The organism is Pseudomonas sp. 5.2 (assembly GCF_059025405.1).
In genome coordinates this window covers 1-115,343 of the sequence record NZ_JBYBHH010000004.1, presented here as the reverse complement: position 1 = coordinate 115,343, position 115,343 = coordinate 1, and the positions used below count along the sequence as shown (strand labels likewise).

The following is a 115,343-nucleotide window of genomic DNA, read 5'->3' as shown; positions in this document are numbered from 1 at the left end:
TGGGCGTCCTGGGTGGTACCGCCCCAACTGACGAAGTTCAGGCTGTCAGCGGCCTGCGTGGCCTGACACGCCAGGGTCAGCAGGCTGGCGGACAGCACTGCGGTTACACGTTTGCTCAACAGCATGGTTACGCCCTCGTTGCTTTTGTTATTCGAGGCGGGGCTTTTTGGTGCGCCCGCCAACAGTATTCGGGGAGCAGCTAAAACAAAGTGTCGGTGGCCGATTGTGAGTGTAGGTGCCGGCCTGCACATTCAAGGTCTACGGGATATCATATTATGGTATTCCAAACTTTTGGCAAGAGGCGGAGGCGACCGGCCATCACTCCAACCTTTCCAACCATCGCCTCCACGTGCTGTAGGCGCAGCCTTGTGCTGCGAAGAGGCCGGTGCAAACAGGACCCTTCTCTGGGTAAGTACCGGCCTCTTCGCAGCACAAGGCTGCTCCTACACGGCGTGGGCGCTATGGCAGCGGTGTCAGCTAGCCAACACTGGCTCGAACGGAATGCTCTGCACCACCTCCAGCTCATACCCTGCCAACCCCGCATACTTGAGCGGCGGCCCAAGGTGGCGCAGCTTGCCTACGCCCAGGTCCTGCAAAATCTGTGCACCGGTGCCGACTTCCGAATACACCTTCGACTGCCCGCGCTGGTAAGGCCGCACCGGCTGGGTCAGCTGCGGAACGCGTTCGAGCAACGCCTGCGAAGATTCATGGTTGGCCAGGATCACCACCACGCCGGTGCCTTCTTCGGCGACCTTCTGCAGCGCCGCCCACAGTGTCCAGTTGGCCGGGCCGGCGTATTCGGCGCCGACCAAGTCGCGCAGCGGGTCGATCACATGCACGCGCACCAGGGTCGGTTGCTCGCGGCGGATGTCGCCCATGACCATGGCCATGTGTACGCCACCTTCGATGCGGTCTTCATAGGTCACCAGGCGGAAGGTGCCGTGCACGGTGGGCAATTCGCGCTCGCCGATGCGCTTGATGGTCTGCTCGGTGCTCAGGCGGTAGTGGATCAAATCGGCAATGGTGCCGATCTTGATGCCGTGCCTGGCGGCGAACACTTCCAGGTCCGGGCGGCGCGCCATGGTGCCGTCGTCATTGAGCACTTCGACGATCACCGAGGCGGCTGTGAAACCGGCCAGGCGCGCCAGGTCGCAGCCCGCTTCGGTGTGGCCGGCGCGGGTCAGCACGCCGCCTTCGCGGGCGCGCAGGGGGAAGATATGCCCAGGCTGCACCAGGTCTTCCGGGCGCGCGTTTGGCGCCATGGCCGCTGCCACGGTGCGCGCACGATCGGCAGCGGAAATACCGGTAGTGACGCCAGTGGCGGCCTCGATCGACACGGTGAAGGCGGTGCTGAACACGCTGCCGTTGGCCGGTACCATCTGCTCCAGGCCCAGGCGCTGGCAGTGATCGTCGGTCAGTGTCAGACAGATCAGGCCGCGCGCTTCGCGGGCCATGAAGTTGATGGCCTGGGCGTCACAGCGTTCGGCGGCGATCAGCAGGTCGCCTTCGTTTTCCCGGTCCTCATCGTCCACCAGCAGGACCATCTTGCCTTGCCGGTAGTCCTCGAGAAGTTCTTCGATGCTGTTGAAAGCCATGCTGCACGCTCGCTGTGGTGGGGTGATTTTTATGGTATACCATCATACACAAATACTTTTGCAACAGGAGAGCAGCGGATGAAAGCGTATTGGATCGCCCACGTGGATGTGACCGACCCCGAGCAATACCAGCAATACACCCAGCGCGCGCCCGCTGCCTTCGCCGCATTCGGTGGGCGGTTTCTGGCGCGGGGCGGGCGTAGCGAGGCGATGGAAGGGCGGCCGACGCCGCAGCGCAGCGTGGTGATCGAGTTCGACTCTTACGAGCAGGCGGTGGCCTGTTATCGGTCCGCGCTTTATCAGGAGGCCTGCAGCCACCGCCAAGGTGTGGCGAAGGCTGAAGTGATCATCGTCGAAGGGTTCGAGCCCTGAGGTGATCAGGGCCGGCATCGGTTTACGGCATGCCTGGCAACTCATGGGGGCGCAAGTCGAACACCAGGACCTCTGCATCCTGGCCATTGCCAAGTTGCAGCAACTGCTCCTGGCGCACCCGAACGCCATCGCCCTCTCGTTGTAAGTGGGTTTCGGAAGAACAGGTAGCAATGGCACGCGCAACCACAAAGACTCGATCGCGCGGGCCTTTGTGTCTGGATTTATTGAAGGTGCACCTTCAGCTCCCCAGCTGCCTGGCGCATCGCCGCTTTCACTTCAGGCACCTGGCTCAGTGGGTTCAATAACCCATAGTCATGAATCATCCCGTTGTACCGCACCGCAGTCACCGTCACCCCCGCCGCATCCAGCTTGCGTGCATAGGCCTCGCCCTCATCACGCAACACATCGAACTCTGCGGTCTGCACCAGCGCTGGCGGCAGGCCTTTGAGCTGCTCGCTGCTGGCGCGCAGCGGCGAGGCGTAGATTTGCTCACGTGCCTTGGCGTCAGTGGTGTAGTTATTCCAGAACCACTTCATCATGCCCGTCGTGAGGAAGTGCCCCTCAGCGAACTGCTTGTACGAGCCGGTCTCGAAGCTGGCATCGGTCACCGGCCACAGCAGCAACTGGAAGCGCAGCTTAGGCGTACCGGCCTCCTTGGCCTTGAGCGCGACCACTGCGGCCATGTTGCCGCCGACGCTGTTGCCGGCCACGGCCAGGCGCTTGCCATCCACGCCAATCGCTTTGCCATGCTCGGCCACCCAGCGGGTGGCGGCATAAGCCTGGTTGATGGCAGTGGGGTAGTGCGCTTCAGGTGAAGGCGTGTAGTCCACGTACACCGCTACCGCGCCGGAACCGACCACCAGGTCGCGAATCAGCCGCTGGTGAGTCGGGAAATCGCCCAGTACCCAGCCGCCGCCGTGGAAGAACATGAACACCGGCAACTCACCCTTCACATTGGCCGGGCGGACAACTTGCAGCGTGATTGTCTCGCCGTTGGCCTGGATCGAGTGTGCTTTGACTTCGATGCCGGACAGGTCAACCTTGACCGACGATTGAGCACCGGTCAGCACTGCACGGGCGTCCTTCGGCGCGAGCTGTTCCAGGGGCTTGCCACCACCCTTTTCCAGGGCTTCGAGGAAGGCCTGGGTGTGCTGCTCAACGCCTGGGCTGCCTGCTGCGAACGCAGTGGAAACGGAGAGGGCAAGGAGGCTGGTGGTGAGTACCTTGTGGACAATGTTCATGTGCGAATCCTTTTCTATGAAAGTGTTTGAGAGGGGCGCATTGCCTGGCCTTAAGGGCCATCGCTGTGACTTGCGAGTAGATTAAGGAGATGCCTTCGTGGGAAAAAGCGGCTATAAAGCGTTTGACTGTCACCAGGAACGAGACAATGAACCCTTACGAAGACATGCGGATCTTCGCCCAGGTCATGGAAGCCGGTAGTTTCACCGCTGCGGCGGACCGTCTGGGTATGTCCAAGCAATCGGTCAGCCGGCGCCTGATGCAACTTGAAGAACGCCTGGGCGTGCGCCTGCTCAACCGCTCGACACGGCGCCTGGACGCCACTCCGCTGGGGCAGCACTATTACCAGTCGGCGTTGCGCTTGCTGGGCGAAGTGCAGCAGGTGGAGCATGACATCAGCGGCCAGGCCCAGGCCTTGCGCGGCACCTTGCGCCTGAGTGCGCCGCTGTCGTTCGCCATGGCCCACCTGGGGTGCCTGCTGACCGAATTTCTGCAGTTGCACCCGCAGGTGGATGTAGAAGTGGACCTCAGCGACCGGGCCGTGGACCTGATCGGCGAAGGCTATGACCTGGCCTTGCGCATTGGCGCGCTGGAGGACTCCAGCCTCATCGCGCGGCGTATTGCCGGTGTTGAACGGGTGTACTGCGCAAGCCCGGCCTATCTTGAGGCGCATGGGGTGCCCGCATTCCCCGAGCAGTTGGCCGGGCATGACTGCCTGCCTTATGGGCATTCACGGCAGGTGCAGTGGCAGTTCAAACAGGGCGGCAAGACGCAGGCAATTGCGGTGGCGGGGCGGATGCGCGCCAACAATGGCGAAATGCTCAGGGATGCGGCGATAGCGGGGATGGGCGTGACGTACCTGCCCACGTTCATCGTTGGCCAGGCACTGACGGATGGCCGCTTGGTGACGTTGCTGGAAGACTGGACGCCGCCGGCGTTGCAGTTGTCGGCGGTGTATCCGCAGCATCGCCAGGTGGCGCGGGCGGTGCAAACCTTTGTCGGGTTCTTGCGGGAGCGGCTGGCGCAGTTGTGACGGGGCCGGCGCGTTCGCCGCTGGTGGGCAGAAGTGCAATTCGGCTAGCATGAGGCTCTGCCAAGCAACCCGCGCGCGACTGCGCAAGGCTTGATCCCTCCCTTCTGATCCGAACCTCTGCATGACTGCCTTCTACCTCAAACTACTCATGACACCCACCCTCATGCTGGCCATCTCGCTGGCGGGCAAACGTTGGGGTACGCAAATTGGCGGGCTGCTGTCGGGGCTGCCTGTCACCTCGGCGCTGGTGATGCTGTTTCTCAGCCTTGAACAGGGTGAGGTGTTCGCGTCGCAGGCCGTACCTGGGGCATTGGCGGGGGTGGCCGCCGTGCAAGCGACCTGTTTGTTCTACTACTGGGTGACCCAGCGCGTCAGTGCGTTTGTGGGCTGCAGCGCAGCGCTGCTGTTCTTCGCTGTGGCCGCCTTGGCGACCAGCCACCTGGGCTGGGTGGCGCTGTCTGTCGTTGCCACGCTGTTACTGGTCGTCGCCATCGTCGTCGCTACCTCGCAACCGGCCCAGGCCCGTTCAGCGCGTTACGTGCCGATGCCGCGCTGGGTCATCCCGATGCGCATGATGACCGCCACCTTGTTGCTGTTGGTGATCACGGCCAGTGCAACGATGCTCGGGCCGGTGGTCAGTGGGATGCTGGCGCCGGTCCCGGTAATCGCCTGGCCGCTTGCAGTATTTGCCCACGTCCAGGGCGGGCGCCACGAGTTGGGCGCGATCGTGCGTGGCAATGCCATTGGCGCGGTGGGCGTGGTGGGCTTCTACCTGGCTCTGCAAAGTACGCTGTTGCAGTGGGGCGCAGTCCTGTCGATTTCGCTGGCGGTGTTGCTGGCGGTGGTTGTAACGTTCGTCTTGGCGAAGGTGTTGAAGCCACGCTAGAGCGTGCTGCAAGGCGCCTAGGCGCCAGGCGCACTGGGTTCGACAGGGGTGTACCAAGGCGCCTTGGCATCGAGGTGAATGTGCTTTTGGATGTGAGGCGTGAAGGGCGTGTCCAGTGTGGCCAAGGCCACCGATACCCAGTCGCTGAACTCACCCTCGGCGCGTGACCAGAACAGGTTCGAGCCACAGCGTGCGCAGAATTCGCGTTGCACCGAAGGCGAGGAGTGATAGGTGCTGATCGTGTCTGCGCCGGTCAGTACCTTGAGTGCGTTGCGGGGTACGCTGGCATAGCTTGCAAACGCCGCCCCGTGGCCTTTGCGGCACTGGCTGCAATGGCAATGGGTGAGCGCTTTGGGGGCTGTGAGCAGCTGATAGCTGACAGCGGCGCAAAGGCAGCTGCCGTGATAAGTGTGCGGCATGAGGGTAGTCCGTGGGCGGTGGGCACGTGGGCCGCTACGCAGCCCTTTCGATCAGTTCTGCCAGGGCGGCGCAGCGGTCGAGTGTGGCAGCAGTGCGCTCAGGGGGTGCCGTTTCTGCCATGCAGGCAAAATGCCCGGCGTTTGCTCAAGCGTTCGTAATACGCCCTGACGGCTGGCAAATCAGGGTGCTCGAAAGGTGTCTCGAACCACCGGTTGACCGAAAGGCCGATGGGGATGTCTGCCAGGGTGAACATGTCGCCGGCCACATACGCACCGGTTGCGGCGAGCTGCCGATCAAGAATCTGCATGTAGCGAGACCATTCGGCACGGCCGGCGGCCAGCGCCTGCGGGTCCTGGTGGGCGGGTGAATGCCTGACCAGCGACATGAAGGTGTAGCTCCAGGACCTGTTGAGGTCCGAAGCCTGCCAGTCGATCCATTGATCGATACCTGCTCGTGCTTTTGCCTCGGTCGGGTACACCGAGGCGTGGCCATAGCGCGTCGCCAGGTAACGGATGATGGAGTTGGATTCCCACAGGGTGAAGTCGCCATCCTGGATGACCGGGATCATGGCGTTGGGGTTAAGTGCCAAGAATTCGGGGGTGTCGGTGGCGGTGAAGCCTGCGCCCCAGTCCTCCCGTTCGAAGGGGATATCAAACTCGGCACAGGCCCAGAGGACTTTACGCACGTTGATCGAAGACGCTCTGCCCAATATCCGTAACATGGTATTCGTCCTTGCTTGTGGAAGGCTGATCGTCCGTCACGGCATGACCTCGGTCAAGGATTAACCGTGGGCGGTGGGCAGGGTTTTTCGTTCGTTAAAAATAATGCTGCAAGGCTGTCCCTTTTTTTCAGGCCGCCTGTCATTAGCGGTAGTAGAGAATAAAGGGAGCCTGTTTCAATGCCTGTCGTATTGCCTTGCCGCCCGCGTGCGGCGTCACTTCGTTCGCGTCCGTTGATGTACCTGGGTTTTGCCATCAGCCTGAGTGCCAACCTGTTGTCTTCGTCAGCCTGGGCCGACGACCTCGCGCGGCGTGCCTACACCGTGCCCGCCGGCACCCTGGGCGCCGCACTGACCCGTTTCGCCCACCTCGCCGGGGTCAGCCTTTCACTCGACCCGGCGCTGGTCACTGGCCGGCAAAGCAGGGGGTTGTCAGGCAGTTACAGCGTTGACGAGGGCTTCATGCAGCTGCTTCAAGGCAGCGGCCTGCAGCTGCAACCAGTGGGTAACGGGGCGTTTACCCTCGTGCCTGTGGCGCAAGCGTCGGATGCGCTGGAGATCGCCCCGACCAGCATTGTCGGTGGCCATGTGGGTGCCAGCGACGCGCCACCTTATGCCGGTGGCCAGGTCGCCCGCCAAGGGTCGCAAGGCCTGCTTGGCTCGCGCGACTTCATGGACACCCCGTTCAGCATGACCACCTACACCAGCGACCTGGTGAAGAACCAGCAGGCACGCACCCTGGGTGACCTGATCGCCAGCGACCCCTCGGTGCGTGCGACCAACCCGGCAGGTGGGCGCTTCGAGCAGTTCACCATCCGCGGGTTCAGCTTGTTCAACAGCGATGTTTCCTACAATGGCCTGTTCGGCATCTTGCCGACCTACTCGATCGACATGGAGATGGCCGACCGGGTCGACATCATCAAGGGGCCGAGCCAGTTGCTCAATGGCATTTCGCCGCGCGGCAGCGTGGGCGGCGGTATCAATGTGGTGCCAAAGCGGGCAGGCGATACGCCCATTACTGAGTTCACCGGCAGTTATGCCTCGGGCAGCCAGGCCGGTGGTGCGGTGGATGTCGGCCGCCGTTTTGGCGAGGGCGGGCAGTTTGGTATCCGCTTCAACGGCGTCAAGCAGGCCGGCGACACCGAGTGGGAACACCAGCGTGTCGAGCGGGACATGGCGGTGCTGGGCCTGGATTTTCGTGGCGAGCGGCTGCGCCTTTCGACCGACATCGGCCATACCGAGCGTGATACCGATGCCCCCCAGGAGCGTGTGCTGATTGGTGCCAACGCCAAGGTGCCGAGCGCCAATGATGTACACCACAACTACGCACAGGCCTGGAGCAAGGCGCGCACTAATGACACCTTCGGTGCCGTCAATGCCGAGTACGACATCAGCGACTCGCTGATGGCTTATGGCGCAGTCGGCGCGCGCAAGAGCAACCATGACTTCTTGCGCCACAACGTTTCGATCATCAACGATGCCGGGGACTTTACTGTTCAGCCGCGCGATTTCACCCGCGATGAAAGCGTGCGTACCGCCACGGCCGGTGTGCGCAACTGGTTCCATACCGGGCCGGTCAGCCACGAAGTGAACCTGGCCGCCACGTACTTTTACATGGACTTCACCAACGGCGGCGCGCGCTACGCCTCGGCGCCCAGCAACCTCTACAACCCGGTGGCCACGCCGACACCCGGCACCCCGACCCGGCTCGACCCCAAGGTTTACACCGAGAACCGGTTCAGCGGCGTCGCCCTGGCCGATACCCTTGGCTTTTTCGATGACCGCCTGCTGCTGACCTTGGGCGCCCGCTGGCAGCGGGTGCAGGTTGATGACTGGAGCGACGGCGTCAAAGGTGACACGGCCTACGACGAAGAAAAGGTGTCGCCATCGGCGGGCGTTCTGCTGAAGGTCAGCGAGCAGCTGTCGCTGTACGCCAACTACATGGAAGGCTTGAGCCAAGGTAAGATCGCGCCGTCGACGTCGGTCAACGAAGACCAGATCTTCCCGCCCTTCACCAGCCGGCAGGTGGAAGTCGGGGCGAAGTATGACCTGGGTAAGGTCGGCTTCACCGCCAGCGTGTTTCGCATACGCCAGCCCGCCTACGAAACCAATGCCACCACGCGGGTGTTTGGGCCCAATGGCAAGCGCGACAACCGAGGTGTGGAGCTCAGTGTGTTTGGCGAGCCGCTGGAGGGCGTCCGCCTGCTGGGCGGGGTGATGTACATCGACAGTGAACTGACCGATACCGTCGGCGGCGCCTTCGACGGCAACCGCGCACCGGCAACGCCCGAGTACAACGTCAATGTGGGGGCCGAATGGGATGTGCCGAGGGTAAACGGGCTGACCTTGACCGCACGGGGCATTCACTCGAGTTCGCAGTACCTGGACCAGAACAACAGCAAGCAGATCGACGGCTGGGAGCGTTTCGACCTGGGTGCCCGCTATGCCTTCAAGGTAGACGAGACCCAGGTCACGCTGCGGGCCAGTGTCGAGAACGTGTTGGACGACCGCTACTGGGCGTCGGCAGGGGCATCGGACGACAGTGAACCAGGGCTGACGCTGTCTACCCCAAGGACCTACCTGCTGTCGGCGACGCTGGGCTTCTGAGCCCAGGGTCAGAACTTCAACCTGTCGATGCTGAGGGTGGCTATGCTCTGCTATCAGGGTACCGGTGTGGTCGCTTTCGGCTCCCAGGGCGCTGAATGCTTGCCTGGGCGCCACGAAATTGGCACCCTTGGGCGCCTTGAACCGTCAGTATCACGACAGAAGGAAGTTTGCGTTGAGCTGGGACAAAGTCGGCAAAGTCCTCGTAGCCCTGCTGATTGGCCTGATGGTCATGGTAGTGGCCTATGTGGTGATCAAAGGCAGCCCTCGCCTGGAGGCCTCCCTGACCTACGCCTACCTCACTTACCCGAGCCAATTCAGCGAACGCATCACCAAGGCCAGCGAGCAACTTAAGTACGAGCAATTGCAGGGCCGTATCAACACCATCAGCGAAGGGCAGTTGCATCAGGACCAGGTCGACAGGTTGATCGAACTGGCCCAGGCGCCTTATGCCCAGTTGTTCGCCAAACCGTTCGAGGCGGGGCTGGTGGACCACCGCACCGGTCTGCTCATCGACCTGCGCAACACCGGTAATGCGCCGGTTCGCCTGGTGAAGATTCGCCTGCCTGCCAAGGGCCTGGTGCAAGTGCGCGATGCGGCTGGCAACGACACCATTATCGAAGCAGCCACGCCCTTGGTCGAAATACCCTCCATCGAACCGGGTGGGGTGTGCAAGGTGTGGGTTTACTTCGATGCCGACTACTCGCAGATCCGCCAGGGCGGCGTCAGCATCCGTCATGCCGACGGCGTGGCCGATGTGCAGGTGTACCGCGAGTTCACCGGCTTCCCCGCGCAAGTGGCGCGCTACAGCCGCGAATTGATGGTGCTGCTGGTGGTGTTAGGGTTCAGCGTGCTGGGGTTGGCGTACGCCTGCCTGTCACGCCGACGCGTGCCGGTGTTGCCGTCCTGAACCTGTCGATGGGTCACTGTAGGAGCAGCCTTGCGCTGCGAAGAGGCCCGTAGCACCAGCGAAGATTCACGGTGTTGTCGCGGGCCTCTTCGCAGCACAAGGCTGCTCCTACACAACCGCTATTCGGTATTTGGTTGTGATATTCAGTAACGATCTAGAGAGTGCTGAATTGCTGTGTCTCCTATTGTTCGTAACGACAAGGATCGTTAAACGAGGGGCACACCATGGATTGGGCCAAAGCAAAACTACTACGGCGGGGACGGTTTTCGGAACCCGGCAGGCTATACCTGCTCACCACCGTCACTCACCAGCGCAGGCCGCTGTTTGCAAACCTGCGTGCTGCGCGCCTGGTCATCGGGCAAATGCGCCAATCGGAACGAGAAGATGCCTGCCATTCACTTGCCTGGGTGGTGATGCCTGACCACTTACATTGGCTGATTGAGCTTCACACCGACACACTGTGCAGCCTGATGCGGCAGTTCAAGTCGCGTTCTGGCACTGCACTATGCAAAGCAGGGGTAAGTCGCGGCCAAGTCTGGCAACGTGGTTATCAAGACCGTGCCGTACGCAAGGACGATGACGTGCGCAAGATAGCCAGGTACATCGTTGCAAACCCATTGCGTGCGGGTTTGGTTGAACACATAGGTGACTATCCCCATTGGGACGCAGTGTGGCTCACTGCGGACGTGACCAACCCACTTAACTCACTGTAGGAGCAGCCTTGCGCTGCGAAGAGGCCCGTAGCACCACGGAAGATTCCCGGTGTTGTCGCGGGCCTCTTCGCAGCGCAAGGCTGCTCCTACACGCTCGTGCTTAACTGCATTCTTCGTGCAGCGCCAGGCTCTGGCGCTGCTGCTCCAGCAGGGCGGTGCGCAGTGATGCGGGGGCTAAGACACGAATCGACCCTGCCTGGGACAGTAACCAGCCCATCAGTGCACGGCTGTCGTCGACGGTAGCGGCCAGCGCGGCGCCGCCGTCTTGCTGAGGTGCCAGCTGCATGTCTGTGGACAGTGGCTGCTGTTCCAGGCGCCGTGCGAGCGCGTCGTCGACCCAGGCGCGTAGCCCGATCTGGCGAACCGGTGCGAGGGCATCCGGTTGCAGTTGCTGCGCCTCGTCCAGGCTCAGCCCAGGTTGCCAGTACCAGCCATATGGCATGCCTTTACTGTTGCAGTGCAGCGGAAACAACGCCGACAGTTCCACCAGGTCACGTTCCACGGTGCGCTTGCTGGTGGTGTGGCCCACCTTCGCCAGCGCTGCCTGCAACTGCGTAGAACTCATGCCTGGGTGGCGCCCCGGCAGCAGCTTGAGCAGCTGCCATTGGCGGGCGATGGTGTGGCGGGTAGGGTGGCTTGGCAAAGGAGGCTCGTCCGTGAATGCCAGGCACTGGGTGCGCCCGGATGGTGGCATTTAGCTATCCTGCAAGCATACCCTGCCCGGGGATGGGATCCAAACTTTTACGGGGCCGTCCCTTGCCATGCTTCTTAAATTTGACCAAAATATAGGTCTTAATTGAGGGCTGATAGCATGCAGAATATTTTCGCTGACGTAGCGGTAAGCGTTTCAGAGCTAAAAAAGAACCCAACTGCAGTAATGTCTGGCGCCGCAGGCATGCCCATTGCCGTACTGAATCACAATCGTGTGATGGGTTACATGGTGCCGGCCGAACTGTATGAAGCCATGATGGAAAAACTGGAAGACATCGAGCTAAGCGAGCTGGCCAAGTCCCGTCTTGGTGAGCAAGGTATGCCGGTGTCTTTGGATGACTTATAAGCTTGAGTTCGTCCCTTCAGCGTTCAAGGAGTGGGGCAAACTGGGCCATACGTTGCGTGAGCAGATCAAGAAGAAGCTTGGCGAACGTTTGCAGGCACCGAGGGTGCAGGCCGATGCTCTGCGGGAGCTGCCTAATCACTACAAAATAAAGTTCAAGGCTTAAGGCTACCGGGTCGAAGATGAGCGGGTCGTTGTTGTGGTAGTTTCAGTGGGCAAGCGTGAACGCAGCGCGGTTTATCAGTCAGCCAAAAAGCGCTAGAGGGGCGTTCACAAGCAGCGTTTTTGCGATGTTGCGATGAACTCCCCCTCACTGTGTCCTACGATTCTTTGTTATCCCCGCACTGTTGCAGGGCCTCGATAAATACTCGCTCGGCCCGGCTCAGCCGTTGCTCCCTGTTCCACAGCAGGTGAATATCCACATCCGCAATCCCCTCCTGCGGTGGCAGCTTCCATAACAACCCCGCCGCCACATCCGCCGCCACCACGTGTTCCGGCAGGCAGCCGATGCCAAAGCCCGCGATCACCAGCCGGCGTACCTCTTCAAGGCTGGGCGAGGACGCCACGATCCGCCCGGAGAACCCTTGCTGGTCCCGGAAGATGGTCAGCGGCGAGAGCATCCCGCCGATCTGGTCGCTGGTGAAACTGACGAAGTTCTCACGCTGCAGGTCGCCCTCCAACTGGCCGAACAAGGCATGGTGCTTGCCGCAGAAAAACCCATAGCGCTGGCGCAGGAACAGCCGCTGCTCCAGCCGCGGTTGCGGCCGTCGATTGAGGCTCAAGCCCGCCGTGGCAGTCTTCTCCTGCAAGGCGGCGACGATGTCGGAGCTGCGCATCACCTCGATTTCCAGCTCTACCCGTGGGTGCTGGCGGTGGAAGTCAGCGAGAAAATCGTCGAACTGCTCGCTTTCGATGCGGCTGATCATCAGCAAGCGCACCTTGCCCACCAGTTCGTCCGCCGGTTGCTCCAGCAGGCAGCCGATCTGCGACATTTGCCCATACACCTCGCCGGCCAGCACAAACAGCTGCTCGCCCATTTCAGTCAGCACAAAGCGTGGCCCACGGCGGGCGATGAGTTGCCGGCCGAGCTGATCTTCGAGGCGTTTGAGCGCCTGGCTCACCGCCGGTTGGGTAAGGTGCAGGCGGGCGGCCGCCCGGCTAATGGACAGCTCCTGGCCGATGACCCGGAAGGTGCGCAGCAGGTTCCAGTCGAGGCGGTCGTTGAGCAGGCGGTCGGACATGGTCGGGCTCGATAATAAGCTGGGCTAATAGTGAAGATGATAAATAGAAAATTGACTAATCATAGCCCTGGGACGATGAATCGCCTGCCTTGAATGCTTCAGCGCCTATGAGATCGAGCGCCGCCCGCGCGGCGCATCGCGAGCAACGCTCGCTCCTACGTTTGTCTCGGGCCAGTGAGGCCTGTGGCATTTGCGCGCGACCGCCTTGTTTGTTCGAACGGTATTGAGGTGGGTACCAAAAGGGGCCGCGCGCCCATACCTCAGGAATAATTGGCCCGAAACAGATGTGGGAGCAGCCTTGTGCTGCGAAGCGCCGCGCGGGCGGCGCTCGATCTCACAGGCGCAGAAGATGTCAAGGCGAACACCCCGCCACACCACCGTCCCTACACCCCACCCCGCCGCACATGCTTCACCAGCACCTTCTCCAACAACTCCCACATCGCCGGGTCCGTACTGAACGCCACATTGAAGCGCATCCACCCGGTCGGCTTGGCATCGACCATGAACAGCTGCCCAGGCCCAAGCATGATGCCTTTCTCCAACGCATCATCCAGCAGCTCCGCGCTGTCGGGGATGGCGGGGTGGCGGGTCCAGATGTACATGCCCTCATCCGACTCGGTGAACAGCTCGAAGCCCAGCCGGTGCAGGTGCCGGCCCACTTCCTGGTGCGCCTCGGCCAGGCGCTGGCGCAGGCGTTTGAGGTGTTTGCGCCAGCGGCCGTCGATGATCGCGGCATACACCACGCGTTCCATCACCTGCGAGGTGGTGAGGCCTGAGCGCATTTTCAGGTGCACCAGTTTCTGCATCAGCTCCGGGTTGGCCATCATGTAGCCAACCCGTACGTTGGGCGAGATGCTCTTCGAATAGCTGCCGACGTACACCACCTGCTGCAGGTGGTCGAGGCTGGCCAGGCACGGTTGCGGTTCGGCGACCATGTCGGCGTACAGGTTGTTCTCGACCAGGCGGAAGCCATGCTGGCTGGCCAGTTGCAACAGCCGATGCAACTGCGGCAGCGGGGTGCGCGAGCAGGTCGGGCTGTGCAGGTGCGGCTGGGTGAAGAACGCGGTCGGGCGGTGATGCGCCAGCAACTGCTCCAGCTGGTTCAGGTCGTAACCGGCAGGGGTGCGGGGTACGCCGACCAACGTCGCGCCCTGGGTGCGCAGGATGCTCATCAGGTTGGGGTAGCCGGGGTCGTCGACCAGCACCACGTCCCCTGGGCGCACCAGGGTGCGCGCGGCCAGGTCCAGGGCCTGGCTGGCGCCATGGGTGAGCATCAGCTGCGCCGGGTTGGCGACGATCGACAGCTCCTGCTGCAGGTTTTGTGCGGTCAGCGTGCGCAGTTCGGCCAGGCCCATAGGGTCGCCGTAGCCGGACAACTCCAGCGGGCTGCCAGCAACCTGGCGCAGGCCGCGGCGCAGGCCTTCCTCGTACATCCAGTCATTGGGCAGCCAGCCGCAGCCGGGCTTGAAGGGCAGCTGGCGGATCTCGAAGATCTGCTGCAGGTACCACTCGGAGTTGAACGTTGGTCGACTGGTGTCGGCCTCGACATTGTGTTTGTCCAGCAACTCGCCAGCCGCGCGGTTGATGAAAAACCCGGCATTGCCGCGGCTGACCAGCAGGCCCTGGGCGACCAGGCGGTCGTAGGCCTCGACCACGGTGAAGGTACTCACCGAGTAGGTCGCGGCAAAGGCGCGGATAGACGGGACCTTGGCCCCAGGCTTGAGCGTCTGGTTGTCGATCAGCTCGCGCAAGCCGTCGATGATCTGGTTGACCAACGGGGTGGGGGCGTCTGGGTGTAATTCGAACATTCGAGGGCCTTTCAGGGTGCGTAGCGTCAGGTGCCTGCAGGGTGTACTGCATTGGCGACCTGTACAGTGCAGTGCGAGATTCATGCCACTGTGCATGGCTCTCTGCGTCGGACATTTTTACATTAGGTGTCGGATATCGCCACATAAAGCATGTTCAGTTCGCTCGAAGGGCAAACCTTCGGGCGCGTCAGCAGGCCGCCATGGATGGCCTGCGTGTGTTTGCTCACACCATCCTGCCCGCATTAGCACTGATGTACAGGTGAGGCCGCTAGCCATCGGGGTCTCACAGTTTTCCTTGGATAAAAAGAAGCACGGGGTACACAACTGATGGACGCAACATCCACAACCACCACCGCGAAAGGCGGGCACGAGAGCAAGCTCAGTGCCTCCCTCAAGTCGCGCCACCTGACGATGATGTCGATCGCCGGGGTTATCGGCGGCGCCTTGTTCGTCGGTTCCGGCAGCGTGATCCACAGCGCCGGCCCGGCCGCTGTCCTGGCCTACCTGGCAGGCGGCATCCTGGTGGTGCTGATCATGCGCATGCTCGGCGAAATGGCGACGTCCTCGCCTGACACCGGCTCGTTCTCCACCTACGCCGACCGTGCCATTGGCCGTTGGGCAGGTTTCACCATCGGCTGGCTGTACTGGTGGTACTGGGTCATCCTCATGGCGTGGGAAGCCTATGTGGCGGGCAAGATCCTGCATGGCTTCTTCCCTGACGTCAGTGTCAACGTGTTCGTGCTGGCCACGACCCTGCTGCTGATCACCGTCAACTTCTTCAACGTCAAGCATTACGGCGAGTTCGAGTTCTGGTTTGCCTTGATCAAGGTGATCGCCATCGTCTGCTTCCTGGTGGTGTGCACCGCAGCGGTGATGAACGTCTGGCAGTTCGGTGAAGTGCGTGGCATCAGCCACCTGACCGCAGAAGGCTTCATGCCCAACGGCATCACCACGGTGATTGGTGCGTTGCTCGGGGTGATGTTCGCCTTCCTCGGCGCAGAGATCGTGACCATCGCCGCGTCCGAAGCCAAAGATCCGGCCGCGCAGATCGTCAAGGCCACCAACTCGGTGGTGTGGCGTGTGTGCTTGTTCTACGTTGGCTCGATTTTCCTGATCGTCTGCCTGGTGCCGTGGAACGACCCGCACCTGGGCGTCTCGGGCTATGGTGCCTACCGCCGTACCCTGGAGCTGCTGGGCGTGCCGTATGCCGAGTTGCTGATGAACTTCGTGGTCCTGACCTCGGTGAGCAGCTGCCTGATCTCCGGTCACTACACCGCTTCGCGCATGCTGTTCTCGCTGTCCCAGCGTGGCGACGCGCCGTCGTTCTTCAAGATCACCCGCGCCGGCACCGGCGTACCGGTGTACGCGATCATGGGCTCGTGCGCCGTGGCGGTGGTGTGTGCGCTGATCAACTTCAGCGAAACCCTGCGCCCGAAAGACGTGCTGGACACCCTGATGAACACCACCGGCATGATCGCGCTGCTGGTGTACTTGGTGATCGCCTTCTCGCAGCTGCGCATGCGCCGCAAGCTGATTGCCGAAGGCAAGGAAGTGCGCCTGAAGATGTGGCTGTTCCCGTGGCTGACCTACCTGGTAATCGCGTTCATCGTGGCTGCCCTGGTGACCATGGCGTTCATGCCTGACTACCAGATCCTGGTGATCTCCACCGGTATTGCTGCCGCAGTCGTGGTAGCCATGGGTGTGGTGCATCAGATCCGTAGCGCCAAACGCCACTAAGCTTCAGTTGTGGTTCGAGACGGCCGGCTCCCTTGGGGACCCGGCCGTTTCGCGTTGTTGGGCCGGGTGTTTGTCCGGCGGCATGTGAAAACGCTGGTTCATCCACGGCGAGCCGAGGAGGGCGGCAGCGGCGATCAGGGCCAGTATGGCGAGGGCCAGGAATGTTCTCATGGGCAGGCGCATATAAGGACTGACTTCAAGGATAGACGCTCGGTTCCGGCCCGCGAATAGACCCTAAGTGCCACTACTTGGCTTATGCTGGGCACATTGCCCGCCCAAAGGAGCCGCACATGGCCTGGTCCGCCACCCAGTATTCCCTCTTCGAAAACGAGCGCACCCGCGCCGTACGCGACCTGCTGACCGCCGTGCCGCCACGCCCGGTCCGCCATGCCACCGACCTGGGCTGCGGCCCGGGCAACTCGACCGAGGTGCTGCTGCAGCGCTACCCCGATGCCCAGGTGACGGCGTTGGACAGCGACCCGGACATGGTCGAAAAGGCCCGGGAGCGCAAAAGGCTGTGTGTACCGCGCGTGCGCTGCGCCATTGCCGACATCGCCCAGTGGTCCGCGCCAGAGCCGCAAGACCTGATCCTTGCCAACGCCTCGCTGCAATGGGTGCCGGACCACGCTTCGCTGTATCCGCACCTGGTCAGCCAGCTGAGCGAGGGCGGCAGCCTGGCGGTGCAAACCCCTGACAACCTTGACGAGCCAGCGCACCGGCAACTGCGCGAAATCGCCAGCAAAGGCCCCTGGGCCGCCAAATTCGCCGATTTCCAGCTACCGCCCAGGCACAACGCCGCGTTCTATTACGACCTGCTCAGCCCGCGGAGCGCGCGGGTGGATGTGTGGCGTACTACGTACCATCATCCGTTGGAGGGTGGCGCCGAAGCGGTGGTGGAGTGGTTCAAGGGCTCGGCGTTGCGGCCTTACCTGGCCAGGCTGGACGAACAAGAGCAAGCCGCCTTCCTGCAGATGTACCTGCAGGCGATGCAGCACGACTACCCACCGGCCACCGACGGTAAGGTGCTGTTGCCGTTCCCGCGCTTGTTCGTGATCGCTACGCGGTAGGGCGGCGCCAGCGCCCGAGCACGTAGCCGTAGATGCCGAGGTTGACCAGCAGGACGATGGCGCCCAGCAGCCATTGGATCTGCGGCGTCAGCCCGGCCGGATAGATCAGCGGCCAGATGTAATGTTCGACGAAACCGCCGTGGTAGCCCGCGTCGCCGGCGGCGAAGCGCATGCGGTTTTCCCAGTCGGTCAGCGGGCATTCCAGGTGCAGCCCTTCCACCGCCAAGCCCCAGGCCAGGGCGGGCAGGTGGACGAGCAGGGCGGGGCGCCACGTGAGTACCAGCAGGCCACCGAACAGCACCCACAAGATGAAGGCCAGGTGCAACAGCACCAGAGCGTCGGCGGCAAATCGAAAGAGCATCGGGCGTGATCCTCGTGATCCTCGTGATCCTTGTAGGAGCAGCCTTGTGCTGCGAAGAGGCCGGTACAGGCACCATACATCAATGCTGCCTGCACCGGCCTCTTCGCAGCACAAGGCTGCTCCTACCAAGCAAACATTGGGGATGCAGCTTTACAGCCCTTCCTCAACCATTTGCAAGAACGTCGCCACCACCCGCCGCGTACGCTGCTCGCTGAGGCACACCAGCGTCTCGGTCAAATGCCGCTGACAGTCGACAATCGGCAACGCACACACCCGCGCATCCGCGCCAAACTCCGCCGCCGACACAACCCCCACGCCAATCCCCACCACCACCGCTTCGCGCGCCGCCTCCCGGCCTTCTACCTGGATCGCCGGCCGAATCCGCAGCCCGGCGCGCTGCATTTCTTCTTCCAGCGTCTGCCGCGTCACCGACCCAGGCTCCCTCAGCACCAGCGGGGTGTCATCCAGATCCGCCAGGCTGATCGAGCCCCGGCTGGCCCAAGGGTGATGGTGGCTAACGAAGGCAACCATCGGGTCGCGGCGCAGCGGCAGGCAGTGCAGGCGCTCATCGTCGACGTCCCGTCCCAGCAGTGCCAGGTCCGCCTGGTAGCTGAACAGCCGGGCCAACGATTCATCGGTGTTGCCGGTTTCGACCTTCACCTGGATGCCCGGGTAGCGCTGGCAGAACCGCGCAATCTGCGGCAGCACGTGCACCGGCGCGTCCACCGCCAACACCAGGCTGCCGGTGTGCAGGGCGCGTGAGTCCTGCAGCAGTTCGTGGGCTTCGGCTTCGCAGGCGAACAGGCGTTGGCTGATGCCCAGCAGGCGCTCGCCCAGGTCGGTCAGTTGCACCGAACGCTTGTTGCGGTGGAACAGCAGCACGCCGAAGCGCTCTTCCAACTTGCGCACCTGGTCGGAGACAGCCGGCTGGGTCAGAAACAGTTTTTGCGCGGCACGGGTGAAGCTGCCGTGCACCGCCACCGCGTGAAAGGCCTTGAGTTGAGCGTGGGACACCGACATGACGACTCCAGTAACAAGCTGGGCTTATGAGTGAAATACGATAAATCGATTTTATTTATCAGTCACCAGCTGTTTCCATACCTCCCAGCCCCGTCGCAGCCATAAGCGCCGGTCGGGGCCATGGCGCTGATACAGCGCCATCTGACCCGATGACGGGCCCCCGCCATCGCTGTGCGTAACACAAGAACAAGACAGGCGTTTCTTCACATTCTGCCGGCACACTTGAGCAAGAGGTCAGACTCACATGAACCATTCCCTAGCCACGTTCAAACGCTGGCGTATGCAGATTTTCGCAATCACCTGGCTGGCCTACGCCGCCTTCTACTTCACCCGCAAGGCATTCTCGGTCGCCAAGCTGGGCATCGCCGAAGACCCAGGCTTCATGCTCGACAAGGCCGCCATGGCCAACCTTGACGCGATCTACCTGGCCGCCTATGCCGTGGGCCAGTTCACCTGGGGCATGCTTGCCGACCGCTTCGGCCCACGTGTGGTGGTGCTTGGCGGCTTGCTGATCTCGGCGGCGGCGGCGGTGGTGATGGGCAGCTACGCCACCTTCCCAATCTTCGCCACCTGCATGTTGATCCAAGGCCTGGCGCAGTCCACAGGCTGGGCCGGTTTGTGCAAGAACATCGGCAGTTTCTTCCCAGCCGCGCAGCGCGGGCGGGTACTGGGGTTGTGGAGCTCGTGCTATGCCTTTGGCGGCCTGGTGGCCTCGCCGTTTGCCGGCTGGTGGGCTTACACCCTGGTCGGCACCTGGCACGCCGCGTTTTTCTCCAGTGCCGTGGTGGTCGCCCTGGTGGCTGTGCTGTTTTTCTTCCTGCAGCGCAACAAGCCAGAAGACGTCGGCTTGCCCGCCGTAGAGCCCGAGCCACAGAGCATGGCACCGGGCGCGAACCTGTGCAGTGTCTGGGCGCCGTTGCGCGAGATCCTGCGTAACCGCACGGTGTTGACCCTGGGCCTGGCCTACTTCCTGCTCAAGCCGGCGCGCTACGCCATTCTGCTGTGGGGGCCAGTGATCGTCTTCGAGCAAATGCCGTCGGTGGGCAAGGTCGGCGCGGCGATCATCCCCACGGCCTTCGAACTGGCCGGGCTGCTGGGGCCGATCATGATCGGCCTGGCCTCCGACAAACTGTTCGGCGCGCGGCGCATGCCGGCGTGCGTGATCAGCCTGGTGCTGTTGACGGTGACGCTAGCCGCGTTCATGGCGGCCATGCACACCGGCAGCGTGATGCTGGTGGTGGGCCTGCTGTTCGTCATGGGCCTGACCTTGTATGGCCCTGACTCGATGATCAGCGGCGCGGCGGCCATCGACTTCGGCACCGCCAAGGCAGGTGCCACCGCAGCAGGCTTCGTCAACGGCTGCGGCTCGGTGGGCGCCGTGCTTGGCGGGCTGCTGCCGGGTTATTTCGACGGCGTCACGGTGTTCATCGTGTTCGCCGGTTGCGCACTGTTCTCGGCGCTGGTGCTGCTGCCGCACTGGAACAGCCGCCCGGCCACCGCGGTGCAGCGCCACGACGTGGCACCGAACACCAGCATGGCAATCAAGCCACTGCGTACCTAAAGGAAAGCGAGCGAATGAGACCCTTCTGGCTGCAACAGGCCCTGGATTCGGCGCAGGAAGCGGCGTGCCCGCCGCTGCAAGGCGACAGCCGTTGCGATGTGTGCATTGTCGGCGGCGGCTACACCGGCCTGTGGACCGCGTTGATGCTCAAGGAAGCGGTGCCGGCGCTGGATGTCGTGCTGATCGAGGCCGACATCTGCGGCGCTGGCGCCAGTGGTCGCAATGGCGGTTGTGCGCTGTCGTGGTCGGCCAAGTACTTCACCCTCGAGCGCCTGTTCGGGGCGGCTGAAGCGGTGCGGCTGGTGCACGAATCGGAACGCAGCATCGGTGCCATCGGCGCGTTTTGCGCGGCCAATGGCATCGACTGTGACTACCGCCTGGACGGCACGCTGTACACCGCCACCAACTCGGCCCAGGTCGGTGTCACCGATGCGGTGATCGCCGCGCTGGAGCAGCAGGGGGTGAATTCGTTCCAGCGGCTGCCGCTGGACCAGGTGCAACGCCTGGCGGGGTCGGCGCGGCACCTGGAAGGCTGGTTCTCGCCTGCCGCCGCCACCGTGCAGCCAGGGCAGTTGGTGCGCGGCCTGCGGCGGGTGGCGCTGCAGCGTGGCGTGCGCATTCACGAAGGCACGGCCATGACGAGCTTGGCGCACGGTGCGCCGGTACAGGTGCGCACGGCCCACGGCACGGTGCACGCCGACCGTGTGGTGTTGGGCCTCAATGCCTGGATGGCGCGGGCGTTCCCCCAGTTCGAGCGCAGTGTAGCGATTGTGTCCAGCGACATGATTATCACCGAGCCGTGCCCTGAGCTGTTGCGCGAAATCGGCCTGGACAGCGGCGTCAGCGTGCTCGATTCGCGCATTTTCGTGCATTACTACCACAACACCTCCGATGGCCGACTGATGCTCGGCAAGGGCGGCAATACCTTCGCCTATGGCGGGCGCATGCTGCCGGTATTCGACCAGCCCTCACCCTACCGGCCGCTGCTGCGTGAAAGCCTGGGCGAGTTTTTCCCGGCGTTGGCGGACGTGCCCTTGGCGGCCAGCTGGAATGGGCCGTCGGACCGCTCCGTCACGGGCTTGCCGTTCTTCGGCCGGTTAGACGGGCAGGGCAATGTGTTCTATGGCTTTGGCTATTCCGGCAGCGGCGTCGGGCCGTGCCACATGGGTGGGCAAATCCTGTCGTCGCTGGCGCTTGGCCTGGACAACCCCTGGACCCGCTCGCCATTGGTCAAGGGGCCGCTGGGGCTGTTTCCGCCAGAGCCGATTCGCTACCTGGGGTCGCTGATGGTGCGCAATGCCATTCGCCGCAAGGAGCGCGCCGAGGACCGCGGGCTACGACCACGGCACCTCGATGTACGCCTGGCACGTTTTGCGGCGGCGGCGGGGAAGGCCGACAAAGCATGAGATTTCTTGTCGATCACATGCCCGAGGGCGTATAAACTGCACCCACTTTTGGCCGGTCGCTTCCTGAACTGGCCGTTGAAACAAGAGAGTCGACATGGGCGCACAGTGGAAAGCCAAACATAGAGAAACAGCGGCCAATGCCAAAGGCAAGATCATGGGCAAGCTGTCCAAAGAGATCCAGATCGCTGCCAAATCGGGCGCCGATCCCGACATGAACCCGCGCCTGCGCCTGGCGATCGTGCAGGCCAAAAAGGCCTCGATGACCCGCGAGACCCTGGACCGGGCAATCCGCAAGGGTGCCGGCCTGGACGGTGATGCCGTGCAGTATCACGCGGTCAGCTACGAAGGTTTTGCGCCGCACCAGGTGCCGCTGATCGTCGAGTGCCTGACGGACAACATCAACCGTACCGTCGCGCAGATCCGCGTGCTGTTCCGCAAGGGCCAGCTGGGTGCGAGCGGTTCGGTGGCCTGGGACTTCAACCACGTCGGCCTGATCGAAGCCACCCCGAGCGAAGGTGCCGACCCGGAAATGGCCGCCATCGAAGCCGGTGCCCAGGACTTCGAGGAAGGGGAAGAAGAGGGTTCGACCCTGTTCATCACCGACACCACCGACCTGGACGCGGTGCAAAAGGCCCTGCCGGAGCATGGTTTTACCGTGACCTCGGCAAAGATCGGCTACACCCCGAAGAACCCGGTAAGTGCTGCCAGCTTGAGCGCTGAGGCATTGGCCGAGGTCGAGGCGTTCCTCGAGGCGATCGATGAGAACGATGACGTGCAGAACGTCTATGTCGGCCTGACCGACTAAAAGCCGGGGCCGCTTTGCGGCCCATTCGCGGGGCAAGCCCGCTCCCACAGCCCTCCGCTAACCTCAAACACGGCGGAGCTCTGTGGGAGCGGGCTTGTCCCGCGAATGGGCCGGTGAATTTGATAAAGGGGAGCCTGCATGAACCCAACTTTCGCCTCCCTGAGCCTCGCCCATCTACGCACCCTCGACTGCCTCCTGCAGCTCAAGAACCTCAGCCACGCCGCCGAGCGCCTGGGTGTCAGCCAATCTGCCCTGAGCCGTCAACTGGCCCACCTGCGCGAAGCATTCGACGACCCGCTGCTGGTGCGCCAAGGCCGTGGCTACGTGCTCAGCGAGCATGCCGAAGCCCTGGTCGAGCCACTGCGCCAGGTCCTAGAAGAGCTACACGCCCTGCGCCAACCGGCCGTGTTCGACCCCGCCCGCTGCGAGCGCCGTTTCTGCCTGGCGGCCTCGGACTACGTCGCCGAGCATATGCTGCCGCTGCTGGTGGCGGCGCTGGAGCACGAAGCGCCCGGCGTGTCCCTCGAATACCGCACCTGGCAGGCTGGCCAGTACGCGTTGCTGGCCAGTGGCGAGATCGACCTGGCCACCACCTTGTTCGATGAGTCGCCGCCCAACCTGCATGGTCGTCTGCTCGGCGAGGACCGCGCGGTGTGCCTGATGCGCCGCGACCACCCGTTGACCGCCCATGCAACGCTCAGCCAGGCAGCCTATCTGGCGCACAAGCATGTGCGCATTTCCGGGGGTGGCGACAAGGACAGCTTCATCGATCGCCACCTGCGCGCCCAGGGCCTGCAGCGGCGGGTCAGCCTGGAAGTGCCGTTTTTTTCGGCCACCGTGCAGGTGATCGGCAATAGCCAGGCGGTGGCCACGGTCCCGGAGCACATCGCCCGGCAACTGTGCCGTTTGCATGACCTGGCCTGGCGACCGTTGGGCTTCATCGATCACAGCCAGCGTTACTGGGTGGTTTGGCACCAGCGCCTGCAGGCCTCGGCCGAGCACCGCTGGTTGCGCAACCGGGTGTTCGAGCTGTGGCGCCAGTCCCAGTTCGGCGTGCAAGGGGGGCATGCGCCAACGCCATAGGAGGTATGCACGAAGCGGGGTTCTTTGCAGGGCGGGTGGCACCTAGACTGATGGGCCTGTATTGCCAGTGCCGGCCTCTTCGCGGGCAAGCCCGCTCCCACAGGATCCGCACAGTGCTCAAGCTGTGATTCACCTGTGGGAGCGGGCTTGCCCGCGAAGAGGCCGGCCCAGGCAGCAAACTGCCCAATGGAGACCGCCCGTGACCCCAGAACAATTCCGCCAGTACGGCCACCAATTGATCGACCTGATCGCCGACTACCGCCAAACCGTGGGCGAACGCCCGGTCATGGCCCAAGTCGAACCGGGCTACTTGAAAGCGGCCCTGCCGGCAGGCGCCCCGCAGCAGGGTGAACCCTTCGAGGCGATTCTCGACGACGTCAACAACCTGGTCATGCCGGGCCTGTCGCACTGGCAGCACCCGGATTTCTACGGTTACTTCCCGTCCAACGGCACGTTGTCATCGGTGCTGGGCGACTTTCTCAGTACCGGCCTGGGTGTATTGGGCCTGTCCTGGCAGTCCAGCCCAGCCTTGAGCGAGCTGGAAGAAACCACCCTCGACTGGCTGCGCCAGTTGCTCGGCCTTTCAGGGCAATGGAGCGGGGTGATCCAGGACACCGCCTCGACCAGCACCCTGGTGGCGCTGATCTGCGCCCGCGAGCGGGCCAGCGATTACGCGTTGGTCCGCGGTGGCCTGCAGGCCCAGGCCAAGCCGCTGATCGTCTACGTCAGCGCCCACGCCCACAGCTCGGTGGACAAGGCCGCACTGCTGGCCGGTTTTGGCCGTGACAACATTCGCCTGATCCCCACCGACGCGCAGTTCGCCCTGCAGCCAGAAGCGCTGCGGGCAGCCATCGAGCAGGACCTGGCGGCAGGTAATCAGCCTTGTGCGGTAGTTGCGACCACCGGCACTACCGCCACCACGGCGCTCGACCCACTGCGCCCAATTGGTGAAATCACACAGGCCCATGGCCTGTGGCTGCACGTTGACTCTGCCATGGCGGGGTCGGCGATGATTTTGCCCGAGTGCCGCTGGATGTGGGACGGCATCGAGCTGGCCGACTCGGTGGTGGTCAACGCGCACAAATGGCTGGGTGTGGCCTTTGATTGTTCGATCTACTACGTGCGCGACCCACAGCACCTGATTCGGGTGATGAGCACCAACCCCAGCTACCTGCAGTCGGCGGTGGATGGTGAGGTCAAGAACCTGCGTGATTGGGGTATTCCACTGGGCCGGCGGTTCCGCGCTTTGAAACTGTGGTTCATGTTGCGCAGTGAAGGCGTCGAAGCGCTGCAGGCGCGCTTGCGGCGTGATTTGGATAATGCTCAGTGGCTTGCTGGGCAGGTCGAGACGACGCCGGGTTGGACGCTATTGGCACCCGTGCAGTTGCAGACGCTGTGCATCCAGCATCGGCCGGCGGGGCTGGAAGGGGAGGCGCTGGATGCGCATACCAAGGCCTGGGCCGAGCGGCTCAATGGTTCTGGGGAGGCGTATGTAACGCCGGCGACCCTTGATGGGCGGTGGATGGTGCGGGTGTCGATTGGCGCATTGCCGACCGAGCGGGAGCATGTTGAACAACTGTGGCAGCGGCTGCAGGAAGTGATCAAGGGCTGAAAACGCTGGGGCCGCTTTGCGGCCCATTCGCCGGCAAGCCGGCTCCTACAGGGATTTGCGCACACCTGTAGGAGCCGGCTTGCCGGCGAAAGGGCTGCGCAGCAGCCCCCTGCGATCGATCAGTGGCTTGCAGTCTGCAAGCTGCCTTTACGGCTGGCTTCGTACGCGGCCTTTTCCATCGGCTTGGCTTGCGGGTTGCCGAGGTCTTCCATCGACAGGCGATGGGTTTCCGGTGCGATGTACGCCGCCAGGGCGCAGATGCAGGTGATGAAGAACGCCATGCCACCCACGACCAGTGGAATGTTGTCCGAGCCCGGTGGTGCCACCAGGGCGAACAGCGCTGGCAGCATGGCCGTCAGCATGGTGCCGATGTTCTGCGCAATGGCCATGGCCGAAACACGGTAGCGGGTCTGGAACAGCTCAGGGTAGAAGCTTGGGAACACCGCGTTGTAGCCCTGGTAGACCATGCCCCACATCACGATCGAGGCGGCGAAGGCCAGCGGTACGTTCTGGATGCTGATCGCATACAGGTAGACGAAGGCCAGCAGGCCCGAACCCAGGCACCCGGCGATCATGGTCGGGCGACGGCCGATCTTGTCGGAAAGGTTGCCGACGAATGGAATCACCAACACCGCGACGATGTTGCCGACCACCGGAATCCACAGGTACACGCTCTTGTCGAAGCCGATGCCATAGGCCGGCTGCACCGCGTAGGCCGCGCCGAAAATGGTCGCGACAACCGGGATCACGTTCATCAGGGCCATGAACATCACCAGCACCATGTGTTTCCAGCTGTGGCGGAAGGCCTCGCTGACCGGCGATTTGGCGACTTTGTCCTGCTTCTCTTCTTTCACGAAGGCAGGCGTTTCGTGCACTTCTTTACGGATGATGAAACCGGCGATCAGCACCACGGCGCTCATCAGGAACGGAATCCTCCAGCCCCAGTCGTTGAAGGCTTCACTCGGCATGAAGTAGGCCAGTGGCAGGAACACCGCCGCCGCCAATACCTGGCCGGCTTGTACGCCCTGCAGGGTGAAGCTCGCGTAGTAGCCTCGTCGGCCGAACGGCGCGTGCTCCATGATCATCGAACTGGCACCGGAGATCTCGCCGGCTACCGCGAAGCCCTGGACCAGGCGCAGCAGCACCAGCAAGACGGGGGCGAGGATACCGATGTCGTGGTACGTCGGCAGCAGGCCGACGGCCATGGTCGACACACCCATCAGGAACATGCACAGCAGCAGTACGTTCTTGCGTCCGCGGGTATCACCCCAGTGGCCGAGCACGATGGCGCCGACCGGGCGGGCCAGGTAGCCGACCCCGTAAGTGGCCAGCGAGGCGATGATCGCCATTTTCGGGTCGGTGTTAGGGAAGAAGATTTGCGGGAAAATCAGGGCCGCAGCCTGTGCATAGATGAAAAAATCGTAGTACTCGAGTGCCGAGCCTATCCATCCACTGGCGGTCGCTTTCTTGGCTTGAGAGCTGGAGTGAGCCATCGGTGTCTCCGTTGTTCTTGTTGGTTCCCGCACGGCGCAAGGCGAGCGTGGGGTTATCTCGGGAGTGGGGTCAAACGTGAAGTGCGGGCGTATTCCGCGCCAAGGCCGTGACAGGCAGCCAGGAGACAGGTGCGGATCGCAAGGCGAGAGCAGTGTTCATAGGTCGGTACCCGGTTTTATTGAACTTATTATGTTGTGGCGTTGGGCTTGTTAGCGCAGGTTCTGCCGAACGACCGTCTGGCAAGAAGGCAGTGGTCGGTGTGCCTGCGTCTGGTTTCATGTTGACCACGGGGTGGCGGTCTAGCAATTCGCGAAATCCGGTTTTGTTCGGTAATCGAACACAAAACTAACCATTCCGTACAAAGAGATTGATGAGGCGACTTTACCTGCGAATAATCCATCATGCCAGGCACCGTTACCGTGGTTTTCCTGCGCCGTCGTCCCCTAACAACAAGGAACTCCCGCCATGCAGCGTTCGATTGCCACCGTGTCCTTGAGCGGCACTCTGCCGGAAAAGCTCGAAGCCATCGCCGCCGCCGGTTTCGACGGCGTCGAGATTTTCGAAAACGACTTGCTCTATTATGCCGGCAGCCCGCGTCAGGTTCGCCAGATGTGCGCGGACCTGGGTATCGCCATCACCCTGTTCCAGCCGTTCCGCGACTTTGAAGGCTGCCGCCGCGACCGGCTGCAGCGCAACGTCGACCGCGCCGAGCGCAAGTTCGACTTGATGCAAGAGCTGGGCACTGACCTGGTGCTGGTGTGCAGCAACGTCCAGGCCGATGCCCTGGGCGACGAGCAACTGCTGGTGGATGACCTGCGCCTGCTGGCCGAACATGCCGGCAAGCGTGGCCTGCGCATCGGCTACGAAGCGTTGGCCTGGGGCCGTCACGTCAATACCTACCAGCAGGTCTGGAACCTGGTGCGCCAGGCCGACCATCCGTCGCTTGGGGTGATTCTCGACAGTTTCCATACCTTGTCGCTCAAGGGCGACCCGAGCGCGATCCGTGACATCCCGGGCGACAAGATTTTCTTTGTGCAGATGGCCGACGCACCGATCCTGGCCATGGACGTGCTGGAGTGGAGCCGGCATTTCCGCTGCTTCCCGGGGCAGGGCGAAATGGACCTGGCCGGCTTCCTCGCGCCGATCCTCACCACCGGCTACCGCGGCCCGCTGTCCCTGGAAATCTTCAACGACGGCTTCCGCGCCGCGCCACCTCGGCAGAATGCCGCCGACGGCTTGCGCTCGCTGCTGTACCTCGAAGAGCAGACCCGCCTGCGCCTGGAGCAAGAGGCCGTGGCGGTGGAGCCGGGCGTGCTGTTCAACCCGCCGGCGGCGAGTGCCTATGATGGCGTGGAGTTCCTCGAATTCGCCGTCGACGAGGCGGTGGGTGCGCGCTTGAGCAACTGGCTGAAACGCCTGGGCTTCGCCGACGCCGGCAAGCACCGCAGCAAGGACGTGCAACTGTTGCGTCAGGGCGACATCAACATCGTCCTCAATGCCGAACCCTATTCGTTTGGCCACAACTTCTTCGAGGCGCATGGCCCGTCGTTGTGCGCCACGGCGTTGCGCGTCAAGGACCAGCAAGCTGCCTTGAAGCGCGCCACGGCCTTCCGTGGTCAGCCGTTCCGTGGCCTGGTCGGCCCCAACGAGTGCGAAGTACCCGCCGTGCGCGCGCCCGACGGCAGCCTGTTGTACCTGGTAGAACAGGGCACTGCTGGCCAGACCCTGTATGACACCGACTTCAGCCTGGACAAAACCGCCACTGCCAGCGGTGGCCTGCGCCGTATCGACCACATGGCCCTGGCGCTGCCGGCCGAGTCGCTGGACAGCTGGGTGCTGTTCTACAAGAGCCTGTTCGACTTCGCCGCCGACGACGAAGTGGTGCTGCCCGACCCGTACGGCCTGGTCAAGAGCCGTGCGCTGCGCAGCCAGTGCGGCACCTTGCGCCTGCCGTTGAACATTTCCGAGAACCGCAACACCGCCATTGCCCACGCATTGTCCAGTTACCGCGGCTCGGGTGTGCATCACATCGCCTTCGATTGTGATGACATCTTCCGTGAAGTGGCGCGTGCCAAGTTGGCTGGCGTGCCGCTGCTGGAAATCCCGCTCAACTATTACGACGACCTGGCGGCACGCTTCGATTTCGACGACGAATTCCTCAGTGAACTGGCGTATTACAATGTGCTGTATGACCGCGATGCCCAAGGCGGCGAACTGTTCCACGTGTACACCGAGCCGTTCGAGGAGCGCTTCTTCTTCGAGATCATCCAGCGCAAGGGCGGCTATGCCGGGTATGGCGCAGCGAACGTCGCCGTGCGCCTGGCAGCCATGGCCAAGGCCCGCAGCGGGGCAGCGCGCAAGCCGGTGCTTTAAGCGCCTTCAAGAGGCAGTCGCGTTCTGTGATTGTCACAACCCTGTGGGAGCGGGCTTGTCCCGCGAATGGGGCTACGCGGGGCATGGCACCGGCTTTGCCGGTGTTCGCGGGGCAAGCCCGCTCCCACAAGGGTCGGCAACTCGCTTGCAATGCCACACAGGGTTCACCGCCCCTCGGCCACCATCAACAACGCCTGCGGCACCGCACTTTGCGGATGCTGCGGCTCCTGCAGGCTGACCAAGCGCAACCCAGCCATGTCCAATGCATTCAGCCAACTGGCCAAGGTGCGGAAGTACCAGGGCATCGGCCGCCAGTCCCCGGCAAACCCTGCGAACGACTCTTCCCGCCAACCATCCTGATAATCGCCCGCAGCCACACTCCAGGGGTGCAACGTCTGGATCACCACTGCACCACCCGGAGCCAGCAGCCCATTCATCGCCGCCAGCAAGGGGATGACGTCCTGCTGCAACAACGCAAAATTGGCACAAACCAAATCGTAGCCACGGCCAACGCTGACGTCGCCCTCGGCCAGCTGTGCGTAACTGGCAAGGTGCACCTCGGTGGAGCCTGCCGCACGGGCCGCCTCCACCAGGGTGTTGTCGCCATCCACGCCGACCGCCTCAATGCCGCGATCAGCCAGCGCCCGCAGCAACCAGCCTTCACCACACCCAAGGTCGAGCACGCGCTCGGGTTGCCGGCTGAGAATGGCCAGCAGGATAGCCTGGTCTGTCACCTGCCGACGGCTCTCGATGGCGCCACTGCGCACCGCGTCGATCCAGGCCTGGGCGTTGTGCTGCCAGCTGTGCAGCAGGTTGTCTTCGGGGTTGTGCATGGGGGGGCTCCGCCGCCTTGGGTGAGTTGAAGCATAGGCCGCGAGCGCGCGCCTTTGCGGCTGAATGCTGGCCCATATTGAACTTGCTTTGCGCGCCAGCGCTAACTTACCATTGAAAATAGTTCTCACTTGCGTAGACAAGACCGCCCATGAGCGACGTGCTGCCCAGCCCTGACAATCACATACGCAATGTCGAAGCGCTTTACACCGGCCACCAGGGCTGGTTACACGCGAAATTGCGCAGGCGCCTGGGCAACGCGGTCGATGCGGCCGACCTGGTTCAGGACACGTTCACCCGTATCCTCGCCTCCAAAGCCGTCGTATTCGATGAGCCCCGCGCTTATCTGAGTTGCGTCGCTGGCGGCATTCTCGCCAACTGGTGCAAACGTAAATCACTGGAGCGTGCGTACTTGGCGGCACTTGAGCACCTGCCTGCCCCTGAAGTGCCTTCGCCAGAGACGCGCTTGCTGATCCTGGAAACCCTGCACGAGATCGATGCCATGCTCGATACCTTGCCGCCACTGGTCCGGCGCGCGTTTCTGCTGTCGCAGTTGGCTGGCATGAAGTACGAGGCGATTGCCGAGCAGCTCGGTATATCGCTGATTACCGTCAAACGCTACATGAAGCAGGCATTCGTTCAGTGCTTGAGGCTGGTCGACTAGATGGCCGATGCACAGCGCGCCGAGCCGGTAGACGCCGAAGCGCTCGAAGAAGCCGCCGAGTGGTTGATGTGCATGAGCGCAGGCGACGTGACCGATGCGCAGCAGGCCGACTGGCTGGCCTGGCGCAACAGCAGCCCGGCCCGAGCAAGCGCTTGGCAGCGCGCGGAGCGGTTGATGGGCAAGTTGGGTGGCCTGCCACCGGCACTGTCGATGCCTGCACTGGACCGCCCGGCCGACCCTGGCCGTCGTGCACTGGTCAGCCGGCTGGCCCTGCTGCTGGCCCTGGCCCCGGCCAGCTGGGCAGGTTGGCGGCTGACCGAGCAACAAGGTTGGGCAGCTGACTACCGCTCCGGCATTGGCGAACGCCTTGACCTTACCCTGGCCGATGGCACGCAGGTTGTGCTCAATACCGACTCCGCGATCGATGTACGTTTCAATGCCGGCGAGCGGTTCATTCGTTTGCTCCGTGGCGAAATCCTGGTGCAGACGGCCCCCGACATCGTGGTCCCTGCTCGCCCGCTGTGGGTAGGGACGCGGGAGGGGCGCATGCAAGCCTTGGGCACCCGGTTCACCGTGCGGGAGTTCGGCGGGCGTACCTACCTGGCGGTCATCGAAGGTGCGATTCGCATCGAACCTGGCAATGCCGATCACCTTGCCCGCCGCGTCGTGCAAGCCGGCCAACGCGCTGACTTCGACGCCCGAACGATCGCTGCACCAAGGCCGGCAGACGAGGCTGTCACGGCCTGGACCCAGGGCATGCTGCTGGCGGACAAGATGAGGCTGGACGCTTTCGTTGCCGAGCTGGCGCGTTACCAACGGGGGTTCATTCGTTGTGATCCAGGCATTGCCGACCTTCGCGTATCGGGGGCATTTCCCATCAGCGACCCGCGTCGAACGTTGAGCATGCTGGAGTCGACTTATGCCCTGCGGGTGGAGGCGCACATGGGGGGCTACTGGACGATGCTTGCGCCGCGCTGACCGCACTGCAAAAAAAGTCGTGCCCAGGTGATACTTTTTTCCGCCTCGGCTGGCAATAGGAGTGAACACCTCCATTCCCGGTCAGAAGGACCCTCCTGTCATGCCTGTTGCAAGTCGTCCCCAGCTCGCCATTGCAATCCGTCGCGCCCTGTTCAGCTGTGTGCTGGTAGCAGGTGCCAGCCATTCATGGGCGGCGCTCGCACAACCACTGGAGGCGACGGCTACCAGGCCGTACGACATCGCCCCAGGGCCGCTCGGCCGGGTCATGGCCAGCTTCGCGCTGGCCTCGGGTGTGGCCCTGTCGTTCGAGCCTGCATTGACGGAAGGCCTGTACAGCCCAGGCCTCAACGGTCGCTACTCCCCGCGTGACGGCATGGCGCAACTGCTCGCCGGCAGTGGGCTCGAACTGGTCGAGCTGGGCGACGACAGCTTCAAGCTGATCAGGCAAGTGGCCAGTGGCGACGGCCTGACCCTGGCCGCGACCACCATCGACGCCAACAGCATGCGCCACGAAACCCTGCCAGAGGCTTATGCCGGCGGGCAAGTTGCCCGTGGCGGGCGGTTGGGCATGCTGGGCAACAAGGATGTGATGGACACGCCCTTCAACGTCACCAGCTATACCGCCAAAACCCTGGCGGACCTGCAGACGGTCACCGTCGCCGATGCCCTGGAGCGTGACCCTTCGGTGCGCTCCACGGGGCAAACCGGCGGCATCGTCGATTCGTTTTTCATCCGTGGCTTCCCTGTCGGTGAGGGCAACCTAGGGGAGCTGGCTTTCGACGGCGTGTATGGCGTGGCGCCCAACTACCGCGTGTTTACCGAATATGCCGAGCGCGTCGAGGTGCTCAAAGGGCCAGGCGCGCTGATGTATGGGATTTCGCCTAACAGCGGGGTCGGCGGCGTGATCAACATCGTCCCCAAGCGCGCACTGGCCGAGGACCTGACCCGTTTCACCGCCAGCTACAGCTCCGACACACAAACCGGTGGCCACCTCGACATCAGCCGCCGCTTTGGTGATCAGCGGCAATGGGGTGTGCGTTTCAACGGCAGCCTCGCCCAGGGCGACACGGCCATCGACGACCAGCAACGGGCGTTGGATATCGGTGCCATCGCCCTGGATTACCAAGGTGAGCGCCTGCGCCTGAACCTGGACTTCATCAGCCAGCGGGAGCGCTGGGATGCCGCGTCGCGGCCCTTCACCGTGGCGCCGGGTGTCGACGTGCCTTCGGCCGCCAATGGCCGCACCAACCTGCCACAGGACTGGGGCTGGTCGGACACCCGCGAGCAATCCGCGCTGCTGGGTGGGGAATACGACCTGAGCGATTCGTTAACTGTGTTTGCCCATGCGGGTGGCGGCAGGGCGGATGTCGCGCGGATGTCCGACCAGGTGCCGAAAATCCTCAATGACGCGGGCGACACCAGCAATACTCCGGGCTACTACAAGTTCAATGTCGACCGCTCCACCGCCGACGTGGGCGTACGCGGGCTGTTCGAAACCGGGCCGATCAACCATACCGTCACGCTCATGGCGACCCGTTACCAGGATGAGCTGTCGCGGGGCATCAACAATGGCACGGAAATAATCTCGAACATCTATCACCCCGTAGCGGTGCCCAAGCAGTACATCAGTGCGCCAAACGTGAATCGGGTGTCTGAAGCCGAGTTGTCCGGCGTAGCGATGACCGACACCTTGGCGGTGCTCGATGACCGCGTGCAACTGACCCTGGGCGTGCGCAGGCAAGCGATCGAGTCGCGTAACTACAGCACCGCAGGCGCGATGACTGCCCGCTACAAAGACAGTGCGACAACGCCCGTTGTCGGGGTGGTGGTGAAACCCTGGGAGAATGTCTCGCTGTACTACAACTACGTCGAAGGTCTGAGCAAAGGCGATGTGGCACCGGCCACGGCGGGCAATGCCGGTGAAGCCTTTGCCCCCTATGAAACCAAGCAGCACGAACTGGGGGTGAAGTTCGAACGGGACACCTTCATGACCACCTTGGCGCTGTTCCAGATCGAAAAACCCAGTGGCGAACTGGGCGCTGGCAACCTGTTTTCGGTTCAGGCGCAGCAGCGCAACCGTGGCATCGAGTTGAGCATGTTCGGTGAAGTCGCGCCCGGTACCCGACTGCTGGGCGGCGTGACCCTGCTGGACGGCGAACTGACCGATTCGGCCACGGCGGCCAACAAGGGCAATGAGCCTGTGGGCGTGCCCGATGTGCAGGCCAACCTCTGGGCCGAGTGGGACACGCCTTGGGTCGAAGGTGTCACCTTGACCGGTGGCGCGATCTACACCGGCAGCCAGTACATCAACCAGGCCAACACCCAGGAGCTCGATGCTTGGACACGTTTCGATGTGGGCGCGCGCTACACCACCCACATCGAAGGCCGTCCTACCACCTTCCGGGCCACGGTGCAGAACGTCTTCGACCGTGAGTACTGGTCGGGGGTCGCTTCGTATGGCGCGATATCGCCTGGCTACCCACGCGCCCTGCAGCTGTCGGCGACGGTCGATTTCTGAGGCCGGTTCGGCCTGGGCGCACTCAGGGTTTTGCGGTCACTTGTTCATACGCCAGGGTCATGGTGTGCCAGGTATGCGTGTCTGCAGGTATCAGGTGTTCTATGCGCAGCGAGGCCACGGTCACGTCCAGCGGCATGCCAAAGGTGGTGAAGGTGGACAGGAACTTCAGCTCACCGTGGGCCGAGCGCAGGCGCGTCAACACGACCGGCGAAGGCGATGGGGCAATCGCTAGCGCGGCGGGGCAGGGCAGGTCTTGCAGTAGCTGCGCCAACTGAGGGTTGCCCGCCGCTTCCCGCGAGGCCCTATGCCACGCGGTGGCGCGGATTTCATCGGCATTGATCAACTGGTCGCCCAGGCCCTCGGGGCACAGCAGCGTTTCCAGCAGGTTGAGCGGCGCATCATCACGGGGCTGTACCCCCGCCATCTGCAACAGCAGCCCGGCGCTGGTGTTGGCGGCGGTGATGTACCACTTGCTATCCAGGACGATCGCTGGAGCGGGGTTGTTGGCCTGCAAAATATGCGCAATCGCCTCGTGCACCATTGCCATGGCGGGCGCATTCAGCGGCGACGCGGTGTAGCGGGGCGCATAACCTGCCGCGAGGAAAACCTCGTTGCACTCATCCAGCGGTACGTCCAACGCAGAAAGCAGGGCATGCAACGTGCCTGGGCTTGGTTTGGCGCGGCCGGTCTCCACGCAGCTCAGGTGACGCTGGGATACGTTGGCGCGTAGCGCCAGCTCAAGCTGACTCAAACCTGCCTGTTGACGGTGCCGGCGCAAGTGGTTGCCTGCCGGGTTACCGGCTGAGGCGGTCGGGTGGAAAGGGTGGTTACTCATGGGGCAACTCTGACGGGTCGTGAGCGGGGGCGTCGATGACCTGTGAGGTCATTGAGCAGGCTGCAACCATAGCACTACCTTGGCGCGGTATTGGTTAAGGAGCGTTGCAGATGAAAAGCACTTGGATCGCGCTGGCTACCCTGATGTCGTTTTCGCTATACACCGGCTGGACGATGCTCATTGCAGAGCAATCATTGCTCGCATTTGGCCTTGAACTGATGGCTCGGCCTGACACCGCGCAGGTTGTAATCGACTTGTACGTGATGGCTGGGCTTGCGTGCGCCTGGATGATCTCGGATGCCCGTTCGAAAGGGCGATCGTGGTTACGGGTTGCCCCTTTTTTGCTGCTCACGGCTGTGTTTGTGTCGGTGGGGCCGCTTCTGTACATCGTGTTTGAAGGCTTTGGCAGGCGCTCGGCACATCATGCTCAGGAGGGGGCATGATGCACGGTGCCCTGTCTGTCTATGCGGTCTGTGTGGTCGCGCTGTTCCTGAAGATGCTGGCGATCTCTTGCTACCAAGGCTATTACCGCCTGCGTTACAAGGCCTTCACCAATGGTGAAGACGCAGCGTTCTTTGGGCGCTTGGCCAATGTTGACGAATTGCCGCAGGTCAGCCGGGCGGGCAGGGTTTGGGCGAATGATCTGGAGAACATTCCGGCGTTTTTTGCCTTGGCCGGCTTGGCTATTGCGCTGAATGCTGCTGCGGTCGTCATTATTTGGCTGACTGTGGTGTTCACCGTTGCCAGGGTGGCGCATACGGTGTGCTACCTGAGTGGTTTGCAGCCCTGGAGGACAGTCAGCTTTGCGGTTGGGCTGGTGTGCTTGCTGGGGCTGGCGGTAACGGTCTTGCAAGCTTGTGGGTTGTAAGTAGGCTTTAGGATCTTGGGGCGCAAAACGCCCCAACAATCTCAAGCTTGAACAAAGCCAGAGCAGGTCAGTTACTCACCATCAACTCCGGCCCAAGGTAATTATTGACCAGCTCGATATCGTCATCCCCCAGGCTGCCCACCGATGACGCCAGGCGCAGGCGCGACATCAGGTAGTTCAACTTGGCCTCGAACAGGTCATGCCGTGCGTCGAACAGCAATTCCTCGGCATTAAGCACATCCGAGTTGGTACTGGTACCGCCCTCCTTGAAGCCCTTGCGTGTCGAGGTCAGCGAGCGTTCGTTGGACGCGACGGCCTTTTCCAGCGCATGGATACGCATGGCACCACTCTGCACACCTCGGTACTCACGGGTGGTGCCGGAGATGACTTCCTGGCGGGTGGCGTCGAGCTCGTCCAGCGCTTTCGAACTGTTGGCGCTGGCCTGGCGGGTCAGCGCGCTGGTGCTGCCGCCGCTGTACAACGGGATGTTCAGTTCCAGGCCGATCGAGCTGTACTGGTTGCGCTGGTTCAGCTCTGAAATCGATTGGCTGCTGCCCGCGGTGTAACCGGCAACGAAGTCCAGGGTCGGCCAGTGCCCGGCCTTGGCCCGGTTCACCTCTTCTTCTGCCAGTTCGTAACTGTGCCGGCGGGCGTGAATCAGCGGGCTGTCGGTTTGTGCTTTGACCAGCCAGTCCTGCAGGTTGCCCGGCAGCAGCGGCGGGGTAGTAAAGCCTGGCTGCAAGGTGGTCAGCGATGCCGGGGTTTCACCGATGTACTCCTCGAGCTTGCGGCGGGCGTTGACCAGGTTGTCCTGCGCCTCGATCAGGTCGGCTTCTGCCAGGTCGCGGCGAGCGACCGATTCGTCGATGTCGGTCACCGTGCCGGCGCCCAGCTCCATGCGCCGTTTCGCTGACGCAAGCTGCTCCTCGAAAGCGTTCAGCTTGGCCCTGGCCAGGGTGATGGTTTCGCTGGCCAACAGCACATCGAAATAACTGTCTGCCAGGCGCACCGCGGCATCCTGGCTCTTGGCATCGAACACCGCGACGCTGTAGTCGGCACGCTGCTGGCCCTGGTGGTATTCGGCCATCTTCTGTTTGTTGAACAGCGGTTGGCGCAGGCGCACGCTGGCGCCTTTGGAGTCGTAGTCCAGGTCGTTGTCCTGGCCGCTCTGGCGCTGCGAGCCATTGACCTTGTTGTAATAGGCCGTGGCATTGATCTGCGGCAGCAGGCCGGCTTGGCCGATGGCCCGGTTTTCCAGGCCGGCTTGTTTCTCATGCTCGGCGGCATGGTAGATGGGCCCTTGGTACTGCAGCAGGTCCCAGGCTTGCTTCAGGTCCATGGCACTGGCTGGCAAGGACAACCCCAACAGGCACAACATCAGGCAGTGACGGTTCATCTCATTGCTCCTTGAAAGCGCTGTCGACGCGTTCGAGCATGGGTTTGAGCAGGTAGCTGAGCAGGTTGCGCTCGCCGGTCTTGATGGTGACGGTGGCCGGCATGCCGGGGCGTATGTGGTTGCTGTCCAGCAAGCTCATGCCGGCGGGTGAAACGTCCACCTGCGCCAGGTAGAACGGCTGCTTGCTCTCTTCATCGAGCAGGCGGTCGGCAGAGATGGTTTTCACACGGCCGGGGATGTTTGGGGTCTGTGCGTGATTGAAGGCCGGGAAGGCGATGTCCACGGCAAGCCCTGGGACCATTTTGTCGATGGCCTGCACCGGGATCATCGCGTCGACCTGCAACGGCTCGTCGAGTGGGACGATTTCCATCAGCTTGGCGCCTGGCTGGATAACCCCGCCGACCGTGGCGATGCCCAGCGCCTGGACCATGCCATCGATGGGTGAGCGGATCACCGTGTGGGTCACTTCGTAGTCCAATGCACGCAAGCGGTCGGCCAGGGTGGTGTTTTCCTTGGCGGTGTCGGTCAGTTGCGACTCGACCTCTTTCAAGTAATCGTGCTGGCGCTGAAGCATGCGCAGCTTGATCTCGGTGGCCTGGCTGCGTACCCGGGCGATGTTGTTGAGGTTTTCGGCCTGGCCGGCGGAGAGGTCGGCGTTGCTGCGCTCCAGTTCCAGCAGGCGGTTGCGCGGCACATAACCTTCGGCGGCCAGCACGCGGGTCCCTTGCAGCTCTTGGCCGAGGAAGTTGATCTGCGAGGCGCGGGCACCGTACACCTGCTGCAGGCCTTTGAGCTGCACGGCCGATGCCGCCAGGTTCTCTTCGAGGATGCTGAGTTCGCCCGCCAGGCCGGCGCGGCGGGTGTCCAGCAAGCGCTGCTGCAAGTCCATGGCGGCCAGCAGGCGTGGGTCTGCGCCGAAGCGCTTGAGCAGCGCGGGGTCGAAGGTTACCGAGTCGCGGTTGTCGCGCTCGGCTTCGAGGCGGTTTTCCACGGTCTTGCTGACAATGTACTGGGCGCTGACTGCGCCCTGTTCGGCCACGGCTCGCAGGGCATCGAGGCGAACCAATTCCTGGTCCTTTTTCACCACGTCGCCTTCGCGCACCAGGATCGCTTCCACGGTGCCGCCGCTCAAGTGCTGCACGGCCTTGCGATTGCTGGTGACCTTGACCGTGCCGGTGGCGACCACGCCGGCATCCAGCGGCGCCAGCCAGGCCCACAGCAAAAAGCCGCCGAAGCCGGCCAGCACCAGCCACAGGCCCCAGCGCACCGGCTTGCCGGCATCCAGGTCGATCAGGCTCTTCGCCTCGGCAGGGATCAACTCGGTCGGTTGGCTCATGTGCATGATCGGTTACTCCCGTACTTTTACCGAAGCCAGCGGCGCTGCTGCGGCCGCCGGTATCACGCTTGCCTTGCGCAGGGCGGCAAAGACTTCGTCGCGCGTGCCCAGCATCTGCACGCCGCCGTCACGCAGCATCAGCACCTTGTCGACGGCGCACAGCACGTTGGGCCGGTGAGAAACCAGCACCACCGTGGCGCCACGGCCTTTGAGTTCGCCCAGGGCATCGACCAGGGCCTTTTCCCCGACATCGTCGAGGTTGGCGTTGGGCTCATCCAGCACCACCAGGTTAGGTTCGCCATACAACGCACGGGCCAGGGCAATACGCTGTTTCTGGCCACCGGAAAGCGGGCTGCCATCGGTGCCCAGGCGGGTGTCGTAGCCCTGCGGGAAGCGCAGGATCATCTCGTGCACGCCGGTGCTCTTGGCTGCGCGGATGACCGCATCGCTGTCCACCTCGGCAAACCGCGCGATGTTGTCGGCGATGGTCCCTTCGAACAGTTCGACGTCCTGCGGCAGGTAGCCGAGCCACGGGCCCAGTTCGCCTTTGTTCCAGGTGAAGATGTCGGCGCCGTCCAGGCGCACCTTGCCGGCCTGGGTCGGCCAGACGCCAACCAGCAGGCGGGCGAGGGTGGACTTGCCCGAGGCGGAGGGGCCGATGATGCCGAGGCTTTCGCCCGGCGCCAGGCTGAAGCTCACCCCACGCAGAATGGTGGTGTTGGTGCCGGGGGCGCCAGCAAATACGTTCTCCACGGCGAGCATGCCCAGGGGCCGTTGCAGCGACATGCTCGGTGGGCGGCGCGGGTAGTCCTGCAGCAGCTCGGTCAGCCGCCCCCAGGCTGACCGGCAGCCAAGCAGTTGCTTCCACGAGGCGATGACCTGTTCCACCGGCCCCAGTGCGCGACCGGTGAGGATCGAGCAGGCGATCATCATGCCCGGGGTGATCTTGCCTTCGATCGCCAGCAGCGCACCGGTGCCGAGGATGAGCGATTGCAGGGTGATGCGCACGAAGCGCCCGGTGCTGCTGATCAAGGCCGCACGGTCGGACGCCAGCGTCTGCATCTGCAGGATGCGCAGATGGCTCTGGTACCAACGCTTGCTGATCGACGGCAGCATGCCCATGGCCTCGATGACTTCGGCATTGCGCAGGTTGTTGTTGGCGTAGTTGGCAGACGACAGCGCCGCGTGGTTGGCCTCGGCCAACGGCTTGTGGGTGGCCTTCTCGGTGAGGTACGCCAGGCCGGCGAGGATCATCGAGCCGATCATCGTGACCAGCCCCAGCAGCGGGTGGATCAGGTAGCACACCAGCAGGTAGATGGGCGTCCACGGTGCGTCGAAGAAGGCGAACAAGCCATTACCGGTCAAGAACTGGCGGACCTGTGCCAGGTCTTGCAGGGCCTGGGCCGGGTTGCCACCGGCGCGGTTCAGGTTGCGCTCGAAGGCGGCGCTGAAGATGCGCCGGTTGAGGTCCATGTCCAGGCAGTTGCCGACCCGGATCAACACGCGGGTGCGGATCATTTCCAAGGCGGACATCAGCAGGAACAGCCCGACCACCAGCACGGTGAGCATCGTCAATGTGGTGACGTTACGGCTGACCAGGGCGCGGTCGTAGACCTGGAGCATGTAGACAGCTGGCGTCAACATCATGACGTTTATCACGCCACTGAAGCCTGCCAGTGAGTAGAAGCTGCGGCGCAGGCGAAAGAGCGCCTCGGCCAGCTCGGAACGGGTGCGCGGCTGCTTGTGCATCTGGGGCCTCCCTCTGTACCAAACCGGAGGCCGTTGCGGCGCTCTGGACTGCTCTAGATGTGGCTTCTGGACGGCACGCAGGCGGGTCGCTCTGTAGGCGAATCATCCGAAAACGCTGCGGTGCCCCACAAGCACGAGCGTAGGTTGCAACGAAACATCTTGTAATATCATTTCGCTCTATAAATTCTTTGAACTTTTTATAAGTCACGTAAAAACAGCGAGTTGCAACGCATTATCATCGAGAGTCATTTTTTCGACGGCTTATTGACAAGGTTTGAACCTACGACTTTAGTCTTGATTATTCGGGCCGCTCCAACGGGCCGCGCTTGACCAGATGTCATCGCACCACCGATCCCGGAAAACCGAACCACGAACTGCGCACGTCAGTACTGACTGGGCGCGGGATGGACCCTGTTGCCCTGTGTCTTTCTCCCGATAGATCGAGGGCAATCTAAATGGCCAATTTCAGCAAGTCGGACCTGGAGTTCATCCTCAAGCAGATCTTCATCGCCGAAGCCCACGCCAAGGGCGCCAATCTCATCGATCTGCTGCCCAACAGCCAGGTGCCGTTTGGCTTGCGCACCGTGGACGGCAGCTACAACAACCTGGTGGCCGGGCAAAGTGAGTTCGGTGCCGCCGACAATTCCTTCCTGCGTTTGCTTGATGCGTCGTACCGCGCGGCCTATGCCGGCACCGGCATGGTGGTCGACGGGCAGCCGCGTACCATCAGCAACCTGATCGTCGACCAGACGCCGAACAACCCCGCCGCCGTCGAAGCCAATGGCGGCGCGGCGCCGGTGATGAGCCCTGGCCTCGATGGGGTGTTCGGCACTGCTGACGACAAGCCCGTGTTCTTCATCCCCAACCAGTCTGCAGACGCGGGCCTGACGGCCGGTTTCAACGCCTGGATGACCTTCTTTGGCCAGTTCTTCGATCACGGCTTGGACCTGGTGACCAAGAGCACCACCGACATCGTGTTCATCCCGTTACAGCCGGACGACCCGTTGTACGTGCCCAACAGCCCGACCAACTTCATGGTGCTGCCACGTGCCGTGCGCACGGCCGGCGCGGACGGTGTGCTGGGCACGGCCGACGATGGCCAGCCCAACACCACCTCGCCGTTCGTGGACCAGAGCCAGACCTACAGCTCGCACCCCTCGCACCAGGTGTTCCTGCGCGAGTACATGCTCAACGCCGCGGGCGACCCGATCGCTACCGGGCGGCTGATCACCAACCGCGATCTCGGCGCCGACGGCAAGTTCGGCACGGCCGACGATGGCAATGGCGAAAATGGCGGCATGGCCACCTGGGCCGTGGTCAAGGCCCAGGCCCGCGACCTGCTCGGTATCAACCTGACCGATGCCGACGTGCACAGCGTGCCGCTGCTGGCGACCGATGCCTATGGCAACTTCCTGCGCGGGCCCAATGGCATGCCGCAGGTGGTAATGCGCGTCAGCAATGGCGCCGATGGGGTTGCCGGCACGGCCGATGACGTGACCCAACTGGTCGAGGGCAATCGCGCCGCGCCGATCAGCCTGGCCAATGCTGTCAGCACCGGGCACGGCTTCCTCGACGATATCGCCCACAACGCCGCGCCCGTGGTGGTCGGCGGCGTGCTGCAGGCCGACGGCGACACCGCGGTGGGCAATGCGCAGCTGGTGGGCCCAGGTGGCAACAACCTGACCTACGACAATGAACTGCTCGACGCCCACTACATCGCCGGCGACGGCCGGGTGAACGAGAACATCGGCCTGACCGCCGTGCACCACGTGTTCCACTCCGAGCACAACCGCTTGGTCCAGCAATCCAAGGACACCATCCTCGCCGCAGGCGACCTGGCCTTCCTCAACGAATGGCTGGTGGATGACGTTGCCGCGCTGCCGACCACACCTGCCGCGATCGCCGCGCTGGTGTGGGATGGCGAACGCCTGTTCCAGGCCGCCAAGTTCGGCACCGAGATGCAGTACCAGCACCTGGTGTTCGAGGAGTTCGCCCGCACCATCCAGCCGCAGATCGACGAGTTTCTGGCGCCCAACGGTTATGACACCTCGATCAACCCGGCCATCCTCGCCGAGTTCGCCCACGTGGTGTACCGCTTCGGCCACTCGATGCTGACCGAGACCGTCGACCGCTTCGACCCCGAGTTCAACCCCGTTCTTACCGACCCCAACAACCCCGACCAGCAGCTTGGCCTGATCGCTGCCTTCCTCAACCCGCTGGCATTCGCGGGCAGCGGGGCGACGGCCGATGAAGCGGCAGGGGCAATCATTCGCGGCGTGACGCGCCAGGTCGGCAACGAGATCGATGAGTTCGTTACCGAAGCCCTGCGCAACAACCTGCTGGGCCTGCCGCTCGACCTGCCGGCGCTGAACCTTGCCCGTGGGCGCGACACCGGCATCCCCTCGCTGAATGAGGCGCGCCGTGAGTTCTATGCCGCGACCGGCGACAGCCAGCTCAAGGCCTACATCAGTTGGGTCGACTTTGCCGACCACCTCAAGCACCCGGCATCGCTGGTCAACTTCATCGCCGCCTACGGCACCCATGCGACGATCACCGGGGCGACCACGCTGGCCGACAAACGTGCCGCCGCCATGGCCTTGGTGTTCGGGGGCGATGGCTCGCCGCTCGACCGCCTGGACTTCCTCAACGGCACCGGCGCCTGGGCCAACGTGACCCGGGCCGGCAAAGACGGCGTGCTGGGCACTGCGGACGACGTGAGCGGGGTGACCATCACCGGCGTCGACACCATCGACTTCTGGGTCGGTGGCCTGGCCGAGCAGAAGATGCCGTTCGGCGGCATGCTGGGTTCGAGCTTCAACTTCGTCTTCGAAACCCAGCTGGAGGCGCTGCAGAACGGCGACCGCTTCTACTACTTGTCGCGTACAGCGGGCCTGAACTTCGGCACGGAGCTTGAAAACAACTCCTTCGCCAAGCTGATCATGCTCAACTCCGACGTCACCCACCTGTCCAACACGGTGTTCCTGACGCCGACGTTCACCCTCGAAGTGAACCAGGCCAACCAGTTCACCGGGCTGGGTGCCGACGGCAAGGCCGACCCTACCGGCGGCATCATGATCTACGGCCAGGAAATCGTCCCGCTGGTGATCCGTGACAACCCGGATACCGTGGGCCCCGACAGCAACTACCTGCATTACACCGGCCTGGACCATGTGGTTCTGGGAGGCACTGCGGGCAATGACATTATCATCTCCAGCGAGGGTGACGACACGCTCTACGGCGACGGCGGCGATGACCGCCTCGAAGGGGGCGCCGGCAATGATGCGGTGCTGGGTGGCGCGGGCGATGACATCATCACCGATTCGTTCGGCGACAACCGCCTGGAAGGCAACGCCGGCAACGATGTAATCGTCGCCGGCAGCATGGGCGTTGCCGGCAACCTGATCCTGGGCGGTGATGGCCAAGACTTCATCATCACCACCGAAGACATCAGCACCACGTTCGGCGGCCAGGGCGACGACTTCATCCTCGGCGCCAAGACCAACCTGCCGCCCACCGGCAACGAAGGCGATGACTGGATCGAGAAGGGTACCCAGGACGGTGCGCCCGGCGACAACTTCGCGCCGCTGCTGGGTGACGAAGTGATCGGCAACGACATCTTCGTCGGCGGTGGTGGCTTCGACGAGATGATCGGCGAAGGTGGCGATGACATCTTTGTCGGCAGCGATGCCCAGGACAAGATGGACGGCATGTCCGGTTTCGATTGGGTCACCTACAAGAATGACCAGGTCGGCGTCACTGTCGACCTGAGCCTGGCCGCGCTGGCGCAGCCCCATGGCAACGCGCCTAACCAGAACGCCGGCGTGTTCAACCCGGTCGGCGCCTCGCCGGCCTCGATCCTCGACCGCTTTGCCGAAGTCGAAGGGTTGTCCGGTTCCAAGTTTGGCGATGTGCTCAAGGGTGACGACGTCGATGCAGTCACCATCCTCAACCACGGCGGTGCCACTGGCAGTGCGCTGACCAATGTGGCGCTGATCCACGGGCTGCAGCAGTTCCTGGCTGACGCTGGTTTGCCCACCACCGGCTTTGCCACCGGCAACATCATCCTCGGTGGCAATGGCAGCGACCTGATCGAGGGCCGCGGCGGCGATGACCTGATCGACGGCGACAAGTGGATCAACGTGCGCATCGCGGTGTATGCCGCCGGCGACGTCAACCATACCGGGCCGGAAATCGCCAGCTTCGACAGCATGGTCGACATGATCCCGTTCATGCTCGACCGCACCTATAACCCAGGCCAGCTCAAGGCCGTGCGGGAAATCCTGCCGGGCACTTCGACGGGTGGCGCAGCGTTCGATACCGCTGTGTTCTCCGGTGTTCAGGCCGACTATGTGGTTACCCAGAACAACCGTGGCACAGCCGATGTGTCGGACGATGTGTGGACGGTGACCGACACCGTTGCCGGGCGTGACGGCGTCGACACCCTGCTGCATATCGAGCGCCTGCAATTTGCCGATGGCCAGCGCGTGCTGGTGACCGGGGTGAATGCGCAACCAACCGGCAGCCCGACTGTCACCGACAACAACGCTGGCGCGATCACCGTGGGCGACATGCTGACCGTGAGCATGGCCGGGGTGCGCGATGGCGACAATGTGTCGCTGACCAATCCGCAAGGCGTGCTCAACAACACCTCGGTGTCCTACTACTGGCAGTTCGAAGCGGACCCGGGCAGCGGTGTGTTTGAGGACATCATCCTGCTGCCGGCCGGCGACCTGGCGTTCCAGAGCGCCGATGGCACGGCGTTCAAGGTCTCGCCAGACCTTGCCGGGCTGTCACTGCGGGTGAAGGCGATTTACCAGGATGCGCACGGCACCACTGAAGTGCTGTTCTCGCAACCCACGGCCGTGGTCGAGGCGGGCGCCCCCGTGGTGCCGACCGCGCCGACGCCGGTGGTTGATGCCAGCGAAGGTGGCGCAGGCCTGCACATGGTCCGTTCCGACCTCAACTTCATCCTCGCGCAAATCAAGATCGCCGAGGCTGATGCCGCCGGGCAGGACATCCTCTCGCTGATACCCAACATTCGTGCACCCCTGGGGCTGCGAGCAGTCGACGGTTCGAACAACAACCTGATGAACCTCAACGGCATCAACAACACCCAGTTCGGGGCGGCCGATAATGTCTTCCCACGCCTCACCGACCCGGTGTTCAACCCCGCTGAAGGCGCGCCTGCCGGCTTCTTCGGCCCAGGCTCGCCGGCCATTCCAGGGTCGTCCTACCAGCAAACCAGCGGCGCAGTGTTCGACTCGCAGCCGCGCACCATCAGCAACCTGATCGTCGACCAGACCTCGAACAACCCGGCCGCCTATGCCACGGCCTATGACCCTGGCGCCGACGGCGTGCTCAACTTCGGCACGCCGGGTAACGACGATGTGCTCAAGGATGGCGTGCGGGTCGTCGCCAGCCCCGGCCTGGACGGGCAGTTCGGCACCAATGACGACCACGACGTGTATCTGTTCGAGAACACCACGGCGGATGCCGGGCTGTCTGCGCCGTTCAACGCCTGGATGACCTTCTTTGGCCAGTTCTTCGACCATGGCCTGGACCTGGTCACCAAGGGCGGTTCGGGTACCGTGTATATTCCGCTGCAACCGGATGACCCGCTGTATGTGCCGGGTGGCAACACCAACTTCATGGTGCTGACCCGAGCCACCAACCAGCCAGGGCCGGATGGCATTCTCGGCAACGCCGACGATATCCATGAGCACAGCAACACCACCACGCCATTCGTGGACCAGAACCAGACCTACAGCTCGCACCCGTCGCACCAGGTGTTCCTGCGCGGCTATCAGATGACGGACCATGGCCCCGTCGCCACGGGCCGGTTGATCACCAACCGCGACCTGGGCGCCGATGGCAAGTTCGGCAGTGCCGACGACAGCGAAATCGGCGGCATGGCGACCTGGAAAGTGGTCAAGGCGCAGGCCAATGACCTGCTCGGCATTCACCTCACCGATGCCGACGTCAACAACGTTCCGCTGCTGGCGACCGATGCCTATGGCAACTTCATCAAAGGGCCCAATGGCTACCCGATGGTGGTCATGAAGGGCGCCGATGGCCTGGGCGGCACGGCGGATGACGTGCTGGTCGAAGGCAACCCGTTGGCGCCGATCGACTTGACCAACGCCGTACGCACGGGGCACGAGTTCCTTGCCGACATCGCCCACAATGCCGTGCCAGTCTTCAACGGCGGTGTGTTGGCACCCGATGCCGGTACCCAGGTCGGCAACGCCGTCCCGGTCAATCCGCAGACCGGCGCCAACCTGGCCTACGACAACGAGTTGCTGGATGCGCACTACATCGCGGGCGACGGCCGGGTTAACGAAAACATCGGCCTGACCGCCGTGCACGCAATCTTCCACGCCGAGCACAACCGGCTGGTGGCGCAGACCAAGGACACCGTGCTTGATTCGGGCGACGTGGCCTTCCTCAACGAGTGGCTGCTCAACCCGGTCAACGCGCTGCCGGCCAGCCAGGCAGAGATCGATGCACTGGTGTGGAATGGCGAGCGGTTGTTCCAGGCGGCCAAGTTCGGTACCGAGATGCAGTACCAGCATTTGGTGTTCGAGGAGTTCGCCCGCACCATCCAACCGCGTGTCGACCTGTTCTTCGCCCCGACCCAGGTGTACGACGTCGACCTCGACGCCTCGATCGTCGCCGAGTTCGCGCACACCGTGTACCGCTTCGGCCACTCGATGCTGACCGAGACCGTCGACCGTTTCGACATCGACTTCAACGTGGTCAAAGACCCCTCCAGCGCCGACCCCGACCAACAGTTGGGCCTGATCGCCGCGTTCCTCAACCCGCTGGCGTACGCCGCCAGTGGCGTCACCCCCGAGGATGCGACCAGTGCCATCGTGCGCGGGGTTACCCGCCAGGCCGGTAACGAAATCGACGAGTTCGTCACCGAGGCGCTGCGCAACAACCTGCTCGGGCTGCCGCTCGACCTGCCGGCGATCAACATCGCCCGTGGCCGCGATGTCGGTATCCCTTCGCTCAACGCCGTACGCCGCGACATCTATGGGCAAACCGGCGATACCCAACTCAAGCCTTACACCAGTTGGGTCGACCTGGTGCAACACCTCAAGCATCCGGAGTCGTTGATCAACTTCATCGCCGCCTATGGCACGCACAGCACCATCACCGGGGCAACCACCCTGGTGGACAAGCGTGCGGCGGCGATGGCGCTGGTGTTCGGCGGCGATGGTTCGCCGCTTGATCGGCTCGACTTCCTCAACGGCACCGGGGCCTGGGCCAACGTGACACGGCCCGGCAAGGACGGCGTGCTGGGCACGGCCGATGACCTGAAGGGCGTCACGGTGACCGGTGTCGATGCCATCGACCTGTGGATCGGCGGCCTGGCCGAGGCGAAAACCCCCTTCGGTGGCATGCTCGGTTCAACGTTCAACTTCGTGTTCGAGAACCAGCTGGAAAAACTCCAGGACGGCGACCGCTTCTACTACCTGGAACGCACCGCTGGCCTGTCGATGAACGCGGAACTGGAAAGCAACTCGTTCGCCAAGCTGATCATGGCCAACACCTCGGCCACTCACTTGCCGGGCCTGGTGTTCTCGGACCCTGCGTTCTACCTCGAAGTGGACCGCAGCAAGCAGTACAACGATGGCCTGGGCAATGCCGACCCGCTGGGCGAGAACGGCCAGCAGGTGGTGTTCCGCGACAGCCCGCTGACCGCAGGGCCGGACAGCAACTACATCCGCTATGCCGGTGACGAGCACATAGTGCTGGGTGGCACCAACGGCGCCGATGTGCTCGTCTCTGGTGGAGGTGACGACACGGTCTGGGGCGATGCCGGCAATGACCGCATCGAAGGCGGCAACGGCAACGACCAACTGCGCGGCGGTGCCGGCGACGACATCATCAGCGACATGGGCGGTGACGACAATATCCAGGGCGGCGACGGCAACGACGTGCTGCACGGCGGTAATGGCATCAACCTGATCATTGGCGGTTTCGGCAACGACTTTATCGTCACCGGTGAAGACGCTTCCGAGGCCATCGGCGGCCAGGGCAATGACTTCATTCTGGGCAGCAAGGCCAACGAACAGGACATGGGTAACGAAGGGGACGACTGGATCGAGAAGGGCACCTCGGACGGTGCCCCTGGCGACAACTTCGACCCGCTCGGCAACGACCCGATCATCGGCAACGATGTGTTTGTCGGTGGTAACGAGAACGACAAGTTCAACGGCGAAGGAGGCGACGACATCATGGTCGGCAGCCTCGGCTTCGGTGACCGCTATATCGGCGGCTCGGGCTACGACTGGGCGACCTTCAAGGGGCTCGCCCAAGGCGTGACCATCGACTACAGCGACCGCTTCTTCGATGTGCCGCCGGTACCGGGTTCGGGGGCGTCGGCGCTGGTGCGTTTCGACATCATGGAGGGCCTGTCAGGCTCGGCGCACGGTGACTTCCTGCGCGGCGACAACGAAGATGCCGCCTCGCTGCCCACCGCCGGTGCCAATGGCAGCGTGCTGACCAACATCAACCTGATCAACGGCCTGGCCGATCTGCTGGCGGCTGGCGCGACGTTCTACGACGGCGGCAACATCATCCTCGGCGGCAGCGGCAGCGACCTGATCGAAGGCCGCGGCGGTGACGATATCCTCGACGGTGACAAGTGGCTCAACGTGCGCATCAGCGTACGCGCCAACAGCGATGGCACCGGCCCGGAAATCGCCTCGTTCGACAGCATGGAGCCGATGGTGCCGTTCATGCTCAACGGCACCTACAACCCCGGGCAACTGGTGATCGTGCGGGAGATCCTGAAAGGCACTGACAACTTCGACACCGCGCTGTTCTCAGGCGTGGCGACGGACTACAACGTCGTGGTCGATGGCAATACCGTGATTGTCACCGACCTGGTAGCGGGGCGTGACGGGGTCGATCGGCTGACCGGCATCGAGCGGCTGCAGTTCTCCGACCGGGCCATCGCCTCCGGTGTCGGCACGGCCGCCAACGCAGGCCCGTCGGGCCACCTGGTGATCCTCGACGATGCCACCGGCGTACGCGATGACACACCGGTGGCTGGCCAGCTGCTGCGGGTCACTGACCTGGCCGTGCATGATGCGGACAACGCCAGTGCAAGCAACCCGACCGGCGCGGTCAACGGCCCAGTGGCTTACTACTGGCAGGTCGAGCAATTGCCGGGTTCGGGGGTGTATGAGGACATCACCTTCGTCGCGGCCGGCGAAGTGTCGCGGGCCATCGGCAGCACCTACCGGGTGACCGACGATGTGGCGGGGCTGAGCATTCGGGTGCGGGCGGTGTATCAGGATGCCAAGGGCACCCTGGAAATCGTCGACTCGGCGCCCAACAGCGCGCCGAGCGCCGGGCCGGCCGTGACCGGCTTGCTGATACAGAACCAGACGCTGACGGCCAACCCGGCCACCATTGTCGATGCCGACGGCCTGAGCAACCCGCAGTTCACCTTCCAGTGGCAGTCGAACCGGGGCGTTGGCTGGGTCAACATTGCCGGTGCCATCAACAGCACCTTCGTCCTGACCCAGGCGCAGGTGGGGCAGAACATGCGGGTGGTGGTCAGCTACGTGGATGACTTCGGCGTGCACGAAAGTGTTGCCTCCGACATCCTCGACCCGGTGGCCAACGTCAACGATGCACCGACAGGCGCGGTGCTGATCAGCGACACCACACCCGACCGCGGCCAGGTGCTGACCGCGCTTACCGCTGGCATTGCCGACCTTGACGGGCTGGGTGCGTTCAGCTTCCAGTGGCAGCAAGGCAGCGGCAGCAGCTTCAGCAACATCGTCGGCGCAACGGCGGCCACCTTCACCCCGGGCTTTGCCCAGGGTAACCAGCAACTGCGGGTGATCGTGCGCTACACCGACGGCTTCGGCACGCTGGAGACGCTGACGTCGGCAGCAACCGCGCCCGTGGTGGTGCCGCCCGGTGTGACCCTGGTCGGTACCAACGCGGCCAACACCCTGACCGGTTCGGCGGGTAACGACGTGATCTCGGGCCTGGGCGGTAACGATACCCTCAACGGATTGGGCGGCGCGGACCAGCTGTTCGGCGGCCTGGGTAACGACGTGCTCAACGGCGGTGACGACCCCGACATCCTCAACGGCGACGATGGCAACGACACCCTCAACGGCGGGCTTGGTGCGGACGCCATGAACGGTGGTGCCGGCAACGACACGTTCGTGGTCGACAACGCCGGTGACACGGTGACCGAGGCGCTGAACGGCGGGACCGACCTGGTGCAGACCAGCCTGGCAAGCTACACGCTGACGGCGAATGTCGAGAACCTGACCTACACCGGCAGCAGCAGCTTCACCGGCACCGGCAACGCTTTGGCCAACACCCTCACTGGGGGGGCCGCCAACGATGTGCTCAATGGCGGTGCGGGGGCTGACCGCCTTGTGGGTGGCGTCGGCAATGACACCTACGTGGTCGACAATGCCAACGATGTGGTGGTCGAAGCGTCGGGTGCCGGTACCGACACCGTGCAGACCTCGCTGGGTACCTACACCCTGGCCGGCAACGTCGAGAACCTGACCTTTACCGGGGTGGGCAACTTCACCGCCACGGGCAATGGGCTGGCCAACCTCATCAACGGCGGGGCAGGTAATGACACGCTCAATGGTGACGGCGGCAACGACATCCTCAATGGCAACGCGGGCAACGACACGCTCAACGGTGATGCCGGCAACGACCAGCTGTTTGGTGGGCTGGGCATCGATACCTTGAACGGCGGCGGTGGCGATGACAGCCTCGATGGCGGTGATGGCAATGACTCACTGCTGGGGGGCGCTGGCAACGACACGCTGCTGGGCGGCCTGGGCAACGACACCCTGGACGGTGGCGTCGGCGTCGATTTGCTGCAGGGTGGCGATGGCAACGACACGCTGTTTGGTGACGTCGGCAACGACACCTTGCTGGGAGGGGCCGGCAATGACTTCATCAACGGTGCCGCTGGCAACGATACGGTCACAGGTGGGGCGGGCAACGACACGATGATTGCCACTGACGGCAATGATGTCTTCCAGTTCGCTGCAGGCTTTGGCAACGACCTGATCATCAACTTCGATGCCATCGCGTCGGGCGGCCAGGACCGGCTGGACATCACCGCGCTCAACATCACGGCTACCACCTTCGCTGCCAGCGTCACCATCGCCGATGTCGGCGCTGATACGCTGGTCAGCATCGGCGCTGCCGACTCGATCCGCCTGGTGGGGGTGGCCGACGCCACGACGGTGACGGCGGCAGACTTCATTCTGGCGGGGTGAGTGGCTGAGCGTTCGTCGTCCCAGAGTCGACGCATTCTCGTGTAGGAGCAGCCTTGTGCTGCGAAGAGGCCGGTGACAGCACAGCGTATTTATGCTGCTGTCACCGGCCTCTTCGCAGCACAAGGCTGCTCCTACCGGGTTCGCGTAGGGCAGTGTTGAACCCGTCCAGGTTCACTCACGGCTCAAGGCGGCATGCAGTTTCAGCTCTTCATCGATAAAGGCCGCAATCATCGCCCGGTACACCCGTTCCACCACGTCGGGCGACGCCCCGCTATCGCTGGCAATTGCACGCACCTTGGCAATCACCTGCTCGACCCGCGCCGGTGCGCGCACATCGTCGGTGGTCTTCTTGAAAGTGGCTGCCTGGGCGACCAGTTGGCCGCGTTGGGCGAGCAGCGCGACCAGGTTCTGGTCGATGTGGTCGATGCGCGAGCGAACGTCCTCGATCGATGTGCAACGTACGTCCATGTAGGGGGCTCCATGTTGATGGGCAAGCAAGTCGACCGACATTAGCACAGGCGCAGCTCAATGCCCCACCAGCTCGCCCAGCAACCGCTGTTTGTAAGCGTGCAGCACCGCACTGTCGCGCTCACGCGGGTGCGGCAGGTCGATGTGCAGGTCCTCGCGGATTCTGCCAGGGTGGGCATCCATCACGATCACCCGGTCACCCAGGTACAGCGCCTCCTCGATGTCATGGGTGACCATGATCACGGTGCACCGCTCCTGCACCCAGATGCGCTGCAGCTCTTGCTGCAGCCTCACCCGGGTCAGGGCATCGAGGGCGCCGAGCGGCTCGTCGAGCAGCAGCACCTTGGGTTTGTTCACCAGCGCCCGGGCAATGGCCGCGCGCTGGGCCATGCCGCCGGAGAGCTGGTGCGGGTAGGCGTGTTCGTAACCGCTCAGGCCCACCAGCTCGATGTGCTCAGCCACCAGGCGGTCCTTGTGCGTGGCTGGCATGGTGTGGTTTTTCAGGGCCAGGGCGATGTTCTGCTGCAAGGTCATCCATGGAAACAGGCGGTGGTCCTGGAACACGATGCCGCGTTCCAGGCCCGGCCCGCGCACGGGTTGCTGGTCGAGCAGGATCTGCCCGTGATAGTCCTGGTCTAGGCCGACGATCAGCCGCAGCAGCGTGGACTTGCCACAGCCGCTGGCGCCGACAATGCTGACGAATTCGCCAGGTTGGATGTTCAGCTCGATGTCCTTGAGCACTTGCATCGGCTTGCCCTTGAGGGCGTAGGTCTTGCTCAGGCCACGAAGGGTCAGTGCGCCGTGGGTGGCGGTGGTGGGTAGAGCATGGGCGATGGCGTTCATGGTCGGGCCTTTCAACGGGTCGGGCGCCAGCGCAGCAGGCGGCGGGAGAGGAGGGTGCAGAGCCAGGACATCAGGTAGCCGCACAGGCCGATGCACAGCACGCAGACCACGATGATCTCCATGCGCGCGCCGGCTTCGGCGGTCATCATCAGGCTGCCGAGGCCGGCACCGGAAGACAGGAACAGCTCGCTGCCGACCGAGGTCACCCAGGCGAATGCCAGTGCCTGCAGCACGCCAGCGGCGATGCCCGGCAAGGCGGCAGGCAGCAGGATCAAGCGCAACTGTTGGGTGCGGCTGAGCATCAGCACGCGGGCAGCTTCACGGTGCTGGCCCTCGACCTGGCGCAGGCTTTCGAAGGTGTTGAGCACCATGGGGTATAAAGCCGCGAGGCTTACGATCAGCAGCTTGGCGCTTTCGCCGTTGCCCAGCCACAAGGCGATCAACGGGATCCAGCCCAGCATTGGCACCTGGCGCAGGGCATGGAACAGCGGCGCGATCAGGCGGTTGGCAGGGGCGGACAGGGCCATCAGCGCGCCCAGCCCGATGCCACCGACAATGCCCACCGCCAGGCCGGTGCAAGTGCGCACCAGGCTTGCCCACAGGTTGATCAGCAGCTCGCCGCTGCCCAGCAGTTCGACCCATGCCGACCCTACCTGCGCCAGTGGCACGAAGGCGTAGGCGCCGGCGGCGTCCTGGCGCGAGGCGTATTCCCAGGCGCCGAGCAGCAGCAATGGCAGCACCAGGCCGCGGGTATTGTGTAGCTTCATTACTGCCTCCTCAGCGGCTTTGCCAGCCAGACAAGCGCCGCTCCACGCGGCGCAGGGCAAAATCCAGGGTGAAGCCGATCACACCGGTGATCACCACCCCGACCATCACGACATCGATACGCAGCATCTGCCGGCCCATTTCGATCATCTGCCCCAGCCCGCTGTCGGCGGCCAGCAGCTCGCAGGCCACCAGCACCACCCAGGCGCGGGTCAACGCCACGCGCACGCCGGTGACGATCGCGGGCACGGCAGCGGGCAGGGCAATACGGCCGACCAATGTAGTCCAGCGCAGGCGGTACACCGCTGCGACCTCGAAGTGACTGCGCGGGATCGCGCGTACCCCTTCACAGGTGGCCAGGGCCACGGGGAAGAACGCGGTCTTGGCGACGATGACGATCTTGAAGGTTTCATCGACGCCAAACAGCAGCACGAACATCGGGATCAAGGCGATGCTGGGCACCTGGCGAAGCGTGTGGAACAGCGGTGCGCAGTAGGCCTCCACGGTGTTTGACAAGGCCAGCGCCGTGCCGAATGCCAGGCCGCCGAGCGCGCCGCCGACAAAGCCCAGAGCCAGGCGCGAAAGGCTGCCGGAAAGGTGTTCCTGCAGCTCGCCGGTGGCCAGCAGTTCGGTGAAGCTGTGCCAGACCTCAAGCGGTGGCACCAGCAGGTTGGCAGGGAACAGCCCAGCGTTGGCCAGCACGGCCCAGAGTGCAAGCAGGGCTGCAGGTGAGATCAACCAGGAGAGGAGCGAGAGCAAGCGCATGGCGGGCCTTGGGGGAGCAGACGATAGAAAGGGCTATCGCAAGAGCTGTGCCAGGCGCTGAAGGCCCGGAAATACGGGGGATGAGAATGTGGTGGTGCTGGAGCAGCACACGGCTGCTGCTCCAGCAGCAGGTCGTCAGCACTACGTGTGCTGGCTTCTTCGCGGGCAAGCCCGCTCCCACAAGTACGCAGAGTACAAAGATCGCAAGCGAGTTGCTGACCCTGTGAGAGCAACTGTCTTGAGGTGCTTGTTCTGGCCTCATCGCTGGCAAGCCAGCTCCCACAGGTGCGGCGCTAGCTTTGGAGGCTACACAGTTCGGGTGGGAGCGGGCTTGCCCGCGAAGAAGCCAGCGCGGTCGCTGATCAGAAATCGTAACTGACGCTGGTGTAGTAGAACGCCCCCTGCGCCCCCTCGGGGCTGGTGATGGAATACTTCGGCACCCCATACAGCTGCGCGCCTTCGAGCTTGTCCGGGTGGCTGTCGAACAGGTTAATCGCGCCCGCCGACAAGGTCAGGCCCAGGTCGAAGCGGTACGACACATCCAGGTCGGTCACCCACTGCGCCGCAAACGTCTGGTCCAGCGCCGGGTTGGCGGCGTTGCGGCTCTGCCATTCGCCATAACGGCGCTGGGCCACGGTGACGCTCCAGCCGTCATACAACCAGTTGGCGCTCAAGGTCAGTTTGTCCTTGGGCGTGCCGTCCTCGATCAGGCCTTGGGTGTTGCGGCCGATGATCTGGTTGCCGGGGATGCTGCCCACGTCGTCCAGCCCGGTGATACGGGTGTTGTTGCGCGCATAGCCGCCGTTGAAGTCCAGCCGGCCCCAACCGCCCAGCTCGAGCTGGTAGTGGCCGGCCAGCTCGAAGCCATCGGTGCGGGTGTCGGCGATGTTGGTGTAGAACGCCGCACTCTGGATATTGGCGTAGGGCGTGCCGGCGAAAATCGGCGTGACTACTGACGACGGCAACTGGTCGGACAAGGTGATGCGGTTGTCGATGTCGATGCGGTAGGCATCCAGCGTCACCGAGGCATTGGGCAGCGGGCGCCAGACCAGGCCCACGGAGAAGTTGGTCGACTCTTCGGGCTTGAGCGACTTGCCACCCAGCAGCGCCGCTTCCGGGCTGTCGGCCCGCAGGGTGCGCTGTTGCACCTCGACCCAGTTGCCACTGCCCGGCGGTTGCTCCACCACCTGCACGCTGAACGAGGACAACCCGCTCTGCACCAGTGAAGGCGCGCGGTAGCCGGTGCTGGCGCTGGCCCGGGCGGCGATTTCGGGGGTGAAGTCATAGCGCAGCGACAGTTTGCCGTTGGTAGTGTCGCCAAAGTCCGAGTAGTGCTCGCTACGCACCGCCACGCCGGCCTGGAATTTCTCGGTGAGCTGGGCTTCGACATCCAAGTAGGCGCCGATCACCCGGCGGTCGAGCGACACCGCATCGACCTGGGTGATGCCCGAGTAATAACCGGGAATACGCCGGCCAGAAACCGGGTCGGCGGTGTTGAACAGCGGCCCGTTGGACCAGCCGGCGGCGTCACCCTCGGTCAGGTCGAAGTTCTCCTGGCGCCAGGCCAGCCCTGCCGAAACGGTCAGTGGCTTGAACAGCCAGTCGTTGGCGAAGTCGCGTGTCCAGTCCAGGGTCAGGTTGGTCTGGTCGGCTTCGCGCCGGCCGGTGTAGAGGGTCGAGGGGCTGGCAGTGCCCCAGCTGGGGTTGATGGCGTCGCGGTCGGTGGAGTCGACGCGGTTGTTGCCGTAGTTCAGCGCCAGGTCAAAGTTGCCCAGTGCTTCATTCTCCAGGCGCAGGCCACTGGTGACGGCGAAGTCTTCCAGGCCATAGCGGGTGACTGGCAAGCGGCCGTCGGGGTAGCGCGCCAGCGCCACGCTGCCGTAGTTGTTGCGCAGGGTGGTGGGCGGGTCGAAAAAGTTCTCGGCGTCGGTGTTCTTGTGCGCGTAGGTGGCGAAGCCATAAGCGCTCAGGCCCTCGCTCAGGCCCATCTCGGCGTTGGCGGTGAAGTTGTACTGGTCCGAGACGTTGCCCGAGCCCCAGCGCCAGTTGCGGTAGCGGTTGTTCTGTTCACGTGGGGTGTCGATGCTGGTCGAGCCGGGGTAGAACAGGCGGTTGTCGTCGCGCGTGTCGCTGGCCGGGTCCTGGCTGCCAGCGTCGAAGGCCAGGGTAAGGAAGCCGTCGTTGGGCAGGGCAAAGCCTTTCCAGCCGCTGGGCTTGCGTTGCAGGCCATCGCCTTTCTTGTAGCCGCCGAAGCGGTAGCCGACGTTGCCGCCGTCGTCGCGTTCCTTGAGGACGATGTTGATCACCCCGGCGATGGCGTCCGAACCGTATTGGGCGGCGGCGCCATCGCGCAGGATCTCTACCCGCTCGATGGCCGACAGTGGGATCAGGCTGAGGTCCACTGCCGCCGCGCCACGGGCGTTGACCAGGCCTTGGCGGGTAACGTTGGCGCTGGTGTGGCGGCGCTTGCCGTTGACCAGCACCAGCACCTGGTCGGAAGCCAGGCCGCGCAGCGAGGCGCCCTGGGCGATGGAGCCGGCAAAGGCGCCTTGTGGCGATTGCGGGAAGCTGAACGACGGTGACAAGGCCGTGAGCGCGGCGGACAGGTCGCTGGCGCCGGTTTCCTGCAGTTTTTCGCCACTCAGGACGTCGACGGGCGCAGCGCTTTGCAGGGCGGTGACGTCGCTGCGGTGGGTGCCGACCACGACCACGGTGTCGAGGTTGGTGGCGGGTTCGGCGGCGAATGCGGGCACGGCAAGGCTGCCGATGGCCAGGGCGATGGCGCTGGCCAAGGGGGTGTGGTGGGGCATAGTGGGTTCCTGCTGGAATAGGTGTTGTCAGTGCTGACGTCTTCGCGGGCAAGCCCGCTCCCACAGGAACCCCATTGTGTTCAGGGGAGGTGTTGAACCTGTGGGAGCCGGCTTGCCGGCGATAGGGCCTTGCACGGTGACTTAGAAGCGACTGGTGACACTCAGCCCGACCGTGCGTGGGTCGCCATAGGTGATCACGTACTGCCCGGCAGTCCCGTTAGGCCGGCCATGCACCTGGTAGCGGCGGTCGGTCAGGTTGTTGACGAAGCCGGTCACGCTCAGCTTGTCGTCGGGGCTGAACCAGGTCAGGCGGGCGTTGGCCAGGGTGTAGTGGGGCTGGCTGAGGGTTTCGTCAGCGCTGCTCTGGCGGTCGGCAAGGAAGTATTCCTTGTCGCGGAAACTCACGTCGCCGCCGGCCACCAGCTTGCCGCCGACCTGCAACGGAAAGGTGTAGTCGGCACCCAGCGACACCACGTTGCGTGGCGAGCGCACGAAGCTGTTGCCGCTGTAGTCGCCGGTCACCGCGCCAGTGGTGGGGTTGGTGTTCTTGAAGTCGGTGTATTCGGTGTCGAGGAAGGACACCGCCGCACGCACGTGCAGGCGGTCGGTCGGCTGGCCTTCGATCTCCAGCTCCGCACCTTTGACCGTGCCCTTGGCGCCGTTGGTCAAGGCGGTGGTGAGCACGCCGTTGTTGACCGTCAGCAGGTTCACCTGAATGTCCTTGTAGTCGTAGTAGAAGACGTTGGCGTTAACCGTCAGGCGGCGGTCGAACCACTCGGATTTCAGGCCCAACTCGTAGGCATCCAGCTCTTCCGGGTCCACTGTGGTCAGCTGTGCAAGGCTGGTCGATAGCCCGGTGTTGAAACCACCAGAGCGGAAGCCATGGGCATAGCGGAAGAACACCCGCAGGTTGTCGTTGATGCGGTACTCGGGGGTCAGGTCGTAAGTCCAGGCTTCCCAAGTCTTGTCTTCCTGACGATTGCCGTTGGTGCCCACGCCTGCCAGCGGGATCAGCGGGCCGTTGGCGGTGGCGCGGGTCAACTGGGTCAGGTCCAGGTCGATGTCTTTTTTCTCCTGGGTCCAGCGCAGGCCACCCGTCACGCTGAAGTCATCGGTGAAGTCGTAGGTCAGGTTGCCAAACAGCGCGTAGCTGTCGGTGCGGTGGTCATAGCCCAGGTCGCGCAACGCGGTGGTGCCGACCTGGTTCGAACCGGTGCCGTTGGGTGTCGGGCCCGGGGTGACGATGCGCTGGGCCGCGCTGTCGAGGTCCTCATGGAAGTAGTGCGCGCCGGCCAGCCAGTGCAGCGGGCGGTCTTCCGGCGATGCCAGGCGCAGCTCCTGCGACCACTGGCGGTAGCTGTTGTCGGTGATCGACGCGCCGTTGACCTCGTACGGGGTGTAGTCGGCGTCGCTGGTCGAGCGGTTGCGGATGTAGTCGTAGGCGCTGATCGAGGTCAGGGTGTAGTCGCCCAGGTACCAGTTGAAGGTCAGCGACGCGCCGTCGTGGTCGAGGCGGTAGTCCTCGTTGACGTTGAGCGAAATGTCGCGGCCATTGGGGCGCTCGTAACCGACGTTGTAATAGCGGCCCACCGGCAGCGCGCCGTTGCTGCCATCGCCCTTGAACTGGCGGCTGTGCAGCTTCAGCAAGGCGTCCAGGTCGGGGTTGAGCTGGGCGAGGAACTGCAGGCGGATGGCTTTTTTGTTGACGTCGCCATAGGTGTTGCCGTCGAAGTCGTTGTGCTGGAAGCCATCGCGTTCTTCGGAGTACAGCGACACCCGGCCGGCCAGTTTTTCGTCCACCAGCGCGCCGCCGATGGCACCGGTGAGGATCCGTTCGTTCTTGCTGCCGACGCCGACCGTGCCGTAGCCGTCGGTGTCGAAGGTCGGCTTCTTGGAGATCACGTTGACCGCGCCCGCCGTGGTGTTCTTGCCATACAGGGTGCCCTGCGGCCCGCGCAGGATCTCGATGCGTTCGAGGTCGAACAGCGGACCGCCGCCGGCGATCGGTGCGTTGAGGTAGACGTCGTCGGCGTAGATGCCCACTGGGTAGACCGTCGCGGCGCCGGTGTCACCGGTGCCCAGGCCACGGATGTACCAGCGCGGCCGGCCATCGCCGTCGGGGTTCTTGGCCGAGGCGTTGGGCACGAAGGTGGTGATGTCGCCCATCGAGCGCACGCCGTCTGCAGTGATGCTGGTGCCCTTGATCGCCGACACGGCGACCGGGACTTCCTGCAGGGTCTGTTCGCGGTGCTGGGCCGTGACGGTGACGGTTTCCAGGGCGGGCTCGGTCTTGGCGTCTTCGTTGGCGGCGACGGCCTGGCCGCCGGTGCCGGCCAGCAGCAGCGCGAGGCTGATCTGGCGGGCCAGTGGATGGAGCTGGTGCATGGTGAATCTCCCCGTATGTAAAGCGTTGTTGGGGAGAGCTAGAGCAGGGACTGTGCCATGTTTGTAAGATGTTGAATTATATGAATTTAATTGGATTTTTAGGGGGCTGTTGCCGGTAGGGCAGCAGTGGGGTGCTTGGCGGGTGCTGCTGGGGCAGCAGCGTTTGGTTGAGCATGTTGGGGCCGCGTTGCGGCCCTATCGCCGGCAAGCCGGCTCCCACCCGAACTGTGTAGCCTCCAAGGCTAGCGCCGCACCTGTGGGAGCAACTGTCTTTGAGGATTTTTTTGAAGTTGCTCCCACAGATACGCCGCAGGCCAGGAAGCTGCGGTGAACCTGTGGGAGCGGGCTTGTCCCGCGAATGGGGCGCATAGCACCCCCAGGGTCACACAGCCAACCGCGAAGTCGAGCCGATCACACGCTCCAGCACGCTGAAGTCGATCCACTCCCGCACATCGAACCGGCGCGGTATGAACCCCCACCTGAACAGGAACTCGGTAAAGTCCTGCAGCGCATCGATCGAGCGGCTGTCCAGGGTCGTGCGCAAGCGCCGGTGGGCATCGTCGCCATAAGCCGCCGCCACCCAGTACTCGCTGGTGTTCAGCTCACGGGCAAGAAAGCGCCGGGTCTCTTCCGGGTTGGCCCACGCCCACTGCTCGGTGCGCAACACCGTGTCGACCAGTGTACGGCTGGCATCGAAGTGCTCTTCCAGCAAATGCCGGTCCACGGTCAATGTGCGCGGTGTGCCGTTGTTGCTGCGGATCAGCGGGTCGGGGTGGCTGCCGGTATCGACGACTACACGCAGGCCAAACTCGTGGGCCAGGTGCACCGCATGGGCGCCCTTGAGGAAGATCGCGTCGATGTCGCCGCGCAGCAGGCCGATCAGTTCGTTGTTGCGGCGGCTGAAACGGCTGGTGTCCAGGCTCACTTCGGCGCCATACAGGTGCTGCTTGGCGTCGTCGCTGTAGGTACCGCCGTAGGGGTAGTCGACCAGTTCGACATCCGCCACGCTCAAGCCTTCGAGCTTCAGCGCGTTTTCCAGCCCGCGCAGGGCCTGGGCGCGGGTGAAATCGATCTGCACATTGGCCCACTTGGGCAAGCCGAAGCGACGGTTTTTCAGGTCGCGGATACTGCGCACACCGCTTTCTTCGGTGGTCAGGATCAGTTGCACTTCATCGCTCCACGACAACCCCAGCACGCGGGTCTCGACACCACTGGCGTAGGCCCAGATTGCTGGGATGTTGCCGCCGTGGCGTACTGAGTTCTGCAGGTGGTGGTCGTAGTGGGCTTCGCGCACTTCCCGCTCGCTGGATTCGCGCAACGACTGGATGTTGGTGCCGAACGGCGCAAAGGCCTCGGCCAGGCGCCCGGATTGCACGGCAATGCCGAGGCCGGTGGGCACGGGGCTGTGGGTGTACCAGAGCGTTTCCAATGGCTTGGTCATGGGGTAACGGGCTTCCTGTCCAGGGGAGTGGGGGCCAGCAAGTGGTCCAGGGGTTGGCGGGCGATCCAGTCACGTACCTCGAACCGGTTGGGGATGAAGCGCCAGCGTTTGAGAAATTCTACAAAATCCTGCAGGGCGTCGATGGCCTGGTCATCCAGGCGGGTGCTCAGGCGCAGGTGGGCATCGGCGCCGTACGCGACCGTGACCCAGTATTCGCTGCTGTTGGTTTCACGGGCCAGGTAGCGGCGGGTTTCGTCCGGGTGCTGATGGGCCCAGCGTTCGGCGCGCAGTACGGACGACAGCAGGGTGCGCACCACCTGCGGGTGTTGCGCCAACAGGTGGCTGTCCACGGCGAGGGTGCGCGGCGTGCCGTTGTTGCTGCGGATCAACGGGTCGGGGTGGCTGCCGGTGTCTATGACCGTGTGCAGGGCAAAGGCATGGGCCAGTTGCACGGCGCTCGCGCCCTTGAGAAAGATCGCATCGACCTCGCCGCGCAACAGCCCGGCCAGCTCCAGGTTGCGGCCTTCGCTTTGCGTGCTGGACACCGGTGTACCCGCCACATTGCGCACCGGGCGGTCGCTGAAGGTGCCGTCGTAGCGGTAGTTGACCAGCGCTACGTCGCCCACTTGCAGGCCTTCGAGTTTAAGGGCGTTTTCCAGCCCGCGCAGGGCTTGCGCGCGGGTGAAGTCGATTTGCGCCGAGGCCCAGTCGGGCAGGCCGAAGCGCCGGCCCTTGAGGTCCTTGACCGTGTGGATGCCGCTGTCCGGGCGGGTCAGGATCAACTGCGCTTCATCGGCCCAGGACAGGCCGATCACACGGGTTTCGCGGCCTTGCGCGCGGGCCCAGATGGCCGGGATGCTGCCGCCGTGGCGGACCGAGTTGAGCAGGCTGTGGTCGAAATGCGATTCGCGCACGGCCTGCTGGTCGGCTTCGCGCAGGGATTGTACCTGGGTGCCAAGGCTGGCCAGGTCATCCTGCAGCCAGCCTTGCTGCACGGCGATGCCCAGGCCAGTGGGGACTGGACAGCGGGTGTACCAAAGGGTGTCGAGGGGTGTGCTCATGTTCCGGCTCCGTCGGGTTCAGGCGCTGGCCTTCAAGGGGGGGGTGGCGGCAGCCTGTTGCACCAGGGGCAGCACTTCCTGGCCGATGCGCAAGGCTTCTTCCAGGTGCGGGTTGCTGGCCAGAATGAACGTGCTGAAACCCGCATCACGGTATTCGGCCAGGCGCTCGGCGATGTTCTGGTGGCTGCCCACCAAGCCCACGGTCGGGCCGGGCTTGGCCTTGGCGAAGCCGGCCCACAGGTTGCGCGCCAGGATCAGTTCGTCGAAGCCTTGCAAGCCTTGGTGATAGGCCGCCTGGCGAGCGCCGCCGACCGAGTCGGAGCCGGTCACGAAGCCCTTGGCCGAGGCGCTGGCCTTGCCTTCCAGGCGCTCGAACTGCTGGCGCAATTCCCGCCACGCCTGTTCCTCGGTCTCACGGGCGAACAGGTCGACGCGCAGGCCGAAGCGCACGGTGCGCCCTTGTTTGTCGGCCAGTTCCCTGACCCGCTCGATGTGCGGTTTGAGCGTGTCGATCGGCTCGGCCCAGTTGAGGTACACATCGGCGTGGCGCGCCGCCACGTCCAGCGCTGCATCGGAAAACCCGGAGAAGTACACGCCCGGTTTGCGCTCGTGTTGCAGGCCAGGTGGCAGGCTGCCGTTTTCCAGGCGATAGATGTCGCCGTCGTAGGAAAATTTGTCCTGCGCCCACAGGCCCTGGATCACGTCGAGGAACTCACCGGTGCGCTTGTAGCGCAGGTCATGTTCGAGGAAGTCGCCGTTGGCACGCTGGCTGGCCGGGTTGCCGCCGGTGATGATGTTCCAGTCCAGCCTGCCGCCGCTGAGGTTTTGCAGGATCGCGGCCTGCTGGGCGGCATAGGCGGGCAAGGTCCAGGTGGCCTGGAACGCGATCAGAAAGCGTATGCGGCGGGTTTCGCGGGCCAGCGCTGCGGCAGCGATCCACGGCTCGGGGCCGGTGGGCAGCAAGGCACCCTCGAAACCTGCCAGCTCGGCGGCCTTGGCCACCTGGGCGATGTAGTCGATGTAGGTAAAGCCGTCGCTTTCGCCGTTGGGCAGGCGACCGGGGGCGATGTTGCCGGGGCGGTGCTGCGGGTTGCCACGGTTGTGGCGGTCGGTGGACAACTGCGGGCCATCGGTGCCCAAGGGCAGGCGCCAGAAAAATTCGGTGGTCATGGGGGCTCCTGAAGGGGAGGTTGTGCGGATGGGGAGGGTGGTGCAACGGCTGTGCCATGCGTGGTGTTGGGCTTGCGTGGCGGGGGTTTGTGGGTCAGCAGAGGGGTGGGGTGCTGCTGTGGCAGCAACCGGGAAGCAGTGGATGCTGGGAGAGCAGCATGGGGGCTGAGGGGGGCAGGGCTTGGGTTTTGCGGTGCCTGGGAGATCGAGCGCCGCCCGCGCGGCGCATCGCGAGCAACGCTCGCTCCTACGTTTGTTTCGGGCCAATCATTCCTGGGGCAAACGCGCGCGACCGCCTTGGCGCATGGCTCGGTATCGCGTCGAAAAAACAAGGCGTTCGCGCGCGCCTGTCACAGGCGTTATTGGCCGAAAACAAACGTAGGAGCGAGCGTTGCTCGCGATGCGCCGCGCGGGCGGCGCTCGATCTCCCAGGCGCTGCACCTCCCAAACCTTACACCTGGCGGCGCTCGATCTATCAGGCGCCGCACCTCACAAGCCTTACACCTGGCACGACTCGCCCCTCTCGGCCACAACCTCCCCGGCACTGCGCAGGTAGGCCTCATACAACGCCGCATAAGCCCCCCCACGCTCAATCAGCTCGGCATGCGCCCCTTGCTCCACTACCTGCCCATGGCGGACCACGGCGATGCGGTCGGCATCGCGGATGGTCGCCAGGCGGTGGGCGATGATGATCGCCGTGCGCCCTTGGCACAGCCGCCGCAAGGCCTGCTGGATACGCCGCTCGGTGTGTACATCCACCGCCGAGGTGGCCTCGTCGAGCACCAGTACCGCCGGGTCGGCCAGGTAGGCACGCACCAGGCACACCAGTTGCCGTTGGCCATGACTCAGGTGCGCGCCCAGGGGCCCGACTTCGGTGTGGTAGCGCTGCGGCAGGCGCTCGAGCACTTCGTCTGCCCCCAGTTCGCGGGCGGCTGCCACCAGGCGTGCATCGTCGGCACCGGGTGCCGCCAGGCGCAGGTTGTCGAGGATGCTGCCGCTGAACAGCACGTTGTCCTGCAGCACCACGCCGACGTTGCGCCGCAGGTCATGCTGGGCCAGTTCGCGCAGGTCGATGCCGTCCAGTTTCACGGCGCCGCGTTGCACTTCGTAGAAACGCGTCAGCAACTGCACCAAGGTACTTTTGCCATGCCCGGACGGGCCGACGATGGCCAACACTTCACCGGCGCGGATGTGCAGGTCGAGGCCATCGATCACCGGGCGCGGGCCGTTTGGGGTGTAGGCGAAGCCCACCTGCTCGAAGTCCACCTGGCCGCGTGCCCTGGCCAGCGGGCGGGGTGATGGCGGGTTGAGTACCTGTGGGCGGGTGTCGAGCAGCAGGAAGATCCGCTGCGCCGACGCACTGCCGGTGGCATAGCGCTCGAACAGGTCCGACAGCTCTTGCAGTGGCCCCAGGAACAGGAACACGTAGAACAGGCTCTCGGCCACCTGGCCGACAGTGACCTTGCCTTCGGCCAGGCCGTGGGCGCCTACCAGCAGCAATACAGCCATGCCCGCCGTGCTCAACAGTGCCGTGAACGGCGCGAACCAACCGGCGCGCAGGCTGCCACGGATCAGAGCCTGGTTGAAGTCCTCAAGCAGGCGCCGGTAGCGCGCCTGGTTTTTTTGCTCTTGGCCACATTGCTGAATCAAGCGCACGCCGCTGACGCTCTCGACCAGGTGCGCGGTGAAGCGGCTGCGCTGTTCGGCAACCTTGGCCCAGTTGCGTTGCGACACCCGTTTGAAGCGCCAAGTGGCCAACGCCAGCAGTGGCACCGTGGCGGCCAGGCTGTAGAAGAAGCTCGGCTCGATGCGCCACAGCATCACCGCCGCCAGGCCGCAGCGCAGCAGGGCGCCGAGCAGCTCTGGCGGGCCTTGCACCAACAACGGTTCGAGCGCATCGACATCACGGTCAACGCGGGAAATGATGCGCCCGGCGCGGGTCTGGTCGAAGTAGCTCACCGACAGCGCCTGCACGTGGGCAAACACCTTCACCCGCAGGTCGTTGAGCACGCGGATCGCCGCCCGCCCGGCAATGAACTGCGACACGCCTGCCAGCAGGAAACGCCCCAGCCAGCTGGCCGCCAGGCCCAGGCCCAGCCACAGCACCAGGCGTTCGTCCAGCAACCAATGATCAGCGCTGGCCACCAACCCCTTGTCGAGCAGCTCGCGAACGAACCAGGGCCGCAGGAACACGGTGAACACCAGCAGCAGTTCGATGCCGATCACCGCCAGGATCTGCCGGCGAATGGGCCGCAGCAGCGGCAACAGGCGGTGGAACATGCCACGGTCCAGGGCCTGGCGCGCCAGGTGCTGCTCGATCTCGATATCGCTGGGGGCCTTGTTGGGTGCATTACTCATGGTCGATCCCCAGCAGGTCGCGGTAGTGGGCATTGTTCGCGCTCAGCTCGGCATGGCTGCCACTGGCGCTGATGCGGCCGTTTTCCAACATCAGTACCCGATCGGCCAACAGCAGGGTCGAAAGGCGGCTGGTGATCAGCAGCAAAGTCGGCCCCTGGCCCGTGTCGCCGCGCAGGCGGCGGATGTTGTGCAGCACTTGGTGCTCACCCAGGGCATCCAGGGCGCTGGTGGCGTCGTCCAGGCACAGGATGTCTGGCGCACCGAGCAGTGCGCGGGCCAGGCACAGGCGTTGGCGCTGGCCGCCGGAGAGGGTCACGCCACGGTCGCCCAGTGGCGTGTCGAGGCCATGGGGCAAGCGTTCGAGTACATCGTCTGCCGCCGCCAGGCGCAGCCCTTCGCGCAACTCAGCGGCGCTGGCATCGGCTGCCGCCAGGCGCAGGTTGGCCGCCAGGCTGTCAGAGAACAGGAAGCTTTCTTGCGGCAACACCTGGACGCGTCGGCGCAGGTCGGCCAGGTCGAGCGCGCGCACATCCTGCCAGCCCACGGCGTCACTGCCGACCAGCACGGCGCCGCCTTGCACGTCGGCCAGGCGCGGCAGCAGGCTGGCCAGCAGGCTCTTGCCGGTGCCCGTGGCGCCGACCAGTGCCACCACCTCGCCGGGCTGCAGGGTCAGCGAGCAGTCCTGCAAAATGGCGCGCTCGCCCGTGGGGGCGCTGACGCGCACCTGGGCCAGTTTCAGGCCCAATGGCCCAGGGGGCAGGGTGGCCTGGCCGCCAAGGATCGCCGGTTGCTCGTCCAGCAGTTGCCAGATGCGCTCGGCACTGGCGCGGGCATCGGCGAAGGTCTGCATGACCCGGCCGATGCCTTCGATACGGAACACCAGCGTGGTGGCCACCAGCAGCGAAGTGACCAGCTCGCCGATGCCCAGCGTGCCCGCCGCCACGCGATGGGCGCCGTACACCAGGATCCACACATGCCCCAGCGCCACCACCGCCTGTGGCAGCGGGATGCGTGAGCTGGCATAGGCCAGGGCCGCGCGCGCGTTGCCGGTGAACACGCCAACCTGGTGGGCGAACCGCTCGATGCGCTGGCCCTCCAGGCCGAACGCCTTGATCACGCGCACGCCACCGATGCCTTCTGCCAAGTCCTGGCTGACCTGGTCGTAGGCAGCGCCCACGGCGCGATCGAGCGTAACCAGGCGATCGGTCTGCACGACGAACAGCCACAGCCCGGCCCCGGTCAACAGCAGCGGCACCAGGCCGAGCAGTGGGTCATACCAGCTCAGCAGCCCCACGGCAGCCATCACCACCAAGGGGGTTTCGATGATCTGTCGCCAGAAGGTGATCAGCGCATCGCGCACCTTGTCGGCGTCGCGGGTGGTGCGGGTGACCAGTTCACCCATGCCGTGGCGCCAGTGGTAGCCCAGGTGCAGGCGCTGGACCTGCATGAGGATGCGCTCGCGCAGGCGCGTCAGCAGCGCCTGGCTAAGCACCAGCGACAGCACCGCGGCGGCGTATTGCAGCACACCACGGCCCAGGGCGATGGCCAGCAGCAGCCATAGCCAGTGCCAGGCCACGGCGGCATCCAGGTTGCCGTCGGGCAGGCGCACCACGGCGCGGCCAGCGCTGACATCGTCGACCGCGTGGCCAATCAGCCATTGCTGCCAGACCAGGCCAAGGTTGCCGGCGATGTACAAGGCGGTCACGAGGGCGAAGCGCCAGGGCATTTCACGGTAGATGGCCAGGGCGCGAAGAAGAGGGTGGTTCATGTAGAGGCTCGGTACTGGGGCTGCTGCGCAGCCCATCGCAGGCAAGCCAGCTCCCACAGGTACGGTGGCGTGGCTTGGTGTGTGGGCGCTGGCTTGCCTGCGATGGGCCGCGCAGCGGCCCCCAGGGTTAGGTTCAACGGCGCGTTGCGCCCTGGGTTTCCTTGGCATTGAGCACGGCGGTGTACTCCCCTGGGTCGGCGCCATTGAGGTAGTAGTTGCCGACGTTGTGCAGCCGCCAGCGAATGGGGTCATGGGTGGTGTGCACCCGGGCGTTGCGCCAGAAGCGGTCGAGGTTCCACTTGCTCAACGAGGCACTGGCCCCGAGCAGAGAAAACAGGTCGCTGGAGATCTTCAGTGACGCCGCATCGGAGTGGGCGCGGGCAGTGGCCACCGAGAGAATCAGTTCATCCTGCAGGGCTTTGTCCTCCGGGTCGCGCTCATGCGCGTCGAACACCCGTGCGGCATCGCGCAGTACCGACTCGGCACCGCGCAGCGCCACGGCGTACTCGCCAATCTGGCGAATCACGTGCGGCTCGTCACTGGCGCGGTCCACGCCACTTTCCACCCAGGCCCGGGCATGCTCGCGCAGGTAGTCGACGCCTGCCTGCAGCGCGCCGGCGGCGATGCCGGTGTCGATGGCGGCATGAAGAATCTGCGGGAAGGTCAGCCCTGTGCGCTTCATCGGGCCGGTGCGCCGCGACAGGTAACGCTCGTCCAGCACGATCTCGTCGAAGTTGACCGTACCGCTCACCGAGTTCTGCTGGCCGAAGGCCTGCCAGTCATCGACCAGGGTCAGCCCAGGGGTGTCGCGGTGCAGCAGCACACCGACGCCGCCGTCTTCGCTGGCGGCCGTCAGCGAGATCCAGTCGGCCAGGTAGGAGCCGGTGGAGTAGAACTTGCTGCCATTGAGCACCAGCTTGCCATCGGCGCGGCGCTCGACCCGGGTTTTCAGGGCGAACTTGTTCTTGCCGCCCACCTCGGCCAAGGCATTGCCGAAACGCTTGCCGGCCAGTACGTCGGCGATCAGGCGGTCGCGCACGTCGTCGGCATAGCTGGTGAAGATGCCGCGCAGCATCACGTTGTGGATCTGCAGCAGTTGGCCGACACCGCCGTCGGCGGTGGAGATCAGGCGCACGGTTTCGACGATGGTTTGCACCGAGGCGCCAAGGCCGCCGAATTCGGCCGGTACGGCGATGGCGGTGAGACCGCTGCTGGACAGCAGGTCGGCCTGGCGGCGCGGCAGCTGGCCGTTGTTGCTGGGGTCGGCGGCGAGCACGGCGATTTGCGCGGCGACCTCGCGGGCGGCGGCGATGGCTTCGGCTTCGCTGGTCAGGCGGTGGATAGGGCTGGGTTCGATGGCGCTCATGGGTCGTCTCGCAAGGGTCTTCAAGGGCCAGTGCGCCTGCTTCGCGGGCAAGCCCGCTCCTACAGGTGAAGTGCCGGTTTCAATGGCAATGAAGGTCCTGTGGGAGCGGGCTTGCCCGCGAATGGCTGCACCGCGGTCCCATAGCCTTGAGCAAGTTCTTTGCCATGACTCACCAGGCCCCGTGTTGCTTGGCTTCGGGCCGCGCCTGCTGCCCCAGCAACAGCCCGCCTGCTGATCTGGCAGCACCCCGCCCGCAATCCTGCTCCGTGCCCAGCACTCAACGCCTGTAAACGACACTCAAGTCCCCGTAAATCAAGGCCTCCAGCGGTTGGCACGCACGCTGCAATAGCGCTTTCACGACGCCCAAGGAGCCACCCCATGACACTCGCTACTGCCGCAACGCAAACCGACGACCCCACTGCCCTGGACCGCATCTGGTTTACCCGCTGCCCGGTGCCCACCGCTTCGGGCATCGCCTACAAGCTGGGCTGGCTGGACGAAGAATTCGCCCGCGACGGCCTGCCGGTCTCGACCCTGCAGGAAACCCGTCAGCTCGGCCATCACCACTACGATCACCAGCTCCCGGGGCTGTTTCGCGAAGGCGGCAACGTGCCGGCCTTGGCCGCCCGTGCAGCAGGCTCACCGAGCCGGCTGATCGGCCTGACCTGGATCGAGGAATGGCAGACCATCCTGGTCCGCCCGGACTCAGGCATCCGCAACGCCGCCGACCTGCGCGGCAAGCGCCTGGCCCTGCCGGCCTGGGCTGACAGCCGCCCCGGCAGCATCGCCCGGGCCATGAGCCTGCACGGCTACAAAGGCGCCCTGGCCTCGGCCGGCCTGCACTTGGACGACGTGCAACTGGTGGAAGTGGCGCTGCTCGACCAGGCCAGCGCCGCCACCCCGCAGCTGGGCCTGCAGCGCCTGTGGTCGGGCCTGGATTACCTGGCGCGCGGCGAGGTCGATGCCGTCTACGTCAAGGGCGCGGCCGCTGCCGATGCGGCGCGTCGCCTGGGCCTGGTGGTGGGCGTCGATCTCGACCTGCTAGCCGACCCGCGCCACCGCATCAACAACGGCACGCCAAGGCCGATCACCGTGCACCAGAGCCTGCTCGACAACCACTTCGAGCTGGTTGCGCGCTTCCTGGCCCAGACCCTGCGCGCAGCCGAATGGGCGGCCGGCAACCGCGATGCGCTCAACAGCTTCCTCGAGGACGAGACCCGCGCCGGCAGCCAAGGTGTTGCCGAAGCCTATCGCGGCGCGTTCCACACCACCTTGGCGCCGGACCTGTCCGAGCAACGCCTGGCGTTTCTGGGCACGCAAAAGGACTTTCTCTACCTGCATGGCTTCCTCGAAGCCGACTTCAGCATCGCCGACTGGGTCGACCCACGGCCCCTGCAGGCTGCCCATGAACTGCTGGCCCAGCGCCGCGCCTGACTTTGCATCCGCCTCCGGAGATTGAACATGACCGTACTGATCAACGAACGCCCCGTCACTGCCGAACTGCAAGCTTTCATCGACCAGGTGGTCGCCGAAGCCGAAGCGGCGTTTACCGTATTCCGCGAGACCAACACCATCACCGCCAATGGCACTGTCGGCTTCATCGAGCGTGTGCCCGGTGAAGACCTGCTGGTGTCCGTCAACTACGGCGGCCCGTGGAACCACCGCAAACCGCTGCAGGCGACCGTGACCGACTTCTCCGGCAACGTGATCGTCGGCAAGGGCAAAGGCGGGCTGGGGCGCTACACCAAACTGTTCCAGACCCACGCTGACATCACCACGATCTCGCATGTGCACAGCCCGTACCTCGGCGCCTGGGCCCAGACCCACCGTACTTTGCCGTTCCACTATGTGCCGGTGCAGCGCTATCAGCTGGCGCGGGAGCTACCGGTGTACATCGACCGGCGCCAGGCCGAGGTGGACTTCATCCTCGACAAGATCGCCGAAAACCCGTTCAACCTGGCCATTCTCGAAGCCAATGGCGGCTCCACGGTGTGGGGTAAGCAGGGGCTGCGTGCGACGGCCGAGTTCATCCTGCTGTTGGAAGAAGGCGCGCAGATTCAGCTGCTGGCCGATGCGCTGGGCGGTTCGCGGCCGTACGGGCCAGGGGTGCTGACGCAGCAGTGGAAGATGAGTGGGTTGTACGAGCGCGCTACCGAGCTGGGGCTGGTGCCGGGTATCGATCGGCGCAGCTGATTCGCAGTTCCAAGCCCACCACGCCCTCCTTTGTAGGAGCAGCCTTGTGCTGCGAAGAGGCCGGCCCGCCAGATGCAGTTGCTGCGCCTGGACTGGCCTCTTCGCAGCACAAGGCTGCTCCTACAGGGGGACGAGTGACAGTTTGGTATTTCACTTCAAGCAAGGATCACCCCCATGGCAGTAAAAATCCTCTGGTACCTCACCACCCCCGACGGCCCCTATCCCTGGGAGCCCGAAGGCCGCTGGAAAACCGACTTCGAGCACCTCAAGCAACTGGCCATCGCCGCCGATCGCCTGGGCTTCTACGGCTCGCTGCTCGGCTCCAGCCCCAACGAAAGCCTTGCGGTATCGGCCGCGCTGATCGACGCCACGTCACGCCTGCGCTTTCTGGTCGCGCAACACCCAGGCGAGCTGTCACCTGCGGTGTTGGCCAAGTGGGCACTGACCTTCGACCAGTTTTCCAACGGCCGCTTGCTGTTCAATGTGGTCAACGGCAACGACGCCGGCTTGGCCACGCTGGGCGTGCATTACCCACACGATGAACGTTACGACTTCAGCCTGGAATACTGGCGCGCGTTCCAGGGCTTTTACGCGGGTGAAACGGCAGGCTACGACGGCCGTTACGTCAAGCTTTCGCCACGCTCACCTGCGGCGGCCAGCCACCCCCTGGGCGGTTGGCACCCACCCAAGCAAAAGCCTGGCATCCCGCTGTGGGGTGCGGGCACATCGGCGCCGGGCGTGGCCCATTCGGTGCAGTTACTCGACGTCTACCTGAGCTTTGCCGATACCCCGCAAAAGCTCGGCGACAAGTTCCGCAGGGTGGCCGCCGAGGCAGCAAAAATCGGCCGCGAGCTGACCTACGGCACACGCCTGCAAGTCATCGTGCGCGAGACCGAAGAAGAAGCCTGGGCGCATGCCGAACGCCTGCTGCAGCGCACTTCGCTGGCCACCGCCCGCGCGGCCATCGAGCGTCAATTGCCGGCAGGGCAGACCCTGGACACCTATGTCAGCGACGACCCGCGCATTCAGCGCAACCTCGACAGCATTCGCGCCGGGCGCCTGCCCACTGCCCGCGAGCTGGAGATCTACCCCAACGTCTGGCTGGGCCCCAGCCTGTTCGGCTTCAACATACTTGGCCCGGCCGCGGGCACCTACCTGGTCGGCAGCGCCGAACAGGTGGCCGAGCGCATCCGCGAGTACGAAGCCCAAGGCACCTCGGCGTTCATCCTGTCGGGCTTCCCGCTGATCGACGAAGCCCACCGGGTGGCCGACCTGCTGTTCCCGCTGCTCGACCTGGACCACGGGTTCGAGGTGCCGCGCCTGAGCGCCCGCACTAAGCCGACCGTGGCCCAACCGGCGTAAGGAGAGGGTGATGAGTGAGTTTTCGCGCCGGGTGTTTCTCGGCAACAGCCTGGCCGTCGGGGGCGGCCTGCTGCTCGGTGGCGGGCTGCTCGGCGGCTGCGATGGTGGCGCGCCCGCTGCCACGGCTGGCGGTATCGCATTACCCGCCACGCCGGTGCGCGGTGGGCGGTTGCGCGTGGGCATCATCGACGGAGACCAGGCGGGCAACCTCGATGCGCACAAGCCGGTGGGCGGCGGCATCATCCGCGGCTGGGCGCTGTACGCCAAGTTCTGGGAATGGAACCCGGATGTCAGCACACGGCTGGCCTTGGCCGAGTTCGCCGAGCCGAATGCCGATGCCAGCGCCTGGACCATCCGCCTCAAGCCGGGGCTGGAATTTCACCATGGCAAAAGCATCACCGCCGAGGACATGCTGTTCTCGATCCTGCGTTTGACCGACCCGCAGTTGGCCTCGCCGTTTGCCGGGCTGGTCGGCGCCATCGACCGCCAGGCGCTGCGCAAGCTGGATGCGCGTACGATCGAGATCCGCTTCAAGCAGGGGCAAAGCTTCTATCCCTTGGATGAAACGCTGATCAGTTTCGGCGGCATCGTGCCGACCGATTATCATCCGTTGACCAACCCGGTCGGCGCCGGGCCCTACAAGCTCAAAAGCTTCATCCCTGGCCAACGCTCGCTCTACACCCGCTTCGAAAACTACTACAAACCCAACCGTCCTTATGCGGATGAGCTGGAGATCATCGAATTCAAGGACCAGGTCTCGCGTGCGGCGGCCTTGCGCGCAGGGCAGATCGACGTGGCCAGCGGGGTGCAGGCCGAGCACAGTGCCTTGCTCAAGGCTGACCCGCGCCTGCGCCTATACGCCTCGCCCAGCACCTCGTTTACCGGTTTCAACCTGAACCTGGCCAAGGCGCCATTCCAGGACGTACGTGTGCGCCAGGCGTTCCGGCTGCTCGCCGACCGGCAAGAGCTGGTGGCGCGTGGGCTCAATGGTTTCGGCCGTATCGCCAACGACCTGTATTCGCCACACGACCCGACCTACAACCACACGATCGCCCGGCGCCCGTACGACCTTGATCAGGCCCGGTCACTGCTGCGCCAGGCCGGGCAGGACGACTTGCGTGTCGAGTTGACCACCACACCAGGCCCAGGGGTGAACGCGGCGTTGGTGTTTGCCCAGCAGGCGCAGAAGGCGGGGGTGCAGGTCAAGGTCAACCAGGTCGACGGCTCGGTGTTCAATGGCCCACAGCGCGAGCAGTGGCAGCTGTCCCCGGGTTCGACGCCGGCCCGCGGTTTCCTCGCCTCGGCGCTGCACAACGATGCGCCGCAAGCCATCTACAACCGCAGCAATTTTCACGACCCACGGTTTACCGAACTGTACGGCCAGGCGCTGGCGCAGCCCGACCTGGAGCGGCGCAAGGCCTTGGTACATGAGGCCCAGGTAATCCAACACGAACGTGGCGGGCTGTTGATCTGGGGCTTCTCGGACGTGCTCGATGCAGCGTCCGCCAAGGTCGGCGGGCTCGCCCCCGAACAGACCACCTTCGCCTCCTGGCGCTTCGACGAACTCTGGTTGAACCATGCCTGATCACGCTCACCGTTCCCCACGTACGCCGGCCTGGTTGGCTTGGTTCATTGGCCGTCTGGGCTACGGCCTGCTGACCGCCTGGGTCATCAGCCTGGTGGTGTTCATCGCCACCCAGGCGCTGCCCTCGGACCCGGCGCGGGTCATCCTTGGCCCCGATGCGCCACTGGACAGCATCGTGACCTTGCAGCGCCAGCTGGGCCTCGACCAGCCGATCCTGGTGCAGTACCTGCGTTGGCTGGGGGCGGCATTGCGCGGTGACCTGGGCATCTCGCTGGACTCGCAGGTGCCGGTGGCACAGCTGCTGTTCGGGCGGCTCGGCCACACCCTGGCCTTGCTGGCCGGCGTGCTGGCGCTGGTGGTGCCACTGGCGCTGACCCTGGGCGTGAGCCTGGCGCTGCGCCGTGACCGGCCGCTGGACCGCTGGGGGTTGTCGGCCTTGATCCTGTTGAAGGCCACGCCGAGCTTTCTGTTGGCCATCGGCCTGGTGCTGTTGTTTTCCATGCCCGGCATGGGCTGGCTGCCGGCGGTGTCGATCCTCGACCCGCAATTGCCCTTGTGGCGGCAGTTGCCATCGTTGGTGCTGCCGGTGGTTGCCCTGAGCCTGTCGGCGCTGCCGTACCTGACACGGATGGTCCGCGCCTCGATGATTGAGGCGCTGGAGTCCGACTACGTGGTGGCCGCACGCTTGCGCGGTATACCGGAGCGGCGCATCGTCTGGCGCCATACCTTGCCCAACGCCCTGACCCCGGCCATCCAGGGCGTGGCGCTGACCCTGCGCACGCTGGTCGGCGGCGCACTGTTGGCCGAAGTGATCTTCAGCTACCCCGGCATCGGCACGGCCCTCAATGCGGCGATCCAAATGCGCGACCTGCCAATGATCCAGGGCGTGGTGCTGGTCATCACCCTGGCCGTGGTGCTGATCAACCTGCTGGCCGACCTGCTGACTGTCCTGCTCACCCCCAAGCTGCGCACCGCGCGCCGGGTCAAGCTGATCCGCCGTAACCGGCGCGGCATTCGCCCGTGGTGGCGACGCGCACGCCGTACACCTGCCCAGGAGGCAACCCATGACTGAGACCCGCTGGCTGGCCGACCCGCAGGTGCGGCGCGGCGCCGTGATTACCGCGCTGGTGATGTTGCTGGCGCTGCTGGGCCCCTGGCTTGCGCCGCATGCGCCGACGGCCATGGTCGGGCCGGTGTATGGGCCGCCGAATGCCGATGCGCCGCTGGGGCATGATTTTCTTGGCCACGACTTGTTGTCTCGCTTGCTCAGCGGGGGTGTGTCGGTGCTGTGGATGTCGGTGGCGGCGGCCACCCTTGCGCTGGTGGTCGGCGGCAGCCTTGGGTTGTTGGCCGGTTTTTCGCGGCGCCGCCTGGACCAGGCGATCAGTTGGGCGGCGGATGTCTCGCTGGCTTTTCCGGACCTGATTCTGGTGCTGCTGATCGTCTCGATGCTCGGCCGTGCGCCGTGGCTGATCGTGTTGACCGTGGCCATCGCGTTTACCCCAGGGGTCGTGCGCCTGGCGCGTGGCAGCGCGGTGGCGGTGGCGGGCCAGGAGTTCGTCGAGGCGGCGCAGATGATGGGCTACTCACGTTGGCGCATCCTGTTCAGCGAAATCCTGCCGAACATCCTGACGCCGCTGCTGGTGCATTTCGGCAACATGCTGACCTGGGCGGTGGGCATGCTCTCGGGCTTGAGCTTCCTGGGTTATGGCGTAGCGCCGCCGGCGGCGGACTGGGGGCTGATGATCAACGAAAACCAGGCCGGCCTGCTGGTACAGCCCTGGGCAGTATTGGCACCGGCGCTGCTGATTGCCGTGTTCGCCTATGGCACCAACATTCTGGCGGAAGGTATCGGCCGGGTCAGTGCACGTATTGGGGAGAAGCAACCATGACGGCGGCGTTGAAAGTCGACAGCGACGTGTTGCGAGTCAGCGACCTGCGGGTGGAACTGGCCGGGCAGGTCGATGTGCTGGCCGATGTCTCGTTCAGCCTGGCGGCGGGAGAGATCGTGGGGTTGGTGGGCGAGTCCGGTTCGGGCAAGACCACCCTGGCCACGGCCTTGCTGTGCCATGCGCGGCAAGGTGCGCGGATTACCGGCGGGCGCATTGCGGTGGCGGGGCAGGCGGTGCTGGAGCTTGAGGGCGAAGCCTTGCGCCTGGCGCGGGGCGGGTTGGTGGGCTACGTTGCCCAGGACCCGGCCACAGCGCTGAACCCGGCTCTGCGCATAGGCGCCTTGTTGCGTGAAACCGTGTTGGCGCATCAGCCCAAGCTGACCACAGATGCATTGCAGCAACGCATCAATGAGACCCTGGTGGATGTCGGCCTGCCAGACGACCCAGCCTTTCTGCGGCGTTTTCCTCATCAGTTGTCCGGAGGGCAGCAACAGCGGGTGATGCTGGCACTGGCGTTTGTCCTGCGGCCGAAACTGATCGTGCTCGACGAGCCGACCACGGCGCTCGATGTGACCACCCAGGCGCATGTGCTGGAAACCCTCAAGCGCCTGTGCCGGGGGCACGGTGTGGCGGCGTTGTATGTGACGCACGACCTGGCCGTGGTGCGCGACCTGGTTGACCGGGTGATGGTGATGTATGCCGGGCGGCTGGTGGAAGTGGCGGGGCGCGAAACCTTGTTCAAAGCGCCGGCACACCCTTATACCCGTGCCTTGCTCGCGGCCATTCCTGATATTGCCCGACGCCAGCCGCTGCAAGCCATTGGCGGCCATGCGCCGGCGCCGGGGCAGCGGCCTGCGGGCTGCGCGTTTGCCCCTCGTTGTGCCAGGCGACGTGCCGAATGTGCGGTGATCGAGCCTTCGCTGCTGGCGTTCGAGGGCGGTCAGCAAGTCGCTTGCCTGGCGCCCTACCGTGAGCCGCTGCCCCTCGGCGAGCAGGGTGTCGAGGTAGCAGCGGCGCCTAGTGCAGAGGTGTTGCTGGAGGTGCAGGGGCTGGATGTGGCTTACGACCGCCAAGTGCTGTTCGATGTTTCACTGCAGGTAGCGCAAGGCGAATGCCTGGCGCTGGTGGGCGAGTCCGGTTCGGGCAAGACCAGCCTGGCCAGGGCCATCGCGGGGTTAGGCGAGAGCGTTCAGGGGCAACTGCGTTACGGCGGCGAGCCGCTGGCGTTCACCGCGCGTCAACGGGATGCGCGGCTGCGTCACCAGATCCAGTACGTGTTCCAGAACCCCTACCGGGCGTTGAACCCTCGGCAGACGATCGCGCAGACCCTCAGCGCGCCCCTGGCGCATTTCTTCGCTGTACGTGGCGATGAGGCGCGTCATCGGGTCGAAGCGGTACTGGCGCGGGTGTCGCTGCCGGCGCGTGTGGCCGATCTGTATCCGCACAGCCTGTCAGGGGGAGAACGGCAGCGCGTGGCGATTGCCCGGGCGTTGATCTGTGAGCCACGGCTGTTGGTTTGCGACGAGATTACCTCGGCGCTGGATGTGTCGGTGCAGGCGTCGATCCTGGCATTGCTGCGGCGTTTGCAGCGTGAAGGGCTGACCGTGTTGTTCGTCACCCATGACTTGGGCGTGGTGCGGGCGATAGCCGACCGGGTGTTGGTGTTGCGCCAGGGCAGGGTGGTGGAAGAGGGGGAGGCTGAGCAGGTGCTTGGGCGGCCGGTTGATGGCTATACCCGGACCTTGGTGGCGCATTCGCCTAGGTTGCAGGCGGGCGTCTAGGTGCACGGCTTTGGGTGGGGCGGCGCCTGTGAGATCGAGCGCCGCCCGCGCGGCGCATCGCGAGCAACGCTCGCTCCTACGTTTGTTTTTGGCCAATAACGCCTGTGACAGGCGCGCGCGAACGCCTTGTTTGTTCGACGCGATATCGAGTCATGCGTCAAGGCGGTCGCGCGCGTTTGCCCCAGGAATAATTGGCCCGAAACAAACGTAGGAGCGAGCGTTGCTCGCGATGCGCCGCGCGGGCGGCGCTCGATCTCCCAGGCGCTGCAAGGCTCAAGGCATGCACCTGGCACCCCAGATGCAATCCCCAGCTGGGCACCATCACCCAGCAAATCGCGCCTGCCGCCTCCGCACTTCCTCCCGCACCGCCGGAATCACCCAGCGCCCGTAATCCACCGTGTCGTACAACGGGTCATACCCGCGGTTGAGGAAGGTGCTCACCCCCAGGTCGACATAATCCAGCAACGCCTGAGCGACGGTCTCCGGCGTGCCCACCAGCGCCGTGGTATCGCCATAAGCCCCCACCGCTGTCGCCGTCGGCATCCACAATGCCCGGTCATGCCGGTCCGCCCGGGCGGCGGCGGCGAGCAGGCGTTCGGAACCGGTGCCCTTGATGCGCTTCTGCCAGGGGCTGTCCGCCGCAAACTGCGGGTTGGCCTTGATCTGCGCGAGGATCTGCTCAGCGCGCTGCCAGGCCAGCTCCTCGGTGGCACCCAGGATCAGCCGCACCGACAAGCTCACCCGTGGCGCCGCCACGCCAGCGGCACTCGCCGCAGCCTTGAGCTTGGCGATCTGCTCGGCGACGCCGCTCAGCGGTTCACCCCACAGGGCATAAAGGTCGGCATGTTTGACGGCGATCTGGTAAGCGATGTCGGACGAGCCTCCAAAGGAAATCGGGATATGCGGCTGCTGCAGCGGCTTGACCGGCGAAAAAGCGCCCTTGATGGTGAAGTAGCGGCCTTCGAAGTCGAACGGCTCTTCGGCAGTCCAGGTGCGCCGGACAATCTCCAGGTACTCGTCGGCGCGCTGGTAACGCGCGGTCTTGTCCAGCAGGGTGTCGCCTTCTTGCGGCTCGGCCGTGATGCCGGTGATCGCATGCAGGCGAATGCGCCCGCCGCCGGTGGTGTGGTCGAGGGTGGCGAATGCCCGCGCGGCCACCGTCGGCGCGGTCAGGGCAGGGCGGTGGGCGATCATGAAGCCGAGGCGCTCGGTGTGCGCGGCCGCATAGGCGGCAATCTGCAGGCTGTCGGCACTGCCTGGGCCGCTGGCGATCAGTACCCGGTCGAAACCGGCATGCTCATGGGCGCGGGCGTGGTGGCGGATGAACGGCAGGTCGAAGTCGGGCGAGCGCACGCCGCGGGTCTCGGACCACTGGCGGGGGAAAATCATGCCGACGAATTCAATGGACATGGCGATGGCCTTTTATGTTGAGGAAGGGTCAGAACTGGTAATCGACCTGGGCCAGCAAGGTGCGCCCAGGCATGGGTTGCAGGAAGGTGTTGGTCGAGCCGGCCAGGCCACTGACGAAATTCAGTTCGTCGGTGACGTTGAGCATGCGCAGCGTCACGCCCCACTGTGGCTGGCGGTAATACGCGGCAAGGTCGAGGTTGTATTCGTCGGGCACCTTCACCGTCTTGCTCAGGTTCAGGTACCAGCTGCTGGTCCACCAGCCAGAGAGCTCCACGCCGAACCCGGAATCGAAGCGGTAATCGACATAGCCGCCGGCGTTGTACTCAGGAATCTGCACCGCATCGAACTTGCCGGACGGGCGCTGGTTGAGGCTGTTGTTGTCGCCGAACACGGTGCCGTTGTCGGGGATGAACCCTGCTGAGGCGAACCCGGCCTGGCTGGTGAACTCGTTGTAGGCACTGATGCGGCTGAGGTTGAGGCCGCCGCGCAGGTGCGGGTCCTGGTAGCGCAGGGTTGCTTCCCAGCCTTTGACGATCAACCGGGCGATGTTGTTGTTGCTGTCTGGCGACTGGTCGCGCGCCTGCTTGTAGGCGGCCAAGGTGAAGAACAACCGGTCGGGCATGGCTTCGACCTTCAGCCCCACTTCGTGCAGCACGCTAAGGCTCTCGAACGCCAGCGGGTTGAGCTGGTTGGCCCCAGCGCCACTGCCCCAGCCCAAACCATTGGTGAAGAACCCGGTGTTGACGGCGAGGGATCGGTCGAAGGTGTAGTACAGGGTGCTGTTGTCGGTGGGTTTGAAATAGGGGCTGACCTGTACCGAGAACAACCGGTAATTGTCCGAGTCCTTGCGCGGGTTGCCGCCCGCGAGCACGAAGGGGTTTTCGATACGGGCATCGATCCAGCTGCGGCTGGCCCCCACGTTCAGCCCCACGCGCTCGCCCAGGCGCAGGTTGTGCTGGCTGAACAGGGTTTGGGTGGTCCAGGTGCTGTCGGCGGTGTAGGGCGCCACCGATTCAGCGTACAAACCGTGCCCTGCCGGGTACATGGCGGGCAGGTTGAGCCAGCCATAGTAATTGGACAACTGTGGCGCGCCGGGCTGGCCGATCCAGGCTCCGTTGCCACCGGCGGGGTTGCGCCCACTCAGGCCAAGCAGGTCGCCAGGGTTTTTCAGCGTCGGGTCGAGGGTGAGGTCGTAGGCGTTGATGGTGGAGCCAAAATTGTTGTTGGCGGCGATCGACTCGTTGGTCTCGCGGCGGTAGATCAGCCCGCTGTTGCTGTCGTCGACCAGCGTCAGGCCGCCCAGCTGCCATTGGCCACGGGCGCGGAACTCGAAGCGGTTGTCGAAGATGTCGTCCTTGCCCTGCACCTGGAACGCGCCCACCGCGTCGGTGGTGTCGGTGGAGTGCTGGTAGAAAGTGCTGTTGGCCAGGGTGATCGACGGGGTCAGGTCGCCCTCGACGCGCAGTTGTGTGGTGAAGCGCCGCGAGCGGTTCTGGTCCTGCGCGCGCTGGCCGGTCTGTGACGACAGCGAGGCCTGGCCATTGCCTGCCAGCGACGGGTCGTACACCCAGCCGCGCAAGCTGCCTGGGCTGGCCTGGGTATTGGGTGAGGCGCCCTGGAAGCTGCCATCGACCACCTGGTACTGGCCCTGCGCGTTGCGCTGGCGCTGCACCCAGCCGAGTACCTGGGCATCGCTGGCACCCGATGACAGCACCGGCGACCACAGGCTGTTGCCGTTCTGGATGATCGGCGTGGCGCGCCCGGCGTTGTACCTGCCGTGGTCGACCAGGTCTTGGGTGGCGCGGTTCCAGCCGTGGGTGATGTTGTAGTCGTAGTAGTCGTCGTACGCGGCGTTCCAGTCCACCCGCAGGTTGTCGTTGCGCCAGGCGAGGGCGCCGTAGAACGCGTCGAAGTTGTTGTCGACGTTGTCGTAGAAGGTTTCCTGGCGCTGGCGGGTGATGCTGACCCGGTAGGCCAGGCTGTCACTGAGGGGGCCGGTGTTGTCGATGCTGAATTGGGTGGCATCGCGTGATTCGCCGTCGGGGATCCAGCTGCCGATTTCGCCACTCAGGCGGGTGCGGAAGCGGTTGAAGTCGGGCTTCTTGCTTAGGTAGTTGATGTAGCCGCCGCTGCCACTGACCGAGCCGTAGGTGACCGACGAGGGCCCGGCGACAATGTCGGCGCCTTCGTAGGCGTTGAAGTTGGCGGGGTGGCGTACGCCGTAGGCGCGTTGGCCATCCTGGAACACCTCGGAGCTTTGCCCGCGCATCTGCGGGGCGATGCCGGTGTTCTGGCCGCCGCCACGGGTGATGCCGGGGGCGTACTTGACCAGGTCGTCCGAGCTCTGGATCGGGTCGCGGGCCAGTTGCTCGGCGTTGATCTGGGTGACCGCGCGTGGGGTGTCGAGGACTTTGCTTTCCAAGCCGCCGTAGATCGAGGCCGGTGGGCGCGTGGGCAGTGCGTCGTCGTCGGCCTGTTCGGCTTGGACGGTGACGGTTTGCAGTTGGGTGTCCTCGGCGTAGGCCAGCGGTACGCTGGCGGCCAGGATGGCCAGTGCCAGGGCGCTGGGCTGGAATGTCGGGTGCAGCAAGGCAACGCGGAGCATGGGGCTGAGCCTCGTTCTGTTCGGAAATGGGAAAAGCGAGGGCGCAGCCGCGCCTGCGGTTATTGGGTGCCTATGGCGACTGCCGGGGGCGCTATGCGCCCCTTGTGGGAGCGGGCTTGCCCCGCGAATACGGGCAAAGCCCGTGCCATCCACTCGGGGTACCTGCTTCGCGGGGCAAGCCCGCTCCCACAGAAGATTGTGCTGGCCCAGCGTTTAGCGCTTGAGCCACAGGCTCTCGAACCGCCAGGTACTGAACAGCGACTGCTCCGCCTGCGCCCCACCGACCCGTGTGCTGACACTGTCGAGCAAGTCGGCAAAGCCCCAGATCAGCATGCCGCCCCGTTCGTACTGGATGCGTTGGGCGCGGTGCACCAGGGCTTTGCGTTTTTCAAGGTCGGGCTGGGCCATGGCAGCGAGGAAGGCCTCGCTGAATGCCGGGTCGTGGAAGTGGGTCTTGTTGGCCACGGCGAACGGCGCGTCGGTATGAATGGCGCTGGCCAGAAACGGCGCACCGATGCTGCCCCCAGTGCTCAACGTCCAGTCGTCGCGTTGCGGCCCCTGGAACGTCGCCAGGTCGACTTGGCGCACCGTGATCGTCACGCCGATGCGCCGTGCCTGTTCGGCCAGCACCAGGGCCGAGGCAAGCCCAGGCCCTGGGGTCGTGACCAGTTCCACCTGCAGGCCTTCGTGGCCCGCGTCCTTGAGCAATTGCGCCGCCCGTTGTGGGTCATGCGGCCGTGGCCCGAGGCTGTGGTCGAAGGTGGGGTCGAAAGGGGCGTACAGGTCGTTGGCCACCCGGCCCTGGCCATTGAGTGCCCGGCGCACCAAGTCCTCTCGGTCTGCCAGCAGGCGAAACGCCTCACGCACCCGCGGGTCGTCGAAGGGCGCTTTGGTGGTGTTCATGTCGAACGACAACCAATTGCCGCTCACCGACTTCAGCAGGCGCAGGCGTGGGTCGGCCTGCAGCACTTGCAGGTGCTCGGTGGACATGACGTTGGCCATGTCGATCTGCCCGGCGCGCAAGGCCGCCAGGCGGCCGGTCTGGTCCTTGAAGTCGATGATCTCCAGTTCATCGGCATACGGTTTGCCGGGCTTGTAGTAATTGTCGAAACGGGTGAACAGCGAGCGCTGGCCCGGGGTGAAACTTTTGAGTTTATAAGGGCCGGCACCGACCGGGTTGGTGACCGGGTGGTAGTCCACCGGCACGATGCCGCCGAAGTTGACCCACGTCTCGGGCAACGGCAGGTAGCTGCGGCCTTCGCGAAAAGCCAGGCGCACGGTGCGATCGTCGAGCTTGACCAGATTGTCGCGGTCGACCCAGTGCAGCAGCGCCGCATAGGGCGAGGCCAGCTGCGGGTCGGTCAGGCGCCTGATGGAGAAGATCAGGTCGTCGGCGTCGATGGTCTTGCCGTGGTGAAACTCCAGCCCAGGCTTGAGCCGCAACGTCCAGCCGCTGGCGTCGGCATTGGGCTCGGCGAACTCGGCCAGGGCCAGGCGCGGCTGCATCTGCTCGTCCCACTCCCACAGCTTGCTGTACAAGGCAAAGCCGCGGACGATGCCGCTGCCGACCGGTTTATGGGCGTCGAGGTTGCCGCTTTGGTTGCCATCGATGATGCCAAGACGCAGGCGCCCGCCATGGCGTGGCTGGTCGGCGACCGCGTCGCCAGGGCTGTCGCTTGGGCCACAGCCCGCCAGCAACCCGCCGGCCAGTACGCCGGCATGGCCAATGAAGGCGCGCCGGCTCAATGGGTAACCGTCCCAGGCCATGGCGTCAGCCCCCGTTGCTGGCGTGCAGTTGCACGGGGGTGGGCGCCGGGCGGGCGAGGGCGGCGCGCTGGCCACGGAAGTGCGGCAAGATGTGCTCGCCGAGGCGGTAGGCTTCTTCCAGGTGCGGGTAGCCGGCAAGGAAGAACAGGTCGATGCCGATGCCGTGGTACTCGCGGATGCGCGCCACCACGTTGGCATAGCTGCCCACCAGCGCGCAGCCTGGCGGGATGCCGATATAGCCGAAGCCGGTCCACACGTTGGGGTGGATGAAGAAATCGTCGAAGGCCTGCTGCTCGTCCTTGTCGCTGTAGCCGTGCTCGTAGCTCAGCTTGCGTGCGGTGCGCAGGCCCGCGTGGGCGGCGCGGGCCTTGACCGTGCCCTTGGCCACGCCTTCGTCGAAGAAACGCTTGGCCTCGGCCCGCGCGGCCTCTTCGGTCTCGCGGGCAATCACGTCGATGGACAGGCCAAAGCGAATGTCGGTACGCCCCCACTTCAGGGCGCGGGCGCGGATGTCGGCGATCAGCGCGGCGATCTCGTCCGGGTGTTCGGCACGCATCAGGTAGAAGTCCGCATGCTTGGCGGCGAACTCGCGCGCGGCCAGCGAAGAACCGGCGGTGCAGATCAGCGGCAGCTCGGCTTTTTTCAGCGGCCCGCGCAGCCCGCCGCCCTCGGCACGGTAATAGGTGCCCTCGTAGTGGAATTGCTCGTTGTGCCAGTAGCCGCGTACCACGTCCATGAACTCGGTGGCGCGGGCGTAACGTTCGTCGTGGCCCTCGAAGTCGCCGACCTGGCGCTGGATGGCGTCGGAGCCGCCGTTGATGATGTTCCATACCAGCCGGTTGCCGGTGGCGCGCTGGTAGGTCGCGGCCTGTTGCACGGCTACCCAGGGCGTGTAGTGATAGGGCTGGAACGCGGTGACGAACTTGAGCGTGCGGGTTTCCCGTGCCAGCAGCGAGCACACGGTCCACGGCTCTTCGCCGGTGGGCGCATTGACCATCAGTGCGCCGCCGAAGCCGTTGATTTCCGCAGCGCGGGCGATTTGCCCGAGGTAATCGATGTAGGTGAAGTGATCACCTACCGCGAACCCGGAAACCGCACCGCTGCTGTCGCCACCTGCGTGCCAGTCGCCGCGGTTGCGTGGGTCGCCAGGCAGGTACTGGGTTTCGCCATGCAGTGGCAGGCGGGTGAAGAATTCGATGCTCATGGGGTGGCCTCCTTACTGGACGCTGGGGCTGCAGTTGGGCGTGACTGGCTGGCCGCTGATGACCTGGCGGGCGAAGGGGATCGAGTCCTTGAGCGAGGCGTTGACCGTTTCGCTATGGCCCAGGCCTTTGTACAGGTGGCCCTGCACCACCGAGCCGGCCTTGCAGGCATCCTGCATCAGTGCAACCTGGGTCGCGGCGGCAGGGGTCTTGTCCTCGGCGCCGGTGCCGATGAAGATCGGCTGGGCCAGTTTGAGGGTGGGGTACGACACTTGGGCCAGCCACGGTTTGAGCTGGTCGCCCTGGTAGTCCTTTTTGGCGTTGGCGGGGGTCAGGCCGGTGCCGACCACATCACTGACCAGTGCCGACAGGCAACTGGTGCGCGCCTGCTCGAACAGCGGTAGGGCCTTGTCGGTGTAGAAGTCGCGCGGGTCGATGCTCGGGTCGTACTGCTGTGCGGCGAGCAAGGTGTAGAAGCCGTAGGCCAGGGCCGGGTCGACCTTGTTCTGGTCCTGCTCACCGACGTTTTTCGACCCCACGGTGTAGATCACGCCGGTGCCGATGCTGCCCTTGATCCCCAGTTTGGGTGCATAGGTTGCGGCATAGGCACCGGCTGCAAAGGCACCAGCGCCACCCTGGGATTGGCCGATGATCAGGACCTTGTCAGCCAGCCCCGGTACGCCGGCGACCACGGCCTTGGCGGCATCGAGAATGCCGTAGGCGGCCATGCGGTTGTTCAGCAGCGGGTGGCCACCGGGCACACCCAGGCCTTGGTAGTCGGTGGCGACGATGGCATAGCCCTCTTCGAGCCAGCGGTTCAGGTACTGCACATCGCGGTAGGAACGCCCGGCCCAGGACGGTGCGCAAATATCCGCCACCCCGACGGTGCCGTGGCCCCAACTGGCGACCGGCCAGCCACCGGCGGGCGCCGGGCCCTTGGGAATGAACAGCGCGCCAGAGACCACGATTGGCGTCTTGCCGTCGATGCCGTCCAGCGAGGTGTAGAGGATGCGCTGGGCACTGGCGGCGTTGGGCAAGCTCAGCGCTGAGTCCAGCGGCTCGCTGCGCAGCAGTTTACCGGGGGTGGCCGGGATTGCCTTGGACCAGGTGTAGAAGCTCGAAACGCGGCCGTCGCCTTGTTGCGGGTCGGGTTTGGGGGCGTAGGTGTCGGCGGCCAGGGCGCCAATGGAAAAGGCCAGGGCACTGAGGCCGAAAACGATGGAAACAGGCAATTTCATGGAAGATGTTCTCAAGGTTGTTGGCTGATTTGAGCGTCCAGGGACGGCCAATAGTGGGTGAGCTGCAGGTCGATCAGCGCCTGGCGGGTGAAGCCTGTGGCCAGGTCGCTGCTGATGTCGTAGGGCGTGCGGATCAGGCGGTTGGCCAAGGCGTAGTGGCCCAGGGCGTCGTAGTGGGCTTTGAGTTGGGCATCGCTTTTCGGCGCCCAGCGCGCTTTCCAGGCCACCGGGTCGTCCTGGTCATCGCGGCGCAGCACGCTTTCGGCCACCCCGGCGCGGGACGACAGCGCGTAATAGGCGTCGCGGTTCTGCGCTTGGGAGATCCACCAGGCCGCGCGCACCCAGGCCGTGGCCACCAGCTGCGTGAGGTCGGCGTGCTGCTGCACGAAGCGGTCGGTGCCCCACAGGTCGGACACCAGCCGCCAGTCGTTGGCGCCTTGCTTGGTCGACCAGAGGATCCGCGCCACGCCTTTGTCTTCCAGGGCGTAGGCTTCGTTGAGCAGCACGGCGGCATCGACCTTGCCGGCCGACACGGCGGCGGCACCGACCTGCGGGTTGAGGTTGGCGATCTTGAAGTCGGTCAGCTTGAGGCCCTGGCTTTCCAGGAAGTTGCTGAAGGCAAATTCCCAAGGCCGCCCGCGGTGCAGGGCCAGGCGCTTGCCTTTGAGGTCCTGGATGCTGCGCACCGCAGAGCCGCTGGGCACCACCAAGTAGATGTTGTTGCCGCTGCCACCCGGCACGATCAGCTTGCCGGGCACTTGGCCGGCGCCAGCGATGACCGAGGGCAGGTCGCCGCGTACGGCGAAGTCCAGGCTGTCGTTGCTGAAGCCTTCGTTGATTTGTGGCCCGGCGCCGGCGTGGGGCAGGGCGGTCCATTGCAGTTTCACGCCGCGGGCGGCCAACTGCTGTTCGAGCCAGCCGTCTTCGATCACCCGCCCCGGGATGCCCCCGAAGACCGACGCGCCGCCTTGGGTGAAGGCAACGATGGCGATGCGCACCGCTGCCGGTGGCTCGGCGGCCAATGTGGTCAGGCTGAGTAACAGGCCGCCCAACAGGGCCAGGCCGTGACGCCAGAGTGTGTTCATGTGCGGCTCCAAACAAGGGTTCAACAGGTCTGGGCCGCGTGCTGCAGCGAACCAGGCATTGCCAGGCCAGGAGCGAAATGCATGCCAGTCTTTGAAAAGGTGGCTGCAGGCCTTTAACGGCGGGGCCTTCAGCACATGGGAGGGGCGCGGAGTGGAGCCCAGCCTGCTGATCGGCACGCAGGGCAGTGCTGGCGCGTTGCTGCTGCAGCAGCAGTCGGCTGCTGGAAAATCAAATATTCAAAAATGGAATATATAAAGATGAATTAATAATTTTTTGATCTAATTTGTTTCGGGCACTATGGGGCTGCGCGTCAATTGCCAGGAATGCCCCCATGTCGCTGATCACCCACCCTAATGCCCGAGAGCTGACCAAGTCGGTACGTGCCACCGTGCTTGTGTTCAAGGACCCTCGCTCCCAGGAGCTGCTCAGCCGTATCGAGCGCCTGGCGCCCAGCGAGGCCAATACCCTGATCATCGGCGAAACCGGAACCGGCAAAGAACTTGTCGCTCGCCACATCCATCAGCTGAGCCGCCGTGGCCGCGAACCGTTCGTGGCGGTGAACTGCGGTGCCTTTGCCGAAACCCTGGTGGAAAGCGAACTGTTCGGCCATGAGAAAGGGGCGTTCACCGGTGCCACCTCGAACAAGGCCGGTTGGTTCGAGGCGGCCAATGGCGGCACGCTGTTTCTCGACGAGATTGGGGACCTGCCGTTGAACATGCAGGTGAAGTTGCTGCGGGTGCTGCAGGAGCGCGAAGTCGTGCGGCTGGGCTCGCGTACACCGATCCCGATCAACGTGCGCCTGGTAGCCGCAACCAACGTCAACCTGGCCGACGCCGTGGTGGCGGGGCATTTTCGCGAAGACCTGTTCTACCGCCTGCACGTCGCCACCATCCGCCTGCCGCCGCTGCGTGAGCGGCCCGGCGACATTCTGCCCTTGGCCGAATTTTTCATCGAAGAGCATTGCCGGCGCCTGGGTTATGAACGTGCGTCGCTCAGCCCGGATGCCGAGCGCAAATTACTGGCCCACAGCTGGCCGGGCAACATCCGCGAGTTGGAAAACGCGATCCACCATGCCTTGCTGGTATGCCGCTACCAGGTGGTAGCGCCCGCAGACCTGCACTTGGTGGACATGAGGCCGCAAGGTGCGGCCCAGGTGTATGCCACGCAGGCCAACGCCCCGGCCGCGCTCGCGGCGCCGCCTAACCTTGAAAGCGCCTTGTTGGCGTTGTTCGAGCAGAACGTGCCGAACCTGTATGAGCACATCGAGGAGACGGTGTTCCGGGCGGCGTATCGGTATTGCCACGGGAACCAGCTGCAGACCGGGCGGTTGTTGAACATCAGCCGCAACATCGTGCGGGCGCGGCTGGAGAAGATTGGCGAATTGTCGAAGGCATGAGGTGCTTGTATCGGGGCTGCTGCGCAGCCCATCGCCGGCAAGCCTGGCTCCCACAGGTACTGCACATGGCTTGAGGTCTGTGCAGTCGAGGTGGGAGCCTGGCTTGCCGGCGATGGGCCGCATAGCGGCCCCGATTTGGCGCGGTTATTTGATAAAGCGAACCTGGCTGTTGATCTTCTCGATCACCGCCCCTTTGCGCGCGTTGAAGCGGGCCTTGTTCTGTTCGAACAGGTTATTGCCCTTGGTGTCGATGGAAATGATCAGCGGGCCGAACGCCCGTACCCGGTTGACCCACAGGGTTTCAGGCATCCCCAGGTCTTGCCACTCGGCACGTTCGATCTCTTCTACCTGCGTTGCAGCCAGCACCGCACAGCCCCCTGGGAACACCGCATGCACGGCTTTGTTTTCCAGGCAGCCAGTGGTGGTTTCCGGCCCCATGCCGCCTTTACCAATAATCAGCTTGACGCCGGTTTGCTCGATGAACTGCTTTTCGAACTTCTCCATGCGCATGCTGGTGGTCGGGCCAATGGACACCATCTCGAAACTGCCATCGTCTTTTTTGCGCACGATAGGCCCAGCGTGGAAGATCGCACCGCCGCGCAAGTCAACCGGCAACTCCCGCTTGAGCTCGATCAAACGACGGTGCGCGACGTCGCGGCACGTCACCAACTGGCCGGTGAGATAAACCACGTCGCCGACATTGAGGTTGGCCAGGTCTTCGTCTTTGATCGGGGTGGTCAGGATCTTTTTCACAGTACTACCCCTTCGTGCGAGAGGATGTCGTAGGACAGGTCGGCGTTGATGCGGATCTTGCCGCGGCGGTGCGCCCAGCAACCGGTCGATACCGCGACGCCAATGGTCGAGGGGTGACGCGCGGAAGACTCGATGTTCACGCCCATGACACTGCTGTTGCCAGTCAGCCCCTGCGGGCCGATGCCGATTTCGTTGAGGCCATCTTCCAGAAGCTTTTCCATCATGGCGGCGCTTTCGTTCGGGTGGCTGGAATCGACCGGGCGCAGGATCGCCTTTTTCGACAGGCGCGCAGCGGTCTCAACCGAGGTCGACACGCCAACGCCAACCAGCAAGGGCGGGCACGCATTGACGCCTCGCGAAGTGATCACGTCGAAGACGAACTCGGTGACCCCTTCATAGCCCTGGCCTGGCATCAGTACCTTGGCCGAGCCTGGCAAGGTGCAGCCACCACCGGCCATGTACACATCGACGATGGCGTAGTCGGCATCCGGGATGATTTCCCAGTCCAGCCACGGGATCTTCGAGCCGGTGTTGGTGCCGGTGTTTTTCTCGATGAAGGTTTCTACCGCGTTGTGGCGCAGCGGGCCCTTGATGGTGGCCTCTTTGGTGGCGTTTTCCAGAATGCCTTCAAGCTCGCTCAGTAGCGGGAACCTGGCCCCCGCCGAGATGAAGTACTGAATGACCCCTGTGTCCTGGCAGCTGGGGCGGTCGAGCTTGTCGGCGTATTCCTGGTTGTCGGCCATCGAGTCATACACGGCGATGGCCAGTGGGTTGGTTTCTGCGGCGCGCAGTTTTGCGGTTTTCTCCTTGACGTCTTTGGGCAGGCGCTTGCCGATATAGGCGGTGAACTTCGCCATCACGTCGGTGAGCGATGACACGGCTGATTCTTTATCCACGGTTTTTTCCTCACTGCATCACAAGGCTGATTGTTCGATGTCTGCGTTTTCAGGGGGCCAGGGTGCCGCTGGTGCTGGCCTCCCTGTGTAGAAGCGGGGTGTGTAGCTGAGCGGCCTCAGGTTTTTCGGGTTCTGCGGGTAGCTGGCCGTCCAGCACCTGGGCCATGCGCGGTTTGTCCAAAGCGCCAACCCAGTGCGCGATGGCCACGGTGCCGACGGCGTTGCCGATGGTGTTGGTGATGGCGCGGGCCTCGGACATGAAGCGGTCGACGCCCAGCAGCAGCACCATGCCGGCCACCGGGATGTTGTCCATGGTTGCCAAGGTCGCGGCCAGGGTGATGAAGCCAGAGCCGGTCACACCTGCAGAGCCTTTGGAGGTCAGCAGCAGCACGCCCAGCACGATCAACTGGTCCATCAGCGTCAGTGGCGTGTTGGTGGCCTGGGCGATGAAGATGGCCGCCATGGTGTAGTAGATGCATTGCCCGTCCGGGTTGAAGGTCAGGCCGGAAGGGATCACCAGGCCCACCACCGGTTTGGACACGCCGACCTTCTCCAGCTTGTTCATCAGTTGCGGCACCACCGACTCCGATGAACTGGTGCCCAGTACGGTGAACAGTTCTTCCTTGAGGTACTTGAGGAACTTCCACAGGCTGAAACCGGACAGCCGAGCGATGGCGCCCAGCACAATCACCACGAACAGGAAGCAGGTCAGGTACATGGTTGCCATCAGCTTGCCGAGCGAGACGATCGAGCCCAGCCCGTACTTGCCGACGGTAAATGCCATTGCACCGCAGGCCGCGAGCGGCGCCACGCGCATGATCATGCCGACGATGAAGAACATGCCGTGGGAGAACGCTTCAAGCACATCGACCATCGGTTTGCCGCGCGGGCCCAGGTGCGAGAGGGCGATGCCGAACAAGGTCGAGAACAGCAGGATCGGCAAGATCTCATTCTTGGCAAAGGCATCGGTCACGCTGCCGGGGATGACATGCAACAGAAAGTCGATGAACCCGCCCGAGCTGTTTGCAGCTGCCGCGGTGTAGGTGGAAATGCTTTTGGCATCGAGGGTGGCTGGGTCGACGTTCATGCCTTGCCCAGGCTGTACAAGGTTGACCACGACCAGGCCCAGCACCAGGGCAAAGGTGGACAGTACTTCGAAGTAGATCAGCGCACGCACGCCCACGCGGCCGAGCTCTTTCATGTTTTCCATTTTGGCGATGCCCAGCACCACCGTGGCGAAAATGATCGGTGCGAAGACCATCTTGATCAGTTTGATGAAGGCATCGCCCACCGGCTTGAGGTCGGCGCCGACCTGTGGCCAGAACACCCCGATCAGTACCCCGAGGGTTACCCCGATCAGCACCTGCACGTACAACTTGCCTAACACTCGCTTGGCCATTGCCGTCTCCGAATTATTGTTGTGAGTCGGTTCTTGTGGCGGCTGGGCTTATCGGTGGCGGCAGGCAACACCTGGCCGTGGCAGCTCGATAGCCCAGATTTCTTAGGGTTAATCACGCAGGGCCAAGGTAATGGTTTTTCAAAAACCGTGTAATACAATGAAATTCAACTCATTGTTTCCTTCAGGTTAATTATGAACCCAGTGTCCGAGCTGGCCTTTTTCACCCAGCTCATCCGCGTGGGCAGCCTGGCTGCCACTGCGCGTGAGATGAACCTGACCCCACCTGCGGTCTCCAAGCGCCTGGCGCAATTGGAACAGCGGCTGGGCGTGCGGTTGCTCAACCGCACCACACGCAGCATCAGCCTGACCGCCGAGGGCGAGACCTACCTGGTCAATGCCCGGCGCATACTGGGTGAGATCGAGGAGATGGAGCGCCAGGTGTCCAGCAGCCGCGCCGAGCCCAAGGGCCTGCTGCGGGTCAATGCGCCGTTGGGCTTTGGCCGTACCCATGTGGGGCCGGCGATTTCATCGTTTGCCAAGCGTTACCCCGAGGTGGAGGTGCAACTGCACCTGACCGATCGGCCCATCCAGCTGCCTAATGACGCAATCGATGTGGCCATCCGCTTTGGTGAATTGCCCGACTCGCGCCTGATCGCGCGCAAGATCGCAGCCAACCGTCGCAGGCTGTGTGCCGCGCCCAGCTACTTGGAAGCCTGCGGAACACCCGAGGTGCCCAAGGACCTGGCTGCACACAATTGCATCGTGTTACGCCAGAACGATGCCGCCTTCGGCATTTGGCGCTTGAGCCGTGGCAAGCAGTCAGAATCGGTCAAGGTGCGTGGAAGCCTGAGCACCAACGATGGTGAGGTGGCGTTGAACTGGGCGTTGGAGGGGCAAGGCATCCTGATGCGGGCCGAATGGAACCTGGCGGACCACTTGCGCAGTGGGCGCCTGGTGGAGGTGTTGGGTGATTACCAGACACCGCCGGCGGATATCTACGCGGTTTACCTTGAGCGTTTGAACCTGTCCGCGAAGGTGTCGTGTTTCATCGAGCACTTGAGGGCGTTTTTTAAAAGCCATGCCGATGGGCCGGAAGACAGCTTGGCGGCATGGCAGTAGCGGCATGAATGAAGTCATGAATGATGTCGCGTGAATGAAGAGTTGCACAGCGTTGGATGGCTCATGTTAAATGAGAGTCATTATTAAAGACGTCCTGACCGGTTCACCCCATGTCCTGCGCTGACCCTTCCCTGCAAAAAACCGTGCATACCCTCTACGCGGAACACCATCCCTGGCTGTGCGGTTGGCTCCGCAACAAGCTCGGGTGTGTCGAGCATGCGGCGGACCTGGCCCAGGACACGTTCATACGCGTGCTGACCCTGCGCAAGGCGGCTGAGCTGCGCGAGCCACGGGCGTACCTCTCCAGCATCGCCCGTAGCCTGATGATCGACATGTTCCGCCGCCGTGCTGTTGAACAGGCCTACTTGGAAACGCTCGCCGCCCGCCCCGAGCAGGTCGAAGTCTCGCCCGAGGCGCGCACGTTGATCATTGAAGCGTTGATGGAAATCGACCGCCTGCTCGACGGCCTGGGCGCCCGCACCCGGGAGATTTTCCTGATGGCCCAGTTGGATGGCTTGAGCTATGTCGAGATCGGGCGGCGCCTGGACATTTCGGTTACCACCGTCAAGAAGCATGCAGTGCGGGCACTGACCCATTGCCTGATGCTGGCTGAGGACTGAACCGTGGCCGGGGCCCCGCCACTGGATCGGAACGTGCTCGAAGCCGCGGCGAGTTGGTATGTCGAGTTGCGCTGCGATGCCGATGAACGTACGCGCGCCGCGCATCAGCGCTGGTTGCTCAGCGATCCACTTCACCGGCAGGCCTGGGAGCGCCTGGCGCGCTTGCAGGGCACCTTCGAGCACGTGGCACCAGGCATCGCTCGGCCAACCCTGAGCAGTGCCAGGGCCAAGCGCCGCGAAGTGCTCAAGGTGATGTCGATTGTGCTGGCTGCGGGTGGGGCAGGGGGGCTGGCCTGGCACGAGGGGGGCATCGCGCGGTTGATGGCCGACCAACGCACAGGGGTTGGCGAGCGCCGTTCGCTGCGCCTGGAGGATGGCAGCCGCTTGCAGTTGAACACCGCCACCGCTGTCGATATCCGTTACACCGCCCAATGGCGCGCCTTGCACCTGTTGGGCGGGGAGATCCTTGTGCAAACCGCGCGCGACGCGCAGGCCCGAGCGTTCATCGTGCACACCGAACAAGGCAGCATTCGCGCCCTGGGCACGCGTTTTACTGTCCGCTGTGATGCTGACGTCACGCGGGTTTGCGTGCTGGAACATGCCGTGGAGGTACGCACGGCGCACTCGCTGGCGGCCGTGCGTGTCGAGGCCGGTCAGCAGCTAATCTTTCGCGCGGATGAAGCCGGCCTGGTGCAGCCCGCGACAGCGCTGGCGGATGCCTGGACCCGCGACATGTTGGTGGTGGACGACTGGCGCCTTGCCGATGTTGTCAGCGAACTGCAACGTTATCGGCCCGGCCATCTGGGGTGTGACGCGGCCGTGAGCGAGCTGCGCCTGTCCGGCGCGTTTCAGCTGGGCAATATCGATACTGCCCTGGACAACCTCACCCGCACCTTGCCGGTACGCATTCGGCGGTTCAGCCGGTTCTGGACGCGGGTCGAGGCTGTTTGAGGGCTTAGGGGGGAAGGTGTTCGCTCAGCATTTTCAGCGCCTATGAGATCGAGCGCCGCCCGCGCGGCGCTTCGCAGCACAAGGCTGCTCCTACAGTTGTTTCGGGCCAGTCGCGCCTGTGCGCAGGAATAATTGGCCCGAAAAAATGTAGGAGCAGCCTTGTGCTGCGAAACGCCGCGTGCGGCGCTCGATATACGCCTCACCTCAAAACCAAAAGCAGGCACTCTTTTACCCAAGGGGGGTTATCGATTTCAATTCTCATTCGACTTGTTAAGTAGAGGCGCATCAGACGCCGTAAAAAACTGCCGCAGGGCGAAAGGAATACCCATGCTCCCTTCAGACACTCGCAACCCCGTTATCCTCATCAACTGTGCCAAAAACCCAATGACGCGGGCGGTCAATCGCGCGCTGTTCAGCATCGCGCTCGCGACGCCTCTGGCTGCGGCGATGATCGCCCCGCCAGCCATGGCCCAGACCCGTGTCGAAGCCGCATTCGACATCCCGGCCGGCCCGCTGGGCGCTGCGCTCACCCAATTCGCGGAGGCGGCGGGGGTGACCGTGTCGTTCGAACCGTCCTACGTGCAGTCGTTGAAGTCGCCAGGCTTGCATGGCCGCTACAGTGCCGAGGCCGGCCTGCGCCAATTGCTGGTGGGCAGCCAGTTGCAGGTGCTGCGCCAGGCCAACGGCAGCTATTCGCTATTGCCCATGGTCGGGGATGCGTCGACGCTGCAACTCGACAGTACCAGCATCACCGGCACGTCCGTGGAGTCGGCCTACGGGCCGGTAACCGGTTATGTCGCCACCCGCAGCGCGACGGGGACCAAGACCGATACGCCGATTCTGGAAATCCCGCAGGCTATCAACGTCGTCACTGCCGACCAGGTACAGGCCCAGGGCGCGCGCAACCTGACCCAGGCATTGCGTTATACGCCGGGGCTGGCAACGGGGGGGTTCACCGATCGCAACAGCATTGCCGACGAAATCACCAGCCGCGGCTTCGCCCCGACCCCGTTGTACCTGGATGGCGCGTACCTGCCGTATGCGGGCAGCCTGGGCGGCGCGCCACAGATCGACCCCTATACCCTGGAACGCATCGAGGTGCTCAAAGGCCCATCGTCGGTGCTCTACGGGCAAAACCAGCCGGGCGGGCTGATCAACATGGTCTCCAAACGCCCGACCCGCGAGCAGCGCAACCAGGTCAAGCTGGGTGCCGGCAGTTACAACCGGGTCAACGGTGCGTTCGACACCAGCGGCCCATTGGATGAGCAGGGCGCGTTCACCTATCGCCTGGTCGGTGTGGCAGACAAAGGCAACGAGCAGGTGGCGCACACCCACAGCGAACGCCTGCTGCTGGCGCCAAGCCTGACCTGGGCGCCGAACGAAGACACCGCCCTGACGGTGCTGGCACAGGTGCAGCGCGACGACGGCCTTGCCGACTACCAGTCGCTGCCGATGATCGGTTCGCTCAAGCGTGGCCCGACGGGCCAGCGCATCGACCGCGACTTCTTCTCGGGCGACTCGCACTACAACGATTACAAGCGTAACCAGTACATCTTCGGCTACGACTTCAGCCACCGCTTCAGCGATGACCTGGCGGTACGTTCCACAGCGCGCTACACCGATGTGCGTGACCGCTACAAAGGCTTCTACCTGCGCAGTTTCGTTTCGGACGACGAGGGGGTGGATTACACCCGGGCCAACCGGGTCAAGCTCGACTGGCGCCAGCACAATATCGCCTACACCCTCGATAACAATCTTGAGTACAAATTCAATACCGGCGCGCTGCAGCACACCACACTGGCCGGCGTGGACTATCGCCACTTCTCCCGCAAATACGATGGCTATAACGCCTACAACGTGTTGCCCGTCGACCTCTACGGCAAGAACAACTACGACACCAGCAGCGTGACCCCTGTGCTGGACACCCAATGGGACAATACCGTTCGCCAGACTGGGGTGTATGTGCAGGACCAGATCAAGCTCGACCAGTGGATCTTGACCGTTGGTGGCCGCCAGGACTGGGCAGAAATCGACAACAAAGACCTGCTGGCCAAAAGCATCGCTTCACAGCGTGACAACAAGTTCACGGGCCGTATCGGCCTGACCTACGTCACCGAGTTTGGCCTGGCGCCTTACGTCAGCTATTCCCAGTCGTTCTTGCCGACACTGGGCACGGACAGCGCCGGCAAGTCGTTTGAGCCGACCGAGGGTGAACAGTACGAAGTGGGGGTTAAGTACCAGCCGGTCGAGGGCACCTTGCTCACCGCGTCGGTGTTCCAGGTCAAGCAGAAGAACGTGTTGACCCAGGACGACGACAACCCCCAGTACCAGGCGCAGGACGGTGAGGTGCGCTCGCGTGGCGTTGAACTTGAACTCAAGTCCACCCTCGACAACATCGACGTGCTGGCGGCAGCCACCTACATCGACTCGTTCTACACCAAGAGCAACTACGGCGACCAAGGCAACCGCAGCGAGTCGCAGGCGCCGGTATCGGCGTCCCTGTGGGTGGATTACCACTTTACCCAGGCCATGCTCAACGGCCTCACCTTCGGCGCAGGTGCCCGCTACACCGGCCGTAAACCGGGTGATTCGTCCAACTCGTTCGACGTGCCGGCCTACGCGGTGTATGACGCTACCGTCAGCTACGACCTGGGCAAATTCGACGCGAGCCTGCGCGGTTTGCAGGCCAGCCTGAATGTACAGAACATCTTCGACCGCGAGTATGTGTCGGACTGCAACTACGCGTTCGGTTGCTATTACGGCCAAGAGCGCGTGGCGTCGGTGGAGATGACCTACGATTGGTGATCGGGGGGTAGCCATGACTGAATTCGAGGTGGTTGGGGCAAAGATGGAAGCTGCATGGATCGCGGGGATGGCTAGAAGTATCAGACCTTAGCATTGCATCGGCGGTAGCCTCGATGCGGGCCATGCAGGCACTGTTTTCAGCAAACCGCAGTGCTGGCACCACGTTATACTCGGCGCTTTTTGCCCATGGCCGGAGACCCTTATGCGCCAGGTTTTGCTCATCGTCGATGTTCAATCCACCTTCAGCCCGCCCGAATGGCTGGTCGACGGTTTGCGGCGGTTGTCGGCGAATATCCCGACCATCGCCTCGGTCGAACTGCACGATGAGCAGGCCACGCCGTTTCAGCGTCAGTTGGGCTGGCACCCGGCAGCCGAGGACGAGAGCCTGGTCGAAGCAGACCAGGTGTTCGTCAAGCATGGCTACGGGCAGACCGTCGAAACCCTCGAATACATCAAGCAACTGGGCGTGGAGCGGGTGCTGGTGTGCGGCATGCAAACCGAAACCTGCGTACTGGCTGCAGGCTTTGCGCTGTTCGATGCGGGGCTCACGCCAACCCTGGTGACCGACATGACGGTAGGGTCGTCGCTGGACAGGTCCGGGAAAATGGGCATTGACCTGTGGAAGCACCACTTCCGCCAGGTGACGACGTCTGCCGAGGTGCTGGCCGCGCTGGCGATGTGAGCACAGTAAGTGCAATCATTTTGCCATCTTGCTACGCCAATGAGTATCATTGTCGATTAATGACGGCCTCGATACACCTGGATTGAGAAGGATCTCCATGCTGAAACAGTCTTACCTTGTCGCTGTGCTGCTGCCGCTTGCAATGAGCTGGTGTGGCTCGGCGCAAGCCTTCACCGATGGCACTGACCGCTCCGTGACCTTGGAAAAGGTCGAGCAGACCTTTGTCGTGCAGAAGGATGGCAGCCACCGCCTGGACGTCGACAGCGTCTTGCTGATCAATGACGAACGCGCCATCAAGGCCCGCGCCCAGCAGCCGGTGAGCTTCAACCGCTCGCTGGAAACCCTGGAAGTGATCGAGGCCTACACGCAAAAGCCCGATGGGCGCAAAGTGCGGGTGGATGCCGCGCACATCAAGGAACAGCAAGAGCAGGCGTCTGTGCAGGCGCCGATGTTTCAGGACAGCGTCAACAAGGTGATCATCTTCCCTGAGGTCGCGGTGGGGGATCGCCTGGTCCTGCATTACCAGCGCAACCGCGTCACGCCGCTGTTCCCGGGGCAGTTCGAAGACATCACCGTACCGGAATTCCACCCGGTCGGGGAGTTCACTCTGACCTACGACATGCCCGAGGACATGCCCCTGCAAGCGGACGCGCGCAGCTTCAAGGCGTCGATGCCAGCGGCTGCACCCGGGCGCAAGGTCTACCGCTGGGATTACGTACCGGCGGACCGGGCGCGGATCGAAGCCAGTGCGGTGTCCTACCTGGACTACGGGCACTATCTGGCCGTCTCGACCTTCACCGATTTCAAACAGTTCGCCGAGGCCTACCAGGCACGGGCCAAGGTCGAGGTCACGGCACCGATCACCGAGTTGGCGCACCGCCTGACGGCCCACTTGCCTACCGCACGGGAAAAGGCGCTGACGCTCAGCGACTGGGTGCGTGAGAACATTCGCTATGTCGCCGTGTATGTCGGTGCCGGTGGGGTGGTGCCACATGCCGCGCAGACCGTGCTGGACAACCGCTACGGTGATTGCAAGGACCATGTGGCACTGCTTGAAGCGCTGCTGACGGCGGCGGGTATCAAAAGCACGCCGGCCTTGATCAACCTGGGCAATGCTTATGTGTTCCCCAAGGTCCCTGCGCTGGGGGTGTTGAACCACGTGATCACCTACGTGCCGAGCCTGGACCTGTACCTGGACTCGACCGACCCTTCGATTGCCGCAGGCTACCTGCCGCTGGGTACCTTGAACAAGCGCGTGCTGCTGACTGCCACAGGCGAGTTCGGGCGTACCCCGGCCATACAGCTCAACAAGGTGTCCAGCGACCTGAAGTTCAAGGTCAACGGCAAGGGAGCGGCGGACTTCACCAACGTTGCCACCGTGCAAGGCTGGGCCAGCGAGGTCAGCCGCTACGGGGTTAAATCGATGAAGCCGGCCGACCGTGAACTGCTCGTCGAAAAAGTGCTCGGCGCCTATGGGCAGCGCGGCAGCGGCACGTTCCAGGTACGCCCGCCGAGCGCCAGTGGCGAGTTTGTCAGCACCGTCGATGGGCGCACGGAAAACCTCGTCAACCTGCCCGGGCCGGTGGGGGTGGTGGCTTTGAGCAGCCTGGCAGGGGGCATCTCGCAGAACGTCTACAGCTTCGCCATGGAAAAGGAACGCAGCCAGCACTTCGTGTGCATTTCCAACGACACCGTGGAAACATCGCGCTTCGAATTCCCACCGGAGGTCAGCGTGCTGGCGATCCCCAAGCAGGTGCGTCTGCAAGACGCCAATGTGCAATACAGCGCGCGGTACGCTCAGGAGGGAAATGCGGTGGTGATCGAGCGGCACTTCAAGTTCAGCCGCCCGAACGTGGTGTGTTCACCCGAGGATTTTGCCGCCATGAAGCCGACGCTCGAGGCGATGGTCAAGGACCTGCAGAGCCAGATCATCGTGCAAGCGAGCTAGCCCCCAGGTCGTACGCCAATAGCAACGCGCCTGGCTTACTCGGCCGCCAAGCGCCCCTTCACCCGGTCAGCCTTGTACTGCATTGCCACTGCTGGCGCAGGCTTGGCTGCACCGGTTTCCAGCCACTGGCGCATGCGGCTGGCATCGGCAAAGTGGGTGTACTTGCCGAAGGCATCGAGGATCACCATGGCCACCGGGCGGTTGTCCATGCGGGTCAACAACACCAGGCAGTGGCCAGCCTCGTTGGTGAAGCCGGTCTTGGTCAGCTTGATGTCCCAGTTGCTCTTGTTCACCAGGTGGTCGGTGTTACGGAAGCCCAAGGTGTAGTTGGGCGCGCGGAAGGCCACGGTCTTCTCGCGGGTGGTCGACAGTTCGCTCAGCATCGGGTACTTGCGCGACGCCATCAACAGCTTGGACAGGTCGCGGGCGCTGGACACGTTCTGCGTCGACAGGCCAGTCGGCTCGACATAGCGGGTGTGCGCCATGCCCAGGCTGCGGGCCTTGGCGTTCATGGCCTTGATGAACGCCGGGTAGCCGCCGGGGTAGTGGTTGGCCAGGCTGTTGGCCGCACGGTTTTCCGACGACATCAGGGTAATCAGCAAGGTCTCGCGGCGGTTCAGCTGGCTGCCCAGGCGCACCCGCGAATACACACCCTTCATCTCCGGGTTGTTGGCGATGGTCATGGTGAGCATTTCATCCATGGGCAGCTTGGCGTCCAGCACCACCATCGCCGTCATCAGTTTGGTCACCGAGGCAATGGGCACCACGCGGTCGGCGTGGCTGGCATACAGTTCCTGATTGGTGTTCAGGTCGATCAGCAATGCGCTGCCCGAAGCCAAGTGCAATTTGGCCGGGTCACGTTGCACCTGGGCCGGGGGTTGTGCAGCAGCAGTCGACGGAAGGGTCGCGGTACCTGTGAGCAACAGCAGCAGGCTGAGGATGGACAGGGATGTTTTCACGTTGAGGCTCACTAAAAGTTGGTATGTCGTTGGCTGTGCAAGGGTTTTCCCCCAAAAAACCGCTGCATTGTGGAGTATGGTCGAAGTGCTGTCGATTGCTCGTTGAAGCGACCCGGCGAAATGAAAAAAGCTTCATGCTGGATCGGTTCTGCCGCCTCCACTCGTCGGATCACACGGGCAAAAAAAGACCCGCCAAGCGGCGGGCCATAAGGGAGGGAGCAACGCACAACAAATACTGTCAAGCGACCAGGGTATCTGGCTGCAACTGGTCGGCCAGGGCTTGAGCCGAGGCGCGGGTCGCCAAGGGGCCGCTCACGGGTTCACCGTTACGCATCAGGTACCAGCAGGCCAGCAGGCCCTGCTGGCGCAGTGAAGGGGGGACGGCGCTGCCGACGACGGACATGATCTGGATAGTGGCCATGTGGACCTCCTGTAAAACATGGCCCTACCTTACGCAGCGGCCGCAGCGGTTTGAAATTAACTGAGTTGATAGTGATCATTGGTTTTATCAACGATCACCAACGGGGTGGCCCGTAGTACACCGGGGGCGGGCCGTAATAGGGGCGATAGCCCGGGGGCGGCGGGGCCGGTGCATAGTAGGGCTGGTAGTACACCGGCTGCGGCGGCGGCTGTACGTAGACCGGCTGCGGTGCGTAATAGACTGGCTGGCGCTCCACATACACGGTGCGATCACGCCCGCCATAAACCGTTGCCCCCACCACGGCACCGACCACCGCCGCGCCGAACAGCGGGCCGGGTCCATACCAACCACCGCCACCACCATGGCCACCATGGGCAGCAGCTTGTCCGCTGATGGCCAGGGCACCGACCAGCAGGGCGATTACGGGAATGTGACGGTTCATAAAGCGTCCTCGCAGGGCAACCCCACAGATGGGACCCTAATACTATGACTCTGCCTCTGTCAGCTGAGCACAGGGAAACGGTAAAGGTTGTGTAAGGGACGACAAGCGGCTGCGTCTGATACGCTGAACAAACGATTCAGTTCTGAAAATGGAGCAGGTTATGTCGACAACTCCCAGCAGAGACACGGTGCTGTGCATCTCCTTGGCCGGGCGGCCTGGCACCTTCGGCGTGCGTTTTCACAACCACCTCTACCAACAGTTGGGGCTGGACTTCTACTACAAGGCCATGAGCACTGACGACCTGCCGGCGGCGGTCGCAGGCATTCGTGCCTTGGGCATTCGCGGGTGCGGGGTGTCGATGCCTTACAAGGAAGCCTGCATGGCCTTGGTTGACGAGGTGGACCCGTCCGCTGCGGCAATCGAGTCGGTCAATACCCTGGTCAATACCGGTGGCCATCTGAAGGCCTACAACACCGATTACCTGGCGGTGCGGCAGTTGCTGGCGCAACACGAGGTCGACCCGGCGACTGCGTTTGCTCTGCGCGGCAGTGGTGGCATGGCCAAGGCGGTGGCGAGTGCCTTATGTGACGCGGGCTTTACCCAGGGCACGATCGTCGCGCGCAATGAACAGGCGGGGCGACAACTGGCGGACGTTTGTGGTTATCGCTGGGTGGCCGAGCTCGGAGACCTGTGCCCGCCGATGCTGATAAACGTGACGCCGATCGGCATGGCCGGCGGGCAGGAGGCCAACGCGCTGGCCTTTAGCGAACAGGCCATTGCGGCAGCCGAGCGGGTGTTCGATGTGGTGGCCATGCCGGCGCAGACGCCGTTGATTCGCCGGGCCCAGGCATTGGGTAAGCCAGTGATCACTGGCCTGGAGGTGATTGCGCTACAGGCGCTGGAGCAGTTCGTGCTGTATACCGGCGTGCGGCCTACGCGTGAGCAGGTGGAGGCGGCCGTCGCACACGCGCGCGACCCTCTGTAGGAGCAGCCTTGTGCTGCGAAGAGGCCGGTACAAGGATCATCAATCTCTGATCGCTGCACCGGCCTCTTCGCAGCACAAGGCTGCTCCTACAGGAGGGCGCGCTATGTTGCGTCAATCAGAAGGCTTTGTGCCCCTTGTCCAGCTGTTCATCCACCAGCGCACGGCCATGGGCCAGCGACACATGCTGGGCATTCTCAAGGTCTGAGAAGAACTTCATGGGCATCGAGATGCGCTTGCTGGTGTGCCCTTCAGGGTCGGTGATCAGGCAGCCGGCGGCATAGGGCAGGGGGGAGTCGGGGTGGGGCATCACACTGGCGGTGATGGTGTACTTGCGGTGCTCACAGTGAAGAGATTGCATCGTCCTTACCTCGCTGTGCTTATGAAGCGGTTACCTTCATATACCACAGCAAGGGGCCGGGAGTTCCCGGCCCGACGAGCGAATAGCGTTGTGCCTCAGCCTTTGAGTTCGGTCGGCTGGATCACTTCGACCCAGTAACCGTCCGGGTCCTTGACGAAGGCCAGGTGATTCATGCGGCCATCCGCCAGGCGTTTCTGGAAGGGCACGTCGAGGGCTTCGAAGCGCGCGCAGGCCTCACGCACGTCCGGCACCGAAACGCAGATATGGCCGAAACCGCGTGGGTCGGTGTTGCCGTTGTGGTAGGCAAAATCGGCGTCGTTTTCGGTGCCGTGGTTGTGGGTCAGCTCCAGAACGCCTGGGATCGACTTCATCCACTGGTGGCGCGCGGCGTCATCGGCAGGGATTTGCGCGGGGTCGACCAGGGCCAGGAAGTACAGGCTGAAGGCGGCTTCCGGGAAGTCGCGCTTGTCCACCAGGCGGAAGCCCAGAACGCGGGTGTAGAAGTCCAGCGACTTCTCGATGTCCTTGACCCGCAGCATGGTGTGGTTGAAGACGAACTTGGCGGTGGCGGCATCCGGCTGCGCGGTGACGCCAGGCAGGGTTTGCAGATCGTGCAGGCTCATGGGAACTCCTGAGACGGGGCCGGTGCGCGGCACCGGCAAAACAGACAGGCTGGCCATGATACGGCAGTGAAGCGATTGCGCAAATGAAAGCGCCCTGCACGAGGCAGGGCGCTTGAATTAGAGGCCCGCATGTGCGGGCGCGTGGGGTCGCTAGTCCTTTAGCTGTCTCGATACTGAGCCAGCGCTTGTGAAAAAAGTGTGAAGTCCATGTGGACGTTTCATCAGCGTACCCAGCTTTCGACGGTGGCAGCGCCGTACTCTTCTTTCCAGGCTTTCAGCCCGCGGTGGTTGCCGCCTTTGGTCTCGATCAGCTCGCCCGTGTGTGGGTTTTCATAGACCTTGACCACGCGTGGGCGGCGCTGTTGTTTGGGGGCTGCGGCAGTAGGGCGGGTGGCAGCCTTGGGGTCGAGGATGGCGATGATATCGCGCAGACCCTTGTCATAGCTTTTCATCAGGCCGACTAGTTTCTGCTCGAATTCGATTTCGCGTTTGAGGCCGGCATCCTTTTTCAGCGCTTCCAGTTGAGCCATTTGTTCCTGAAGCGCTTTTTCGGCAGCACGAAACTCTGCAAGTCTGGACACTGTAATCACTCCTGTACGTCTTTCGTGGCAGGGCGTGACGAACATTGAAGAAGAACAAAACGCCGGCCACGGGGGTGGGTTCCGCTGTTCGCTGATATCGAGTGTAGTCATTCATCGCTACTGGGTAAACTGCAAACTTTTTATAAGTAAGCACGGAACTTTACGGGTTTTTCATGCGCCAGTTTGTGACGACTTCGACGGGGCTGTCGAATGGCTCTAGACCAAGGTCCAATAGCCCGGAATAGAGCCTTTGAGCGATCATTTCAGATGATGCTCGGCCATTGTTCGAGCGTGTCGCAGTACCGCAGCAGGTGTTTGCTGCAGGTTGTTTTTCGCCTTTCTTTCTGGATATTTCCTCGCATGTTTGCCCCCCTCCCTCACGCCCCTGGGCGCCGTGTTGCCGGCCTGTTCCTTTTGTGTGCCGGCGTCAATGCCCAGGCCGCCGGTTTTCTTGAAGATAGCAGCGCCAAGGTCGAAGCGCGCAATGTCTACTTCAACCGGGATTTCCGTGACGGCCATAGCAGTTCCAGCCAGGGCGCGTCCAAGCGCGAAGAGTGGGCGCAAGGCTTTATTCTCAATGTTCAGTCGGGTTATACCCAAGGGCCGGTAGGGTTTGGCGTGGATGCGCTGGGCATGGTCGGCTTCAAACTCGATTCCAGCCCCGCGGACAGTAACAGCGGCCTGTTGCCGTCGTCTGGCCATGATCCACGGCACTCGGCCGATCAATACGCGAAGATGGGCTTGGCGGCCAAGGTCAAGGTGTCGAGCACCGTGCTCAAATACGGCTCGATGATGCCGGATGTACCGTTGCTCAAGTACAACGATGGGCGTTTGTTGCCGACGATGTTCCATGGCGCGATGCTCACCTCCGAAGAGGTGCGTGACCTGAAGTTCACCCTGGCCCGCCTGGACAAGTACACCGCGCGTGATTCCACCGATCGCCAGGACATTCGCGTGCACTGCAAGAACAAGCGCTATGCCTGCGACATCGAAGCCGACCACTTCGACCTGGCAGGCCTCGATTACCGTTTCAATGACCGCGTGAGCGCTCAGTATCAAGTGGCCAAGCTTGAAAACATCTATCGCCAGCACTTCCTTGGTCTGGTGGCCAGCCAACCGTTGGCGGTAGGTAGCCTGTCGGCCGACTTGCGCGTGATCAAGAGCGACGACATCGGCAATGCCCGCGCCGGTGACATCGACCACCGCGCCTTCAGTGGCATGCTCGGCTACAGCCTGGGCGGCCATAAGGTCAGCGCCGGCTGGCAGCGCATGTACGGTGAAAGCGCCATGCCTTACCTGGATGGCAGCAACCCGTACCTGGTCAACTACGCCCAGGTCAACGACTTTGCCGCCGCCCAGGAGCGTTCCTGGCAGTTGCGCTACGACTATGACTTCAAGGCACTGGGTGTGCCTGGCCTGACCTTCTTCACCCGTTACATCAATGGCGACCACATCAAGGTCCCGGGTAGCAACGCCGAAGGCAAGGAATGGGAACGCGACACCGAGTTCAAGTACCAGGTGCAAAGTGGCACGTTCAAAGACGTCAGTGTGCGCCTACGTAATTCCACCTACCGCAGCAACTATGAGAAGTGGGCGCGTGATATGGATGAGACTCGCGTCATTGTAAGTTACAGTTTTTCTGTGTGGTGATATACGTGAGCCCAGGACTGTATGACCTGGGCTCACCCCGCAGGGCTGATGGTTGTCCTTGCGCCGTTAGCGCACAGAGCTGTAGGTTCGCTCAGGTGCCACAGCCGTGAAACAAATCTTTCAGATCAAAGGTGGCATCCCGCCCATCCACAAGTCCGGCGGATTGATAACGTACATGAATACGCGTGTTCATGACGTCGTCTGGCTCCAGAAATTGAATTTCACGAGAGCGACTTCCTTGAGCTGCGCCTCTAAGCTCACGGATGTAATTGCCTTGAAGCGTCCAAAGCGTGACACGGAACCAGTAGTTGCCCGGCGCATAGTTAGGGTAGGGCGGGCTCCATTTGACGTGGAGGCTATTGTTGGGGGCGCCGGGTTCCCCTAGGCTCACATAACATAGGTCTTTCGGCGACAAAAGCGCATTCAAGGTAGCTGCTGTGCCGTCGTACGTCTTGACGGGGGTAGCACTGCCACTGTCATACACTCGAATGTTGTAGTTGTAGCGTGTGTAGGGCGTCAGGTTCTCAATGGTTACCTTTTTTCTGTTGTCGGAGCGCACGTACGGCTGTCCATCAATCGAAACTTCGAAATGGGAGATGTCGCGGTCCCGTACATGAAGTAACGGTAATGTGAAGTCTAGCGATTCGGGCCAGGGTAAAATGGCCGGCTCTGGTACGTAGAATCTAATAGGGATTGTCAAAAGGGGGGATGGCAGCAGGGTATTATCCTTTGCCTGCTTAACCGTGAACGCATTGGCTTGAGGGTCAGCTTCACCGACCAAAAAGGTTTTATAAATAGGGGACCCAGAGTCCAAAACAGGCACATCACCAATCTTGCCTCGCAAGGCAAGCTCGTGTGTATGGCCCATGAAGATGGCCAGCACCTTGTATTTGTTCACCATTTCCTGGAACCGCGCTCGCTCTGCTGCGCTTCCCCAGTCGTTGTCTTCGGGGTGTCGATGCATGTTGATAATAATCAACTTGCCGGCTTCGTCAGCAATTTTTAGCTGGCTCTCCAACCAATCGAGAGAGGGTTTGATGTGAACGGTTTTATCCTCATAGTTAAACCAGCCGCTAAAGCTTTTTCTATACGCAAAATGGTTGTGTAGTTGAATGAACGCGAAATCTCCGAACGTTTTTCTGTAGGCCATGCTGCCGTGATATTTTTGCCAGGTAGGACTGTCATCGCCTTCTTGGTACTGGTCAAAAGCGTCCACATTCCAGCGCTTTATATCTTCGGTCAAGTGGGTGACGACGGAGAGCATGGCGCATTCATTGAGGCCGCAACTGTCGACGTTATTTTCATAGTCATGATTGCCCAGTCCATAATAAGTGCCAGGCAGCATCCGACCCTTCATGATGTTCCACTGGTACCGGTGGCCAAACTCAGTCACGTCGCCGTTGAGTATGATCGGTATGCCACCCCCATAGGCGTCTCGATAGGCCGTGATGGCAGCATTCTGCGCATCCAGAAGGGGTAACGACTCCCCCGGGTAGTCAGCACCGCTGGGCGAGCGTGGGTATTGAGTGTCTGATTGGAAAACGAAGCGTTGCGTTACGGTGTCGACTTCTGCAAACGCACAATTATTAAGATACCCTGACAACAATAGGGTGCTTAGAAATACACGAGCGAGGGGGACTCGGCGTTTTTTTAGACTGAGCATATTTTAATCTCTTCGCGGAAGGTAGGCGAATGGTGAGTGCGCAGTCTGATAAAAGCCTGAGCCCTTTATAACTAGGAGTTGTAAGGGTTGACAGACTAGAAATTCTAATGATGGGTAGGGTGATTGGCGGTCGAATATTCAACAAGAAACAGGTCAAGACGATGAATACGATTTTATTAGTAGGAATCGGCGCCGGTGACCCGCGCCAAATTACCCTTGAAGCGGTCGAAGCGCTCAGGCGAGCAACGGTTTTCTTCGTGCTTGATAAGGGCGGGGAGCGGCAGGCGTTGGCTCGAGCCCGCAAGGCCTTGGTCGACCACTACGTGCAGCCCGGCAGTTACCGGTGGGTGCAAGTCGAAGATCCCTTTCGTGATGCAGATGCTATGGACTATGTCGCCGCCGTACAGGACTGGCACGTCCGTCGGGCGAGTCTGTATTCACGCCTATTGAGCGAGGCGCTGGGCCCCGATGATGTTGGCGCCTTTCTTCTCTGGGGCGACCCGAGCCTGTATGACAGTACGTTGAGAATTCTTGAAAGGGTTCGGGAGCTCGGTGTGCGCGTACAGGTGGAGATTATCCCTGGCATCAGCAGCGTCCAGGCCCTGGCGGCCCGCCACCAAGTACCGCTCAATCGCATCGGTGAGCCGCTGACTGTACTGCCTGGGCGTCGCCTTGCCGAACAGCAGCGCATCGACAACATAGTGGTGATGCTCGACGGGCAGTGCGCGTTTGCCTCGTTGGATGACCCGGGTTTGATGATTTACTGGGGGGCTTACCTGGGCACCGCAGATGAGGTGCTGATTGCCGGGCCATTGCAAGCGGTGAAGGCGCAGATTCTGCAAGTGCGAGAGGAGGCGAGGACGCGCAAGGGGTGGATCATGGACACGTATCTGTTACGCCGCGAGCTGTAGCTGGCTGCAGCCCCCACAGTCGTTAAAGACCTGTGGGAGCAACTGTCTGGTGGTGCTTGCGCCGGCCTTATCGCTGGCAAGCCAGCTCCCACAGGTGCGGCGCTAGCCTTTCAGGCTACACAGTTCGGGTGGGAGCGGGCTTGCCCGCGAAAGCCGCCACGTGGGCATCAGACCGTACCCAGTATGTCCACCACCTTGTTGCGCAATTGCTCGATGCTGAACGGCTTGCCAATCAGGTGCATGCCTTCCGGTACGTTTACGTTCTCGGCATAACCGCTGGCAAACAACACCGGCAGCAGTGGACGAAGTTCGCGTGCGCGTTGCGCCAGCACTTCGCCGCGCATGTCCGGCAGGCCCACGTCTGTCATCATCAGCGCCAAGGCCTGCGCAGGGTCTTCGAGCACCCGCAGTGCTGCGGTGGCGTCTTCCGCTTCGATGACCGTGTAGCCCAACTCGTCGAGCACTTCGACCATCAGCATGCGTACGATGTCGTCGTCTTCGACTACCAGAAGATGCATGGTTTGGATCCTGTGAAAATGAATGTCTTTATTCTGTACGCCGGTCGACGGCAGAAGTTCCCGAGGATACCGATCCCTGCAATCAGATGGAACGATTCGCGCCTGCAACCTTCAAATGCTGGCTAAATGCCCTGCCAGAGCCAGCAAAGCTGGTTAGACTCGCTATTACCGGTGAGCGCGGCGGCAGACAATTATAACGGTCTTGGTGCCACACTTTTTCATGGATTCTTTTCGCTCGGGCGTTTTCAGATGATTCAAGTAGCCTCGATTGACCAGCAAAGCTTTCGCAAGCTGCTGAGTCGCAACATCGGCCTGCCCCTTGGGGTCGGCCTGCTGGGCGCAGTGGCGTTCGTCGCGGTGATCAACTACCTGCTCTCGGCCATGCAGTGGGTCGAGCATACGGACCGCGTGATCGGCAATGCCAACGAAACGGTCAAGCTGTCGATCGACATGGAAACCGGCATGCGCGGCTTCCTGATCACCGGCGACGAACGCTTTCTCGACCCCTACGAGGTGGCCAAGCCGAAAATTCTCGGCAGCCTGCAGAGCTTGCGCGCCATGGTCGAGGACAACCCGCAGCAGGTTGACCGTATCGATCGGCTGTTGGCCCTGCAAAAGGCCTGGAATGATTTCGGCAGCGAGATGATTACCCTGCGCCGCAGCGAGGGCAATTACCAGGCATCGATCGGCAATGGGCGCGGCAAGCGCATCACCGATGAAATCCGCAAGGAATTCGAAGGCCTGATCGACACTGAGCAGCAACTGCGCATGGCCCGCAACGAGAAAGTCAGCTCGGTCACCGTGACCGCGATCTCGGCCTTCGTGCTGTTCATCGTCGGCCTCAGCGCCTTGCTGGCCTACCTCGGGCGCCGCGACCTGCTGGCGCTGTCGAGCAGCTATGACGAAAACCTGCAGGCCCAGCAGCGTGCGGCCGAGCGCCTGGAGCACCAGGCCTGGTTGCGTAATGGGCAGACCCAGTTGGCCCAGCAGGTGTTGGGGCAGCTGACCCTGCCCATGCTGGGCGACAATATCCTGCGCTTCTTTGCTACGTACTTGGGCAGCGTGGTGGGCGCGGTGTATGCGCGCGACGAACATGGCCGCCTGGTGCGCGTGGCCACCTATGGCCTGAGCGCCGAGGAGCAGGCCCGTGAGCAGATCAAAGGCGACCACGATGGCCTGTTGGCCCAGGCCGTGCGCGAAGGCCGGCTGTTGTGCCTCGACGACCTGCCCGAAGACTACTACCGCCTGAGCTCGGGCCTCGGCAATGGCTTGCCGCGCAGTGCATTGCTGATGCCCGCCACCGATGATGGGCAGATCAATGGTGTGATCGAGCTGGGCTTCCTGCGCCCCTTGCAGCCGCGCGATGAAGAGCTGATGGAGCGGGTCGGCGGCAACCTTGGCATGTCCATCGAGAGTGCGCGTTATCGCCAGCGCCTGCAGGAAGTGCTGGCCGAGACCCAGCAGTTGAACGAAGAGCTGCAAGTGCAGCAGGAAGAGCTGAAAACCGCCAACGAAGAACTCGAAGAGCAATCACGGGTGCTCAAGGAATCCCAGGCCCACCTGGAAACTCAACAGGCCGAGCTTGAACAGACCAACGAACAACTGTCCGAGCGCACCGACGCCCTGGACCGCAAGAACGATGAACTCAGCCAGGCCCAGCAAGAGCTGCAGGCCCGCGCCGACGACCTGCAGCGTTCGAGCAAGTACAAGTCTGAGTTCCTCGCCAACATGTCCCACGAGCTGCGCACGCCGCTGAACAGCTCGTTGATCCTGGCCAAGTTGCTGGCCGAGAACGGCGAAGGCAACCTTAGCGCCGAGCAGGTCAAGTTCGCCGAATCGATCTACTCGGCGGGCAATGACCTGCTGAACCTGATCAACGACATTCTCGACATCGCCAAGGTCGAGGCCGGCAAGCTCGAAGTGCGCCCTGAGACCACTCAGCTGGAGCGCCTGGTCGAAGGCCTGCGCGGCATGTTCCTGCCGCTGGCCGAGCACAAAGGCCTGGCCTTCGAGGTCAAGGTCGAGCCGCAGGTGCCAGTGACGCTGTTCACCGACCGTCAACGGCTGGAGCAGATCCTCAAGAACCTGCTGTCCAACGCCATCAAGTTCACCGACCACGGTCAGGTCAGCATGACCATCAGCCACCAGGCGGGTACCGGCATCATCTTCGCCGTCCGTGACTCTGGTATCGGCATTGCCGCTGACCAGCAGCAGGCGATCTTCGGCGCCTTCCACCAGGTCGACGGCAGCAGCAACCGGCGTTATGGCGGCACCGGCCTGGGCCTGTCGATTTCGCGTGACCTGGCGCACCTGCTGGGCGGGCAGATCAACGTTGAGAGCAACCCGGGGCAGGGCAGCGTGTTCAGCCTGGTCATGCCCGAACGCTACGAACATGAGGGCGAGGAAGTCGAGGCCCTGAGCCTGCGCCCTGCGGTAGACACTCTGCCGCCAGCGCCCAAGGCGTCCAACGCCGTGGCGCCGAAACTGCCGGCACCGACCTTCGCCGATGACCGCGAGCGGGCCCCCTTCGATAACCGCTGCATCCTGGTGATCGAGGACGAGCCGAACTTCGCCCGCATCCTCTTCGACCTGGCCCACGAGCTGGGTTACAGCTGCCTGGTGGCGCATGGCGCCGACGAGGGCTTTGCGCTGGCGTCCCAGTACATCCCCGATGCCATCCTGCTGGACATGCGCCTGCCCGATCATTCTGGCCTCACCGTGCTGCAGCGCCTCAAGGAGCTGGCCGGCACGCGGCATATTCCGGTGCACATCATTTCGGTGGAGGATCGCGTCGAAGCGGCCATGCACATGGGCGCCGTGGGCTACGCGGTCAAGCCGGCCAGCCGCGAAGAACTCAAGGAAGTGTTCGCCCGCCTGGAAGCCAAGCTGACCCAAAAGCTCAAGCACATCCTGCTGGTGGAGGATGACGACCTGCAGCGCGAAAGCATCGCCCGCCTGATCGGCGATGACGATGTCGAGATCACCGCCGTGGCCATGGCCCAGGACGCCTTGACGCTGCTGCGCGAGAACATCTACGACTGCATGATCATCGACCTCAAGCTGCCCGACATGCTCGGCAACGAGCTGCTCAAGCGCATGACTGCCGAGGACATCCGGTCATTCCCGCCGGTGATCGTCTACACCGGGCGCAACCTCACCCGCGAAGAAGAAACCGACCTGCTCAAGTATTCGCGCTCGATCATCATCAAGGGCGCCCGTTCGCCGGAGCGCCTGCTCGACGAAGTGACGCTGTTCCTGCACAAAGTCGAATCGCAGTTGTCCCATGAGCGCCAGCGCATGCTCAAGACCGCGCGCAGCCGCGACAAGGTCTTCGAGGGGCGCAAAGTGCTGCTAGTGGATGACGATGTGCGTAATATCTTCGCCCTCACCAGTGCCCTGGAGCACAAAGGCGCCATCGTCGAGATCGGCCGTAACGGGCGTGAAGCCATCGAGCGCCTGGAGCAGCATGACGACATCGACCTGGTGCTGATGGATGTGATGATGCCGGAGATGGACGGCTTCGAGGCTACCCGGCTGATCCGCCAGCAACCGCGCTGGCGCAAGCTGCCGATCATCGCCGTGACCGCCAAGGCGATGAAGGATGACCAGCAGCGTTGCCTGCAGGCTGGCGCCAATGATTACCTGGCCAAACCGATCGACCTGGACCGCCTGTTCTCGTTGATCCGTGTATGGCTGCCGCAACTGGAGCGAATTTGACTAGCGAGCGCAACACCGACATCGAGATCCGGCTGCTGATCGAGGCGATCTACCTCAAGTACAGCTACGATTTCCGCAACTACTCCGGCGCTTCGATCAAGCGCCGGATCCTGCATGCCCTGCGCCAGTTCGACTGCCTGACGGTGTCGGCGTTGCAAGAGCGGGTGCTGCACGACCCGGGCATGTTCATGCAGTTGCTGCAGTTCCTGACGATCCCGGTCAGCGAGATGTTCCGCGACCCGAGCCACTTCCTGGCCCTGCGCAACGAAGTGGTGCCGCTGTTGCGGACCTGGCCGTCGATCAAGATCTGGGTCGCGGGCTGCAGCACCGGTGAAGAGGTGTACTCGATGGCCATCCTGCTGCGTGAGGAAGGCCTGCTTGAGCGCACCATCATTTATGCCACCGACATCAATCCGCATTCGCTGGACCGGGCCAAGCAGGGTATCTACTCGATGCAAAGCATGCGCGAGTATGAAGAAAACTACCGCCTGGCCGGTGGCCGCCGTGACTTTGCCGAGTACTACACCGCTGCCTATGGCAACGCCATCATGGACAGCAGCCTGCGCGACAACGTGACCTTCGCCGACCACAGCCTGGCCACCGACAGCGTGTTCTCCGAGACCCAGCTGGTGTCGTGCCGCAATGTGCTGATCTACTTCAACAAAGACCTGCAAGACCGGGCCTTGGGCCTGTTTCATGAATCCCTCTGCCACCGGGGCTTCCTGGTGTTGGGCAGCAAGGAGTCGGTAGACTTTTCGGCCTACAGCCAGCGTTTCGAGCCGCTGGTGAAGCCGGAACGGATCTACCGTAAGACATGAACGGCGCACGGGCAGTGGTGATGGGGGCCTCGGCTGGCGGGGTGGCGGCCTTGTTCCAGGTGCTCGGTGCGCTGCCGTCGGCGTTCGCCATCCCGGTATTGTGCGTGCTGCACTTGCCGGACGGGCGGCACAGCCAGCTGGCCGAAGTGCTGCAAAGGCGGCTGCGGCGCCCCGTGCGCGAGGCCAGTGACAAGGAACGGATCAGCGCTGGGATGATCTACGTTGCTGGGCCGGGGTACCACCTCTCGGTGGAGCGTGACCTGACGCTGTCGTTGAGCCAGGAAGCGCCGGTGCACTTCTCGCGCCCGGCCATCGACTTCCTGTTCATGTCGGCGTCCGATGCCTACGGCGCCAGCCTGCTTGGCGTGCTGCTGACCGGTGCCAATGAGGATGGCGCCGCGGGCCTGGCCTACATCAACAACAATGGGGGCCGCACGATTGTTCAGGACCCCCGCGACGCACAGGTCGCGCTGATGCCGGAAGCCGCCTTGGCCCTGCACCAGCCCGACCATATCCTTACTCTGAGTGGTATCGGGCAATTGCTCGCGACCCTGGAAACAAGCGCATGCTAAGCCACACCATCGCCAAACTGCTGATCGTCGACGACCTGCCGGAAAACCTGCTGGCGCTCGATGCCCTGATCCAGGGCGAAGACCGCGAGGTGCACCAGGCCCAGTCTGCGGAAGCGGCGTTGTCGCTGCTGCTGGAGCACGAATTTGCGCTGGCCATCCTCGATGTGCAAATGCCAGGCATGAATGGTTTCGAGCTGGCCGAGTTGATGCGCGGCACGGAAAAGACCAAGAACATCCCGATCGTGTTCGTCAGCGCGGCGGGGCGCGAGATGAATTATGCCTTCAAGGGCTATGAAAGCGGGGCCGTGGACTTTTTGCACAAGCCGCTCGACACCTTGGCAGTGAAGAGCAAGGTCTCAGTGTTCGTCGACCTGTTCCGCCAGCGCAAGGTGCTTGGTCGGCAACTGGAAGCCCTGGAGCGTAGCCGTCAGGAGCAGGAGGTGCTGCTGGGCCAGTTGGAGCTGGCGCGGTGCGAGCTGGAGCATGCGGTGCGCATGCGCGACGACTTTATGTCGATCGTCTCCCACGAAGTGCGTACGCCACTCAATGGCCTGATTCTGGAAACCCAGCTGCGCAAGATGCACCTGGCACGGGGCAACCTGGAGGCCTTCAGCGCAGACAAGCTGCAGGCCATGGTCGAGCGTGACGAGCGGCAGATCAACAGCCTGATCCGGCTGATTGAAGACATGCTGGACGTCTCGCGCATCCGTACCGGCAAGTTGTCGCTGCGGCCCAGGGTGTTCGATATCGGCCAACTGGTGCGCGGCCTGGTGGAAAACTTCAGCGCCCAGGCCACCGCGCTGGAAACCCATATCGCGCTGCAACGTTGTGAAACGTTGCAGGGTGAGTGGGACGAATTTCGGATTGAACAAGTGGTGGCCAACCTGTTGTCCAATGCCTTGCGTTACGGTGAACGAAAACCGGTGCAGGTGCGGGTGTTCGCTGAGGACGGCATGGCCTGGGTGCAGGTGCAGGATCACGGCATTGGCATCAGCGCCGTCAACCAGCAGCGCATTTTCCAGCAGTTCGAGCGGGTCGCAGCACACCAGGCCAGCGGCGGGCTGGGGTTGGGGCTGTACATCTCCGAGCAGATCGTCCAGGCCCACGGCGGGCGGATTCTGGTGGACAGCGAGGAAGGCGAGGGCGCCACATTCACGTTGCAATTGCCGCTGGCAACGTTCAAAGAACAAAACGACCAGGCGCGGGCAACCTCTGCGTAAGCCTGGGGTCAGATGGCCAACTGTAAGAATTTCAAGGCGTTATCATGAGTGAAGATGCACAAGATGTGGTGCTGGTGGTCGAGGACGAGCCGGCGATTCGGATGATTTTGCGCGACTACCTGGCCGGCGAGGGGTATCACGTGCTGGTGGCCGAAGACGGCGAGCAGGCGTTCAAGATCCTGGCGAGCAAGCCGCACCTGGACCTGATGGTCACCGATTTTCGATTGCCAGGGGGCATCTCTGGGGTGGATATCGCCGAGCCCGCGGTAAAACTGCGGCCGGAGCTGAAGGTGATTTTCATCAGTGGCTACCCGGCGGAGATTCTCGAATCGGGCAGCCCGATCACGCGCAAGGCGCCGATCCTGGCCAAGCCGTTCGACCTGGATACCCTGCACGAGCAGATCCAGGCCCTGTTGCGCTGAGGCTGCCCGGATGTAGGAGCAGCC

General features: G+C 63.5%; 89 protein-coding genes and 2 pseudogenes (1 of these 91 running past the window's edge). 44 read left to right on the top strand and 47 right to left on the bottom strand.

Annotation, left to right across the window (positions count from 1 at the left end; genetic code table 11):
• A protein-coding gene (locus tag AC5PZ0_RS08270) for a polyamine ABC transporter substrate-binding protein (RefSeq protein WP_099429850.1) crosses the window boundary here: on the bottom strand, positions 1–125 show its start. It extends 901 nt beyond the left edge of the window; 125 of the gene's 1,026 nt are visible here — the first part of the coding sequence; the start codon lies at positions 123–125; its stop codon lies off the left edge, out of view.
• A gap of 348 nt (positions 126–473) precedes the next feature.
• Positions 474–1,595, bottom strand: a complete 1,122-nt coding sequence (gene ribBA / locus AC5PZ0_RS08265; protein WP_085273282.1) for a bifunctional 3,4-dihydroxy-2-butanone-4-phosphate synthase/GTP cyclohydrolase II — start codon at positions 1,593–1,595, stop codon at positions 474–476.
• A gap of 78 nt (positions 1,596–1,673) precedes the next feature.
• On the opposite strand from ribBA, the gene AC5PZ0_RS08260 reads away from it, so the two are divergent.
• Complete coding sequence (locus AC5PZ0_RS08260) at positions 1,674–1,967, top strand: DUF1330 domain-containing protein (protein WP_099429848.1); 294 nt, start codon at positions 1,674–1,676, stop codon at positions 1,965–1,967.
• Positions 1,968–1,989: 22 nt separating this feature from the next.
• Here AC5PZ0_RS08260 and AC5PZ0_RS08255 read toward each other — a convergent pair.
• Both AC5PZ0_RS08255 and AC5PZ0_RS08250 read right to left on the bottom strand, forming a co-directional pair.
• A pseudogene (locus AC5PZ0_RS08255) lies at positions 1,990–2,106 on the bottom strand (pirin family protein); the annotation flags it as partial.
• An 82-nt stretch (positions 2,107–2,188) separates the two neighbouring features.
• Positions 2,189–3,208, bottom strand: coding sequence for an alpha/beta hydrolase (locus AC5PZ0_RS08250; protein WP_493854663.1), 1,020 nt, complete (start codon positions 3,206–3,208; stop codon positions 2,189–2,191).
• Positions 3,209–3,354: 146 nt separating this feature from the next.
• On the opposite strand from AC5PZ0_RS08250, the gene AC5PZ0_RS08245 reads away from it, so the two are divergent.
• Both AC5PZ0_RS08245 and AC5PZ0_RS08240 read left to right on the top strand, forming a co-directional pair.
• Entirely contained in the window at positions 3,355–4,239 is an 885-nt protein-coding gene (locus AC5PZ0_RS08245; RefSeq protein ID WP_027593802.1) for a LysR family transcriptional regulator, read from the top strand.
• A 121-nt stretch (positions 4,240–4,360) separates the two neighbouring features.
• Positions 4,361–5,125 (top strand): hypothetical protein, encoded by a 765-nt coding sequence (locus tag AC5PZ0_RS08240; RefSeq protein ID WP_493854662.1) that lies wholly within the window; start codon positions 4,361–4,363, stop codon positions 5,123–5,125.
• Between the two features lie 17 nt (positions 5,126–5,142).
• Here AC5PZ0_RS08240 and AC5PZ0_RS08235 read toward each other — a convergent pair whose 3' ends face one another.
• Positions 5,143–5,544 carry a GFA family protein gene (locus AC5PZ0_RS08235; RefSeq protein WP_493854661.1) on the bottom strand — a complete coding sequence of 134 codons (402 nt, stop codon included), beginning with the start codon at positions 5,542–5,544 and terminating at the stop codon, positions 5,143–5,145.
• Positions 5,545–5,642: 98 nt separating this feature from the next.
• Positions 5,643–6,266: a glutathione S-transferase family protein gene (locus tag AC5PZ0_RS08230; RefSeq protein WP_274887323.1), complete on the bottom strand. Its 624-nt coding sequence runs from the start codon at positions 6,264–6,266 to the stop codon at positions 5,643–5,645.
• Positions 6,267–6,443: 177 nt separating this feature from the next.
• Here AC5PZ0_RS08230 and AC5PZ0_RS08225 point away from each other — a divergent pair, with 177 nt between their 5' ends.
• The 3 genes from AC5PZ0_RS08225 (at position 6,444) to AC5PZ0_RS08215 (ending at position 10,490) form a co-directional block, all read left to right on the top strand.
• Positions 6,444–8,870, top strand: coding sequence for a TonB-dependent siderophore receptor (locus tag AC5PZ0_RS08225; protein WP_493854660.1), 2,427 nt, complete (start codon positions 6,444–6,446; stop codon positions 8,868–8,870).
• Positions 8,871–9,042: 172 nt separating this feature from the next.
• Positions 9,043–9,777 (top strand): hypothetical protein, encoded by a 735-nt coding sequence (locus AC5PZ0_RS08220; RefSeq protein ID WP_493854659.1) that lies wholly within the window; start codon positions 9,043–9,045, stop codon positions 9,775–9,777.
• A 224-nt stretch (positions 9,778–10,001) separates the two neighbouring features.
• The gene (locus AC5PZ0_RS08215; protein ID WP_099429840.1) at positions 10,002–10,490 is read left to right on the top strand and encodes an REP-associated tyrosine transposase; all 489 of its coding nucleotides are present in this window, start codon (positions 10,002–10,004) and stop codon (positions 10,488–10,490) included.
• 100 nt (positions 10,491–10,590) lie between these two features.
• Here AC5PZ0_RS08215 and AC5PZ0_RS08210 read toward each other — a convergent pair whose 3' ends face one another.
• Positions 10,591–11,133 (bottom strand): WYL domain-containing transcriptional regulator, encoded by a 543-nt coding sequence (locus tag AC5PZ0_RS08210; RefSeq protein ID WP_085273290.1) that lies wholly within the window; start codon positions 11,131–11,133, stop codon positions 10,591–10,593.
• A 168-nt stretch (positions 11,134–11,301) separates the two neighbouring features.
• On the opposite strand from AC5PZ0_RS08210, the gene AC5PZ0_RS08205 reads away from it, so the two are divergent.
• Entirely contained in the window at positions 11,302–11,547 is a 246-nt protein-coding gene (locus AC5PZ0_RS08205; protein WP_493854658.1) for a type II toxin-antitoxin system Phd/YefM family antitoxin, read from the top strand.
• Positions 11,537–11,806: pseudogene (locus AC5PZ0_RS08200) on the top strand (type II toxin-antitoxin system RelE family toxin). The gene AC5PZ0_RS08205 and the pseudogene AC5PZ0_RS08200 overlap by 11 nt, the downstream one beginning before the upstream one ends.
• Before the next feature lie 58 nt (positions 11,807–11,864).
• Here the strand turns inward: AC5PZ0_RS08200 and AC5PZ0_RS08195 are convergent.
• Both AC5PZ0_RS08195 and AC5PZ0_RS08190 read right to left on the bottom strand, forming a co-directional pair.
• Positions 11,865–12,785: a LysR family transcriptional regulator gene (locus tag AC5PZ0_RS08195; protein ID WP_493854657.1), complete on the bottom strand. Its 921-nt coding sequence runs from the start codon at positions 12,783–12,785 to the stop codon at positions 11,865–11,867.
• Between the two features lie 383 nt (positions 12,786–13,168).
• Positions 13,169–14,593, bottom strand: a complete 1,425-nt coding sequence (locus AC5PZ0_RS08190; RefSeq protein ID WP_027593793.1) for an aminotransferase-like domain-containing protein — start codon at positions 14,591–14,593, stop codon at positions 13,169–13,171.
• Between the two features lie 327 nt (positions 14,594–14,920).
• On the opposite strand from AC5PZ0_RS08190, the gene AC5PZ0_RS08185 reads away from it, so the two are divergent.
• Entirely contained in the window at positions 14,921–16,330 is a 1,410-nt protein-coding gene (locus tag AC5PZ0_RS08185) for an amino acid permease (RefSeq protein ID WP_027593792.1), read from the top strand.
• 3 nt (positions 16,331–16,333) lie between these two features.
• On the opposite strand, the gene AC5PZ0_RS08180 is transcribed toward AC5PZ0_RS08185, so the two are convergent.
• Positions 16,334–16,513, bottom strand: a complete 180-nt coding sequence (locus AC5PZ0_RS08180; RefSeq protein ID WP_493854656.1) for a hypothetical protein — start codon at positions 16,511–16,513, stop codon at positions 16,334–16,336.
• Positions 16,514–16,620: 107 nt separating this feature from the next.
• Here AC5PZ0_RS08180 and tam point away from each other — a divergent pair, with 107 nt between their 5' ends.
• Positions 16,621–17,397 carry a trans-aconitate 2-methyltransferase gene (tam, locus tag AC5PZ0_RS08175; protein ID WP_027593790.1) on the top strand — a complete coding sequence of 259 codons (777 nt, stop codon included), beginning with the start codon at positions 16,621–16,623 and terminating at the stop codon, positions 17,395–17,397.
• Here tam and AC5PZ0_RS08170 read toward each other — a convergent pair.
• Both AC5PZ0_RS08170 and AC5PZ0_RS08165 read right to left on the bottom strand, forming a co-directional pair.
• On the bottom strand, positions 17,387–17,758 hold the full coding sequence (locus tag AC5PZ0_RS08170) for a DUF2784 domain-containing protein (RefSeq protein ID WP_493854655.1): 372 nt from the start codon (positions 17,756–17,758) through the stop codon (positions 17,387–17,389). The genes tam and AC5PZ0_RS08170 overlap by 11 nt on opposite strands.
• A 150-nt stretch (positions 17,759–17,908) precedes the next feature.
• The gene (locus AC5PZ0_RS08165) at positions 17,909–18,778 is read right to left on the bottom strand and encodes a LysR substrate-binding domain-containing protein (protein ID WP_027593788.1); all 870 of its coding nucleotides are present in this window, start codon (positions 18,776–18,778) and stop codon (positions 17,909–17,911) included.
• A 244-nt stretch (positions 18,779–19,022) separates the two neighbouring features.
• Between AC5PZ0_RS08165 and AC5PZ0_RS08160 the strand changes: the two genes are divergently transcribed.
• The 5 genes from AC5PZ0_RS08160 (at position 19,023) to AC5PZ0_RS08140 (ending at position 25,245) form a co-directional block, all read left to right on the top strand.
• On the top strand, positions 19,023–20,339 hold the full coding sequence (locus tag AC5PZ0_RS08160) for an MFS transporter (protein ID WP_493854654.1): 1,317 nt from the start codon (positions 19,023–19,025) through the stop codon (positions 20,337–20,339).
• 14 nt (positions 20,340–20,353) lie between these two features.
• A complete protein-coding gene (locus AC5PZ0_RS08155) occupies positions 20,354–21,745 on the top strand; it encodes an FAD-dependent oxidoreductase (RefSeq protein WP_493854653.1) in 1,392 nt (463 codons plus the stop codon).
• Between the two features lie 94 nt (positions 21,746–21,839).
• Positions 21,840–22,550: a YebC/PmpR family DNA-binding transcriptional regulator gene (locus AC5PZ0_RS08150; RefSeq protein WP_085273298.1), complete on the top strand. Its 711-nt coding sequence runs from the start codon at positions 21,840–21,842 to the stop codon at positions 22,548–22,550.
• Between the two features lie 138 nt (positions 22,551–22,688).
• A complete protein-coding gene (locus tag AC5PZ0_RS08145; protein ID WP_493854652.1) occupies positions 22,689–23,633 on the top strand; it encodes a LysR family transcriptional regulator in 945 nt (314 codons plus the stop codon).
• Between the two features lie 199 nt (positions 23,634–23,832).
• The gene (locus tag AC5PZ0_RS08140; RefSeq protein WP_493854651.1) at positions 23,833–25,245 is read left to right on the top strand and encodes a DOPA decarboxylase; all 1,413 of its coding nucleotides are present in this window, start codon (positions 23,833–23,835) and stop codon (positions 25,243–25,245) included.
• 119 nt (positions 25,246–25,364) lie between these two features.
• On the opposite strand, the gene AC5PZ0_RS08135 is transcribed toward AC5PZ0_RS08140, so the two are convergent.
• Positions 25,365–26,738: an MFS transporter gene (locus AC5PZ0_RS08135; protein WP_274887333.1), complete on the bottom strand. Its 1,374-nt coding sequence runs from the start codon at positions 26,736–26,738 to the stop codon at positions 25,365–25,367.
• 466 nt (positions 26,739–27,204) lie between these two features.
• On the opposite strand from AC5PZ0_RS08135, the gene quiC reads away from it, so the two are divergent.
• A complete protein-coding gene (gene quiC / locus AC5PZ0_RS08130; RefSeq protein ID WP_493854650.1) occupies positions 27,205–29,112 on the top strand; it encodes a 3-dehydroshikimate dehydratase QuiC in 1,908 nt (635 codons plus the stop codon).
• A 164-nt stretch (positions 29,113–29,276) separates the two neighbouring features.
• On the opposite strand, the gene AC5PZ0_RS08125 is transcribed toward quiC, so the two are convergent.
• Positions 29,277–29,945, bottom strand: a complete 669-nt coding sequence (locus AC5PZ0_RS08125; RefSeq protein WP_493854649.1) for a class I SAM-dependent methyltransferase — start codon at positions 29,943–29,945, stop codon at positions 29,277–29,279.
• Positions 29,946–30,094: 149 nt separating this feature from the next.
• Here AC5PZ0_RS08125 and AC5PZ0_RS08120 point away from each other — a divergent pair, with 149 nt between their 5' ends.
• The 3 genes from AC5PZ0_RS08120 (at position 30,095) to AC5PZ0_RS08110 (ending at position 34,103) form a co-directional block, all read left to right on the top strand.
• Entirely contained in the window at positions 30,095–30,607 is a 513-nt protein-coding gene (locus AC5PZ0_RS08120) for a sigma-70 family RNA polymerase sigma factor (RefSeq protein WP_274887335.1), read from the top strand.
• Entirely contained in the window at positions 30,608–31,585 is a 978-nt protein-coding gene (locus AC5PZ0_RS08115) for a FecR domain-containing protein (RefSeq protein ID WP_274887336.1), read from the top strand.
• Between the two features lie 100 nt (positions 31,586–31,685).
• A complete protein-coding gene (locus tag AC5PZ0_RS08110) occupies positions 31,686–34,103 on the top strand; it encodes a TonB-dependent siderophore receptor (RefSeq protein WP_493854648.1) in 2,418 nt (805 codons plus the stop codon).
• A gap of 22 nt (positions 34,104–34,125) precedes the next feature.
• Here AC5PZ0_RS08110 and AC5PZ0_RS08105 read toward each other — a convergent pair whose 3' ends face one another.
• Positions 34,126–34,938: a helix-turn-helix domain-containing protein gene (locus tag AC5PZ0_RS08105; protein ID WP_493854647.1), complete on the bottom strand. Its 813-nt coding sequence runs from the start codon at positions 34,936–34,938 to the stop codon at positions 34,126–34,128.
• A gap of 110 nt (positions 34,939–35,048) precedes the next feature.
• Between AC5PZ0_RS08105 and AC5PZ0_RS08100 the strand changes: the two genes are divergently transcribed.
• Both AC5PZ0_RS08100 and AC5PZ0_RS08095 read left to right on the top strand, forming a co-directional pair.
• Entirely contained in the window at positions 35,049–35,381 is a 333-nt protein-coding gene (locus AC5PZ0_RS08100) for a DUF2834 domain-containing protein (protein ID WP_099429827.1), read from the top strand.
• Complete coding sequence (locus AC5PZ0_RS08095; protein ID WP_493854776.1) at positions 35,381–35,806, top strand: MAPEG family protein; 426 nt, start codon at positions 35,381–35,383, stop codon at positions 35,804–35,806. Before AC5PZ0_RS08100 ends, AC5PZ0_RS08095 begins: the two co-directional genes overlap by 1 nt.
• A gap of 67 nt (positions 35,807–35,873) precedes the next feature.
• Here AC5PZ0_RS08095 and AC5PZ0_RS08090 read toward each other — a convergent pair whose 3' ends face one another.
• Genes AC5PZ0_RS08090 through AC5PZ0_RS08080 form a run of 3 tightly spaced genes read right to left on the bottom strand, consistent with a single transcriptional unit; the run spans position 35,874 to position 40,287 of the window.
• On the bottom strand, positions 35,874–37,202 hold the full coding sequence (locus tag AC5PZ0_RS08090; RefSeq protein ID WP_265967417.1) for a TolC family outer membrane protein: 1,329 nt from the start codon (positions 37,200–37,202) through the stop codon (positions 35,874–35,876).
• 1 nt (position 37,203) lies between these two features.
• Positions 37,204–38,544, bottom strand: coding sequence for an HlyD family type I secretion periplasmic adaptor subunit (locus AC5PZ0_RS08085; protein WP_493854646.1), 1,341 nt, complete (start codon positions 38,542–38,544; stop codon positions 37,204–37,206).
• 6 nt (positions 38,545–38,550) lie between these two features.
• Complete coding sequence (locus AC5PZ0_RS08080) at positions 38,551–40,287, bottom strand: type I secretion system permease/ATPase (protein ID WP_085273306.1); 1,737 nt, start codon at positions 40,285–40,287, stop codon at positions 38,551–38,553.
• Positions 40,288–40,742: 455 nt separating this feature from the next.
• Here AC5PZ0_RS08080 and AC5PZ0_RS08075 point away from each other — a divergent pair, with 455 nt between their 5' ends.
• Positions 40,743–51,569, top strand: a complete 10,827-nt coding sequence (locus tag AC5PZ0_RS08075) for a peroxidase family protein (RefSeq protein WP_493854645.1) — start codon at positions 40,743–40,745, stop codon at positions 51,567–51,569.
• Positions 51,570–51,740: 171 nt separating this feature from the next.
• Here AC5PZ0_RS08075 and AC5PZ0_RS08070 read toward each other — a convergent pair whose 3' ends face one another.
• The 12 genes from AC5PZ0_RS08070 to AC5PZ0_RS08015 all read right to left on the bottom strand — a co-directional run bounded on the left by AC5PZ0_RS08070 (position 51,741) and on the right by AC5PZ0_RS08015 (position 68,769).
• Positions 51,741–52,037, bottom strand: coding sequence for a chorismate mutase (locus AC5PZ0_RS08070; RefSeq protein ID WP_493854644.1), 297 nt, complete (start codon positions 52,035–52,037; stop codon positions 51,741–51,743).
• A gap of 57 nt (positions 52,038–52,094) precedes the next feature.
• Positions 52,095–52,880, bottom strand: a complete 786-nt coding sequence (locus AC5PZ0_RS08065; protein WP_099429819.1) for an ABC transporter ATP-binding protein — start codon at positions 52,878–52,880, stop codon at positions 52,095–52,097.
• An 11-nt stretch (positions 52,881–52,891) separates the two neighbouring features.
• The gene (locus AC5PZ0_RS08060; protein ID WP_493854643.1) at positions 52,892–53,647 is read right to left on the bottom strand and encodes an ABC transporter permease; all 756 of its coding nucleotides are present in this window, start codon (positions 53,645–53,647) and stop codon (positions 52,892–52,894) included.
• A 10-nt stretch (positions 53,648–53,657) separates the two neighbouring features.
• A complete protein-coding gene (locus tag AC5PZ0_RS08055; protein ID WP_493854642.1) occupies positions 53,658–54,410 on the bottom strand; it encodes an ABC transporter permease in 753 nt (250 codons plus the stop codon).
• A gap of 362 nt (positions 54,411–54,772) precedes the next feature.
• Complete coding sequence (locus tag AC5PZ0_RS08050) at positions 54,773–57,220, bottom strand: TonB-dependent receptor plug domain-containing protein (RefSeq protein ID WP_493854641.1); 2,448 nt, start codon at positions 57,218–57,220, stop codon at positions 54,773–54,775.
• Positions 57,221–57,361: 141 nt separating this feature from the next.
• Positions 57,362–59,605, bottom strand: coding sequence for a TonB-dependent receptor (locus AC5PZ0_RS08045; RefSeq protein ID WP_493854640.1), 2,244 nt, complete (start codon positions 59,603–59,605; stop codon positions 57,362–57,364).
• A 382-nt stretch (positions 59,606–59,987) separates the two neighbouring features.
• Positions 59,988–61,046 (bottom strand): ABC transporter substrate-binding protein, encoded by a 1,059-nt coding sequence (locus tag AC5PZ0_RS08040; protein ID WP_027593764.1) that lies wholly within the window; start codon positions 61,044–61,046, stop codon positions 59,988–59,990.
• Positions 61,043–62,107, bottom strand: a complete 1,065-nt coding sequence (locus AC5PZ0_RS08035) for an ABC transporter substrate-binding protein (protein ID WP_186678656.1) — start codon at positions 62,105–62,107, stop codon at positions 61,043–61,045. Before AC5PZ0_RS08035 ends, AC5PZ0_RS08040 begins: the two co-directional genes overlap by 4 nt.
• 18 nt (positions 62,108–62,125) lie before the next feature.
• A complete protein-coding gene (locus AC5PZ0_RS08030) occupies positions 62,126–63,277 on the bottom strand; it encodes an LLM class flavin-dependent oxidoreductase (protein ID WP_099429813.1) in 1,152 nt (383 codons plus the stop codon).
• 498 nt (positions 63,278–63,775) lie between these two features.
• Positions 63,776–65,635, bottom strand: coding sequence for an ABC transporter ATP-binding protein (locus AC5PZ0_RS08025; protein WP_493854639.1), 1,860 nt, complete (start codon positions 65,633–65,635; stop codon positions 63,776–63,778).
• The gene (locus tag AC5PZ0_RS08020; RefSeq protein WP_493854638.1) at positions 65,628–67,403 is read right to left on the bottom strand and encodes an ABC transporter ATP-binding protein; all 1,776 of its coding nucleotides are present in this window, start codon (positions 67,401–67,403) and stop codon (positions 65,628–65,630) included. Before AC5PZ0_RS08020 ends, AC5PZ0_RS08025 begins: the two co-directional genes overlap by 8 nt.
• 133 nt (positions 67,404–67,536) lie before the next feature.
• The gene (locus AC5PZ0_RS08015; protein ID WP_186678643.1) at positions 67,537–68,769 is read right to left on the bottom strand and encodes an acyl-CoA dehydrogenase family protein; all 1,233 of its coding nucleotides are present in this window, start codon (positions 68,767–68,769) and stop codon (positions 67,537–67,539) included.
• A gap of 378 nt (positions 68,770–69,147) precedes the next feature.
• Between AC5PZ0_RS08015 and AC5PZ0_RS08010 the strand changes: the two genes are divergently transcribed.
• The 7 genes from AC5PZ0_RS08010 (at position 69,148) to AC5PZ0_RS07980 (ending at position 77,582) form a co-directional block, all read left to right on the top strand.
• Entirely contained in the window at positions 69,148–70,203 is a 1,056-nt protein-coding gene (locus AC5PZ0_RS08010; RefSeq protein ID WP_265967408.1) for an ABC transporter substrate-binding protein, read from the top strand.
• Between the two features lie 27 nt (positions 70,204–70,230).
• Entirely contained in the window at positions 70,231–70,962 is a 732-nt protein-coding gene (locus tag AC5PZ0_RS08005; RefSeq protein WP_099453605.1) for a class II aldolase/adducin family protein, read from the top strand.
• A 174-nt stretch (positions 70,963–71,136) separates the two neighbouring features.
• Complete coding sequence (locus tag AC5PZ0_RS08000) at positions 71,137–72,324, top strand: LLM class flavin-dependent oxidoreductase (protein WP_027593756.1); 1,188 nt, start codon at positions 71,137–71,139, stop codon at positions 72,322–72,324.
• Positions 72,325–72,334: 10 nt separating this feature from the next.
• Complete coding sequence (locus tag AC5PZ0_RS07995; protein WP_493854637.1) at positions 72,335–73,909, top strand: ABC transporter substrate-binding protein; 1,575 nt, start codon at positions 72,335–72,337, stop codon at positions 73,907–73,909.
• Entirely contained in the window at positions 73,902–74,981 is a 1,080-nt protein-coding gene (locus tag AC5PZ0_RS07990; protein ID WP_493854636.1) for an ABC transporter permease, read from the top strand. The genes AC5PZ0_RS07995 and AC5PZ0_RS07990 overlap by 8 nt, the downstream gene beginning before the upstream one ends.
• Positions 74,974–75,801, top strand: a complete 828-nt coding sequence (locus AC5PZ0_RS07985; RefSeq protein WP_274887366.1) for an ABC transporter permease — start codon at positions 74,974–74,976, stop codon at positions 75,799–75,801. The genes AC5PZ0_RS07990 and AC5PZ0_RS07985 overlap by 8 nt, the downstream gene beginning before the upstream one ends.
• Positions 75,798–77,582: a dipeptide ABC transporter ATP-binding protein gene (locus AC5PZ0_RS07980; RefSeq protein ID WP_493854635.1), complete on the top strand. Its 1,785-nt coding sequence runs from the start codon at positions 75,798–75,800 to the stop codon at positions 77,580–77,582. Before AC5PZ0_RS07985 ends, AC5PZ0_RS07980 begins: the two co-directional genes overlap by 4 nt.
• Positions 77,583–77,903: 321 nt before the next feature.
• Here the strand turns inward: AC5PZ0_RS07980 and AC5PZ0_RS07975 are convergent, their stop codons facing one another.
• From AC5PZ0_RS07975 to AC5PZ0_RS07950, 6 genes are all read right to left on the bottom strand, one after another.
• Complete coding sequence (locus tag AC5PZ0_RS07975; RefSeq protein ID WP_099429803.1) at positions 77,904–78,992, bottom strand: LLM class flavin-dependent oxidoreductase; 1,089 nt, start codon at positions 78,990–78,992, stop codon at positions 77,904–77,906.
• A 28-nt stretch (positions 78,993–79,020) separates the two neighbouring features.
• Positions 79,021–81,597, bottom strand: a complete 2,577-nt coding sequence (locus AC5PZ0_RS07970; protein WP_493854634.1) for a TonB-dependent receptor — start codon at positions 81,595–81,597, stop codon at positions 79,021–79,023.
• A 213-nt stretch (positions 81,598–81,810) separates the two neighbouring features.
• The gene (locus AC5PZ0_RS07965) at positions 81,811–83,364 is read right to left on the bottom strand and encodes an ABC transporter substrate-binding protein (RefSeq protein WP_099429801.1); all 1,554 of its coding nucleotides are present in this window, start codon (positions 83,362–83,364) and stop codon (positions 81,811–81,813) included.
• Between the two features lie 4 nt (positions 83,365–83,368).
• Positions 83,369–84,568: an LLM class flavin-dependent oxidoreductase gene (locus AC5PZ0_RS07960; protein WP_186703476.1), complete on the bottom strand. Its 1,200-nt coding sequence runs from the start codon at positions 84,566–84,568 to the stop codon at positions 83,369–83,371.
• 12 nt (positions 84,569–84,580) lie between these two features.
• Positions 84,581–85,804, bottom strand: coding sequence for a lipase family protein (locus AC5PZ0_RS07955; RefSeq protein ID WP_493854633.1), 1,224 nt, complete (start codon positions 85,802–85,804; stop codon positions 84,581–84,583).
• An 11-nt stretch (positions 85,805–85,815) separates the two neighbouring features.
• Entirely contained in the window at positions 85,816–86,889 is a 1,074-nt protein-coding gene (locus AC5PZ0_RS07950; protein WP_493854632.1) for an ABC transporter substrate-binding protein, read from the bottom strand.
• Between the two features lie 332 nt (positions 86,890–87,221).
• On the opposite strand from AC5PZ0_RS07950, the gene AC5PZ0_RS07945 reads away from it, so the two are divergent.
• Positions 87,222–88,286: a sigma-54 interaction domain-containing protein gene (locus AC5PZ0_RS07945; protein ID WP_099429798.1), complete on the top strand. Its 1,065-nt coding sequence runs from the start codon at positions 87,222–87,224 to the stop codon at positions 88,284–88,286.
• A gap of 144 nt (positions 88,287–88,430) precedes the next feature.
• On the opposite strand, the gene ttdB is transcribed toward AC5PZ0_RS07945, so the two are convergent.
• From ttdB to AC5PZ0_RS07930, 3 genes are read right to left on the bottom strand one after another with little or no spacing between them, the layout of a single operon-like run.
• A complete protein-coding gene (gene ttdB, locus AC5PZ0_RS07940; RefSeq protein WP_027593743.1) occupies positions 88,431–89,039 on the bottom strand; it encodes a L(+)-tartrate dehydratase subunit beta in 609 nt (202 codons plus the stop codon).
• A complete protein-coding gene (gene ttdA / locus AC5PZ0_RS07935) occupies positions 89,036–89,935 on the bottom strand; it encodes a L(+)-tartrate dehydratase subunit alpha (protein ID WP_027593742.1) in 900 nt (299 codons plus the stop codon). The genes ttdB and ttdA overlap by 4 nt, the downstream gene beginning before the upstream one ends.
• A 49-nt stretch (positions 89,936–89,984) precedes the next feature.
• Positions 89,985–91,334 carry a dicarboxylate/amino acid:cation symporter gene (locus tag AC5PZ0_RS07930; RefSeq protein WP_265967397.1) on the bottom strand — a complete coding sequence of 450 codons (1,350 nt, stop codon included), beginning with the start codon at positions 91,332–91,334 and terminating at the stop codon, positions 89,985–89,987.
• A gap of 192 nt (positions 91,335–91,526) precedes the next feature.
• Here AC5PZ0_RS07930 and AC5PZ0_RS07925 point away from each other — a divergent pair, with 192 nt between their 5' ends.
• The 6 genes from AC5PZ0_RS07925 (at position 91,527) to AC5PZ0_RS07900 (ending at position 99,459) form a co-directional block, all read left to right on the top strand.
• Complete coding sequence (locus AC5PZ0_RS07925; RefSeq protein WP_275750549.1) at positions 91,527–92,453, top strand: LysR family transcriptional regulator; 927 nt, start codon at positions 91,527–91,529, stop codon at positions 92,451–92,453.
• A gap of 110 nt (positions 92,454–92,563) precedes the next feature.
• Positions 92,564–93,073, top strand: a complete 510-nt coding sequence (locus AC5PZ0_RS07920; RefSeq protein ID WP_493854631.1) for a sigma-70 family RNA polymerase sigma factor — start codon at positions 92,564–92,566, stop codon at positions 93,071–93,073.
• Positions 93,074–93,076: 3 nt separating this feature from the next.
• Positions 93,077–94,024: a FecR domain-containing protein gene (locus AC5PZ0_RS07915; RefSeq protein ID WP_493854630.1), complete on the top strand. Its 948-nt coding sequence runs from the start codon at positions 93,077–93,079 to the stop codon at positions 94,022–94,024.
• A 327-nt stretch (positions 94,025–94,351) separates the two neighbouring features.
• The gene (locus tag AC5PZ0_RS07910; RefSeq protein ID WP_493854629.1) at positions 94,352–96,829 is read left to right on the top strand and encodes a TonB-dependent siderophore receptor; all 2,478 of its coding nucleotides are present in this window, start codon (positions 94,352–94,354) and stop codon (positions 96,827–96,829) included.
• A gap of 202 nt (positions 96,830–97,031) precedes the next feature.
• On the top strand, positions 97,032–97,511 hold the full coding sequence (locus AC5PZ0_RS07905) for a cysteine hydrolase family protein (protein ID WP_027593733.1): 480 nt from the start codon (positions 97,032–97,034) through the stop codon (positions 97,509–97,511).
• Between the two features lie 97 nt (positions 97,512–97,608).
• Positions 97,609–99,459 carry a DUF3857 domain-containing transglutaminase family protein gene (locus AC5PZ0_RS07900; RefSeq protein ID WP_493854628.1) on the top strand — a complete coding sequence of 617 codons (1,851 nt, stop codon included), beginning with the start codon at positions 97,609–97,611 and terminating at the stop codon, positions 99,457–99,459.
• 35 nt (positions 99,460–99,494) lie between these two features.
• Here the strand turns inward: AC5PZ0_RS07900 and pbpG are convergent, their stop codons facing one another.
• From pbpG to AC5PZ0_RS07885, 3 genes are all read right to left on the bottom strand, one after another.
• Positions 99,495–100,418, bottom strand: a complete 924-nt coding sequence (pbpG, locus tag AC5PZ0_RS07895) for a D-alanyl-D-alanine endopeptidase (protein WP_027593731.1) — start codon at positions 100,416–100,418, stop codon at positions 99,495–99,497.
• Positions 100,419–100,656: 238 nt separating this feature from the next.
• Complete coding sequence (locus AC5PZ0_RS07890; protein WP_265967349.1) at positions 100,657–100,839, bottom strand: hypothetical protein; 183 nt, start codon at positions 100,837–100,839, stop codon at positions 100,657–100,659.
• A gap of 94 nt (positions 100,840–100,933) precedes the next feature.
• Positions 100,934–101,281, bottom strand: a complete 348-nt coding sequence (locus AC5PZ0_RS07885; protein ID WP_099429790.1) for a hypothetical protein — start codon at positions 101,279–101,281, stop codon at positions 100,934–100,936.
• 160 nt (positions 101,282–101,441) lie between these two features.
• On the opposite strand from AC5PZ0_RS07885, the gene AC5PZ0_RS07880 reads away from it, so the two are divergent.
• The gene (locus AC5PZ0_RS07880) at positions 101,442–102,266 is read left to right on the top strand and encodes a shikimate 5-dehydrogenase (RefSeq protein WP_493854627.1); all 825 of its coding nucleotides are present in this window, start codon (positions 101,442–101,444) and stop codon (positions 102,264–102,266) included.
• A 115-nt stretch (positions 102,267–102,381) separates the two neighbouring features.
• Here the strand turns inward: AC5PZ0_RS07880 and AC5PZ0_RS07875 are convergent, their stop codons facing one another.
• From AC5PZ0_RS07875 to AC5PZ0_RS07865, 3 genes are all read right to left on the bottom strand, one after another.
• Positions 102,382–102,624: a hypothetical protein gene (locus AC5PZ0_RS07875; protein ID WP_099429788.1), complete on the bottom strand. Its 243-nt coding sequence runs from the start codon at positions 102,622–102,624 to the stop codon at positions 102,382–102,384.
• A 95-nt stretch (positions 102,625–102,719) separates the two neighbouring features.
• Positions 102,720–103,247: a lactoylglutathione lyase gene (gene gloA, locus AC5PZ0_RS07870; protein WP_493854626.1), complete on the bottom strand. Its 528-nt coding sequence runs from the start codon at positions 103,245–103,247 to the stop codon at positions 102,720–102,722.
• Positions 103,248–103,468: 221 nt separating this feature from the next.
• On the bottom strand, positions 103,469–103,828 hold the full coding sequence (locus AC5PZ0_RS07865; protein ID WP_027593725.1) for a histone-like nucleoid-structuring protein, MvaT/MvaU family: 360 nt from the start codon (positions 103,826–103,828) through the stop codon (positions 103,469–103,471).
• Positions 103,829–104,188: 360 nt separating this feature from the next.
• Here AC5PZ0_RS07865 and AC5PZ0_RS07860 point away from each other — a divergent pair, with 360 nt between their 5' ends.
• Positions 104,189–105,478: an OprD family porin gene (locus AC5PZ0_RS07860; RefSeq protein WP_099429787.1), complete on the top strand. Its 1,290-nt coding sequence runs from the start codon at positions 104,189–104,191 to the stop codon at positions 105,476–105,478.
• Between the two features lie 91 nt (positions 105,479–105,569).
• Here AC5PZ0_RS07860 and AC5PZ0_RS07855 read toward each other — a convergent pair whose 3' ends face one another.
• Positions 105,570–107,141: a metallophosphoesterase family protein gene (locus tag AC5PZ0_RS07855; RefSeq protein ID WP_099429786.1), complete on the bottom strand. Its 1,572-nt coding sequence runs from the start codon at positions 107,139–107,141 to the stop codon at positions 105,570–105,572.
• Between the two features lie 161 nt (positions 107,142–107,302).
• Between AC5PZ0_RS07855 and cobF the strand changes: the two genes are divergently transcribed.
• A complete protein-coding gene (cobF, locus tag AC5PZ0_RS07850; protein WP_099430931.1) occupies positions 107,303–108,052 on the top strand; it encodes a precorrin-6A synthase (deacetylating) in 750 nt (249 codons plus the stop codon).
• Between the two features lie 167 nt (positions 108,053–108,219).
• Here the strand turns inward: cobF and AC5PZ0_RS07845 are convergent, their stop codons facing one another.
• Positions 108,220–108,570 (bottom strand): response regulator, encoded by a 351-nt coding sequence (locus tag AC5PZ0_RS07845; RefSeq protein WP_099429785.1) that lies wholly within the window; start codon positions 108,568–108,570, stop codon positions 108,220–108,222.
• A 249-nt stretch (positions 108,571–108,819) separates the two neighbouring features.
• Between AC5PZ0_RS07845 and AC5PZ0_RS07840 the strand changes: the two genes are divergently transcribed.
• From AC5PZ0_RS07840 to AC5PZ0_RS07820, 5 genes are read left to right on the top strand one after another with little or no spacing between them, the layout of a single operon-like run.
• A complete protein-coding gene (locus AC5PZ0_RS07840; protein WP_493854625.1) occupies positions 108,820–112,287 on the top strand; it encodes a response regulator in 3,468 nt (1,155 codons plus the stop codon).
• A complete protein-coding gene (locus AC5PZ0_RS07835) occupies positions 112,284–113,105 on the top strand; it encodes a CheR family methyltransferase (RefSeq protein WP_027593720.1) in 822 nt (273 codons plus the stop codon). Before AC5PZ0_RS07840 ends, AC5PZ0_RS07835 begins: the two co-directional genes overlap by 4 nt.
• Positions 113,102–113,677 carry a chemotaxis protein CheB gene (locus AC5PZ0_RS07830; protein ID WP_493854624.1) on the top strand — a complete coding sequence of 192 codons (576 nt, stop codon included), beginning with the start codon at positions 113,102–113,104 and terminating at the stop codon, positions 113,675–113,677. The genes AC5PZ0_RS07835 and AC5PZ0_RS07830 overlap by 4 nt, the downstream gene beginning before the upstream one ends.
• Positions 113,671–114,897 (top strand): hybrid sensor histidine kinase/response regulator, encoded by a 1,227-nt coding sequence (locus tag AC5PZ0_RS07825; RefSeq protein WP_099429782.1) that lies wholly within the window; start codon positions 113,671–113,673, stop codon positions 114,895–114,897. Before AC5PZ0_RS07830 ends, AC5PZ0_RS07825 begins: the two co-directional genes overlap by 7 nt.
• Positions 114,898–114,941: 44 nt before the next feature.
• Positions 114,942–115,319 (top strand): response regulator, encoded by a 378-nt coding sequence (locus AC5PZ0_RS07820; protein ID WP_099429781.1) that lies wholly within the window; start codon positions 114,942–114,944, stop codon positions 115,317–115,319.
• Positions 115,320–115,343: the final 24 nt, after the last annotated feature.

Excerpts from the sequence above, each read along its gene's own strand:
- ribBA (WP_085273282.1), bottom strand. The coding sequence starts at position 1,595 with ATGGCTTTCAACAGCATCGAAGAACTTCTCGAGGACTACCGGCAAGGC.
- AC5PZ0_RS08260 (WP_099429848.1), top strand. The coding sequence starts at position 1,674 with ATGAAAGCGTATTGGATCGCCCACGTGGATGTGACCGACCCCGAGCAA.
- AC5PZ0_RS08250 (WP_493854663.1), bottom strand. The coding sequence starts at position 3,208 with ATGAACATTGTCCACAAGGTACTCACCACCAGCCTCCTTGCCCTCTCC.
- AC5PZ0_RS08245 (WP_027593802.1), top strand. The coding sequence starts at position 3,355 with ATGAACCCTTACGAAGACATGCGGATCTTCGCCCAGGTCATGGAAGCC.
- AC5PZ0_RS08240 (WP_493854662.1), top strand. The coding sequence starts at position 4,361 with ATGACTGCCTTCTACCTCAAACTACTCATGACACCCACCCTCATGCTG.
- AC5PZ0_RS08235 (WP_493854661.1), bottom strand. The coding sequence starts at position 5,544 with ATGCCGCACACTTATCACGGCAGCTGCCTTTGCGCCGCTGTCAGCTAT.
- AC5PZ0_RS08230 (WP_274887323.1), bottom strand. The coding sequence starts at position 6,266 with ATGTTACGGATATTGGGCAGAGCGTCTTCGATCAACGTGCGTAAAGTC.
- AC5PZ0_RS08225 (WP_493854660.1), top strand. The coding sequence starts at position 6,444 with ATGCCTGTCGTATTGCCTTGCCGCCCGCGTGCGGCGTCACTTCGTTCG.
- AC5PZ0_RS08215 (WP_099429840.1), top strand. The coding sequence starts at position 10,002 with ATGGATTGGGCCAAAGCAAAACTACTACGGCGGGGACGGTTTTCGGAA.
- AC5PZ0_RS08205 (WP_493854658.1), top strand. The coding sequence starts at position 11,302 with ATGCAGAATATTTTCGCTGACGTAGCGGTAAGCGTTTCAGAGCTAAAA.
- AC5PZ0_RS08195 (WP_493854657.1), bottom strand. The coding sequence starts at position 12,785 with ATGTCCGACCGCCTGCTCAACGACCGCCTCGACTGGAACCTGCTGCGC.
- AC5PZ0_RS08190 (WP_027593793.1), bottom strand. The coding sequence starts at position 14,593 with ATGTTCGAATTACACCCAGACGCCCCCACCCCGTTGGTCAACCAGATC.
- AC5PZ0_RS08185 (WP_027593792.1), top strand. The coding sequence starts at position 14,921 with ATGGACGCAACATCCACAACCACCACCGCGAAAGGCGGGCACGAGAGC.
- AC5PZ0_RS08180 (WP_493854656.1), bottom strand. The coding sequence starts at position 16,513 with ATGCGCCTGCCCATGAGAACATTCCTGGCCCTCGCCATACTGGCCCTG.
- tam (WP_027593790.1), top strand. The coding sequence starts at position 16,621 with ATGGCCTGGTCCGCCACCCAGTATTCCCTCTTCGAAAACGAGCGCACC.
- AC5PZ0_RS08170 (WP_493854655.1), bottom strand. The coding sequence starts at position 17,758 with ATGCTCTTTCGATTTGCCGCCGACGCTCTGGTGCTGTTGCACCTGGCC.
- AC5PZ0_RS08165 (WP_027593788.1), bottom strand. The coding sequence starts at position 18,778 with ATGTCGGTGTCCCACGCTCAACTCAAGGCCTTTCACGCGGTGGCGGTG.
- AC5PZ0_RS08160 (WP_493854654.1), top strand. The coding sequence starts at position 19,023 with ATGAACCATTCCCTAGCCACGTTCAAACGCTGGCGTATGCAGATTTTC.
- AC5PZ0_RS08155 (WP_493854653.1), top strand. The coding sequence starts at position 20,354 with ATGAGACCCTTCTGGCTGCAACAGGCCCTGGATTCGGCGCAGGAAGCG.
- AC5PZ0_RS08150 (WP_085273298.1), top strand. The coding sequence starts at position 21,840 with ATGGGCGCACAGTGGAAAGCCAAACATAGAGAAACAGCGGCCAATGCC.
- AC5PZ0_RS08145 (WP_493854652.1), top strand. The coding sequence starts at position 22,689 with ATGAACCCAACTTTCGCCTCCCTGAGCCTCGCCCATCTACGCACCCTC.
- AC5PZ0_RS08135 (WP_274887333.1), bottom strand. The coding sequence starts at position 26,738 with ATGGCTCACTCCAGCTCTCAAGCCAAGAAAGCGACCGCCAGTGGATGG.
- quiC (WP_493854650.1), top strand. The coding sequence starts at position 27,205 with ATGCAGCGTTCGATTGCCACCGTGTCCTTGAGCGGCACTCTGCCGGAA.
- AC5PZ0_RS08125 (WP_493854649.1), bottom strand. The coding sequence starts at position 29,945 with ATGCACAACCCCGAAGACAACCTGCTGCACAGCTGGCAGCACAACGCC.
- AC5PZ0_RS08120 (WP_274887335.1), top strand. The coding sequence starts at position 30,095 with ATGAGCGACGTGCTGCCCAGCCCTGACAATCACATACGCAATGTCGAA.
- AC5PZ0_RS08115 (WP_274887336.1), top strand. The coding sequence starts at position 30,608 with ATGGCCGATGCACAGCGCGCCGAGCCGGTAGACGCCGAAGCGCTCGAA.
- AC5PZ0_RS08110 (WP_493854648.1), top strand. The coding sequence starts at position 31,686 with ATGCCTGTTGCAAGTCGTCCCCAGCTCGCCATTGCAATCCGTCGCGCC.
- AC5PZ0_RS08105 (WP_493854647.1), bottom strand. The coding sequence starts at position 34,938 with ATGAGTAACCACCCTTTCCACCCGACCGCCTCAGCCGGTAACCCGGCA.
- AC5PZ0_RS08100 (WP_099429827.1), top strand. The coding sequence starts at position 35,049 with ATGAAAAGCACTTGGATCGCGCTGGCTACCCTGATGTCGTTTTCGCTA.
- AC5PZ0_RS08095 (WP_493854776.1), top strand. The coding sequence starts at position 35,381 with ATGCACGGTGCCCTGTCTGTCTATGCGGTCTGTGTGGTCGCGCTGTTC.
- AC5PZ0_RS08090 (WP_265967417.1), bottom strand. The coding sequence starts at position 37,202 with ATGAACCGTCACTGCCTGATGTTGTGCCTGTTGGGGTTGTCCTTGCCA.
- AC5PZ0_RS08085 (WP_493854646.1), bottom strand. The coding sequence starts at position 38,544 with ATGCACATGAGCCAACCGACCGAGTTGATCCCTGCCGAGGCGAAGAGC.
- AC5PZ0_RS08080 (WP_085273306.1), bottom strand. The coding sequence starts at position 40,287 with ATGCACAAGCAGCCGCGCACCCGTTCCGAGCTGGCCGAGGCGCTCTTT.
- AC5PZ0_RS08075 (WP_493854645.1), top strand. The coding sequence starts at position 40,743 with ATGGCCAATTTCAGCAAGTCGGACCTGGAGTTCATCCTCAAGCAGATC.
- AC5PZ0_RS08070 (WP_493854644.1), bottom strand. The coding sequence starts at position 52,037 with ATGGACGTACGTTGCACATCGATCGAGGACGTTCGCTCGCGCATCGAC.
- AC5PZ0_RS08065 (WP_099429819.1), bottom strand. The coding sequence starts at position 52,880 with ATGAACGCCATCGCCCATGCTCTACCCACCACCGCCACCCACGGCGCA.
- AC5PZ0_RS08060 (WP_493854643.1), bottom strand. The coding sequence starts at position 53,647 with ATGAAGCTACACAATACCCGCGGCCTGGTGCTGCCATTGCTGCTGCTC.
- AC5PZ0_RS08055 (WP_493854642.1), bottom strand. The coding sequence starts at position 54,410 with ATGCGCTTGCTCTCGCTCCTCTCCTGGTTGATCTCACCTGCAGCCCTG.
- AC5PZ0_RS08050 (WP_493854641.1), bottom strand. The coding sequence starts at position 57,220 with ATGCCCCACCACACCCCCTTGGCCAGCGCCATCGCCCTGGCCATCGGC.
- AC5PZ0_RS08045 (WP_493854640.1), bottom strand. The coding sequence starts at position 59,605 with ATGCACCAGCTCCATCCACTGGCCCGCCAGATCAGCCTCGCGCTGCTG.
- AC5PZ0_RS08040 (WP_027593764.1), bottom strand. The coding sequence starts at position 61,046 with ATGACCAAGCCATTGGAAACGCTCTGGTACACCCACAGCCCCGTGCCC.
- AC5PZ0_RS08035 (WP_186678656.1), bottom strand. The coding sequence starts at position 62,107 with ATGAGCACACCCCTCGACACCCTTTGGTACACCCGCTGTCCAGTCCCC.
- AC5PZ0_RS08030 (WP_099429813.1), bottom strand. The coding sequence starts at position 63,277 with ATGACCACCGAATTTTTCTGGCGCCTGCCCTTGGGCACCGATGGCCCG.
- AC5PZ0_RS08025 (WP_493854639.1), bottom strand. The coding sequence starts at position 65,635 with ATGAGTAATGCACCCAACAAGGCCCCCAGCGATATCGAGATCGAGCAG.
- AC5PZ0_RS08020 (WP_493854638.1), bottom strand. The coding sequence starts at position 67,403 with ATGAACCACCCTCTTCTTCGCGCCCTGGCCATCTACCGTGAAATGCCC.
- AC5PZ0_RS08015 (WP_186678643.1), bottom strand. The coding sequence starts at position 68,769 with ATGAGCGCCATCGAACCCAGCCCTATCCACCGCCTGACCAGCGAAGCC.
- AC5PZ0_RS08010 (WP_265967408.1), top strand. The coding sequence starts at position 69,148 with ATGACACTCGCTACTGCCGCAACGCAAACCGACGACCCCACTGCCCTG.
- AC5PZ0_RS08005 (WP_099453605.1), top strand. The coding sequence starts at position 70,231 with ATGACCGTACTGATCAACGAACGCCCCGTCACTGCCGAACTGCAAGCT.
- AC5PZ0_RS08000 (WP_027593756.1), top strand. The coding sequence starts at position 71,137 with ATGGCAGTAAAAATCCTCTGGTACCTCACCACCCCCGACGGCCCCTAT.
- AC5PZ0_RS07995 (WP_493854637.1), top strand. The coding sequence starts at position 72,335 with ATGAGTGAGTTTTCGCGCCGGGTGTTTCTCGGCAACAGCCTGGCCGTC.
- AC5PZ0_RS07990 (WP_493854636.1), top strand. The coding sequence starts at position 73,902 with ATGCCTGATCACGCTCACCGTTCCCCACGTACGCCGGCCTGGTTGGCT.
- AC5PZ0_RS07985 (WP_274887366.1), top strand. The coding sequence starts at position 74,974 with ATGACTGAGACCCGCTGGCTGGCCGACCCGCAGGTGCGGCGCGGCGCC.
- AC5PZ0_RS07980 (WP_493854635.1), top strand. The coding sequence starts at position 75,798 with ATGACGGCGGCGTTGAAAGTCGACAGCGACGTGTTGCGAGTCAGCGAC.
- AC5PZ0_RS07975 (WP_099429803.1), bottom strand. The coding sequence starts at position 78,992 with ATGTCCATTGAATTCGTCGGCATGATTTTCCCCCGCCAGTGGTCCGAG.
- AC5PZ0_RS07970 (WP_493854634.1), bottom strand. The coding sequence starts at position 81,597 with ATGCTCCGCGTTGCCTTGCTGCACCCGACATTCCAGCCCAGCGCCCTG.
- AC5PZ0_RS07965 (WP_099429801.1), bottom strand. The coding sequence starts at position 83,364 with ATGGCCTGGGACGGTTACCCATTGAGCCGGCGCGCCTTCATTGGCCAT.
- AC5PZ0_RS07960 (WP_186703476.1), bottom strand. The coding sequence starts at position 84,568 with ATGAGCATCGAATTCTTCACCCGCCTGCCACTGCATGGCGAAACCCAG.
- AC5PZ0_RS07955 (WP_493854633.1), bottom strand. The coding sequence starts at position 85,804 with ATGAAATTGCCTGTTTCCATCGTTTTCGGCCTCAGTGCCCTGGCCTTT.
- AC5PZ0_RS07950 (WP_493854632.1), bottom strand. The coding sequence starts at position 86,889 with ATGAACACACTCTGGCGTCACGGCCTGGCCCTGTTGGGCGGCCTGTTA.
- AC5PZ0_RS07945 (WP_099429798.1), top strand. The coding sequence starts at position 87,222 with ATGTCGCTGATCACCCACCCTAATGCCCGAGAGCTGACCAAGTCGGTA.
- AC5PZ0_RS07930 (WP_265967397.1), bottom strand. The coding sequence starts at position 91,334 with ATGGCCAAGCGAGTGTTAGGCAAGTTGTACGTGCAGGTGCTGATCGGG.
- AC5PZ0_RS07925 (WP_275750549.1), top strand. The coding sequence starts at position 91,527 with ATGAACCCAGTGTCCGAGCTGGCCTTTTTCACCCAGCTCATCCGCGTG.
- AC5PZ0_RS07920 (WP_493854631.1), top strand. The coding sequence starts at position 92,564 with ATGTCCTGCGCTGACCCTTCCCTGCAAAAAACCGTGCATACCCTCTAC.
- AC5PZ0_RS07910 (WP_493854629.1), top strand. The coding sequence starts at position 94,352 with ATGCTCCCTTCAGACACTCGCAACCCCGTTATCCTCATCAACTGTGCC.
- AC5PZ0_RS07905 (WP_027593733.1), top strand. The coding sequence starts at position 97,032 with ATGCGCCAGGTTTTGCTCATCGTCGATGTTCAATCCACCTTCAGCCCG.
- AC5PZ0_RS07900 (WP_493854628.1), top strand. The coding sequence starts at position 97,609 with ATGCTGAAACAGTCTTACCTTGTCGCTGTGCTGCTGCCGCTTGCAATG.
- AC5PZ0_RS07890 (WP_265967349.1), bottom strand. The coding sequence starts at position 100,839 with ATGGCCACTATCCAGATCATGTCCGTCGTCGGCAGCGCCGTCCCCCCT.
- AC5PZ0_RS07885 (WP_099429790.1), bottom strand. The coding sequence starts at position 101,281 with ATGAACCGTCACATTCCCGTAATCGCCCTGCTGGTCGGTGCCCTGGCC.
- AC5PZ0_RS07880 (WP_493854627.1), top strand. The coding sequence starts at position 101,442 with ATGTCGACAACTCCCAGCAGAGACACGGTGCTGTGCATCTCCTTGGCC.
- AC5PZ0_RS07875 (WP_099429788.1), bottom strand. The coding sequence starts at position 102,624 with ATGCAATCTCTTCACTGTGAGCACCGCAAGTACACCATCACCGCCAGT.
- gloA (WP_493854626.1), bottom strand. The coding sequence starts at position 103,247 with ATGAGCCTGCACGATCTGCAAACCCTGCCTGGCGTCACCGCGCAGCCG.
- AC5PZ0_RS07860 (WP_099429787.1), top strand. The coding sequence starts at position 104,189 with ATGTTTGCCCCCCTCCCTCACGCCCCTGGGCGCCGTGTTGCCGGCCTG.
- AC5PZ0_RS07855 (WP_099429786.1), bottom strand. The coding sequence starts at position 107,141 with ATGCTCAGTCTAAAAAAACGCCGAGTCCCCCTCGCTCGTGTATTTCTA.
- cobF (WP_099430931.1), top strand. The coding sequence starts at position 107,303 with ATGAATACGATTTTATTAGTAGGAATCGGCGCCGGTGACCCGCGCCAA.
- AC5PZ0_RS07845 (WP_099429785.1), bottom strand. The coding sequence starts at position 108,570 with ATGCATCTTCTGGTAGTCGAAGACGACGACATCGTACGCATGCTGATG.
- AC5PZ0_RS07840 (WP_493854625.1), top strand. The coding sequence starts at position 108,820 with ATGATTCAAGTAGCCTCGATTGACCAGCAAAGCTTTCGCAAGCTGCTG.
- AC5PZ0_RS07830 (WP_493854624.1), top strand. The coding sequence starts at position 113,102 with ATGAACGGCGCACGGGCAGTGGTGATGGGGGCCTCGGCTGGCGGGGTG.
- AC5PZ0_RS07825 (WP_099429782.1), top strand. The coding sequence starts at position 113,671 with ATGCTAAGCCACACCATCGCCAAACTGCTGATCGTCGACGACCTGCCG.
- AC5PZ0_RS07820 (WP_099429781.1), top strand. The coding sequence starts at position 114,942 with ATGAGTGAAGATGCACAAGATGTGGTGCTGGTGGTCGAGGACGAGCCG.